General features: G+C 63.7%; 110 protein-coding genes, 1 tRNA gene, 1 pseudogene and 1 riboswitch (2 of these 113 only partly in view). Of the genes and pseudogenes, 54 read left to right on the forward strand and 58 right to left on the reverse strand.

From position 1 onward, the window contains the following. From carA to ACE3TJ_RS00850, 4 genes are all read left to right on the forward strand, one after another. Positions 1-131: the end of a glutamine-hydrolyzing carbamoyl-phosphate synthase small subunit gene (gene carA / locus ACE3TJ_RS00835; protein WP_374592920.1), read on the forward strand. Its footprint begins 1,030 nt before the window's first position; 131 of the gene's 1,161 nt are visible here — the last part of the coding sequence; the start codon falls outside the window, past its left edge; the stop codon is at positions 129-131. A 4-nt stretch (positions 132-135) separates the two neighbouring features. Then, positions 136-3,381 (forward strand): carbamoyl-phosphate synthase large subunit, encoded by a 3,246-nt coding sequence (gene carB / locus ACE3TJ_RS00840; RefSeq protein ID WP_374592922.1) that lies wholly within the window; start codon positions 136-138, stop codon positions 3,379-3,381. Positions 3,382-3,467: 86 nt separating this feature from the next. Further along, positions 3,468-3,947, forward strand: a complete 480-nt coding sequence (gene greA / locus ACE3TJ_RS00845; protein WP_374592924.1) for a transcription elongation factor GreA — start codon at positions 3,468-3,470, stop codon at positions 3,945-3,947. A gap of 29 nt (positions 3,948-3,976) precedes the next feature. After that, a complete protein-coding gene (locus ACE3TJ_RS00850; protein WP_374592926.1) occupies positions 3,977-4,588 on the forward strand; it encodes a rhomboid family intramembrane serine protease in 612 nt (203 codons plus the stop codon). On the opposite strand, the gene ACE3TJ_RS00855 is transcribed toward ACE3TJ_RS00850, so the two are convergent. Genes ACE3TJ_RS00855 through ACE3TJ_RS00870 form a run of 4 tightly spaced genes read right to left on the reverse strand, consistent with a single transcriptional unit; the run spans position 4,585 to position 6,437 of the window. Beyond that, positions 4,585-4,824, reverse strand: a complete 240-nt coding sequence (locus tag ACE3TJ_RS00855) for a DUF4170 domain-containing protein (RefSeq protein ID WP_374592928.1) — start codon at positions 4,822-4,824, stop codon at positions 4,585-4,587. The genes ACE3TJ_RS00850 and ACE3TJ_RS00855 overlap by 4 nt on opposite strands. Positions 4,825-4,833: 9 nt before the next feature. Next, entirely contained in the window at positions 4,834-5,403 is a 570-nt protein-coding gene (locus ACE3TJ_RS00860; protein WP_374592930.1) for a gamma carbonic anhydrase family protein, read from the reverse strand. Continuing rightward, positions 5,400-6,023 carry a phospholipid-binding protein MlaC gene (locus ACE3TJ_RS00865; RefSeq protein ID WP_374592932.1) on the reverse strand — a complete coding sequence of 208 codons (624 nt, stop codon included), beginning with the start codon at positions 6,021-6,023 and terminating at the stop codon, positions 5,400-5,402. The genes ACE3TJ_RS00860 and ACE3TJ_RS00865 overlap by 4 nt, the downstream gene beginning before the upstream one ends. A gap of 30 nt (positions 6,024-6,053) precedes the next feature. Next, positions 6,054-6,437, reverse strand: a complete 384-nt coding sequence (locus ACE3TJ_RS00870) for a cytochrome c family protein (protein WP_374592934.1) — start codon at positions 6,435-6,437, stop codon at positions 6,054-6,056. A gap of 91 nt (positions 6,438-6,528) precedes the next feature. Between ACE3TJ_RS00870 and ACE3TJ_RS00875 the strand changes: the two genes are divergently transcribed. Continuing rightward, on the forward strand, positions 6,529-7,479 hold the full coding sequence (locus ACE3TJ_RS00875; protein ID WP_374592936.1) for a DUF2336 domain-containing protein: 951 nt from the start codon (positions 6,529-6,531) through the stop codon (positions 7,477-7,479). Here ACE3TJ_RS00875 and ACE3TJ_RS00880 read toward each other — a convergent pair. From ACE3TJ_RS00880 to ACE3TJ_RS00890, 3 genes are read right to left on the reverse strand one after another with little or no spacing between them, the layout of a single operon-like run. After that, the gene (locus tag ACE3TJ_RS00880; RefSeq protein ID WP_374592938.1) at positions 7,476-8,345 is read right to left on the reverse strand and encodes a hypothetical protein; all 870 of its coding nucleotides are present in this window, start codon (positions 8,343-8,345) and stop codon (positions 7,476-7,478) included. The genes ACE3TJ_RS00875 and ACE3TJ_RS00880 overlap by 4 nt on opposite strands. Continuing rightward, entirely contained in the window at positions 8,342-8,698 is a 357-nt protein-coding gene (locus tag ACE3TJ_RS00885) for a phage holin family protein (protein WP_374592940.1), read from the reverse strand. Before ACE3TJ_RS00885 ends, ACE3TJ_RS00880 begins: the two co-directional genes overlap by 4 nt. A gap of 14 nt (positions 8,699-8,712) precedes the next feature. After that, on the reverse strand, positions 8,713-9,141 hold the full coding sequence (locus tag ACE3TJ_RS00890) for a hypothetical protein (protein WP_374592942.1): 429 nt from the start codon (positions 9,139-9,141) through the stop codon (positions 8,713-8,715). 177 nt (positions 9,142-9,318) lie between these two features. Here ACE3TJ_RS00890 and eno point away from each other — a divergent pair, with 177 nt between their 5' ends. The 6 genes from eno (at position 9,319) to lpdA (ending at position 16,228) form a co-directional block, all read left to right on the forward strand. Then, positions 9,319-10,599, forward strand: coding sequence for a phosphopyruvate hydratase (gene eno, locus ACE3TJ_RS00895; RefSeq protein WP_374592944.1), 1,281 nt, complete (start codon positions 9,319-9,321; stop codon positions 10,597-10,599). Between the two features lie 39 nt (positions 10,600-10,638). Then, a complete protein-coding gene (locus ACE3TJ_RS00900; protein WP_374592946.1) occupies positions 10,639-10,953 on the forward strand; it encodes a septum formation initiator family protein in 315 nt (104 codons plus the stop codon). Between the two features lie 204 nt (positions 10,954-11,157). After that, positions 11,158-12,153 (forward strand): pyruvate dehydrogenase (acetyl-transferring) E1 component subunit alpha, encoded by a 996-nt coding sequence (pdhA, locus tag ACE3TJ_RS00905; RefSeq protein ID WP_374599250.1) that lies wholly within the window; start codon positions 11,158-11,160, stop codon positions 12,151-12,153. After that, the gene (locus ACE3TJ_RS00910; protein WP_374592948.1) at positions 12,153-13,535 is read left to right on the forward strand and encodes a pyruvate dehydrogenase complex E1 component subunit beta; all 1,383 of its coding nucleotides are present in this window, start codon (positions 12,153-12,155) and stop codon (positions 13,533-13,535) included. Before pdhA ends, ACE3TJ_RS00910 begins: the two co-directional genes overlap by 1 nt. Positions 13,536-13,537: 2 nt before the next feature. Then, positions 13,538-14,821 (forward strand): pyruvate dehydrogenase complex dihydrolipoamide acetyltransferase, encoded by a 1,284-nt coding sequence (locus ACE3TJ_RS00915; RefSeq protein WP_374592950.1) that lies wholly within the window; start codon positions 13,538-13,540, stop codon positions 14,819-14,821. Positions 14,822-14,830: 9 nt separating this feature from the next. Continuing rightward, positions 14,831-16,228: a dihydrolipoyl dehydrogenase gene (gene lpdA / locus ACE3TJ_RS00920; RefSeq protein ID WP_374592952.1), complete on the forward strand. Its 1,398-nt coding sequence runs from the start codon at positions 14,831-14,833 to the stop codon at positions 16,226-16,228. An 18-nt stretch (positions 16,229-16,246) separates the two neighbouring features. Here the strand turns inward: lpdA and gdhA are convergent, their stop codons facing one another. Then, a complete protein-coding gene (gene gdhA, locus ACE3TJ_RS00925) occupies positions 16,247-17,596 on the reverse strand; it encodes an NADP-specific glutamate dehydrogenase (RefSeq protein WP_374592954.1) in 1,350 nt (449 codons plus the stop codon). A gap of 143 nt (positions 17,597-17,739) precedes the next feature. Further along, complete coding sequence (locus ACE3TJ_RS00930; RefSeq protein WP_374592956.1) at positions 17,740-18,381, reverse strand: carbonic anhydrase; 642 nt, start codon at positions 18,379-18,381, stop codon at positions 17,740-17,742. Positions 18,382-18,463: 82 nt separating this feature from the next. Between ACE3TJ_RS00930 and lipA the strand changes: the two genes are divergently transcribed. Both lipA and ACE3TJ_RS00940 read left to right on the forward strand, forming a co-directional pair. Next, positions 18,464-19,393, forward strand: a complete 930-nt coding sequence (gene lipA, locus ACE3TJ_RS00935) for a lipoyl synthase (RefSeq protein WP_374592958.1) — start codon at positions 18,464-18,466, stop codon at positions 19,391-19,393. Continuing rightward, entirely contained in the window at positions 19,386-19,865 is a 480-nt protein-coding gene (locus ACE3TJ_RS00940) for a type II toxin-antitoxin system RatA family toxin (RefSeq protein WP_374592960.1), read from the forward strand. Before lipA ends, ACE3TJ_RS00940 begins: the two co-directional genes overlap by 8 nt. Here the strand turns inward: ACE3TJ_RS00940 and ACE3TJ_RS00945 are convergent. The 3 genes from ACE3TJ_RS00945 to ACE3TJ_RS00955 are packed head-to-tail and all read right to left on the reverse strand — an operon-like array spanning position 19,805 to position 22,007. Continuing rightward, the gene (locus ACE3TJ_RS00945; protein ID WP_374592962.1) at positions 19,805-20,323 is read right to left on the reverse strand and encodes a CinA family protein; all 519 of its coding nucleotides are present in this window, start codon (positions 20,321-20,323) and stop codon (positions 19,805-19,807) included. The genes ACE3TJ_RS00940 and ACE3TJ_RS00945 overlap by 61 nt on opposite strands. Further along, positions 20,320-20,847: a hypothetical protein gene (locus ACE3TJ_RS00950; RefSeq protein WP_374592964.1), complete on the reverse strand. Its 528-nt coding sequence runs from the start codon at positions 20,845-20,847 to the stop codon at positions 20,320-20,322. The genes ACE3TJ_RS00945 and ACE3TJ_RS00950 overlap by 4 nt, the downstream gene beginning before the upstream one ends. Next, on the reverse strand, positions 20,844-22,007 hold the full coding sequence (locus ACE3TJ_RS00955) for a bifunctional 2-C-methyl-D-erythritol 4-phosphate cytidylyltransferase/2-C-methyl-D-erythritol 2,4-cyclodiphosphate synthase (RefSeq protein WP_374592966.1): 1,164 nt from the start codon (positions 22,005-22,007) through the stop codon (positions 20,844-20,846). The genes ACE3TJ_RS00950 and ACE3TJ_RS00955 overlap by 4 nt, the downstream gene beginning before the upstream one ends. A gap of 86 nt (positions 22,008-22,093) precedes the next feature. Between ACE3TJ_RS00955 and dusB the strand changes: the two genes are divergently transcribed. The 7 genes and pseudogenes from dusB (at position 22,094) to hflX (ending at position 31,093) form a co-directional block, all read left to right on the forward strand. Next, complete coding sequence (gene dusB, locus ACE3TJ_RS00960) at positions 22,094-23,089, forward strand: tRNA dihydrouridine synthase DusB (protein ID WP_374592968.1); 996 nt, start codon at positions 22,094-22,096, stop codon at positions 23,087-23,089. A 1-nt stretch (position 23,090) separates the two neighbouring features. Then, positions 23,091-24,182 carry a nitrogen regulation protein NR(II) gene (locus tag ACE3TJ_RS00965; protein WP_374592970.1) on the forward strand — a complete coding sequence of 364 codons (1,092 nt, stop codon included), beginning with the start codon at positions 23,091-23,093 and terminating at the stop codon, positions 24,180-24,182. Then, complete coding sequence (gene ntrC, locus ACE3TJ_RS00970) at positions 24,179-25,648, forward strand: nitrogen regulation protein NR(I) (protein WP_374592972.1); 1,470 nt, start codon at positions 24,179-24,181, stop codon at positions 25,646-25,648. Before ACE3TJ_RS00965 ends, ntrC begins: the two co-directional genes overlap by 4 nt. An 85-nt stretch (positions 25,649-25,733) precedes the next feature. Then, positions 25,734-27,998 carry an ATP-binding protein gene (locus tag ACE3TJ_RS00975; RefSeq protein WP_374592974.1) on the forward strand — a complete coding sequence of 755 codons (2,265 nt, stop codon included), beginning with the start codon at positions 25,734-25,736 and terminating at the stop codon, positions 27,996-27,998. A 4-nt stretch (positions 27,999-28,002) separates the two neighbouring features. After that, complete coding sequence (locus ACE3TJ_RS00980) at positions 28,003-29,406, forward strand: sigma-54-dependent transcriptional regulator (RefSeq protein WP_374592976.1); 1,404 nt, start codon at positions 28,003-28,005, stop codon at positions 29,404-29,406. Between the two features lie 77 nt (positions 29,407-29,483). Beyond that, positions 29,484-29,723: pseudogene (gene hfq / locus ACE3TJ_RS00985) on the forward strand (RNA chaperone Hfq); the annotation flags it as partial. A 125-nt stretch (positions 29,724-29,848) separates the two neighbouring features. Beyond that, a complete protein-coding gene (hflX, locus tag ACE3TJ_RS00990) occupies positions 29,849-31,093 on the forward strand; it encodes a GTPase HflX (RefSeq protein ID WP_374599253.1) in 1,245 nt (414 codons plus the stop codon). A gap of 16 nt (positions 31,094-31,109) precedes the next feature. Here hflX and mazG read toward each other — a convergent pair whose 3' ends face one another. Further along, a complete protein-coding gene (gene mazG / locus ACE3TJ_RS00995) occupies positions 31,110-31,877 on the reverse strand; it encodes a nucleoside triphosphate pyrophosphohydrolase (RefSeq protein ID WP_374592978.1) in 768 nt (255 codons plus the stop codon). An 86-nt stretch (positions 31,878-31,963) separates the two neighbouring features. After that, entirely contained in the window at positions 31,964-32,428 is a 465-nt protein-coding gene (locus tag ACE3TJ_RS01000; RefSeq protein WP_374592980.1) for a group II truncated hemoglobin, read from the reverse strand. A 99-nt stretch (positions 32,429-32,527) separates the two neighbouring features. Here ACE3TJ_RS01000 and ACE3TJ_RS01005 point away from each other — a divergent pair, with 99 nt between their 5' ends. Next, a complete protein-coding gene (locus ACE3TJ_RS01005) occupies positions 32,528-34,042 on the forward strand; it encodes a phospholipase D-like domain-containing protein (protein ID WP_374592982.1) in 1,515 nt (504 codons plus the stop codon). A gap of 9 nt (positions 34,043-34,051) precedes the next feature. Here ACE3TJ_RS01005 and ACE3TJ_RS01010 read toward each other — a convergent pair whose 3' ends face one another. From ACE3TJ_RS01010 to ACE3TJ_RS01060, 11 genes are all read right to left on the reverse strand, one after another. Further along, a complete protein-coding gene (locus ACE3TJ_RS01010) occupies positions 34,052-34,645 on the reverse strand; it encodes a TIGR02281 family clan AA aspartic protease (protein ID WP_374592984.1) in 594 nt (197 codons plus the stop codon). A 4-nt stretch (positions 34,646-34,649) separates the two neighbouring features. After that, entirely contained in the window at positions 34,650-35,414 is a 765-nt protein-coding gene (locus tag ACE3TJ_RS01015; protein ID WP_374592986.1) for an MBL fold metallo-hydrolase, read from the reverse strand. Further along, positions 35,411-36,184, reverse strand: a complete 774-nt coding sequence (locus ACE3TJ_RS01020; protein WP_374592988.1) for a TatD family hydrolase — start codon at positions 36,182-36,184, stop codon at positions 35,411-35,413. Before ACE3TJ_RS01020 ends, ACE3TJ_RS01015 begins: the two co-directional genes overlap by 4 nt. Beyond that, positions 36,174-37,733: a methionine--tRNA ligase gene (gene metG, locus ACE3TJ_RS01025; RefSeq protein WP_374592990.1), complete on the reverse strand. Its 1,560-nt coding sequence runs from the start codon at positions 37,731-37,733 to the stop codon at positions 36,174-36,176. Before metG ends, ACE3TJ_RS01020 begins: the two co-directional genes overlap by 11 nt. A gap of 18 nt (positions 37,734-37,751) precedes the next feature. Further along, entirely contained in the window at positions 37,752-38,678 is a 927-nt protein-coding gene (locus ACE3TJ_RS01030; protein WP_374592992.1) for a DNA polymerase III subunit delta', read from the reverse strand. Then, entirely contained in the window at positions 38,675-39,286 is a 612-nt protein-coding gene (tmk, locus tag ACE3TJ_RS01035; protein WP_374592994.1) for a dTMP kinase, read from the reverse strand. Before tmk ends, ACE3TJ_RS01030 begins: the two co-directional genes overlap by 4 nt. Positions 39,287-39,292: 6 nt before the next feature. Further along, positions 39,293-40,447, reverse strand: a complete 1,155-nt coding sequence (locus ACE3TJ_RS01040) for a D-alanyl-D-alanine carboxypeptidase family protein (protein ID WP_374592996.1) — start codon at positions 40,445-40,447, stop codon at positions 39,293-39,295. 105 nt (positions 40,448-40,552) lie between these two features. Continuing rightward, entirely contained in the window at positions 40,553-41,119 is a 567-nt protein-coding gene (locus ACE3TJ_RS01045; protein WP_374592998.1) for a VOC family protein, read from the reverse strand. Between the two features lie 107 nt (positions 41,120-41,226). Then, on the reverse strand, positions 41,227-42,045 hold the full coding sequence (locus ACE3TJ_RS01050) for a M55 family metallopeptidase (protein ID WP_374593000.1): 819 nt from the start codon (positions 42,043-42,045) through the stop codon (positions 41,227-41,229). A 31-nt stretch (positions 42,046-42,076) separates the two neighbouring features. Beyond that, entirely contained in the window at positions 42,077-42,844 is a 768-nt protein-coding gene (locus ACE3TJ_RS01055) for a septal ring lytic transglycosylase RlpA family protein (RefSeq protein ID WP_374593002.1), read from the reverse strand. 74 nt (positions 42,845-42,918) lie between these two features. Further along, entirely contained in the window at positions 42,919-43,995 is a 1,077-nt protein-coding gene (locus ACE3TJ_RS01060; protein WP_374599255.1) for a lytic transglycosylase domain-containing protein, read from the reverse strand. A 75-nt stretch (positions 43,996-44,070) separates the two neighbouring features. Between ACE3TJ_RS01060 and ACE3TJ_RS01065 the strand changes: the two genes are divergently transcribed. The 5 genes from ACE3TJ_RS01065 to ACE3TJ_RS01085 all read left to right on the forward strand — a co-directional run bounded on the left by ACE3TJ_RS01065 (position 44,071) and on the right by ACE3TJ_RS01085 (position 47,576). Continuing rightward, positions 44,071-44,160: transfer RNA gene (locus ACE3TJ_RS01065), tRNA-Ser, on the forward strand. Between the two features lie 220 nt (positions 44,161-44,380). Next, a complete protein-coding gene (locus ACE3TJ_RS01070; protein ID WP_374593004.1) occupies positions 44,381-45,832 on the forward strand; it encodes a hypothetical protein in 1,452 nt (483 codons plus the stop codon). An 8-nt stretch (positions 45,833-45,840) separates the two neighbouring features. Further along, positions 45,841-46,158 (forward strand): hypothetical protein, encoded by a 318-nt coding sequence (locus ACE3TJ_RS01075; protein ID WP_374593006.1) that lies wholly within the window; start codon positions 45,841-45,843, stop codon positions 46,156-46,158. A gap of 28 nt (positions 46,159-46,186) precedes the next feature. Next, complete coding sequence (locus ACE3TJ_RS01080) at positions 46,187-46,858, forward strand: hypothetical protein (RefSeq protein ID WP_374593008.1); 672 nt, start codon at positions 46,187-46,189, stop codon at positions 46,856-46,858. Positions 46,859-46,997: 139 nt separating this feature from the next. Further along, positions 46,998-47,576, forward strand: a complete 579-nt coding sequence (locus ACE3TJ_RS01085; RefSeq protein WP_374593010.1) for a recombinase family protein — start codon at positions 46,998-47,000, stop codon at positions 47,574-47,576. A gap of 11 nt (positions 47,577-47,587) precedes the next feature. On the opposite strand, the gene ACE3TJ_RS01090 is transcribed toward ACE3TJ_RS01085, so the two are convergent. After that, positions 47,588-48,460 carry a PDZ domain-containing protein gene (locus ACE3TJ_RS01090; protein WP_374593012.1) on the reverse strand — a complete coding sequence of 291 codons (873 nt, stop codon included), beginning with the start codon at positions 48,458-48,460 and terminating at the stop codon, positions 47,588-47,590. 33 nt (positions 48,461-48,493) lie between these two features. Further along, positions 48,494-48,973, reverse strand: coding sequence for a hypothetical protein (locus tag ACE3TJ_RS01095; protein WP_374593014.1), 480 nt, complete (start codon positions 48,971-48,973; stop codon positions 48,494-48,496). Positions 48,974-49,056: 83 nt separating this feature from the next. On the opposite strand from ACE3TJ_RS01095, the gene ACE3TJ_RS01100 reads away from it, so the two are divergent. Together ACE3TJ_RS01100 and ACE3TJ_RS01105 are read left to right on the forward strand one after the other, a co-directional pair. After that, on the forward strand, positions 49,057-49,305 hold the full coding sequence (locus ACE3TJ_RS01100; protein WP_374593016.1) for a helix-turn-helix domain-containing protein: 249 nt from the start codon (positions 49,057-49,059) through the stop codon (positions 49,303-49,305). Between the two features lie 151 nt (positions 49,306-49,456). Next, a complete protein-coding gene (locus tag ACE3TJ_RS01105; protein WP_374593019.1) occupies positions 49,457-50,206 on the forward strand; it encodes a PEP-CTERM sorting domain-containing protein in 750 nt (249 codons plus the stop codon). Positions 50,207-50,278: 72 nt separating this feature from the next. On the opposite strand, the gene ACE3TJ_RS01110 is transcribed toward ACE3TJ_RS01105, so the two are convergent. The 3 genes from ACE3TJ_RS01110 to ACE3TJ_RS01120 all read right to left on the reverse strand — a co-directional run bounded on the left by ACE3TJ_RS01110 (position 50,279) and on the right by ACE3TJ_RS01120 (position 53,810). After that, positions 50,279-51,592, reverse strand: a complete 1,314-nt coding sequence (locus tag ACE3TJ_RS01110) for a hypothetical protein (protein ID WP_374593021.1) — start codon at positions 51,590-51,592, stop codon at positions 50,279-50,281. Positions 51,593-52,309: 717 nt separating this feature from the next. Continuing rightward, positions 52,310-52,516, reverse strand: a complete 207-nt coding sequence (locus ACE3TJ_RS01115) for a helix-turn-helix transcriptional regulator (protein WP_374593023.1) — start codon at positions 52,514-52,516, stop codon at positions 52,310-52,312. Positions 52,517-52,607: 91 nt separating this feature from the next. After that, positions 52,608-53,810, reverse strand: coding sequence for a tyrosine-type recombinase/integrase (locus ACE3TJ_RS01120; RefSeq protein ID WP_374593025.1), 1,203 nt, complete (start codon positions 53,808-53,810; stop codon positions 52,608-52,610). Positions 53,811-54,185: 375 nt separating this feature from the next. Between ACE3TJ_RS01120 and ACE3TJ_RS01125 the strand changes: the two genes are divergently transcribed. Then, complete coding sequence (locus ACE3TJ_RS01125; RefSeq protein WP_374593027.1) at positions 54,186-54,785, forward strand: PEP-CTERM sorting domain-containing protein; 600 nt, start codon at positions 54,186-54,188, stop codon at positions 54,783-54,785. Positions 54,786-54,864: 79 nt separating this feature from the next. On the opposite strand, the gene ACE3TJ_RS01130 is transcribed toward ACE3TJ_RS01125, so the two are convergent. Genes ACE3TJ_RS01130 through ACE3TJ_RS01150 form a run of 5 tightly spaced genes read right to left on the reverse strand, consistent with a single transcriptional unit; the run spans position 54,865 to position 60,236 of the window. Then, positions 54,865-55,467, reverse strand: coding sequence for an NAD(P)-dependent oxidoreductase (locus tag ACE3TJ_RS01130; RefSeq protein WP_374593029.1), 603 nt, complete (start codon positions 55,465-55,467; stop codon positions 54,865-54,867). A 28-nt stretch (positions 55,468-55,495) separates the two neighbouring features. Then, entirely contained in the window at positions 55,496-56,656 is a 1,161-nt protein-coding gene (locus ACE3TJ_RS01135; protein ID WP_374593031.1) for an acyl-CoA dehydrogenase family protein, read from the reverse strand. Continuing rightward, complete coding sequence (locus ACE3TJ_RS01140; protein ID WP_374593033.1) at positions 56,653-57,453, reverse strand: enoyl-CoA hydratase-related protein; 801 nt, start codon at positions 57,451-57,453, stop codon at positions 56,653-56,655. The genes ACE3TJ_RS01135 and ACE3TJ_RS01140 overlap by 4 nt, the downstream gene beginning before the upstream one ends. Positions 57,454-57,471: 18 nt before the next feature. Next, positions 57,472-58,674 (reverse strand): alpha/beta hydrolase, encoded by a 1,203-nt coding sequence (locus ACE3TJ_RS01145; protein WP_374593035.1) that lies wholly within the window; start codon positions 58,672-58,674, stop codon positions 57,472-57,474. A gap of 17 nt (positions 58,675-58,691) precedes the next feature. Further along, on the reverse strand, positions 58,692-60,236 hold the full coding sequence (locus tag ACE3TJ_RS01150) for a class I adenylate-forming enzyme family protein (protein WP_374593037.1): 1,545 nt from the start codon (positions 60,234-60,236) through the stop codon (positions 58,692-58,694). Between the two features lie 175 nt (positions 60,237-60,411). Between ACE3TJ_RS01150 and ACE3TJ_RS01155 the strand changes: the two genes are divergently transcribed. Then, positions 60,412-61,053, forward strand: coding sequence for a TetR/AcrR family transcriptional regulator (locus ACE3TJ_RS01155; RefSeq protein ID WP_374593039.1), 642 nt, complete (start codon positions 60,412-60,414; stop codon positions 61,051-61,053). Here ACE3TJ_RS01155 and ACE3TJ_RS01160 read toward each other — a convergent pair. Further along, positions 61,041-61,805, reverse strand: a complete 765-nt coding sequence (locus tag ACE3TJ_RS01160; protein ID WP_374593041.1) for an enoyl-CoA hydratase-related protein — start codon at positions 61,803-61,805, stop codon at positions 61,041-61,043. The genes ACE3TJ_RS01155 and ACE3TJ_RS01160 overlap by 13 nt on opposite strands. A gap of 44 nt (positions 61,806-61,849) precedes the next feature. Then, on the reverse strand, positions 61,850-63,832 hold the full coding sequence (locus ACE3TJ_RS01165) for an FAD-dependent oxidoreductase (protein WP_374593043.1): 1,983 nt from the start codon (positions 63,830-63,832) through the stop codon (positions 61,850-61,852). 82 nt (positions 63,833-63,914) lie between these two features. Between ACE3TJ_RS01165 and ACE3TJ_RS01170 the strand changes: the two genes are divergently transcribed. Beyond that, on the forward strand, positions 63,915-65,141 hold the full coding sequence (locus tag ACE3TJ_RS01170) for a CaiB/BaiF CoA transferase family protein (protein WP_374593045.1): 1,227 nt from the start codon (positions 63,915-63,917) through the stop codon (positions 65,139-65,141). A gap of 46 nt (positions 65,142-65,187) precedes the next feature. On the opposite strand, the gene ACE3TJ_RS01175 is transcribed toward ACE3TJ_RS01170, so the two are convergent. From ACE3TJ_RS01175 to ACE3TJ_RS01185, 3 genes are all read right to left on the reverse strand, one after another. Next, positions 65,188-67,311, reverse strand: coding sequence for a TonB-dependent receptor (locus tag ACE3TJ_RS01175; protein WP_374593047.1), 2,124 nt, complete (start codon positions 67,309-67,311; stop codon positions 65,188-65,190). Positions 67,312-67,518: 207 nt separating this feature from the next. Beyond that, positions 67,519-68,856 (reverse strand): MFS transporter, encoded by a 1,338-nt coding sequence (locus ACE3TJ_RS01180; RefSeq protein ID WP_374593049.1) that lies wholly within the window; start codon positions 68,854-68,856, stop codon positions 67,519-67,521. Positions 68,857-68,858: 2 nt separating this feature from the next. After that, positions 68,859-69,218 carry a limonene-1,2-epoxide hydrolase family protein gene (locus ACE3TJ_RS01185; RefSeq protein WP_374593051.1) on the reverse strand — a complete coding sequence of 120 codons (360 nt, stop codon included), beginning with the start codon at positions 69,216-69,218 and terminating at the stop codon, positions 68,859-68,861. Between the two features lie 114 nt (positions 69,219-69,332). Between ACE3TJ_RS01185 and ACE3TJ_RS01190 the strand changes: the two genes are divergently transcribed. After that, positions 69,333-69,869, forward strand: a complete 537-nt coding sequence (locus ACE3TJ_RS01190) for a nuclear transport factor 2 family protein (RefSeq protein ID WP_374593053.1) — start codon at positions 69,333-69,335, stop codon at positions 69,867-69,869. Here the strand turns inward: ACE3TJ_RS01190 and ACE3TJ_RS01195 are convergent. Next, positions 69,866-70,468 carry a carboxymuconolactone decarboxylase family protein gene (locus ACE3TJ_RS01195; RefSeq protein ID WP_374593055.1) on the reverse strand — a complete coding sequence of 201 codons (603 nt, stop codon included), beginning with the start codon at positions 70,466-70,468 and terminating at the stop codon, positions 69,866-69,868. The genes ACE3TJ_RS01190 and ACE3TJ_RS01195 overlap by 4 nt on opposite strands. Positions 70,469-70,628: 160 nt before the next feature. Between ACE3TJ_RS01195 and ACE3TJ_RS01200 the strand changes: the two genes are divergently transcribed. Together ACE3TJ_RS01200 and ACE3TJ_RS01205 are read left to right on the forward strand one after the other, a co-directional pair. Then, a complete protein-coding gene (locus ACE3TJ_RS01200; RefSeq protein ID WP_374593057.1) occupies positions 70,629-71,870 on the forward strand; it encodes a cytochrome P450 in 1,242 nt (413 codons plus the stop codon). A 3-nt stretch (positions 71,871-71,873) separates the two neighbouring features. Then, positions 71,874-72,632 (forward strand): SDR family NAD(P)-dependent oxidoreductase, encoded by a 759-nt coding sequence (locus ACE3TJ_RS01205; RefSeq protein ID WP_374593059.1) that lies wholly within the window; start codon positions 71,874-71,876, stop codon positions 72,630-72,632. Here the strand turns inward: ACE3TJ_RS01205 and ACE3TJ_RS01210 are convergent. From ACE3TJ_RS01210 to ACE3TJ_RS01225, 4 genes are all read right to left on the reverse strand, one after another. After that, entirely contained in the window at positions 72,629-73,756 is a 1,128-nt protein-coding gene (locus ACE3TJ_RS01210) for an alpha/beta fold hydrolase (RefSeq protein WP_374593061.1), read from the reverse strand. The two genes, ACE3TJ_RS01205 and ACE3TJ_RS01210, sit on opposite strands and share 4 nt — an antisense overlap. 1 nt (position 73,757) lies before the next feature. Further along, positions 73,758-74,960, reverse strand: coding sequence for a cytochrome P450 (locus ACE3TJ_RS01215; protein WP_374593063.1), 1,203 nt, complete (start codon positions 74,958-74,960; stop codon positions 73,758-73,760). 24 nt (positions 74,961-74,984) lie between these two features. Beyond that, positions 74,985-75,305: a 2Fe-2S iron-sulfur cluster-binding protein gene (locus ACE3TJ_RS01220; RefSeq protein WP_374593065.1), complete on the reverse strand. Its 321-nt coding sequence runs from the start codon at positions 75,303-75,305 to the stop codon at positions 74,985-74,987. Positions 75,306-75,385: 80 nt separating this feature from the next. After that, positions 75,386-77,533: a TonB-dependent receptor gene (locus ACE3TJ_RS01225; RefSeq protein ID WP_374593067.1), complete on the reverse strand. Its 2,148-nt coding sequence runs from the start codon at positions 77,531-77,533 to the stop codon at positions 75,386-75,388. 328 nt (positions 77,534-77,861) lie between these two features. Between ACE3TJ_RS01225 and ACE3TJ_RS01230 the strand changes: the two genes are divergently transcribed. The 5 genes from ACE3TJ_RS01230 to ACE3TJ_RS01250 are packed head-to-tail and all read left to right on the forward strand — an operon-like array spanning position 77,862 to position 83,846. After that, positions 77,862-79,343 carry an aldehyde dehydrogenase gene (locus ACE3TJ_RS01230; protein WP_374593069.1) on the forward strand — a complete coding sequence of 494 codons (1,482 nt, stop codon included), beginning with the start codon at positions 77,862-77,864 and terminating at the stop codon, positions 79,341-79,343. A gap of 29 nt (positions 79,344-79,372) precedes the next feature. After that, positions 79,373-81,430 carry a PQQ-dependent dehydrogenase, methanol/ethanol family gene (locus ACE3TJ_RS01235; protein ID WP_374593070.1) on the forward strand — a complete coding sequence of 686 codons (2,058 nt, stop codon included), beginning with the start codon at positions 79,373-79,375 and terminating at the stop codon, positions 81,428-81,430. Positions 81,431-81,463: 33 nt separating this feature from the next. Next, on the forward strand, positions 81,464-82,258 hold the full coding sequence (locus ACE3TJ_RS01240; protein ID WP_374593072.1) for an SDR family oxidoreductase: 795 nt from the start codon (positions 81,464-81,466) through the stop codon (positions 82,256-82,258). After that, positions 82,255-83,004 carry an enoyl-CoA hydratase-related protein gene (locus tag ACE3TJ_RS01245; RefSeq protein ID WP_374593074.1) on the forward strand — a complete coding sequence of 250 codons (750 nt, stop codon included), beginning with the start codon at positions 82,255-82,257 and terminating at the stop codon, positions 83,002-83,004. The genes ACE3TJ_RS01240 and ACE3TJ_RS01245 overlap by 4 nt, the downstream gene beginning before the upstream one ends. Next, complete coding sequence (locus tag ACE3TJ_RS01250; RefSeq protein WP_374593077.1) at positions 83,001-83,846, forward strand: alpha/beta fold hydrolase; 846 nt, start codon at positions 83,001-83,003, stop codon at positions 83,844-83,846. The genes ACE3TJ_RS01245 and ACE3TJ_RS01250 overlap by 4 nt, the downstream gene beginning before the upstream one ends. Here the strand turns inward: ACE3TJ_RS01250 and ACE3TJ_RS01255 are convergent. Both ACE3TJ_RS01255 and ACE3TJ_RS01260 read right to left on the reverse strand, forming a co-directional pair. Beyond that, positions 83,843-85,381 carry a class I adenylate-forming enzyme family protein gene (locus tag ACE3TJ_RS01255; protein WP_374593079.1) on the reverse strand — a complete coding sequence of 513 codons (1,539 nt, stop codon included), beginning with the start codon at positions 85,379-85,381 and terminating at the stop codon, positions 83,843-83,845. The two genes, ACE3TJ_RS01250 and ACE3TJ_RS01255, sit on opposite strands and share 4 nt — an antisense overlap. Continuing rightward, positions 85,378-86,298: an acyl-CoA thioesterase gene (locus ACE3TJ_RS01260; RefSeq protein WP_374593081.1), complete on the reverse strand. Its 921-nt coding sequence runs from the start codon at positions 86,296-86,298 to the stop codon at positions 85,378-85,380. The genes ACE3TJ_RS01255 and ACE3TJ_RS01260 overlap by 4 nt, the downstream gene beginning before the upstream one ends. A gap of 95 nt (positions 86,299-86,393) precedes the next feature. Between ACE3TJ_RS01260 and ACE3TJ_RS01265 the strand changes: the two genes are divergently transcribed. Next, entirely contained in the window at positions 86,394-87,119 is a 726-nt protein-coding gene (locus ACE3TJ_RS01265; RefSeq protein ID WP_374593083.1) for a nitroreductase, read from the forward strand. On the opposite strand, the gene ACE3TJ_RS01270 is transcribed toward ACE3TJ_RS01265, so the two are convergent. From ACE3TJ_RS01270 to ACE3TJ_RS01290, 5 genes are all read right to left on the reverse strand, one after another. Further along, positions 87,116-88,507, reverse strand: coding sequence for an FAD-dependent oxidoreductase (locus tag ACE3TJ_RS01270; protein WP_374593085.1), 1,392 nt, complete (start codon positions 88,505-88,507; stop codon positions 87,116-87,118). The genes ACE3TJ_RS01265 and ACE3TJ_RS01270 overlap by 4 nt on opposite strands. Before the next feature lie 22 nt (positions 88,508-88,529). Next, complete coding sequence (locus tag ACE3TJ_RS01275; RefSeq protein WP_374593087.1) at positions 88,530-89,660, reverse strand: dihydrolipoamide acetyltransferase family protein; 1,131 nt, start codon at positions 89,658-89,660, stop codon at positions 88,530-88,532. Between the two features lie 13 nt (positions 89,661-89,673). Further along, on the reverse strand, positions 89,674-90,648 hold the full coding sequence (locus tag ACE3TJ_RS01280) for an alpha-ketoacid dehydrogenase subunit beta (protein WP_374593089.1): 975 nt from the start codon (positions 90,646-90,648) through the stop codon (positions 89,674-89,676). Then, the gene (locus ACE3TJ_RS01285) at positions 90,645-91,631 is read right to left on the reverse strand and encodes a thiamine pyrophosphate-dependent dehydrogenase E1 component subunit alpha (RefSeq protein WP_374593091.1); all 987 of its coding nucleotides are present in this window, start codon (positions 91,629-91,631) and stop codon (positions 90,645-90,647) included. The genes ACE3TJ_RS01280 and ACE3TJ_RS01285 overlap by 4 nt, the downstream gene beginning before the upstream one ends. 69 nt (positions 91,632-91,700) lie before the next feature. Then, positions 91,701-92,276: a VOC family protein gene (locus ACE3TJ_RS01290; protein ID WP_374593093.1), complete on the reverse strand. Its 576-nt coding sequence runs from the start codon at positions 92,274-92,276 to the stop codon at positions 91,701-91,703. 229 nt (positions 92,277-92,505) lie between these two features. Here ACE3TJ_RS01290 and ACE3TJ_RS01295 point away from each other — a divergent pair, with 229 nt between their 5' ends. From ACE3TJ_RS01295 to ACE3TJ_RS01310, 4 genes are read left to right on the forward strand one after another with little or no spacing between them, the layout of a single operon-like run. Continuing rightward, the gene (locus ACE3TJ_RS01295) at positions 92,506-93,579 is read left to right on the forward strand and encodes an LLM class flavin-dependent oxidoreductase (protein WP_374593095.1); all 1,074 of its coding nucleotides are present in this window, start codon (positions 92,506-92,508) and stop codon (positions 93,577-93,579) included. 2 nt (positions 93,580-93,581) lie between these two features. Beyond that, entirely contained in the window at positions 93,582-94,736 is a 1,155-nt protein-coding gene (locus tag ACE3TJ_RS01300) for a CaiB/BaiF CoA transferase family protein (protein WP_374593097.1), read from the forward strand. A gap of 43 nt (positions 94,737-94,779) precedes the next feature. Continuing rightward, complete coding sequence (locus ACE3TJ_RS01305) at positions 94,780-96,777, forward strand: FAD-dependent oxidoreductase (protein ID WP_374593099.1); 1,998 nt, start codon at positions 94,780-94,782, stop codon at positions 96,775-96,777. Then, complete coding sequence (locus ACE3TJ_RS01310; protein ID WP_374593101.1) at positions 96,770-97,558, forward strand: SDR family NAD(P)-dependent oxidoreductase; 789 nt, start codon at positions 96,770-96,772, stop codon at positions 97,556-97,558. The genes ACE3TJ_RS01305 and ACE3TJ_RS01310 overlap by 8 nt, the downstream gene beginning before the upstream one ends. A gap of 4 nt (positions 97,559-97,562) precedes the next feature. On the opposite strand, the gene ACE3TJ_RS01315 is transcribed toward ACE3TJ_RS01310, so the two are convergent. Together ACE3TJ_RS01315 and ACE3TJ_RS01320 are read right to left on the reverse strand one after the other, a co-directional pair. After that, positions 97,563-99,197, reverse strand: a complete 1,635-nt coding sequence (locus tag ACE3TJ_RS01315; RefSeq protein WP_374593103.1) for an FAD-binding protein — start codon at positions 99,195-99,197, stop codon at positions 97,563-97,565. A 138-nt stretch (positions 99,198-99,335) separates the two neighbouring features. Then, complete coding sequence (locus ACE3TJ_RS01320) at positions 99,336-99,881, reverse strand: TIGR00645 family protein (RefSeq protein WP_374593105.1); 546 nt, start codon at positions 99,879-99,881, stop codon at positions 99,336-99,338. Between the two features lie 156 nt (positions 99,882-100,037). Between ACE3TJ_RS01320 and ACE3TJ_RS01325 the strand changes: the two genes are divergently transcribed. Further along, positions 100,038-100,898, forward strand: a complete 861-nt coding sequence (locus ACE3TJ_RS01325) for a pirin family protein (protein WP_374593107.1) — start codon at positions 100,038-100,040, stop codon at positions 100,896-100,898. Between the two features lie 54 nt (positions 100,899-100,952). After that, positions 100,953-101,360, forward strand: a complete 408-nt coding sequence (locus ACE3TJ_RS01330) for an OsmC family protein (protein WP_374593109.1) — start codon at positions 100,953-100,955, stop codon at positions 101,358-101,360. Here ACE3TJ_RS01330 and ACE3TJ_RS01335 read toward each other — a convergent pair. Then, entirely contained in the window at positions 101,347-102,321 is a 975-nt protein-coding gene (locus tag ACE3TJ_RS01335; protein WP_374593112.1) for a zinc-binding dehydrogenase, read from the reverse strand. The two genes, ACE3TJ_RS01330 and ACE3TJ_RS01335, sit on opposite strands and share 14 nt — an antisense overlap. Positions 102,322-102,404: 83 nt before the next feature. Between ACE3TJ_RS01335 and ACE3TJ_RS01340 the strand changes: the two genes are divergently transcribed. Next, positions 102,405-103,982: an AMP-binding protein gene (locus tag ACE3TJ_RS01340; RefSeq protein ID WP_374593114.1), complete on the forward strand. Its 1,578-nt coding sequence runs from the start codon at positions 102,405-102,407 to the stop codon at positions 103,980-103,982. Here the strand turns inward: ACE3TJ_RS01340 and ACE3TJ_RS01345 are convergent. Both ACE3TJ_RS01345 and rpmE read right to left on the reverse strand, forming a co-directional pair. Continuing rightward, a complete protein-coding gene (locus ACE3TJ_RS01345) occupies positions 103,971-104,384 on the reverse strand; it encodes a VOC family protein (protein ID WP_374593116.1) in 414 nt (137 codons plus the stop codon). The genes ACE3TJ_RS01340 and ACE3TJ_RS01345 overlap by 12 nt on opposite strands. 38 nt (positions 104,385-104,422) lie before the next feature. Continuing rightward, positions 104,423-104,653 (reverse strand): 50S ribosomal protein L31, encoded by a 231-nt coding sequence (gene rpmE, locus ACE3TJ_RS01350; RefSeq protein ID WP_121048911.1) that lies wholly within the window; start codon positions 104,651-104,653, stop codon positions 104,423-104,425. Between the two features lie 112 nt (positions 104,654-104,765). Next, positions 104,766-104,965, forward strand: a riboswitch (cobalamin riboswitch). Positions 104,966-105,041: 76 nt separating this feature from the next. Between rpmE and ACE3TJ_RS01355 the strand changes: the two genes are divergently transcribed. Genes ACE3TJ_RS01355 through ACE3TJ_RS01370 form a run of 4 tightly spaced genes read left to right on the forward strand, consistent with a single transcriptional unit; the run spans position 105,042 to position 109,379 of the window. Beyond that, positions 105,042-106,916 (forward strand): TonB-dependent receptor plug domain-containing protein, encoded by a 1,875-nt coding sequence (locus ACE3TJ_RS01355; RefSeq protein ID WP_374593118.1) that lies wholly within the window; start codon positions 105,042-105,044, stop codon positions 106,914-106,916. Continuing rightward, positions 106,904-107,716, forward strand: coding sequence for an ABC transporter substrate-binding protein (locus ACE3TJ_RS01360; protein ID WP_374593120.1), 813 nt, complete (start codon positions 106,904-106,906; stop codon positions 107,714-107,716). Before ACE3TJ_RS01355 ends, ACE3TJ_RS01360 begins: the two co-directional genes overlap by 13 nt. Beyond that, positions 107,713-108,681, forward strand: a complete 969-nt coding sequence (locus tag ACE3TJ_RS01365; protein ID WP_374593122.1) for a FecCD family ABC transporter permease — start codon at positions 107,713-107,715, stop codon at positions 108,679-108,681. Before ACE3TJ_RS01360 ends, ACE3TJ_RS01365 begins: the two co-directional genes overlap by 4 nt. Continuing rightward, on the forward strand, positions 108,678-109,379 hold the full coding sequence (locus ACE3TJ_RS01370) for an ABC transporter ATP-binding protein (RefSeq protein ID WP_374593124.1): 702 nt from the start codon (positions 108,678-108,680) through the stop codon (positions 109,377-109,379). Before ACE3TJ_RS01365 ends, ACE3TJ_RS01370 begins: the two co-directional genes overlap by 4 nt. On the opposite strand, the gene ACE3TJ_RS01375 is transcribed toward ACE3TJ_RS01370, so the two are convergent. Further along, entirely contained in the window at positions 109,331-110,227 is an 897-nt protein-coding gene (locus tag ACE3TJ_RS01375) for a LysR family transcriptional regulator (RefSeq protein WP_374593126.1), read from the reverse strand. The two genes, ACE3TJ_RS01370 and ACE3TJ_RS01375, sit on opposite strands and share 49 nt — an antisense overlap. A 99-nt stretch (positions 110,228-110,326) precedes the next feature. Here ACE3TJ_RS01375 and ACE3TJ_RS01380 point away from each other — a divergent pair, with 99 nt between their 5' ends. The 3 genes in view from ACE3TJ_RS01380 to ACE3TJ_RS01390 are tightly spaced (at most 7 nt apart) and all read left to right on the forward strand, a layout consistent with a single transcriptional unit that may run on beyond the window. Next, positions 110,327-111,916 carry a carboxyl transferase domain-containing protein gene (locus ACE3TJ_RS01380; protein ID WP_374593128.1) on the forward strand — a complete coding sequence of 530 codons (1,590 nt, stop codon included), beginning with the start codon at positions 110,327-110,329 and terminating at the stop codon, positions 111,914-111,916. 7 nt (positions 111,917-111,923) lie between these two features. Further along, positions 111,924-112,736 carry an enoyl-CoA hydratase-related protein gene (locus ACE3TJ_RS01385; protein ID WP_374593130.1) on the forward strand — a complete coding sequence of 271 codons (813 nt, stop codon included), beginning with the start codon at positions 111,924-111,926 and terminating at the stop codon, positions 112,734-112,736. After that, positions 112,729-113,068: the beginning of a biotin carboxylase N-terminal domain-containing protein gene (locus ACE3TJ_RS01390; RefSeq protein WP_374593132.1), read on the forward strand. 1,649 nt of this gene lie beyond the right edge of the window; the window shows 340 of its 1,989 coding nt (coding positions 1-340); it begins with the start codon at positions 112,729-112,731; the stop codon falls past the right edge of the window. Before ACE3TJ_RS01385 ends, ACE3TJ_RS01390 begins: the two co-directional genes overlap by 8 nt.

A 113,068-nucleotide genomic window follows, 5' to 3' on the forward strand; every position in this document is an offset into this window, starting at 1 on the left:
TCGACGGCTCCAACTGCGGCCTCGAACTCACCGACAAGACGGCGTTTTCGGTGCAGTACCACCCCGAGGCCAGCCCCGGCCCGCAGGACAGTTTTTACCTCTTCGAGAAGTTCGTGAAGGGACTGAAGTAATACCATGCCCAAACGCACGGACATCTCCTCCATCCTCATCATCGGCGCGGGCCCTATCGTTATCGGGCAGGCGTGTGAGTTCGATTATTCGGGCACGCAGGCGTGCAAGGCGCTGCGCGAGGAGGGTTACCGGATCATTCTGGTGAACTCCAACCCCGCGACGATCATGACCGACCCGGACATGGCGGACGCCACCTATGTCGAGCCGATCACGCCGGAGATGGTCGCGAAGATCATTGAGAGGGAACGGCCTGACGCCGTGCTGCCGACGATGGGCGGGCAGACGGCGCTGAATACGGCGCTGGCGCTGGCGCGCGACGGGACGCTCGAAAAATACGGCGTCGAACTGATCGGCGCCGATGCAGAAGCCATCGACAAGGCCGAGGACCGGCTGAAGTTCCGTGAGGCGATGGACAAGATCGGTCTGGAAAGCGCGCGTTCGGGCATCGCGCATACGCTCGACGAGGCGTTCGAGGTGCTGGAGCGCACGGGTCTTCCCTCCATCATCCGCCCCAGCTTCACGATGGGCGGCACCGGCGGCGGCGTCGCCTATAACCGGCAGGAATTCGAAGAGATCGTGCGCGGCGGGCTCGATGCCAGCCCGACCACCGAGGTGCTGATCGAGGAATCGCTGCTCGGGTGGAAAGAGTATGAGATGGAAGTCGTCCGCGACCGGAACGACAACGCTATCATCATCTGCTCGATCGAGAACGTCGATCCCATGGGCGTCCATACGGGCGACAGCATCACCGTCGCCCCGGCACTCACGCTGACCGACAAGGAATATCAGATCATGCGGAACGCGAGCATCGCGGTTCTGCGTGAAATCGGCGTTGAAACAGGCGGTTCGAACGTCCAGTTCGCGGTCAACCCGAAGGACGGTCGCCTCGTCGTCATCGAAATGAACCCGCGCGTGTCGCGCTCCTCGGCACTCGCTTCGAAGGCGACCGGCTTCCCGATCGCCAAGGTCGCGGCGAAGCTTGCGGTGGGCTACACGCTCGACGAGATCGAGAACGACATCACCGGCGCGACGCCCGCGAGCTTCGAGCCGACGATCGACTATGTCGTCACCAAGATTCCCCGTTTCGCGTTCGAGAAGTTCAAGGGCGCGGCGAATACGCTGACGACGGCGATGAAATCCGTGGGCGAGGTAATGGCGATCGGCCGTTCGATCCACGAGAGTATGCAGAAGGCGCTACGCGGCCTCGAAACCGGGCTGACCGGTTTTGACGAGGTCGAGGCGCTGGCGGGCGCGGGGAACGACGAGGTGGAAGCGGCGCTGGCGCTTGCGACGCCGGACCGGCTGCTCGTCGTTGCAGAGGCGCTGCGGCGCGGCATTTCGGATGCTGATATCCACCGGCTTTCAGCTTACGACCCATGGTTCATCGCGCGCATCCGCGAAATCGTGGAGGCCGAGGAAAAGGTTCGCGAAAACGGCCTGCCGAAAGGCGCCGACGATTTCCGCGCGCTGAAGGCGATGGGCTTTTCGGACGCGCGGCTCGCAACGCTTGTCGGCTGGCACGAGGCGGCGGTCGCCGAGCAGCGCCGGGGCCTTGGCGTGCGCCCGGTATTCAAGCGCATCGACACCTGCGCCGCGGAGTTCGAGGCGAAGACGCCCTACATGTATTCGACCTATGAGGCGCCGAGCTTCGGTGTGCCCGAGGACGAAAGCCAGCCGACGGACGCGAAGAAGGTCGTCATCCTCGGTGGCGGGCCGAACCGCATCGGGCAGGGCATCGAGTTCGACTATTGCTGCTGCCACGCCTGTTTCGCGCTCGACGAGGCGGGCTACGAGACCATCATGGTCAATTGCAACCCGGAGACGGTCTCGACCGACTACGACACGTCGGACCGCCTGTATTTCGAACCGCTGACCACCGAAGACGTGCTCGAAATCCTGAACGTCGAGATGTCTAACGGCACGCTTGCAGGTGTGATCGTGCAATTCGGCGGACAGACGCCGCTGAAACTCGCGCAGGGGCTAGAGGATGCGGGCATCCCGATCCTCGGCACCTCGCCCGACGCCATCGACCTTGCCGAGGACCGTGAGCGCTTCGCGAAGCTCGTCGGCGACCTTGGTCTGAAGCAGCCCTCGAACGGTCTTGCACGCAGCCTTGAAGAAGCGATCCGCGAGGCCGACCGCATCGGCTACCCGGTGCTGTTGCGCCCGTCCTACGTGCTCGGCGGCCGCGCGATGGAGGTTGTGGAGAACCAGACGCAGCTCGAAACCTACATCGCGACGGCGGTTAAGGTGTCCGGCTCATCGCCGGTGCTCGTCGACCAGTACCTTCGCGATGCTGTCGAGGTCGATGTCGATGCCCTTTCGGACGGCACGGATGTGGTCGTGGCGGGCGTGCTTCAGCACATCGAGGAAGCCGGCGTTCATTCCGGCGACAGCGCCTGCTCGCTGCCGCCCTACAGCCTCTCCGAAGAGGTCGTGGCCGAGATCGAGCGGCAGACCGTGGCGCTCGCGAAGGCACTGAAGGTCAAGGGTCTGATGAACGTGCAGTACGCCGTGAAGGACGGCGCCGTGTACCTCATCGAGGTGAACCCCCGCGCAAGCCGCACGGTGCCGTTCGTGGCCAAGGCGATCGGGCGTCCGATCGCGAAGATCGCCGCGCGCGTGATGGCGGGCGAGCCGCTTGCCTCGTTCGGCCCGATCAACCGCGATATTCCCTATATCGCCGTGAAAGAGGCCGTGTTTCCGTTTGCGCGCTTCCCCGGCGTCGATCCGATCCTCGGGCCGGAGATGAAGTCGACCGGCGAGGTGATGGGCATCGACGCCGATTTCGCTACCGCCTTCGCCAAGAGCCAGCTCGGCGCGGGGACGACGCTGCCCGACAGCGGCACGGTCTTCGTTTCGGTGAAGGATACGGACAAGCCTGTGATCCTGACGGCTGCGAAGAGCCTGATCGATCTCGGCTTCCGCATCGTCGCGACCTCGGGCACGGCGAGCTACCTTGCAGAGCAGGGGATCGCGGTGGAGCCGGTCAACAAGGTGCTCGAAGGGCGGCCGCATATCGTCGACCGGATCAAGGACGGCGACATCGACCTCATCTTCAACACCACCGAAGGCGCACAGAGCCTGAAGGACTCGCAATCGATCCGCGCCTCGGCACTTTACGGCAAGATTCCGTACTATACGACGGCGGCGGAATCGCTGGCGACCGTGATGGCCATCCGGGCGATGCGTCAACAACCCCTTGCAGTCCGCTCGCTGCAATCTTACTATTCTGATCTCGATACCTGATCCCCGACAGTTCTGGCGAAGAGACGGCGGATTTTCCGGCGAGGGGCCGGTTTGCCGGGGGAGTGGGCTGAGGAGTGGTTACGAATATGGCGACGCTTGAAAAGCTTCCGATCCTGCCGTCCGGTCATGCAAGAATGCAGACCGAGCTGCAAAAGCTGAAGACGGTGGACCGTCCCGAGGTGGTGCAGGCCATCGAGGAGGCGCGCGCGCACGGCGACCTTTCGGAAAACGCCGAATATCACGCAGCGAAGGAACGCCAGGGTCAGATCGAAGCGCAGATCATCGAACTGGAAGACCAGATCGCGCGCGCGCAGGTGATCGATCCCACGACGCTTTCGGGCGACAAGGTGGTGTTCGGCGCGACTGTCGACCTCCTCGACGAGGACGACAAGCCCGTCACTTATCAGATCGTCGGCCCCTACGAGGCCGATGCCAAGCAGGGCCGCATCTCGTACACGTCCCCGCTCGGCCGCGCACTTATCGGGCGCCGCGTAGGTGAGGAGGTCGAAGTTTCGACCCCGTCCGGCGACAGGTATTACGAGATCGCCAAGCTCAACTTCATCTGAAAGGCAGAGGGCCGGTGGAAGCTGAACGCGTGGATCTCGCGACCCGCGCGATCATTATCGCCTGCGTCCTTATCCAGCTTGCGGTGACGCTGGGCGGCCCGGCTTTCGAGATGGCGATCAGCATGAGCGGCGGGCTGATCCCTGCGCGGATCGGCGGCAGCCTCATCCTCGATCACGCCATCCCGGCCCCGGCGACGCTCGTCTCTTCGATCTTCCTGCACGGAAGCTGGGCACACCTTGGCTTCAACATGCTGTTCCTTGCCTGGATCGGCCGCTTCGTGGAGGCGGTGCTCGGCCGCTGGCGCTACCTGCTGCTGTTCTTCGTCTCGGGCATTGCGGGCGGGCTTGTTCAGGTCGCGCTCGATCCCGGCTCGCAAATCCCGGTTGTGGGCGCCAGCGGGGCGATTTCGGGCGTATTCGCCGCGCACGCGATGATCTTCGGGCGTTCAGGCGGGAAGGGCGAGTTCACGCGCGCGCTGCAACTCGCTGCGCTGTGGATCGGCTTGCAGGTCGCAACCGGGCTCGTGCTCAACACGGATGGCGGTGGCATCGCGATCGGCGCGCACATCGGCGGCTTCGTGGCGGGCCTGATCACGGCGCTGCCGCTCGCCCGCGCCGCCATAGCAAAGCGGTTGCGCTAGACTGAAGGGTCCGCGTCAGGCTCCAGCAGCCGGTGCAGGTGCACGACGACGTACTTCATCGCCGCATCGTCCACCGTGCGCTGCGCATTGGCACGCCAGGCGTTTTCCGCGCTCTTGAAGTCCGGGAAGATGCCGACGATGTCGAGCGCGGAGAGGTCTTCGAACTCGAGCCCGCGCGGGTCCGCGACGCGTCCGCCAAACACGAGGTGGAGTTTCTGTTTTTCAGTCTGGTCCATGCAAGTGCGCTATAGCGCCTCGAACTCACGCTGCAAGCGTTCCAGCGTCGCACCGACCCAGCGTTCGAAATCCGCCCCTTCCCACGCCCTGTGATCGCCCTTCGCGTAGGCGAGCGCGTTGCGGTGGTAGATGAGCGCGTTCATCCGGTTTGCGATCCAGCTATTCTGGGTGCGGATCACCTTCGCGGGCGAGCCGACGACGATACTGTTCGGCGGCACCTCGGTGCCATCGCGCACGAAGGCGTGCTGGCCGACGATGCTGTTGTCGCCGATCACCGCATCATTGAAGATCGTGGCATTCACGCCGACGAGCACGTTATTGCCGAGCTTGCAGGCGTGGATCGTCGCATGGTGGGTGATCGAACAGTAATCACCGATTTCCACCGCGCGGCCCGGCTCGGCGTGGATCATCACGAAATCCTGGATGTTTGTGAAGCGCCCGATGCGGATATGCTCCGCCTCCGAGCGCATGACCACGTTGCACCAGACCGAGGCGCCTTCCTCGATATGGATGCGACCGTAAAGCTGCGCCGACGGGTGTACGAACGCCGCAGCCTGGCGGTCTATCACCGATGTCATGCGGACTTGCGATCCCTCATAAACTGGACGAGGGAGTCGAAGCCGTTCTTCTGGATATAGGCCGTGAAGTCGGCTTCCTGCGTCAGCGAGAGGTTCACGCCGGCTACGGTCAGGTTGTCGACGACATACTTGCCGCTTTCGTTCTTCTTTACCGTCCAGATCGAATCGATCGGCTGCGCACCGTTCTTGCGGATCACGCGGGCGTATACGTCGATGGTCCCGCGCGTACCGCGGGGCACGGTGCGGAGAACCTTGAGTTCGCTGTCGGCGAACTCGAACAGGTTGTCCGTATAAGTGTCGACCACGTAGTTCGGGAACGCTGCCTGATAGGCCTGATACTGCTGCTTGCTGATCGTCCGCACGTGACGACGGATGAGGCGGTTGCCGATGTCGGTGACCGCGAAGTTCTCCTTGAGGAGGGCGCGAAACTTGGTCCGCACGTCGTTCTTGTCGTTCGACTTGTCGCGAAGCACGGCGTAGGCGCGCTGGGAAAGGTCGGAAATGAAGACGCCGGCAGCCTTGCCGTTGTCGGAGGGCGCCGTCGTTTGCGCAGCAAGGCTGGCAGCGGGCGTGGCAACGGCCGCCGAGGCGAGAAGAATCGCGATTGCGCGAATAAGCATTGATCAGAACTCCGTCCGTTCGGCGTGCGCTCAGCGCGTCGCCTTCAAGAGATAATCGACGACCGCCTTGCGCTCGTCAGGCTTCTTCAACCCGACAAAGGCCATTGAGGTTCCCGGAACCACTTTACGAGGATTGTCTAGATAGGTGTCGAGCTTGTCCGCAGTCCACTTGAAACCCGCTTTCTTCATCGCGGGAGAATAGCGGGTGAAGCTCTTTTCGGTGCCCGCAGTGCGCCCGATCAGCTTTTTGAGCGATGGGCCTTGGCGCGGCTTTTCGCCCGCCTGCGCGGGGTCCCAGTGACAGATGCCGCAGCGGGTCTTGAACAGTTGCGCACCGTCTGCCGCCGCCGCCGGACCGGCGATCAACGCGGCAAAAGCGGAAAGGACAACCAGACGGACAGCGCGCGTTTTCATGTGCTCAGCTTTCTTTTCCATGCGTATGGAATGCGCGATCCCCTGTGAATCGGCGATTAATCGGTAATGTTTTTCGGGCTATTGTAAAGGGATGGACCCGCTTCTGCCCTCTCTTGCCGACGTCGAACGGCTGCAGGAGAACGCGAATCCGGATGCCCGCCGCGCACTCGCGCTGAAGCTCGGACACAGCTACACGCAGCGCCTGTTCGGCGACCGCGAGCGCGGAATTGCGGACGATATCGTGCGTGCGATCGCGCACGACGTCGAGGTGGAGGTGCGCAAGGCGCTGGCGCAGACCATCGCTTCAAGCACGGATATTCCGCAGGACGTGGCGCTGCGCATGGCGCACGACGTGATCGAAGTCGCAGAGCCGATCCTGAAGGCGAGCGACCTCCTCGACGACGACATGCTGGTCGAGATCGTGAAGTCGCGGAGCGAAGACCACCGTGTCGCCATTGCAAGGCGGCCCGTAGTGCGAGAGCCGGTTTCGGCGGCGATCGTCGAACATGCCGAGGTGCGAGCGGTGTCCACGCTTGCCGCCAACGCCGGCGCTGCCATCGCGGAAGTCGCGATGGCGCGCGCTGTTGAACGCTTTGGCGACGAAGAGGCGGTGGCGATGCCGCTCGCCGATCGTCCATCGCTGCCGCTTGCCATAGCGGAACGGCTCGTCGCGCTGGTTTCAAGCCGCCTCAGAGCGCGGATGGCGGGCGAGGGGGACCGGTTTCAGCAGTTCGCGAAAGGGCTTTCGCAGGTTTCCGAGGGCGCGGCGTTCATTCTGGGCGGCGGCGAAACCGATGTGCTCGATCTCATCGCCATGGTCGACCAACTGCACGCGGCCGGGAAGTTGCAACCCTCGCTCGTTATCCGCGCGGGGAGGCTTGGCGACCGCGAGCTGATGCAGGCGGTCGTCTCAAGGCTCACCGGTATCCGCTACGGTCTCGTTGTCGAAGCCTTCGAGCAACCCGATTCCGCACGGCGGATGCTGCGCGAAGTGGGCCTCGTGCCGTCGGAAATCGACGAGGTTGTTCCCGCCGCCGCTTAAGCGAGCTCGGCGGGCCCCTCGTCTTCGGGATTGGTGCCGTTCACCGTCTTGCCCTTGCTGCGGACGGCGGTCGTTGCGGACTTGGCGACCTCGGCCGCGCCCTCCTTGATCTCGTTGAAACGCAGCTTGGCAGCTTCCTTGATCCCAAGCTCGGCAAGCTTTGCTTCGCCGGCTGTGCGCGCGACCCTGGCCGCCGTACGCGCCGTTGACGCGAGCTTGTCGCGGACGGGGCCGATCGTGCGATTCTCGCTGCTGCTGCGCGGCAGCAATGCACCGATGATCGCGCCAAGCGCTGCACCCGCAAGCACGGCCGTGATCGGGTTCTCCTCGACGCTTTCGACTGTCCGCTCGCGCGCCTTCGCCGCCTGGATCTTCGCGCGTTCCGAATAGTCCGCGGCGCGCTCACGCGCTGTTTCCCAGGCATCATTCGCGTGCTGGCGCGCGGAAGCGAGCTTTTCGCCCGCGACGTCGCGTGCGGCCTGCGCCTTGTGTGTCACCGTCTCGCGCACTTGCTGCGCTGTCTGCTTCACGCTTTCCAGCCGGTCCTTGCCCGGCGCTTCGTTGCCGAAGTCATCTTCGTACTCGCTCATGGCGGGTGCCTTTCTGCTCTTCCGATTGTGCCGAGCGCCCGCCAACATGCCGGCAAGCGCGCCGACGATGGAGATAGCGCCAAGATTTTCGCGCGCAGCCTGACGGCCGCGTGCAACCAGTTCCGCCCCCCGTTCAGCGGCTGCATCAATCGCCTCGTTGGCAATCGTGCGGGGATCGAGCCGATGCCGGATCTCGCCGACGGTCAGCGCGATCCGCCGCCGCGCCTCGGCGGCTTCCGCTTCATAGAGGGCCGTGTTGACGGGATCGTCGTTCACATTTCGCTCCGGTGGCGCAGCAGGGATGGGGGCTCGAGCACGATCTCAAGACGCTTGCGCCCTTCAACGAACAAAAGGCACGACGCGCCCGCAGCGATCACAGTGACAATCACCACCGCCAGGAAAAATCCGACGAGCGGTCCGAGCAGCACGACGAGCGCAGTCGCAATGCCCATCAGAGCGACAAACGCCAACGCAACCGAAGCGCTGAGCAAGCCAAGCGGTCGCCGCGCCAATTGAAGACGCCGGGCGATCTTCGCTTCGGCAATGCGGACTTCCGCCTGCAGCAGGTCTCCGCCTTCGTCGACAAGGCGCTCGAAGAGATCGGAGATTTTTACGTCCTGATCGGCCACCCCTGTTGGTCCTCTCAGGCTTCGGCGTCGTCGTTGCGGCTCGCCTTGAGGAAGCGCGAGATAATGAAGCCGGCGGCAGCCGCAGCGGCAATCACCAACACCGGCGAACGGCGTACCATCTCGCGGGTGTCATCGATAATGTCGTCGACGGTCTTCTCGCGCATCCGCTGCGCGAAGGACTCCACCGAATCGGCGGCTGAATTGATGATGTTCGCGAGCGGCTCCGCCTGCGTACCTTTCAGCTTGTCGGCGGCTTCGCGCGTGACATGCGACACACTGCCAAGGGTTTCGGCGGCGCGGGTCTTGCCTTCCTCGGCGGCGCTGCGCGCCTTTGTCGAGGCTTCGGTCTTCAGCTTGCTGGCTTCAGCCTTGATGGTGGCCAGCCGGTCCGGTTTCGCGGCAACCGGATCGGCAGCAGCAGGCGCGGGAAGAGTGTCGGACATGCCAATTCCTTTCGGGCTTACAGGAGCTGTAATAGAACAATAGAACAGGATGTTGGTTCCGTCCTCGACAAAAACAAGGCGGCATTGCGACATTGGCTCTACAAGCGGCGTTGCCCCACGCGCCGAGGCTGATTAAGAGCGCGCACGCAAGACATTTTCACCAGCCGGAGCGACGCCATGACCGCGATCATCGACATCCACGCCAGACAGATTCTCGACAGCCGCGGCAATCCGACCGTGGAGGTCGAGGTGACGCTGGAGGATGGCGCCTTCGGCCGCGCCGCCGTGCCCTCGGGGGCCTCGACCGGCGCTTACGAAGCGGTTGAGCTTCGCGACGGCGACAAGAGCCGCTGGCTCGGCAAGGGCGTCGAGAAGGCGTGCGCCGCCGTTGATGGTGAAATTCAGGACGCCCTGCTCGGCATGGACGCCGAAGACCAGCTCGAGCTGGATAGCACGCTGATCGCACTCGACGGCACGCCCAACAAGGCGCGGCTCGGCGCCAACGCCATTCTCGGCGTCAGCCTCGCGGCAGCAAAGGCCGCAGCGGATTCGCGTGGGCTTCCGCTCTATCGCTATGTCGGCGGCGTCTCGGCGAGCGTACTCCCGGTGCCGATGATGAACATCCTGAACGGCGGCGCACACGCCGACAACCCGATCGACTTCCAGGAATTCATGATCATGCCGGTCGGCGCGGAGAGCTTTGGCGAGGGCCTGCGCTGGGGCGCGGAGATCTTCCACACGCTGAAGAAGTCGCTGCACGACAAGGGTCTCGCGACCGCCGTCGGCGACGAGGGCGGCTTCGCACCGAACCTGGCGAGCGCCGAGGCGGCGCTCGACTTCATCATGGGCGCGGTGGAAAAGGCCGGGTTCAAGGTGGGTGACGAGGTGATGCTGGCGCTCGACTGCGCCTCTACCGAATTCCACAAAGACGGCAAGTACGAGATGACGGGCGAAGGCAAGTCGCTGTCGTCGGCCGAGATGGTAGACTTCCTTGCAAGCCTTTGCGACCGCTACCCGATCATCTCGATCGAAGACGGGATGGGTGAAGACGATTGGGACGGCTGGAAGCTGCTCACCGACCGCGTCGGAAATCGTGTCCAGCTCGTCGGCGACGACCTCTTCGTGACAAACCCGGCGCGCCTTCGCGACGGTATCGCAAAGGGCACCGCGAACTCCATTCTGGTGAAAGTTAACCAAATTGGTACGCTCTCGGAAACGCTTGAAGCCGTGAACATGGCGCACCGCGCGCGCTACACGGCAGTGATGTCGCACCGCTCGGGCGAGACCGAGGACGCGACCATCGCCGACCTCGCCGTTGCGACGAACTGCGGCCAGATCAAGACCGGCAGCATGGCGCGCTCTGACCGGCTCGCGAAGTACAACCAGCTCATCCGCATCGCGGAAGAACTGGGCGATGCGGCCACATATGCGGGTCGATCGATTCTCCGCGCAAAATAACGCTTGAATCATTGGGATTCGCGTGATTCAAAGGCGGACGTGAGCGAACCCGTCCGCCTTGTCTCCTATATCCGCTCAGCGTGGCTTCCCGCGCTGTGTATCGGCCTCGTTGCGTTCTTCGGATGGCACGCGGTTGCGGGCGACACGGGTATTCTCGCGCTCGGCGGCTACAAGGCCGAGGAGGTGCGTCTTGCGAAGGAAGCGGCCGTGGTCGCAAAGCGCAAAGCAGATCTTGAACGCAAGGTTGCGCTCCTCAGCCCCTCCAAAGTCGATCCCGACCTTGCCGACGAACTCGTGCGCGAGAATCTGGGCCTCGTCCGCGAAGACGAGTTCGTCATCCGTCTCGACAAATAAGCAATCAAGGTTCGCGCTCGCGCTTGAACTTTACACGCGGTCGCACGTATAGCGGCGGTGAAGTAAAAAACTTTACCCTGCGAACCAGAGGAGGGGATCATCGCCGTGCGAACCAAAGAGGCGAAAACTGCGCCCAAGCCCAAACCTGCCGCTCGTAAAACAAAGACGGAAGCTCAGCACCGCAAATCCGAAGCGCGCGAAGGGCTGGATCGGCTGCCCGACTATTCGCCCTACAAGGCCAGCGTCGACGAACTCCTCGATTTCTACCGCCAGATGCTGCTCATCCGCCGTTTTGAAGAAAAGGCGGGCCAGCTTTACGGCATGGGTCTGATCGGCGGCTTCTGCCACCTCTACATCGGACAGGAAGCCGTCGTCGTCGGTCTCCAGTCCGCGCTGAAGGCTGGTGACAGCGTCATCACCGGTTACCGCGACCACGGCCACATGCTCGCCTGCGGCATCGAATCGCGTGCCGTGATGGCGGAACTGACCGGTCGCGCTGCGGGCATTTCCAAGGGCAAGGGCGGCTCGATGCACATGTTCAGCGTCGAGCACGGCTTCTATGGCGGACACGGCATCGTCGCAGCGCAGGTGCCGCTGGGCACTGGTCTCGCCTTCGCGCACAAATACAAGGGCGACGGCAACGTCTGCCTCACCTATTTCGGCGACGGCGCCGCCAACCAGGGCCAGGTGTACGAAAGCTTCAACATGGCGGAGCTGTGGAAGCTCCCCGTGGTCTACGTGATCGAAAACAACCAGTATGCGATGGGCACCAGCGTCAACCGTGCGAGCGCGGAAGACCAGCTTTATCGCCGCGGCGAGAGCTTCCGCATCGAAGGCATCCAGGTGAACGGCATGGATGTGCTCGAAGTGCGCGGTGCCGCCCAGATGGCGATCGAATGGGTCCGCTCGGGCAAGGGGCCGCTGCTCCTGGAACTGAAAACCTACCGCTATCGCGGCCATTCCATGTCCGACCCCGCGAAATATCGCTCGCGCGAGGAAGTGCAGGCGATGCGCGAGAAGTCCGATCCGATCGAGGCGGCGAAGAAACACCTGCTCGCGGCGGGCGTCGACGAAGCGAAGCTCAAGGACATCGAGAAGGAGGTGCGCGCCATCGTCAACGATTCCGCGGACTTCGCCGAGCAGACACCCGAGCCTGAGCTTTCCGAGCTGTATACCGATGTTCTGGTGGGGAGCTACTGATGGCGATCGAAATCAAGCTGCCCGCCATGTCTCCTACGATGGAAGAAGGCACGCTCGCCAAGTGGCTGGTGAAGGAAGGCGACGACGTGAAGCCCGGCGATGTGATCGCCGAGATCGAAACCGACAAGGCAACGATGGAACTCGAAACCGATGAGGGCGGCGTTCTCTCGAAAATCCTCGTGCCGGCGGGTTCGGACGGCGTTGCGGTCGGCACGCTGATCGCGGTGATCGACAACGGCGAAGGTGAAGTCGCCGCCAAGGCCGAAAAACTTGCCGTCAAGGAAGAGGCTCCGGCGAAACTGCCAGAGCAGAAGATCGAGGCTCCATTGGGCGCAAAGGCGATCCCGACGCCGCAGCCGGAGATCGCAAACGATCCGGAAATCCCGGCAGGAACCAACCTCCGCCGCATGACCGTGCGCGAAGCCCTGCGCGATGCGATGGCGGAGGAGATGCGCACCGACAGCCGCGTCTTCGTGATGGGTGAAGAGGTCGCCGAGTATCAGGGCGCCTACAAGGTGACGCAGGGCTTGCTCGAAGAGTTCGGGCCGGGCCGCGTGATCGACACGCCGATCACCGAATACGGCTTCGCGGGTGTCGGCACGGGCGCGGCGATGGGTGGGCTGCGGCCGATCGTCGAGTTCATGACGTTCAACTTCGCCATGCAGGCGATTGACCACATCGTGAACTCGGCCGCCAAGACCAACTACATGTCGGGCGGCCAGATGCGTTGCCCGATGGTGTTCCGCGGCCCGAACGGCGCGGCGTCGCGCGTTGGTGCGCAACACAGCCAGAACTACGGCCCGTGGTACGCCAGCGTGCCCGGCCTTATCGTGATCGCGCCGTACAGCGCGGCGGACGCGAAGGGGCTGCTGAAGGCGGCGATCCGTTCGCCCGATCCGGTCGTGTTCCTGGAAAACGAGCTGCTTTACGGCCAGAGCTTCGACGTGCCCGAGGTGGAGGATTATGTCCTCCCCATCGGCAAGGCACGGATCGCGCGCGAGGGGCGCGATGTCACCATCGTGTCCTATTCGATCGGCGTCGGCGTCGCGCTCGACGCGGCGAAGACGCTGGCGGAGGAGGGGATCGAGGCCGAAGTCGTCGACCTTCGCACCTTGCGTCCGCTCGACCGCACGACCGTGCTCGCCAGCCTCAAGAAAACGAACCGCATGGTCGTTGTCGAGGAAGGCTGGCCGCAGTGCTCGATCGCCTCGGAAATCATGGCGATCGTGATGGAGGACGGCTTCGACGATCTCGACGCCCCCGTCCTCCGCATTACCAATGTCGATGTTCCGCTGCCCTATGCGGCAAACCTCGAAAAAGCTGCCCTCGTGAAAGCCGCTGACGTCGTTGCCGCTGCCAAGCGCGTTACCTACAAGGACTGAACATGCCGATTGACATTACAATGCCCGCGCTGTCGCCGACGATGGAGGCGGGGACGCTCGCGAAATGGCTGGTGAAGGAAGGCGACAAGGTCTCGCCGGGTGACGTCATCGCCGAGATTGAGACCGACAAGGCCACGATGGAGGTTGAATCCATCGACGAAGGCATCGTGTCGAAAATCGTCGTCGCCGCGGGAACTGAGGATGTTCCGGTAGGCCAACTCATCGCCGTGCTTGCTGAAGAGGGCGAGGCTGTTTCTGCGCCCAAGGCCGAGCCAAAGGAGGCGCCGAAGGCAGCTGCACCGGCTCCGAAAGCTGAAGAAAAGCCTGCGCCTGCGCCCGAACCGGTGAAGGCTGAAGCGCCGAAACCTGCGACACCCGCTCCGACGACAACGGATTCGGGCGACCGCCTGAAGGCAAGCCCGCTCGCGCGGCGTATAGCCGAAGCCAAGGGCATCGACCTTGGTGACGTGCAGGGCAGTGGCCCCGGCGGACGCGTCGTGAAGGCGGACCTCGATGTCGGCAAACCGGCGGCCGCTACACCCGTCAAGGCGGCTGCACCGATGCCGGTGGCGGCGCCCGCGGCGTTCGAAACCGAGATTCCGCACGAAGCGGTGAAGCTTTCGAACATGCGCAAGACGATTGCGCGGCGCCTCACCGAGGCGAAGCAGACGATCCCGCACATCTATCTCACGGTGGACATCCAGCTCGATGCGCTCCTGAAGCTGCGCGGCGAGCTGAACGCGGCGCTTGAGGCGCGCGGCGTGAAGCTGAGCGTCAACGATCTGCTGATCAAGGCGCTCGCCGCCGCGCTGATCGAGGTGCCGGAGTGCAATGTCTCGATCTCGGGCGACCAGCTTTTCAAATACAGCCGCGCCGACGTCTCGGTGGCCGTGTCGATCCCGAACGGTCTCATCACGCCGATCATCGTGGGTGCGAACAGCAAGAGCCTGTCCGCCATCGCCGCCGAGATGAAGGAACTCGCGGGCCGCGCCAAGGAGGGCAAACTCCAGCCGCACGAATATCAGGGCGGCACCGCCTCCATCTCCAACATGGGAATGTACGGCATCAAGCAGTTCGAAGCCGTCATCAACCCGCCGCAGGGCATGATCATGGCGATCGGCGCGGGCGAGAAGCGGCCGTTCATCGTGAACGATGCGCTCGCCATTGCCACGGTGATGTCAGCGACGGGCAGCTTTGACCACCGCGCCATCGACGGCGCGGACGGGGCGCGCCTGATGCAGGCGTTCAAGCGCCTCGTCGAAAACCCGCTCACCCTGCTCGCGTAAGGATCGGCCATGTCCAGCTATGATCTCATCGTCCTCGGCTCCGGGCCGGGGGGCTATGTCGCTGCCATCCGTGCGGCGCAGCTTGGAATGAAGACGGCCATTGTGGAGCGCGAGCGGCTTGGCGGCATCTGCCTCAACTGGGGGTGTATCCCGACGAAGGCGCTACTGCGCTCGTCGGAGATTTTTCATTATCTGACGCACGCTTCGGCTTATGGTCTCAGCGTCGAGAAGCCGTCGTTCGACATCAAGGCCGTGGTGGCACGCAGCCGCAAGGTCGCCGATCAGTTGAACGGCGGCGTCAAGGGGCTGATGAAGAAGCACAAGATCGACGTTCACGAGGGCGTCGGGTCGCTGACGGAGAAGGGCAAGCTCTCCGTTACGAAGGACGGCAAGACGACCGAGCTTTCAGCAAAGAACATCATCGTTGCGACCGGCGCCCGCGCACGCGAGCTTCCGTTCGCCAAGGCCGACGGCAAGCGCATCTGGACGTATCGCCATGCGCTGGTGCCGGAAGCCGTGCCGGAAAAGTTGCTGGTGATCGGATCGGGCGCCATCGGCATCGAGTTCGCGAGCTTCTATTCGGACCTTGGCGCGAAGGTGACGGTCGTCGAGATGCTGGAGCGCATCCTCCCGGTGGAGGACGCCGAGGTCAGCGCATTCATGGAAAAGGCGCTCACCAAGCAGGGCATGGCGATCCACACGAAGACCGGCGTTCAGAAGCTCGAAGCGGCCGCCAAGGGTGTGAAGGCCGAGATCAAGTTTGCGGACGGCAAGGTCGAAACGCAGGAATTCAGCCACGTTATCGTCGCGGTCGGCATCGTGCCGAACATCGAGGACATCGGCCTTGAAAAGCTCGGGGTGAAGCAGCTTCCGAACAAACACATCGAGACGGACGGGTACGGCCGCACCAGCGTTGAGGGCATCTGGGCGATCGGAGACGTCACCGCCGGGCCGTGGCTTGCACACAAGGCGATGCACGAGGCAGTGGTCTGCGTCGAGAAGATGGCGGGCGTGAAGGATGTTCACGCGATGAGCACCGCCAACATCCCCGGCTGCACCTACTCACGCCCGCAGGTTGCCTCCGTGGGCCTCACCGAGGCGAAGGCGAAGGAAGCGGGCTACAAGGTGAAGGTCGGCAAGTTCCCGGCCATCGGCAATGGCAAGGCGATCGCGCTCGGCGAGACCGAAGGCTTCGTGAAAACCGTGTTCGACGAGGCTACCGGCGAGCTTCTGGGCGCGCACATGGTGGGCGCGGAAGTCACCGAGCTGATCCAGGGTTATGTCGTTGCGCGCGAGCTGGAGACGACCGAGGCCGAGCTGATGGGCACGACGTTCCCACACCCGACGCTTTCGGAAATGATGCACGAAAGCGTGCTCGCCGCTTACGGCCGCCCGCTTCACATCTGATGCGGCGCGGGCGCCGCGTCAGATGACGCCGAGCGCCCGCATCGCTTCTGCTACGCGGATGAAGCCCGCGATGTTCGCGCCCGCGACATAGTTGCCGGGGTCGCCGTACGCGTCCGCCGTTTCGGCGCAGCGTTCGTGGATACCGCGCATGATGTTCGCGAGCCGGGCTTCGGTGTCTTCGAACGACCAACTGTCGCGCGAGGCGTTCTGCTGCATTTCGAGCGCGCTGGTGGCAACGCCGCCCGCGTTTGTCGCCTTGCCGGGGCCGAACAGCACGCCCGCGTCTTGAAACGCACGGACGGCTTCGGGCGTGCAGGGCATGTTCGCGCCTTCGCCCACCACGATGACGCGGTTTTTCACCAGCGTGCGGGCATCCGATCCGGTGAGTTCGTTCTGCGTGGCGCAGGGCATGGCGACGTCGCAGGGCACGTCCCAGATCGTGCCGTTCGGCACGAACTGCGCGCCGTCGCGCCGGATTTCGGCGTAGTCGGCAATGCGGGCGCGGCGGGTTTCCTTGATCTCCTTCAGAAGGTCGAGGTCGATGCCGCGCTTGTCGACGACATAGCCCGCGGAATCCGAACAGGCGACGACCTTGCCGCCGAGGCTGAGGATCTTCTCGATCGTGTAGACGGCGACGTTCCCCGAGCCCGAGACGACGACGGTGCGGCCATCGAAATCGAGACCGCGCGACTTCAACATCTCCGATACGAAGTAGACGGCTCCGTAACCCGTCGCTTCGGTGCGGACCTTGGAGCCGCCCCACGTGAGGCCCTTGCCGGTGAGAACGCCGGATTCGTAGCGGTTGGTGATGCGCTTGTACTGGCCGAACATGTAGCCAAGCTCACGCTGGCCGACGCCGATGTCGCCCGCTGGCACGTCCGTATGCTCGCCGATGTGGCGGTAAAGCTCGGTCATGAACGACTGGCAGAAGCGCATGATCTCGCCTTCGGAGCGGCCCTTGGGGTCGAAATCCGACCCGCCCTTGCCGCCGCCGATCGGAAGGCCGGTCAAAGCGTTCTTGAACACCTGCTCGAAGCCGAGGAACTTCACCGTGCCGAGCAGCACGCTCGGGTGGAAGCGAAGTCCACCCTTGTAGGGGCCGAGCGCCGAGTTGAACTCGACGCGGAAGCCGCGGTTGATCTGGACCTGCCCCTTGTCGTCCACCCACGGCACACGGAAGATAATCTGGCGCTCAGGCTCGCAAATGCGCTCGATCAGAGCGCCGTCGGCATAGTCAGGATGTTTGGCGACCACCGTGCCGAGACTGTCCAGAACCTCGCGGACGGCCTGATGGAATTCTACCTCGGCGGGGTTGCGTCGCAGAACCTCGGCGTAGATCGGCTCCAGCTTTTCATCGATGGTCGACACGAATGATCCTTCCCCTGTGCTTTCGGCGCGGGGAAACGGAAAATTCAATAATCTTGCAAGAAAACTTTGAAACGTCGTGAAATTTTCGGATTTAATCCCGTAAATTCGGATACAGGCCCGAAAACGTCGGGATATTCAGGAAACTATCCCGCAGGAGAAAAACTACCAGTAGCCTCGTCGAGGACGTGGAGCACACCGTCGCGGATCGCGAAATAGGCGCCGATCAGCCTCAGCTTGCCGGACGCCTCACGCTCCGGGATGCACGGGAAGGTACGCAGATTCTGGAGAGAGACCTTCACGGCCTCAAGCTCCAGCGCATATTCAACGTCGCGATCCACACGGCCACCATGGTCGTGGAGGATGCGGTCGCGCGCCTCGTCCAGAAGGTCGATCCAGTGCGCGATAAAGCCGCCCGCACCGGCGGGAGCACCTTCGAACTTGCGGGTGAGGGCAGCCTGCACGCCGCCGCAGCCGCCATGGCCCATCACGACGACGTTCTCGACTTCGAGTTGTGTCACGGCAAACTCCAGCGCGGCTGAAACGCCGTGGCGGCCGCCGCCAATCTCGAACGGCGGCACGAGGTTCGCGATGTTGCGTACCGTGAAAATCTCGCCCGGACCCACGTCGAAGATCATCGCCGGGTCGACGCGGCTGTCGGAGCAGGAAATGATCATGGTCTTGGGGCTTTGGCTAGACCTCAGCGAGTCGTAGCGCGCCTTCTGGGCGAGATAGGCGCCGCCGCGAAACCGGCGGTAGCCGTCGATCAGTTCATCAAAGCCAGACATGGGAAAGCGGCTAACCCGTTCATGCCTGCCATGCAAGAACTCACGGTTGGATTATGCGGCCGCCGCCGCTATCTAAGCGCGCATGGCAGATGTTGATCCCGCACCCGTTTCCCCGATCCGCACCCGCAAGCCGGACTGGCTGCGCGTGAAAGCGCCGACAAGCGTTGGCTTTGCGCAGACGCGCAAGCTGATGCGAAATCTTGGCCTCAATACGGTGTGCGAGGAAGCCGCGTGCCCGAACATCGGCGAATGCTGGACCCAGAAGCACGCCACGGTGATGATTCTGGGCGACACGTGCACGCGCGCCTGCGCCTTCTGCAACGTGAAGACGGGGATGCCGAACCCGGTCGATCCGTTGGAGCCGGAACACGTCGCTACCGCCGCGGCAGAGCTTGGCCTTGAGCACATCGTGATCACGAGCGTCGATCGCGACGACCTTGCGGATGGCGGCGCGATGCAGTTCGTGCGCGTGATCGAGGCGATGCGCCGCCGCGCGCCGAACACCACGATCGAGATTCTGACGCCGGACTTCCGCAACAAGGCGGACGAGGCGGTGAAGCGCATCGTCGATGCGCGGCCGGACGTCTACAACCATAACCTTGAAACCGTGCCGAGGCTCTATCCGACGATCCGCCCCGGCGCGCGCTACTATCACTCGCTGCGCCTGCTTGAACGCGTGAAGACGCTCGACCCGACGATCTTCACCAAGTCCGGCCTGATGGTCGGCCTTGGTGAGGAGCGGCTGGAGATCCATCAGGTGATGGACGACATGCGCTCCGCCGACATCGATTTCCTCACCATCGGCCAGTATCTGCAGCCGACACCGCGTCATGCGAAGGTGATCGATTTCGTGACGCCGGACACGTTCAAGTCTTACGCATCGCTCGGCCGTGCAAAGGGTTTCGCGCTGGTCGCGGCTTCGCCGCTCACGCGCTCGTCATACCACGCGGGCGACGACTTCGCGAAGCTCAAGGCCGCGCGCCTGGCGAAGCATCAACGCGCCGATGCCTGAACACCACGAGGTTCGGGTTCTTCCGTACACGCCGGAGCAGCTCTTTGATCTCGTCGCCGATGTTGGCCGCTACGGCGAGTTTCTGCCGTGGGTCATCGCGACGCGCGTGAAATCGCGCAGCGATACAGAGATGCTCGCCGACATGGTCGTGGGCTTCAAGGTGTTCCGCGAGACCTTCACCAGTCGCGTGGTGCTGGACAGGCCGCACCACATCCACATTGATTATGTCTCGGGGCCGCTCAAGTTTCTCTACAACGATTGGCGCTTCAAGGCGGTGGGCGGCGGTACGGAAGTCGACTTCCACGTCGATTTCGCCTTCCGGCAATCGATCCTGAACACGCTCGCGGGCGCGTATTTCCACGAGGCTTTCCGCAAGATGGTGACGGCGTTCGAAACGCGCGCCGCCAAAGTCTATGCGGCAGCGGGCGCCTCTTCCGGGAGCAACAGTTCGAGCGCGCAGCGCACGGCCTGAAGGCGAATGCCGGTGCGGCCGATGTCGCCGAACTGCCTCATGTCCGCCACCACGTCTTCCGGGTCCGCATCCCGGATTGCGCGGGCGAAGACAACGGTGCCGACAGGCTTCGATTCCGATCCACCATCCGGCCCGGCGATGCCGGTGATCGCAACGGCAACGTCCGCATCGCTGTGCGCGAGAGCGCCCTGCGCCATCGCCCAAGCCGTCGCGATCGAAACCGCGCCGAAGGTTTCCAGCACATCGCCATGTACGTCGAGCTGCGCCGTCTTGGCCTCATTTGAATAGGTAACGAAACCGCGCTCCAGCACAGCGGAGGAACCGGGAATCTCGGTAATCGCGCCGCAGACAAGGCCTCCGGTGCAGGATTCCGCAAGCACGACCTTGCGGCCTGCCGCCACGTTCAATTCCACCACGCGGCGCGCCAGCGCGATTATCTCGTCGTCGAACAATGTCACTCTTTTGCTCCCAGCGGGCAAAGTTGAGGGCCGGACGAGGACTTGCCGGCACCGATACGCATGAAGGCTGTGACGAGGCGCGCGATCTGCGCATCCTGCAGGGGCAGCAAGGCGTCCACGAGATCGTTGGCCATCGCACAATCGCTTGCCGACATGTCCTTGATAATCGCGCTCGCCGTCACACTCGCCACGAGCGGGCGCATGGCGTCGCTCTGCTTGCGCATTTCGTCCGCCACAGCCTTATCTTCCTGCTGGCCCAGGAAATGATCGAGCACTACTGGCCAAGCGGCGTCACCGCGCGCCTTGAAGCGCGTGCGGAGCTGCGGCTGAGCGGCGGCGATTGCCGGCGAAACGGCCGCGTGCCCGGTGCCGCACTGCTCCGCGACGATGGGCGCCACCGTGGCGAGCAAGAAATCGGAGAAGGCGAGGGCCTGCGCTTGGTTCATGCAGTCCTTACCGGTTTCGGCATGGGCGCTGGAAAACGACAGGCTCGCTAGAGCCAGGATCAGGACTGGGCGTTTCACTTCATCTCCACCGTGCTGAGCCGAACCGAAGCTGTCGCCTGGGCCGCGATGCCTTCCCCGCGTCCCGTGAAGCCAAGCTTTTCCGTTGTGGTCGCCTTGATGCTAACCCCCTCTAAGGGCAGCCGCAACAGTCCGGCCACCCGCTGCCGCATGGCATCGCGGTGCGGGCCGACCTTCGGCGTTTCGCAGATCAGCGTGACATCTACGTGATCGATGATGCCGCCCCGCGCGAGGATGAGGTCGCAGGCGTGGGTGAGGAAAAGGTCCGATGGCGCGCCGCGCCATTTTGGGTCGCTCGGCGGAAAATGGTCTCCGATGTCGCCCATTGCTGCGGCACCGAGGAGGGCATCGGTCAGCGCATGAAGGCCGACGTCAGCGTCGCTGTGGCCGATGAGGCCATGGTCGTGGGGCACTTTCACGCCGCAGAGCCAGACATGGTCGCCGGGGCCGAAGCGATGCACGTCGAAGCCTTGGCCCACGCGGGTGACGAGGCCGGCGGTGAGGAGGGTTTCGGCGCGGACGAAATCGGCGGGGTAGGTGAGCTTGGCGAGGCGTTCGTCGCCTTCGACGAAGGCGACGCTGAGGCCGGCGGTGAGGGCTACGGCGACGTCGTCTGTGGCATCCGACCGAGACTGTGCGTGGGCGGTGCTTATGGCGGCGTAGCGAAACGCCTGCGGGGTCTGGACGCGCTTCAGGCGGCTGCGGTCCACCTCGCCGTCGGCGTGGGTTTCGCCGGTGCGCAGGCTGTCGACGACGGGGAGGGCGGGGACGGCACCGTCGTTTTCGGCGAGCGCCTCCAGCAGCCGGTCGATGACGTCATGCGGGAGCAGGGGGCGGGCGGCGTCGTGGATCAGGACGAGGTCGGGTGGAAAGCCTGCGAGCGCCTCGAGGCCGCGGCGCACCGATTCTTGACGCGTCGCACCGCCGTGAACCGGCAGGACGTCGAGTCCTTGCGCGGCGTCGGCGAACACGGCGGCGTCTTCCGGATGGATGACAGCTACGACCTGGCCGATGCGCGGATGGCTCGCGAGCGCGGCAAGCGAGCGGCGGATCACCGGCTGGCCCGCCAGAGCCCTGTATTGTTTCGGCGCGCCTTCGCCCGCGCGGGAGCCTCTCCCGGCGGCAACGACGATGGCGGCGACCTTTGGCGCTTCGTTCATGGCGCGCGGCTTTAGCGCAGGCTGTGCTTGCCGAACAGCCCTGCTTGGGTTATGCGCCGTGCCTTATTTTTGGGCAGCCGAAGACAGTGCCGAAACTGAAGCCAATCTCGATCGGACCGGTGAAGATCGACCAGCCGGTGATCCTGGCGCCGATGACCGGCGTCACCGATCTGCCGTTCCGCAAGGTCGTGAAGCGCTTCGGCGCGGGACTCACCGTCACCGAGATGATCGCGAGCCAGGCGATGGTGCGCGAAACGCGCCAGTCGCTGCAGAAAGCGGCGTGGGACCCGTCCGAAGAGCCGATCTCGATGCAGCTTGCAGGCTGCGAGCCCGGCATCATGGCGGAAGCGGCGAAACTGAACGCCGATCGCGGCGCGGCGATCATCGACATCAACATGGGCTGCCCGGTGAAGAAGATCGTGAACGGGCACGCCGGCTCCTCGCTGATGCGCGACCTGAAACTTGCCGCCTCGCTCATCGAGGCGACGGTGAAAGCGGTTGACCTGCCGGTGACGCTGAAAATGCGCATGGGCTGGGACCACGGCAGCCTGAACGCACCCGAACTCGCCCGCATCGCCGAGGACCTTGGCATCAAGATGATCACGGTGCACGGCCGCACGCGCAACCAGATGTATTCGGGCAGCGCCGACTGGGCGTTCGTTCGGAACGTGAAAAACGCGGTTTCGCTGCCGGTCGTGGTGAACGGCGATATCTGTTCGATGGAAGACGCGCGCACGGCGCTCGAACAGTCCGGCGCGGACGCGGTGATGGTGGGGCGGGGGGCTTACGGCCGCCCGTGGCTGCTCGGCGAGGTGATGGCCGATCTCTGCGACCACCGCTTCAAGGCGCCAACGATCGAAGAGCAGTATCACCTGATCCTCGAACAGTATGAGATGATGCTGGAGCTTTACGGCACCGACACCGGCGTCAACCTCGCGCGCAAGCATATCGGCTGGTACACCAAGGGAATGCACGGCTCGGCCGAGTTCCGGAACAGCGTCAACCAGGTCGGCGATCCCGCACAGGTGAAGGCGATGCTCCGCGAATTCTACGCGCCCTGGCTCGCCCGGGCGGCCGCCTGATATGGCCACTGTGCCTGCGGTTCCATTGGTGCCGCCGCCAAGCGCCGACGACCTGATCGCAAGCCTTCCGATCCCGATTGTTCTTATCGACGCGAACGGTGCGCCTTCGCGCATGAACACTGCCGCCGAGGACATGTTCAATCTCAGCGAGCCCGCGCTCGTCGATCGCGGTTGGGGCGCGATCTTTCCCGAGGACAGCGCAGTGCGTGCTGTACTGTTCGAAGCTGTCGTCACCGGCGGCGAATTCGCGGCCTACGACCTTGAGATCGCGTTCATCGGCGGGCGGCGTATCACCGCCGACCTGCTGGTCTCGCCCGTGCCGGATTCTCCCGGCTGGTCGACGCTGGTGTTCCAGCGTCGTGCCGCCGCGACAATGGTCAACCGTCAGCGCGAACAGGTCGGCGCGGCGAAGACTGCCGTGGGCGTGGCGGCAATGCTGGCGCACGAGATCAAGAACCCGCTTTCGGGAATTCGCGGCGCCGCGCAGCTTCTGGCGCAGGACGGCGACCCCGAACTCACCGATCTCATTTGTACCGAGGTCGATCGCATCAGCACGCTGATCGACTCGATGGAGGAATTCACCGATACGCGGCCGCTGAAACGGCAGCCGGAAAACATCCACCTGATCCTTGGCCATGTCCGCCGCCTCGCCGAGCACGGCTTCGCGCGCGATGTGGAATTCGAGGAGGAGTATGACCCCTCACTGCCGGACGTGGACGGCGACCGCGACGCGCTCATTCAGATTTTCGTCAATCTCGTGAAGAACGCGAGCGAAGCAACCGGAAACAAAGGCAAGATACGCCTGCGCAGCGCCTATCGGCACGGCCTGAAGGTCGCGGTGAAGGGTTCGAAACGGCGCATGTCCGTGCCCATTGAGGTCTGCGTGATCGACGACGGCCCCGGCGCCCCCGCCGACGTCGCCGAGCACCTGTTCGACCCCTTCGTCTCGACCAAGCCGGGCGGCACGGGACTGGGCCTCGCGCTCGTCGCCAAGCTCGTCGGCGACCATGGCGGCCTCATCGAGTACGACCGGCAGAACCATCCGCCGCGCACGATCTTCCGCGTGCTGCTGCCGACGGCGGGCAGCCTGTGAGCCGCACCGGCACCATCATCGTCGCCGACGACGACGCCGCGATCCGCACCGTCGTGCGGCAGGTTCTCGTGCGCGCGGGCCACGAGGTCCGCACCACAGACACGGTCGCGGGGCTATGGCAACTGATCGAGGCAGGGGTAGGGGACGCGGTGATCACCGACGTCGTGCTGCCCGACGCCGACGGGCTCGATGCCGTGCCGCGTATCCTAGCGCGGCGGCCCGGCCTGCCCGTGATCGTGATGAGCGCGCAAAACACGCTGGCGACAGCGGTGCGCGCAACCGAAAACGGCGCGTTCGAATACCTGCCGAAGCCGTTCGATATCAACAAGCTGTCAGCCGTTGTTTCCGCTGCGCTCGAACAATCGCAGGCGCCCGCACGCAAGACGGCGGCGAAGGAGGAGGGGGACGGCCTGCCGCTGATCGGCCGTTCGCCTGCGATGCAGGAGGTGTACCGCACGATCGCGCGTGTGGTGCCCACGGATCTTACCGTGCTCATCCTTGGCGAGTCCGGCACCGGCAAGGAGCTGGTGGCGAAGGCGCTGCACGACCTCGGTTCCCGGCGGACGGGGCCGTTCGTGGCGGTCAACATGGCGGCGATCCCGCGCGAACTCATCGAATCCGAACTGTTCGGACACGAACGCGGCGCCTTTACCGGCGCGCAGGCGCGCGCAATCGGCCGCTTCGAACAGGCCCAGGGCGGCACGCTGTTCCTCGACGAGATCGGCGACATGCCGATGGAAGCGCAGACGCGCCTGCTGCGTGTGCTCCAGTCCGGCGAGTTCACCACGGTTGGCGGGATGCGGCCGATCAAGGCCGACATTCGCATCGTTTCCGCGACGAACAAGGATCTGCGGCGCCTTGTCGACGCCGGGCTGTTCCGCGAAGATTTGTTCTACCGGCTGAACGTGGTGCCGCTGCACCTGCCGCCGCTCCGGAGTCGCGTCGACGATATCGCTGAACTCGCGACGCACTTCCTGCGCCGTGCCGAGGCGGAAGGGCTGCCGGCCAAGACTCTGGAGCCCGAAGCTATCCTTCGCCTGCAGGCACACGACTGGCCGGGCAACGTCCGCGAGCTTGAAAACCTGATGCGGCGCTTCGCGGCGCTCGAACGTTCTGACGTCATTTCCGCGACCAGTGTGGAAGAGGCGCTCCGCAGCGAGCGCGTGCCTGCCGGGCGTGCGGAGAGCGACAATCGCGGCCTCGCGGGTTCGGTCGAGGCGCATCTCGCGCGCTATTTCGACACGTTCGGCGACGACCTGCCGCCGGACGGACTCTACGAGCGCGTGCTCGCAGAACTCGAAAAACCATTGCTGTTGCTGAGCCTTGCGGCAACGCGCGGCAACCAGATCCGCGCCGCGAAACTGCTCGGCATGAACCGCAACACGTTGCGCAAGAAATTGAACGATCGCGGCATCGATGCCGTGGCGCTTCGCCCCGCGGGGCCACCCGTCGGCCGTTCAGGCTGATTTCAGGTTCGGGCCGTTACCGGGCTGCAGCAACTGTGTATTTGCGGCAACAGGCAAAGTGGTTAAGCTGCACTCGAACATGTCCGTGACTGCACCCCTCAAGCCCGTATCGCCGCAGCGCAGGCTGCGCCGTCGCATCAGCCGCTGGGTCTCGCGCGTCGAACTCTATCCGCGGCTAGAGATCGCGCTGGGGCTCATCGCGGTCGCCGTGGGCTGTGCGAGCTATTTCGCGCTTACCGATACCTTCTTCACCGCCGCGAACACGCCTTCGGGGCGGACGATCCTGCTGGTCGCGAACCTCGTGCCGCTGATGGCGCTGCTCGTGCTGATCGGCCGTCGCTTCGTGATCCTGCGCGTCAATCGGCGGCGCGGACTGGCCGGCGCGCGTATGCACGTGCGCATGGTGGCGCTGTTCTCGGCGATCGCGGCGGTTCCGACGCTGCTCGTCGTGGTGTTCGCCTCGCTGCTTTTCCAGTTCGGCACGCAGTTCTGGTTTTCGGACAACGCCCGCACCGTCCTTGAGAACGCCGAGCAGGTCGCGCACTCCTATGTCGCCGAAAACCGCCAACGCATCGTGGCGGACATCGAGGCGATGGGCACCGACGTCTACGAATATGCGAACAGCTACGGCGTCGATTCCGCCGGTTTTGCCGATGGCCTCGCGTTTCAGGTCGCGGCCCGCAACCTGACCGAGGCGAGCGTCTTCACGCTGAACGGCGAGGATTATCACATCTACGCATCGGTCGGCATGAGCGGCGCGCCGCTTGAGCAGCGCATCCTGCCGACGGACATCGCGCGGGCGCGATCGGGCCGGGCAAGCGTGCTCGCGACCGCTTCGGACCGCGTGGAGGCGATCGTCCGCATCGATCCGCTGCTCGAACGCTACGTGTATGTCAGCCGCAAGGTCGATCCCGCCGTGCTCCAGTCTGCGCAGCGGGCGGAAGGCGCGATGAACGAGTATGACGCGCTGCTCGCGCGCTCGAAGAGCCTGCAGTGGCAGTTCAACCTCGCGCTGTTCGTGATCGCGTTGCTGATCCTTGCCGCCGCGATCCTTTCGGCGTTGTGGCTCGCGAACCGGCTGGTGGCCCCGATAGGCAGGCTCGTGCGGGCCGCCGAGAAGGTGGGGGCAGGCGACCTTGCCGCGCGTGTGCCCGTGCGCAACAGCCCGGACGAGGTCGGCACGCTCGCGCGCACCTTCAACCGAATGACGCGCCAGCTCCAGGCGCAGACGAGCGCTCTTGTCACCGCGAACGAACAGCTCGATGCGCGACGGCAGTTTACCGAGGCGGTGCTCTCCAGCGTCTCGGCAGGCGTGATCTCTATCAATGAAGAGGGGCATATCCGCCTCGTCAGCCATTCTGCCGCGGACCTCCTCGAAATCACCGAAGAGGCGCTTGGTGGCATGACCATCGAAGAGGCAGTGCCCGAGTTTTCGGCGCTTCTGGAAGAGACGCGCGCCTCCGGGCAGGCATCCGGGCAGGTGCGTATCGCGCGCGGCAACGACGTGCAGACACTGCTCGTGCGCATGGGTGGGGTTTCAAGCGGCAGCCAGGGCTATGTGATCACCTTCGACGACATCACGCAGCAACTCGCCGACCAGCGCCGCGCGGCGTGGGCGGACGTGGCGCGGCGCATCGCGCACGAGATCAAGAACCCGCTGACGCCGATCCAGCTCTCCGCCGAGCGCCTGCAACGCCGCTACGGCAACAAGATCGAAGAGGGGGCGGATACGTTCCGCAGCCTCACCGAGACGATCGTGCGGCAGGTGGGCGACCTTCGCCAGATGGTGGACGAATTCTCGTCCTTCGCGCGGATGCCGAAGCCCGTGTTCAGGCCGGAATCGTTCCTCGACATCGCGCGGCAGGCGATCTTTCTGCAGGAGGTCGCGCACAGCGATTTCGATTACGAGATGGATGTCGCTTCGGAGCTGCCGGCGTTCATCTGCGACCGGCGCCAGATCGCGCAGGCGCTCACGAACCTCCTGAAGAACGCGGCCGAATCCGTCACCGCGCGCTGCAAGGACGGCGATGTGCAGGGGCGCATCGCGCTCACTGCCCGCTTTGCCGAACCGGATACGCTGGTGGTGACGGTGACCGACAACGGCATCGGCCTGCCCGCAAACCAGCGCGACCGGCTGACCGAACCCTATGTGACGACGCGCGTGAAGGGCACGGGCCTTGGCCTCGCGATCGTCAAGAAGATCGTGGAAGAGCACGATGGCGTGCTCGATCTGCGCGATGTGGAAGGCGGCGGCGCCTCCGCCGTGATGAGTTTCGATCTGGCTGCCTTGCAGGCCCATATCACGCAAGAGCCGGGCGTTCCGGAAAAAGTCGCAGTTCAGCAAAGGTAGATGTGTGGCGCTTGATATTCTGATCATCGACGATGAAGCCGATATCCGGGAACTGATCGCAGGTGTCCTCGACGACGAGGGCTATGAAACGCGCACGGCGGGCGACAGCGACAGCGCGCTTGCGGCGCTGAGCGAGCGCCTGCCGAGCCTGCTCGTGCTCGATATCTGGCTGCAGGGATCGAAGCTTGACGGCATCGAGCTTCTGGAGGTCGTGAAGCAGCGCAATCCGGGGCTTCCGGTCATCATGATTTCGGGCCACGGCAACGTCGAGACGGCGGTCGCGGCGATCAAGCGCGGGGCTTACGATTTCATCGAGAAGCCGTTTCAGGCGGACCAGCTGATCCACACAGTCGAGCGCGCGACCGAGGCCGAGCGGCTGCGCCGGGAAAATGAGGAGCTTCGTTCTCGCGCGGGCATCGAGGGCGAGATCACCGGCTCGTCCGCGATGATCAACGGCGTGCGGGCGACATTGAAGCGCGTCGCGGCCACCGGCAGCCGCGTGCTGATCGATGGTCCTCCCGGCTCCGGCAAGGAAGTCGCCGCGCGCCTGCTCCACCAGTGGTCGCCGCGCGCGAATGGACCGTTCGTGGTCGTAGCGGCCGCGCGCCTCCACCCGGACCGCTTCGAGGAGGAACTCTTCGGCGTCGAGGAGGACGGCCAGCCCGTGCGCATCGGCCTCTTCGAGCAGGCGCACGGCGGCACCTTGTTCCTCGACGAGGTCGCCGACATGCCGCTCGCCACACAGGCGCGCATCCTGCGCGTACTCACAGAGCAGATGTTCCAGCGCGTCGGCGGTGCGCGCAGCGTGAAGGTCGACGTGCGCGTCGTCAGCAGCACCTCGCGCGATCTCGCCGGGGAAATCGCCGCGGGGCGCTTCCGCGAAGACCTGTTCTACCGCCTCAGCGTCGTGCCCGTGCATCTGCCGCCGCTTTCCGAGCGCCGCGAGGATATCGGCGAGCTCGCCGAGTATTTCCTTGCAAAGCTCTCTGCGGAGCGCCGGATTCCGACGCCCCGGCTCAGCGACGACGCGATGGCCGCGCTGCAGACCTACGACTGGCCGGGCAATGTCCGCCAGCTCCGGAACATCATCGAGCGCACGCTGATCCTGATGCCACCCGAGCGGGCGCAGCGCATCGAGGTGGACATGCTGCCATCGGAGATCATCGCCGAACCGGCGAAATTGATGCCGAACGAAGCCGTGCGTTCGATCATGGGCACACCGCTGCGCGAGGCGCGCGAATCGTTCGAACGCGAGTATCTGCGCGTCCAGATTCGTCGTTTTTCGGGAAACATCTCAAGAACGGCGGTATTTATCGGCATGGAACGCTCGGCGCTGCACCGGAAGCTGAAGGCGCTTGGCCTCTCCGATCCCGGAAAAGCAGACGACGAAGTAAATTCCGACACTTGACGGGAAGCCTCCGACCCCCAAATAGTGTGCCCGCGCCTACGGCAATCGGGCGCTGTGTAATTGAGGATTAGGGGGACATGGCAGACAAGGCCAATAACTTGCAGGACGTGTTCCTGAACGCGGTCCGTAAGAGCAAGACGCCGGTGACGATGTTTCTCGTAAACGGCGTAAAACTGCAGGGTGTCATCACCTGGTTCGATAATTTTTCGGTTCTGCTTCGTCGTGACGGTCATTCGCAGCTTGTTTACAAGCACGCGATTTCCACGATCATGCCGGCAAGCCCCGTTCAATTGTTTGAGCCCGAGAAAGACGGCGACGACGATTGACCGACCCTGACGCCGGTACGCCGCCGCAATCCGGGGGCAGACGGCGTAAGCAGTTCCACAGCTTCGGAGCCCACGACGACGTGCGCGGCGTCAGCGTGGGCACGAAGGCGCTCGTCATCGTGCCCGATATCGTGCGCCGCGACACCGCCGTACGACGCGATGCCGAAGCGCGGCTTCAGGAAGCGAAGAGTCTTGCCGGCGCGATCACGCTCGATGTGGTCGCGACGCGCATCCTGCGTGTCCGCGACCCACGCCCGGCAACGCTGATCGGCGCGGGGCAGGTGGAAGCTATTGCCGAACTTGCCAAGGAAACCGGCGCGGAACTGACCGTGGTGGACGGCGCGCTGTCGCCGCTCCAGCAGCGCAACCTCGAAACCGGCACCGGCACAAAAGTCATCGACCGTACCGGCCTTATCCTCGAGATCTTCGGGGAACGGGCAGCGACCCGCGAGGGCCGCCTTCAGGTGGAGCTTGCCCACCTCGGCTACCAGGCAAGCCGCCTCGTACGCTCGTGGACGCACCTCGAACGCCAGCGCGGCGGCTTCGGCTTCCTCGGCGGTCCCGGCGAGACGCAGATCGAGACCGACCGCCGCCTGATCCGCGAGCGCATGGCGCGGCTGCGCAAGGATCTCGGCGAGGTGAGCCGCACGCGCGGGCTGCAGCGCCGCCAGCGCAAGAAGGCACCCTATCCGGTGATCGCGCTCGTCGGCTACACGAACGCCGGAAAGTCGACGCTTTTCAATCGCTTGACCGGCGCTTCGGTGATGGCGAAAGACCTGCTGTTCGCAACGCTCGACCCCACGATGCGCGCGATCGCGCTGCCCGGCATCGACAAGGCGATCCTCTCCGATACCGTCGGCTTCGTCTCCGAACTGCCGACGATGCTCGTCGCGGCGTTCCGCGCCACGCTGGAAGAGGTGCTCGACGCCGACATCATCGTTCACGTTCGCGACATCGCGCACCCGGAAACCGAAGCGCAGAAGCGTGACGTCATCGACGTGCTCGCCGAACTCGGTGTCGATCCAGAGGGTGGCCGGCCGATCATCGAAGCGCTCAACAAGGCCGATCTTCTGGATGCGGAAAGCCGCAAGGCCGCGCTCGAACAGGCAACCGCGCCGAACAGCGTGCTTCTCTCGGCGGTGAGCGGGGAAGGGGTGGACGACCTCCGCAAGCTCATTTCCGACACGCTGCTGCGCGACGCACGCGTTCATAGCTTCGTCGTTGGCGCGGGTGACGGCAAGCGGCTCGCGTGGCTGGAAAACAATGGCCTGGTGCTGAAACGGCGCGGGAAGGGCGAGACCGTGGAACTGCAGGTGCGGATCAGCGACGAGGATAGGGCGCGTTTTTTGGCGCTGCCCTAACGCTCCGCCCCAGCCCCTAGCGTTCCGAAGCCTTCACCTGCTGCCATAGGGCTTCGAGGGCATCGATATTCATATTGGACAAGGACTTGTCGGCAATCGCTTCTACAGCGTTGAAGCGACGTTCGAACTTGGCGTTCGCCGCACGCAGCGCTTCTTCCGCGTCGATGCCGAGGTGACGGGCGTAGTTGACGACAGCGAACAGTAGATCACCGACTTCGCCGGCGCGCGACGCATCGTCCGCCGTCTCGACCTCGGCAAGCTCCTCGTCGATCTTCGCGCGCGGACCTGACGCGTCAGGCCAATCGAAGCCGACACGCGCAGCGCGGCGCTGCAGCTTCTGCGCGCGCATCAGCGCGGGAAGGCCGAGCGCGACACCTGCGAGCGTGCCCTGATCGCCGCGCTCGCTGGCCTTCTGGTCTTCCCATGCTGCCGTCTGGGCATTTGCGTCCGCAACGCTGGCGTTCCCGAAGACGTGCGGATGGCGGCGGACCATCTTGTCGGCGATCGCCGACGTGACGTCGGCCAGCGTGAAATGCCCAGCCTCGGCCGCCATCTGCGAATGGTAAATGACCTGAAGCAGGAGATCGCCAAGTTCGCCCTTGAGGTCGGCCATGTCGCCGCGCGCGATGGCGTCGGCGACCTCGTAGGCTTCCTCGATCGTGTAAGGCGCGATCGACGCGAAATCCTGCTCGATGTCCCACGGACAACCGTCTGCCGGATCGCGCAGTGCGCGCATAACGTCAGCGAGACGGGCGTATGCTTGGGCGGAGGTTTCCTTGCTCATGGAAGTCCGCGTAGCGGCAGGAGGGGATTCGGAAAAGACCGCAGATACGCTCCGTCCGTTACAACGATAATATATATTATGTTAAATTAATGATCGCGATTTGCCGCCATTCGGGCCATTCCCCCGGCCATTTTCCCGAAGGCGTCGTTCATGCGGTCCGCAAGGTCTGCCTCGACGCCGCTCTCGGAAAGCGCGCGCGCCATCGCGTCCGTCCATTGCCGCGACGTCTCCGCGCTGATCGGCAGCGCGCCGTGCGCCGACATTACACAGGTGCCGACGTTCTCTTCGAACCAATGGCGCGGTCCGCCGAGCCAGCCCGTGAGGAACCCTGCGAGTGAACGCCGCATCGGTGCCAGATCCGGCGCGTGCATCGCACGCAGCGCGGCATACTCGGCCTCGCTCTCCATGAGATCGTAGAAACGATCGACGAAGCGCCTGACAGCGGTTTCTCCGCCAAGGCTGTCGTATGGTGTTGCGCTGACATCGGAATCGCTCATTTGATCGATGAACCGGGTCTCTGGCGAGCTTTCCTTGATCCAGATCAAGGTCACGTGTTTCTTGCACCGAACGCGGGAGCCGAATGCCCGGTTTTGCGTTAACGCTGGGGTTCCACGACGATATGGGGCAACCGGAACACAGCCGGAGAACAAATGGTAAACGAAGAGCAGGGTGGTGACCCTTCCCTCGCCCCTGTCGTCGCGGCAGGGCGCAATTGCTGGCGCATCGAACGCGCTGCGCGTGCCGCGGCGGTCGTGGACGCAGCCGACTACTACCATTTCGTGCGCGAAGCGATGATCGCCGCGCGGCGGCGCATCCTGATCATCGGCTGGGATTTCGATACGCGCATCACGCTGGAGCCCGACGAGAACGGCCAGGGCGAGAGCCTGGGGCATTTCTTCCTACGGCTGGCACGCGAAAATCCGGCGCGGCAGATCGACATCCTGAAATGGAGCTTCGGCGCGCTGAAGCAGTTCCTTCGGCCGCGCGCGGCGTGGATGCTGCTGCGCTGGCAGCTCACCCGCGCCATCGACTTTCGCTTCGACAGCTTCCATCCCATCGGGTGCAGCCACCACCAGAAGATCGTGGTGATCGACGAGCGCTTCGCCGTGTGCGGCGGCATCGACATCTCGTGCGCGCGCTGGGACACCAATGCCCATACGGACGACGATGCGCGGCGGAAACTGCCGGACGGCAAGCCTTACGGCCCGTGGCATGACGTCACCATGATGCTGGACGGCGCTGCGGCGCGCGCGCTCGCCGACCTCGGCCGGGATCGCTGGCAGCACGCGACACGTCATGAACTGCCGCCGGTGGAGGATGACCACGACCACTGGCCGAAGGATGCGCCTGTCGATTTCCGCGATGTGGACATCGCGATCGCACGCACGCGCTCCGCCTGGCGCGACTGCGACGAAATCCGCGAGATCGAGGCGCTGTGGCTCGATATGATCGCGGCGGCGAAGCGCTTCATCTATATCGAGAACCAGTATCTCACCTCCGGCAGGATCGCCGCCGCCATCGCGGCCCGCATGAAAGAGGCCGATGCGCCCGAAATCGTGGTGGTGATGCCGCGCAGCGCCGATGGCTGGCTGGAACAGAAAGCCATGGACGGCGCGCGCGTGCAGCTCGCACGCGCCATCGGCAAGGTGGACCGGCGGGACCGTTTCCGCATCTACGTGCCCATCACACGCGGCGGCGCGGACATCTATGTGCACGCCAAGGTCGCGATCGTCGACGACCGGCTGCTCAAGATCGGCTCTGCGAACCTCAACAACCGCTCGATGGGGCTCGACAGCGAGTGTGACGTCATCATCGATACCGCCCTCCCCGCCAACGCTGCCACGCCGCCCGCGATCGCAGCGCTGCGCACACGGCTGCTCGCCGAGCATCTGGACGTGACGCCGGAGGTGTTCGCGACGCGGTTCGCGGAAACGGGATCGCTCGTGGGCACGATCGAAGCGCTGCGCGGGCCGGGCAAGACGCTCGATCTGCTCGACCTCGAAAAGCCGGGGCCGCTCGATCAGTTCATTGCCGATAACGAACTGCTCGATCCCGAGAAGGCGGAGGGCTTTTTCGAGCCGCTGCACAAACGCGGCCTGCGGATGCGGTGGCGGGAGGGTATGGCGCGGCTGAGGGGCCGCAGGCGGCGCAGGCGCAGAACGTAAAGGTGTGCCTCAGGGCCGCAGGATCAGCGTGTCGCCCTCGACACGCCAGCTCTTGAGCGTGCGCAGGAAGCGCATCCCGAGGAGGTTCGTGCCGAGCGCGCCTTCATTGACGCTGGCGGGCATGTCGGTGAGCGTGACGTCACCGATCGTGAGTTCTCCCAGCCGGACACTGGCGGTGCGGACGCTGCCGTTCGCCGTATCGGCCATGCCGTCGAAGCGGAGCGTATCGGGGCTGAAACCGACGCGCGCGGCGGTTTCCATGGTGATCACGATGTCGGTGGCGCCGGTATCGACCATGAAGAGCACGCTCTCGCCGTTGATCGTGCCGCGCACGTAGAAGTGCCCGTCTTCGCGCGCGGTAAGCAGCATCTCCTCACCCTGCGTGCGCGGCGACGCTGGGTCGAGCGCGCCGCGGATCGCGGGCCACTGCGTGAGGAGGAAAATGAGGCCCCCGAAGATCAGCACCCAAGACAGCGCCATTTTCACCGTTTTCGCCGCGCCGATTTCGCGGAGACGCGGGATCAGACTCATCAGGATCAGGATGGCAAAGCCCACCGAGCTGATGAGCGCGCCCTTTTCGCCCGTGCTCAGCCCTTCGAACATGCGGCTAAAGCTCCACCGTCAGCATATCGTATCCGGGTTCAACACCGGGCGGCAAAGCCTTGGCAAGGCTCGCATAATCCATCGTGTTGTCCATATGCGTGAGGATCGCGCGGCGTGGGCGCAGGCGGGAGATCCACGACAATGTGCGGTCGAGATGGCTGTGCGTGGGGTGCGGCTTGCGGCGGAGCGCATCGACGATCCAGAGATCGACGCCCTTGATGGCATTGTCGGCGGAGAGCGTGAGGTCGCTGATGTCGGTCGAATAGGCCATCGAGTGGCCGGCGTGATCGACGCGGAAGCCCGTGGAACGGATCGGACCGTGCACCTGCTCGAACGGCGTCACCGTCATTGGGCCGATGGTGAACTTCGCGGCAAGTTCGTGCGCCACGCAGCTCGGCGGGTAGCCGAGGCCGCCGGCGAATATGTAGTCGAAGCGCGACTTGAGGACGCGCAACGTATCCGCCGTCGCATAGCAATCGACGGGCTTGCGCATCATGTGAAAAACCTGCCGCAAGTCATCGATTCCATGGGCATGATCGGCGTGATCGTGCGTGTAGAGTACGGCATCAATGCGCGCGACGTTGGCGCTCAGAAGCTGCTCACGAAGGTCGGGGCTCGTGTCCATGATGATCACGTGGCCCTCGGCCTCGACCATCACGGAGACGCGGCGGCGGCGGTTCTTCGGCTCGCGAGGGTCACAGGTGCCCCAGTCGTTGCCGATACGCGGCACGCCGCTCGACGTGCCGCAGCCAAGGACGGTGACTTTCACGCTGCAGCTTTCGAAAACAGGCGGTAGAAGTTCGCGCTCGTCGTGCGGTCCAGGTCTTCGTAGCGGACGCCGCGCTTCTCGGCGAGGAAAGCGGCGGTGTGCGTGACAAACGCCGGCTCGCAGGTCTTGCCGCGCTTCGGTACGGGTGCGAGGAACGGGGCATCGGTTTCCACGAGCAGCCGGTCTTCGGGAATTTCTGCTGCAAATTCAGCAAGATCGGCGGCATTCTTGAACGTCACGATGCCGGAGATCGAAATGTAGAAGCCGAGGTCGAGCATCTTGCGGCCGAAGGCTGCGCTGGCGGTGAAGCAGTGGATGACAGCGCTGTAAGCCCCCTTCCCCAGCTCACTCTCCATAATTTCCAGCGTGTCCGCTTCCGCGTCGCGCGTGTGGACGATCACCGGCAGGCCTGTTTCGCGCGCGGCGGCGATGTGGCGGCGGAAGCTCTCGCGCTGACGGTCGCGGTCGCTCTTGTCGTAATAATAGTCGAGGCCGGTCTCGCCGATGCCGACGACGCGCGGGTGGTGCGTTGCCGCGACGAGGCGAGTCTTCTCGATATCCTCGTTGTCCGCCTCGTGCGGGTGAACGCCGACGCTTGCCCAGATATCGCTCGTGCCTTCGGCGATACGGATGACGTCATTCCACTCGCTGCTGCGCGTGGAGATAGCGAGCATCGCCGAGACACCGGCTTCCCGGGCACGCGCAATGACCCCGGCCTGATCCTCGACGAGGCCGGGGTAGTTCAGGTGGCAGTGGCTATCAACCGGCATCGGGTTCCGCATCGACATAACGCGGGAAAACACCCTGGGGCGCCTCAAGGCGGAAACCGGACGCGGCGAGACGCGCATACCAGTCGCCACCGAAGCTCGCGAAATCCCTATCGGCTTCGGGGATGCCCATCTGGTCGAGCAATTTCGCTGCAGACGCCGGAATCACCGGCGAGATCGCGACGGCGAGATCGTGGATCGCGCCGAACAGCGTGCCGAGCACGACCTTCATGCGCTCAAGATCCGTCTTCTTGAGCTTCCACGGTTCCTGCGCGTCGATATAGGCGTTGCAGGCGAACACGGCGTGCAGCCAGGTTTCGACACCGCGCGACAGGTCGAACGCCTCGAACGCGGTGGCAAGCCCCTTGCAGCCCGTATCGACGGCAGCGAGCAATGCGCTATCCGCCTCGTTCTGATCGAGCGACGCGGGAAGAACTCCATCCAGATTCTTGAAAATCTGAGACAAAGTGCGCTGCGCGAGATTGCCGAAGCTGTTCGCGAGGTCGGCATTCGTGCGCGTGACGATCGCCTCGTGGCTGTAGCTGCCGTCCTGCCCGAACGGCACGTCGCGGATCAGGAAGTAGCGAAGCTGATCGACGCCGTACTCTTCCGCCATCGCCAGCGGCTCGACGACGTTGCCGAGCGACTTCGACATCTTCTCGCCCTTGTTGAGCACGAAGCCATGGCCGAACACCATGCGCGGCAGTTCGATGCCGGCGGACATGAGGAAAGCGGGCCAGTAGACGGAGTGGAAACGCACGACGTCCTTGCCGATCACGTGGACGTCGGCAGGCCACCATTTCGTATAGGATGCATCGGGATAGCCAGCACCGGTGAGGTAATTGCTGAGCGCATCGAGCCACACGTACATGACGTGGCCGGGCGCATCCGGCACCGGGATGCCCCAATCGAAACTGGTGCGTGAGACCGAAAGATCGCTGAGGCCGCCGCGCACGAACTGCAGCATCTCGTTGCGGCGCGTGGCGGGCTGGATGAAATCCGGGTTCTGTTCGTAGAGGTCGAGCAGGGGCTGTTGGTACTTCGAGAGACGGAAGAAATAGCTTTCCTCAACCGTCCACTCGACGGGCGTGCCCGTGGGTGACAGTTTTTCGCCGCCCTCGCCCGGCACCAGTTCGCTCTCGTCGTAATAGGCCTCGTCGCGAACCGAGTACCAGCCTTCGTAGCGACCGAGATAAATATCGCCGTTCGCTTCCATGCGGCGCCAGAGCTCCTGCACGCACGCATAATGCGCGGGCTCCGTGGTGCGGATGAAGCGATCATGGCTGATATTGAGATGCGCGCACATCTCCTTGAAATGCTGGACCATTCCATCAACGAACGTCCGCGGATCGGTATCATTGTTGCGCGCGGCCTGCGCGATCTTCAGCCCATGCTCGTCGGTGCCGGTCATGAAGAACACGTCGTCACCGGCGAGCCGGTGATAACGCGCGATAACGTCCGTCGCGATGTCCTCGTAGGCGTGGCCCATGTGCGGGCGGCCGTTCGGGTACGAGATGGCGGTCGTGATGTAGAATTTCCGCTTGGCACTCATGCGGGGGCGCTTGCTTTGCTACCGGGGGTTATCGAGTTCGCCCACGTATCCCGCCAGTTCGAACGCGACAACTTGCGGATCGTAGGCAAGCGGCACGGCCTCGGCGGCGAGGGCGTGGGCCTTCTCCCACAGCTGGAGCGCGCGTGCAAGCGATGCGCCCGTGCGCCCGCGCGCCGCGCCGGCGATGAAGGCGGGAACCAGCTCCACGAACGCCTCGAAGCGCGCCTGCGCGGTCTTTCCGGCGAGCGATTTCGCCAGCGCCATCGCATCGCCCTCCCCTTTGGCGAGCCCGACAAGCGCCTCGGTCAGCTTGCCGACATCGAGCCCGGCGAAGCGCAGCGCGCGGCCCGGCGAGCCTTCAGCAAGCGGCACCAGCGCTTCGACCTCCGCCGCGCTGCTGTCTGCAAGTTCGCGCGTCAGCACCGCGCGCACATCGGTGTCGGCGAGCGGCTGGAAGCGGAGCGTGCGGCAGCGCGAGCGGATCGTCGGCAACAACCGCACCGGGCTGTGGCTGACAAGAAGGAACAATGTCTTTTCCGGCGGCTCCTCAAGATTCTTGAGGAAGGCATTGGCAGCACTGCGATTCATCTCGTCAGCAGCGTCGACAACAACGACCCGCCAGCCGCCAAGGCCGGGCTTGGACTGGAACAGCGACTGCAGATCGCGGATCTGCTCTACGACGATCTCGGCACGAAGTGCGCCGCGATCGTTGAGGCCACGCTGGAGAATGCGAAGATCGGGATGACTACCCGCTTCGATCAGCGCGAGCGCGGGGTGCGGCGGCCCCTTGCCATCGGTGAGGACGAAGCGGGCGAGCGCCTGCGCCACGCTCGCCTTGCCGATGCCGGGCGGGCCGGTGAGCAGCCACGCGTGATGAACCTTGCCCTGATCCCACGCGGCGCGGAACATCTCCTGCTGCGCCTGATGCCCGACGATGCCGCTCACAGGCCGAAGCGCTCCGCGACAACCGTCCAGACGCGATCGGTGACGTCATCGACGGGCGCATCGCTCGGGATTACGGCCACATCGGGAAAGTTCAGAAACCGCTCGCGCACGGCCTTGTGGAAAGCGGGTGGTTCTCCTTCGAAACGCGCCTCGCCCCCTGCCCGCCCGGCGGCGCGGGCAAGGCCGAGTGCGGGGTCGACATCGAGCACGACGGTGAGATCGGGCCAGAGGTCGCCGGTGGCGAACGCATGGAGGCGCCCCAGTTCGGCTTCATCGAGACCGCGCGCCGCGCCCTGGTAAGCGAGCGTTGAATGGACATAGCGGTCGCAGAGCACCCACTTGCCCTCCGCAATCGAGGGACGGATGAGCCGCGCGACATGATCGGCGCGGGCGGCATTCACCAGCAGCGCCTCGACGCGCCCGTCCCAGCGCCCCGGCTCGCCCTCGACGAGCAGGCTGCGAATATCCTCCGCGCCGGGCGTGCCGCCGGGCTCGCGTGTGGTGATGACAGTGACATCCTGCGCGGAGAGACGCGCAGCGAGGCGGCGGAGCTGGGTGCTCTTGCCGCTCCCCTCCCCGCCTTCGAAGCTGATGAAGCGTCCGCCCACGCGGCCTCAGCCGCCGAACACGTGCCTGAACGCCGCCATCATGCGCCCGAACGGCCCCGCCTTCTCCACGGCTTCAGCGGCAACGAGAGGCACGCGCTGTTCGGCAAGGCCGGGGACATTGAGCACGAGTTCGGCGATTTTCTGGCCCTTGGCGATCGGCGCGGAAATCGGCCCGTCGTAGACGATCTTCGCGCCTACACCGGAAACAATGGCCTTGGGCACTGAAACCTTCGTGCCCGGCGCGGCGGTGATCCCGACATCGGGTGCGTCGCCGAGGAACACGGGCGCGCGCAGCGCCACTTTGCCATTCGCAAGGATCGGCTTCGCGTCCCACGCGCCGAAGCCCCATTCCATCAGGCGGATCGATTCCTTGACGCGCTCGTCCCAGGAGGTGAGCCCCGAGACGACCATGACGAGGCGGCGCCCGTCCTGCTCGGCCGAGCCGGTGAAGCCGTAGCCCGCCGCTTCGGTGTGGCCGGTCTTGAGGCCGTCCGCACCGCGCACCTTGCCGAGGATGGGGTTGCGGTTCGGCTGCGTGATCGGCGCGCCGCCCATCGTCTGGCCCCAGGTGAAGCTGTCGACCGCGTAGAACTGCTTGTAGAGTTCCGGGTAGTCCTTGATCGTCCGCTCGGCGATGATCGCGAGGTCGTGCGGCGTCACCACCTGTCGATCATCTGGCCAGCCGTTCGAATTGGTGAAGTGCGAGCCCTTGAGGCCGAGCTTCTTCGCTTCGGCATTCATCAGATCGGCGAAGGCTTCCTCGGTGCCCGAAATCCCCTCGGCGAGCACGACGCAGGCGTCATTGCCCGAAAGCGTGACGATCCCGTGCAGCAGGTCCTCGACAGAGACCTCCTGATCGACCGAAAGGAACATCGTGGAGCCCGCCTTGGGTCCGTGCCACTTTTCCCACGTTTCCGCGCGCACACGGAATTTCTGATCAAGCTTCAGCTTGCCCTGCTTCACGAGATCGAAGGCGACGTGCGTCGTCATCATCTTCGCCATCGAGGCCGGCGGCATCTGCTGATCGGCGGCCTGTGAAAAGAGTACGGCGCCGGTGCTCATGTCCTTCAGGTACGCGAAGGGCGCGAGGCTCTGGTAGTTGGCGGCGGCGGGGACGGCGAAAGCCAGCATAAGGGCCGAGATCGGCGCGGCAAGACGCATCGCTTGAATTCACTCCTTCTGATCAGCTTTTGCGGAAACCGTCGGGCCCGCACGAGTCTTGACGCAGCTATAGCCCGCGTCCGAAGGCTTCGCCAGCGCCACGCATCAGGCAGTCAGGCCATGAGCTTCCGGAATGGGGCTTGGTGCACCAGGGGGAAGGCCGAGCAGCGTCGCTTCGTCCGCGCCCGCCCGGTATGCGGCGAGCAGTGCATCCGGATCTATGGGCACTCCGACCGGATTAGCCGCGAAAACCGGCCCGCCGAGGAAGTCCCGCGCCGCATCGGGGCTGAGCGCATCGACCTGCAGCTCTACGCGGTTTTCGTCCGGATCCTGATAATAGAGCGAAAGCGTGATGCCGTGATGGATCGGCCAATAAGGGCGGATGCCCGCCGCTTTCAGCCGGGCGTATGTTTCAAGCAGGTCGCCGACACCGGCATAGGTGAACGCGACGTGATTGACGCCGATATCGCCGCGCCCACCGTCGCCGCCGGGCTTCAGCACGTTGAGATCGGCGATGGCAAAGCGGTGATTTTCCTCATCGAAGGTGAGGAAGGCGAGCGCCGGATTCCGGTGGAGGACTTCCGCCTCGAAGACATGCACGTACCAGTCGATCATCTCCTGATAGCGGCGGGTCTGGTAGACGATGTGCGAAAGCCGTGCGGGACTGGTCATTGCGGGTTCCCCGGGATCGAAATGGACGCGTACGCAGCACCAGGGCGGCATCGTGCACGGCTCTGCAATCGCCTGCAACGGGGTTGTGGGTGCGCGGGTCTCGGGGCCTACGACAGCTTGAAGAACAGCAGGAACGCGAGCGCCCGGTTCAGCGCCGCCATGTCGTCTGCGCGAAAGCTGATGGTGTTGGCGCCGAGGCGGCGGAACATCGGCAGAAAGGCGAGCACCTCGACAGCGAGGCGGTCGACGAGTGTGAGCTCCACATCGATCGGGCCGTGCTGCGTCACAAGCCTTGCCGTCTGCCGCGCGGCGACCGCACGCGCGGCGGCGGCTTCAAGCGCGGTACACACCGTTTCAGGGGATGGCGACATGGCCGAGAACGTGCCGCAGGCGCGCTTGGTCGTGACCTGCTCGACAGGGCCGAGTGCCGGGCCGTTCTTTTCGATGAAAACGTCGTCGCCCGAGATCATCAGCAGCGGCACGCCGAACTGGCCTGCAGTCGCGGCGCTGATGAAAGCCTCGTCGGCCTCGCGGCCATTCAGCTTCACGCTGCGGATGCCGCGGCTCGACATGGTGTGCGCCATCGCGCCCGCGCTGTCCGCCGCGCCGGCGTGGTAGCCGATCAGCATCGCGCCTGCATAATCGCCGACCTCGATCCCCTGCATCATCAACAGCGGACGCGGCCACGAGCGAACGAGCCATGTGCCGGGCGGCATCCTGTCCGCAAGGATCGACAGGCCGTTGCCGTGGGAATCGCAGACGACGCATTCGGTGACGCCCGCCGCCTGCGCGCCGCGCACGACGGCGAGCACCTCGTTCGTCATCAGCTCGCGCGCGGCGGCATATTCGAAGCCTTCCGGCCCCGCCTGCTCGCGCGACACGACCCCCGCAACGCCTTCGATGTCGGCGGAAATGAAGAGCCGCATATGTTGATCCTGCCCCTGATTGCCCTGAAATTCAGGCCGTCGGCTTCAATCCGACGACACGCGCTTCCGCATAGCCTGCCGCCTGAAGCTGTGCCAGCACCGCCGCAGCGCTCGCCTCGTCAGCGAATGGCCCGACGCGGACGCGGTAGAAGCCCGTGCCGGTGGAGCTGATGTTGCTGACGCCGAAGCGGGTGAGTTCCGCCGCCAGGCTGGAAGCGCGGCCCCGATCCGAAAGCGCCGCGACCTGCACGAAGATGTCACCTACGGGCACAGTTGCGACCGCGACCGGAGCTGGCGGGGGTGGCGGAGCCACCGCAACAACCGCGGGCGGCTGCCCCTTCGGATAGATGCGCTTCACGAGCACGCGCGCCGTGCCCGCCTGCTCGACGCCGAGAAGCTGCGCGGAGCGGCGCGACAGATCGATGATGCGGTCCTTCGCGAACGGGCCGCGATCGTTGACGCGCACCACGAGCTTGCGGCCGTTTTCGAGATTGGTGACCTCCACATAGCTCGGCATCGGCAGCGTGCGGTGCGCGGCGGTGACGTCGTTCTCGTTGAACTGCTCGCCGTTCGCCGTCGATTTGCCGTGGAACGTGGGGCCGTACCAAGAGGCGGTACCGGTTTCCTGATAGTGCGGATCGTCGGACGGGTAATACCACTTGCCCGCGATCTGATAGGGATTGCCGACCTTGTAGGTGCCCGCGCTCTTCGGCGCCTGCACGCTACCGGCGCACGCGGCGAGCAGCGGCAGCAGCAGGAACGGCACAACGCCGGACCGGAAAGACCGAAGACCGCTCATGAAACTCTTCCCCCCGCCGAACATGTGGTGCGGGAACTGGAATCACTGAACAGCGGCACAGTCAAGCCGTGCCGTCAGCTTCCGCTGCGCAGCTGGTCCGCGAGCAGGCCCACGGAGAGCGCATAGAAGTTCGAGCAGTTGTAGGCGAGCAGCGAACGGAAATTTCCGTAGGCGAGGTACGCGCCCCTGCCGGGACCGTCGGGCTCGACGAGCGTTGCGAGCGTATCGTCCGCTGGCCAGGTGCGGCCATCGAGCGGCTGCAAGCCGAGCTCGCGCCACTCCTTCACCGGAATCCAGCGGCTGTGCTTCGCAAGCACGCGCGTGCAGCTTTTGGGCTCGATCGTGTTGACGACACGGACGCGATCCAGCGCCCCGGGCACGGACACGCGCATCGCCCAGTCGCCGCCCGTCACCCAGCCGTTGTTCTTGAGGTAGTTGGCGATAGAGGCGGCGGTGTCCGCGCGGCTCTGCCAGATGTCCGCCCTGCCGTCGCCGTCGAAGTCGACCGCGTTCGTGAGATAGGAGGATGGCAGGAACTGCGGGTTGCCGGTGGCGCCCGCCCACGAACCGACGAGCTGGCTGCGCGGCACGCCGCTGTCGATCATGCGCAGCGCCGCGATCAGCTCGCGCGTGAACAGCGCCTCGCGACGGCCATCGAATGCAAGGCTGGCGAGCGAGCGGACGAGATCGAAATTGCCCGTGTAGCCACCGTAGCTCGTTTCCATGCCCCAGATGCCGAGCATGATCTCAGGCGGCACGCCGTAGCGGGCTTCCACCGCGCGGAGCGTCGGGCTCAGCTCGGTTGCGAGGCGCTTGCCGGGGTTAATGCGCGCGGGCACGAGCCGTGCGGCGAGATAATCGCTGAACAGCGGCACGCTCTGCGGGCGGCTGTCGTCGGGCTGGGCGCGGTCCAGCGCCACGACGCGCGGGCTGTAGGTAAGGCGGTCAAGCGCGCTCGAAAGCGTCGCGGTGCTGATCCCCTCTCCTGCCGCGCGGGCCCGGAAATCGGCGAGCCACGCCTGGAAACGCATCTGCGTAGAAGGCTCGGGCGGCGCTTCAGCGGTTGAAGTTTCGGCCACTGGCGTCTGCGCGGAAGACGCGGCCGGAGCAAGCAGGGCCACGGCGATTGCCGCAAAGCGCAGGATCAAGATTTCTCTCCTTCAGCCGGGCAGCCCAGCCTACATGCTTGAAACCGCAATCCCAATAGGCGATGAGACGCCCGCAGCGGACAGGTGGCCGAGTGGTTTAAGGCAGCGGTCTTGAAAACCGCCGTGCGGGTAACCGTACCGTGGGTTCGAATCCCACCCTGTCCGCCAAATAACTTTTTTAAACAATTGATTCATATATGTTTTTCTTTTGAAAATATAAAAAAACAACATTTTAACCAACATTCCTCGTGAGGATGTAGGCGCCTTTAAACACCATCGTAGGAACATCCCTCAAAATGGCATGAGAAGGCCAATAACAATGGCGCTAGATTTCTCATGAACCCGTAATTATATAGCTTAAATGGGGGTTTCGCGTTGGAACAGGCATTTGCGGGCGTTTCTCGGCGAAGACAGCTTGCGCATTGACGAGATAAACGACCTGTCGCTCTCCACGTTTCTTAGCGTTCAACTGAAAAATATTAGGCGCTCTCCATCCTTTCGCTCAGGCCCTAACGGCCCCGCCAAAGCAAGGCGCGCATCTCGAAACGCTAGAACGAAATTCCTGAATAAACTTTTTTTAAGCAAGAAAAGAAAGAGAAGAGTTCTAAATAATATACCAGCTCTTCTATATAAATTGAAAGACCATAAGGTTCGAGATTGTTTGTATCCTAATTTTCAAACGGATTGGATACCTATACAAAGGCGATTTAAGAAGAAAATATCAAAAGAAATTTTCCTAACAGATTTTTCTTTTGCTAGAAACCCTCACGGGACACTTACGAAACTTTCGGAGTTAGCAGAGGCTTGCTGCTCCAGTCTAGATTTAAGACTACATTTTCTTGACAAAAAATGTGATGACGTAGCTCCATATATGGCGCTGGCCCATTTAACGCGCGGGCTCCCCCCAATAATAGCTGGCGGCAAAATTACCCATGAAATTGGAGCCGTTGTAACAGCTGTCAACATGTGCCAAGAATTAGGCATATATTCAATAGAAAAATATCAAGACAGCGAAGAGTATTCAATTTCGGCATTTAAAATGGCTCACAGAGCTCCTCCAGGAACTTTTGGAGATAAAGATCATCTTTTAAGGCCGCAGTACAAAGAAATTGTAGCTGATAGATTTTGCGATACGCTTAACGGGTGGATTAAATCGCACGGACTAGAATTAACGGTGAGAGCCGAAAGTTCTTTTTGTCGAGCTATAGGGGAAGCGCTTGATAATGCAGAACGTCATGGAGACATTACTAAGCAGGGGTCAGAGGGTGATTGGTCAATTTCTGCATTTTGCAGACTTCTTAAAAATAATGAAGGAAGTCCGCTTTTAAGATGTTCTGTAGGAATTGTAAGCGTTGGAGCTACAATTTCGCAAAGTTTGTCGACGGCTGCCCCAGAGGTGCGCAAACAAATCGATGAGTACGTCCAAAAACACACACCTATATTTGGGGGGCGCTATTCCTCTGAAAGCCTTCGCACCGTTATGGCACTGCAGGATGGTATCACCCGCATTGAATCTGCGACCCAAGGTCGCAGGGGGGGCGTGGGCTTTATGGAACTTATCGAGGTTTTCTCAGCTTTAGGAGACAACGGGCGCCCTGAGGACACATCTGTGTTCACAATCGTTTCAGGCAACACATGTATAAGGATTTGCGATCCATATAAGCGTGGGATGCCCAAAGATGGAGGCCTACGGGAGCTCTGGTTCAATGCGAACAACGATCGTGGGCAGGCACCTAGTCAGGAACATGTTATAAGCCTAAAGGACGCGTTCCCTGGGGTGATTCTATCAGCGTGCTTTACAATTGATCCAGAATATCTTCGGAAAAAACTTGAAAAATGAGTATGTTAATGTCGAATCGCATTGACATGTCTGAGCTAACAGGAGGTTTGGTCCTCAATTTAGCTGGTCACGATCGCGGATTAGCAGCTCGTGAGCTTTTTAAAGTTGCTGAGCTTGATCGAGCCGGTCACCCCGTCGAAGTCACGTTCCCTGAAAATTTCCGTCAGGTTAGCTCCTCCTTTTTCCAAGGTATGTTTTCAGAAAGCGTTCGCTTCTTGGGATCGGTCGAAAACTTTTTTGCGCATTATCTTTTTAATGCCCCAGCGCATGTGCGCGCCAAACTCGTGGATTACGCAGAGCAAACCTTAAAAAGGCAAGATTACTGATATAACCAGCTATCAGGGGGCAGTTGAAATGGTAGTTACCCCGTCGGGGGACAGCGGTGATCCTAATCAATCTCAGGCTTCCTTGTCCAAAGCCAGAGATGTTGCCACAGAGCGACTTGAAGCCAGTTACCGCCCTGATGATGCCAACATCAAAAGCAGCATTGACCCCGCCCCCCCAAACTGGGCTGTTATTGTTGCGCTCGCTATATCCATAATCTCTCTTATTAAATCCTTTCTGACAGATAGGAAATCGACCAACTCAAAGCGAGGAGTTGCATTTGAGGCGAATTACGGTACGCCAATACGACATGCGCTTCGGAATCTTGAAAAATCCATTAGCGGACTTCGCCAATTCTCGTTTCCAAACCCCAAAGACATTCCTTCCCTCAAACGAGAACTTGAAGTTATGCGGACAGAATGGGAATCTGCCGCTCAAGAAGTTTCTTTTCTCTTGGAAGAAGTGGACAGCAACAAATGCCTAGTAAATGGGCCGTGGCTTAAAGTGTTTGAAGTCGAATCAAGAAACGCAGAGATAGTAATTCAGAGCGTTTCCGATATCGCAGTGGATACACCTACGGCACTTCAACAGAAGACCAGGCTTGCATTTGATAGTTATAGGAATGGCATAAAAAAAATTAGAAGCCTACTTGATGAGCAATGCGCATCTTATGACCAACTAAGAAAGAATAGGAGGAAATGATTTCCTCACACAATTTGTGCCTGTCTCTAATTCGTCCGTTTTCGTTACAGGCCCGTAGAGTATATCGAAAAATATATTGACTCGATTTCGATACATAACCATATTTCGATCCACGTTTTAGATACAAAGGATTCGAAGTATGACACGCACCTTCGCTTATTGCCGGGTTTCAACCATTGATCAGACAACCTCCAATCAGGTGCGTGAGATTGAAGCTGCGGGTTTCAAAGTCGATTCCAAACGCATTATTGAAGAGACGATATCCGGCTCTGTTGCTGCAATGGAACGCAAGGGCTTCGCCAAGCTGGTAGATCGCCTTGAAGCTGGTGACGTGCTGATTGTCACTAAGCTGGATCGCCTTGGGCGTAATGCAATGGACGTTAGGGCAACGGTCGAGAAGCTCGCTGAGGAAGGCGTTAGGGTTCACTGTCTTGCTCTTGGGGGCGTAGACCTAACCAGTGCAGCGGGCAAAATGACGATGGCGGTTATCAGCGCTGTTGCTGAGTTTGAGCGTGACCTTCTGATAGAGCGTACACAATCAGGACTTGCACGTGCAAAGGCATCGGGGAAAGCTCTGGGAAGGCCTTCAGCGCTTTCCCCAGACCAACAGGCAATCGTTCGTCAGAGGCGTGCTGAAGGCGCTTCCTTGGGCGTACTGGCAAAGGAGTACGGGGTTTCCAGAGCGGCGATTCAGAGGGTTGAAAAGCGCATAAGTTAGGCCGCTATTTCCTATTCGTGTGTATTGCCCTGCGTGGACGCCTGTTCGGTCGAGGCAGGTTGTTCCACGCCGTTTGTTGTCAGACGTGTTGAAAGCATGGGAAGTTTGCCACCTATGTCCGTTATTGGAGGCCTTCGCGTAGCTGTAAACGTCAGATCGACGGGCTGCCCCTGCCTTAGCACTGTGACTCGCACTGGCTCGCCGATATTAATGCCTTGTAGGCGTTTCTGGAATTCGCCGTAAGTTTTAAAGGTCTTCTTGTTTATAGAGAAAATGGTATCTCCAATCTGGGCTCCAGCCTTATGGAGAGGACCATCATAAACAAGATCAAGCAGAACAATTGCGCCGATTTTTTTGCCATTATGGTTTATGATCTCCCCACGGCCGCCGCCGCTTCCAATAAAGGCATGATTAGGGAAAGTTGTTCCGGGAACATAATCGCCACCTGAAGCTTCCATGAAATTCATAAGATCATTGTAAAGGTTATCACTTGTTAAAGGCTCTCTCCTTAATTGACCGAATGCCATTTGGGTTTCCACCCAAGAGGCAGCCTGAACTCTCGTGTCGCTGTTAATCTGAGCTATGGAAAACCTTATGTACTGTATCGGCGTCGTGCTATAGCTGTTGCCAATTAGCGCCTGAGTTAAGGCGCTTTTGAGGATGTTCATCGGAACCTGACATAGAACTTCATTTGTGGAAGTCGATGCAACAGTCAGACCTCTGTTCATGCACATGTTTGCTAGCTTTCCGCTGGCTTCGGTTGCGGCGGTGTTTTTGAATATCATATCCGGTAGCCCACTTGGAGTAACAGCACGCATCTCCGGACCTGCGTAAGCAGGGATCGAAAAAATCAATGAAAGAAGAAGTGGAATCAACCGATTCATGGTCATGCCCCCAAAACAGACAGATATTATGATTTATTTCTGATCTGGTTTCCATCCGGATATATCGCATTCCTCAATAGGGCCGCGATCGACATAATTTCCTCTGTCTCTGTCCATAAACTCCTCCGCTCTTCTCACTTCCCTAGCGACAGCACATTTCGTCGAAGCAAGAGCGTAACGTGTTGAAGAAGGGATATGATCGGGAAGTTGACAACCATTTGTTTTCATTATCTCAAAAATCATACGAGACTGGTTTATAGCATTGCTATTTTCTGTTTCCCTCATCGTGGTGCGTATTGCACTGTCGTCGAATCTGCCCTTTGCATCGTTTAAAGCCAACTTCTTGCTGGTTTCCTCATAATCGCTTCTCAATTTAGCACAGGCTTCCGGTTCCTGTGGGGTTGCGTCAGTTTTAGATTGCGCATTAGCGGTGCTCGCCAAAGTTGATGTTCCAAGGCTGAGGCAGAGGACAAATGAAACTGATGTAAGACGGCACCGTTTAAACGACTGCATGATTCCCCCCTTAAAAGTACGCATAACGCAACTAGCGCTACACGTTTTTTGTGTAAACACCCGGATCACTGACATGGCCTGTTATGCAGGCACGGGTTCCTCAACACGGCAAAGGTTTTCATGACGCTCGTTATCGGGCGCTTATCGAGAAGCTGATCGAGGCGAGAAAGATTCAGGCCTTAAGCCAGGATTCCTTGGCTTCCATTCTTAATCGCCATCAGCAGTTCGTTTCCCGGTATGAGATTGGGGAGCGCAGGCTGGATATCGTTGAGTTTGTGGACGTTGCCAAAGCCCTTGGGCTTGATGCATCGGACCTGATTAAAGGCACCTAAGGCGTCTCCTTGCCAACGTCGGCAATTTTTACAATTTTCAATTGGAAAACTGGCGTGCGCAAGAAGAAAGCTCGCTCCACGGCGTGGTTTGTTGCGTGGCATGAAGATTGCTTGTTACGCGTCACAAACATAGCTTCTCTAGGAGTACGAAGTGTCTGTAAAACAAATCGTTTTTGGATTGTCCTTAGCTTGCATCGCTGCGCAACCAGCCTTTTCTGCAATCGTTACATACGAATGGACGGGTGGCGGAACGGTTGACTCCTCGTATGTCTATAAAAAGTTCAACTACAAAACAAATAATTATGACGAATACTTAGAAACAATTAATGTAATAGGTTCAGGTGTATTCTCTATAGACACAGCATTTGTCCCCGATAATAATCTGTCTCCGCCAGATTATTACTATACTGGTAAAAATTGGCAGGCTGCTGATTTTGGCGTAGAAGAAATTACTTACCAAGGTGAGCACCAAACGAATGGCTCATCTGGCTCGTCAATTATATTTGGACCGGTAGGGGCAACTGTATTTTTCTCAACCGATGTATATAATTTTGAAGATGTTGATGTTGATTTCCGCCAAAACGCATTCGATTTTCTTGTAACAAAAGGGGTGTTTGTTGTAGATGGCGTGGTACTTCCATATAGCTTTGATTTAACCGATGCTATATTCTCATATTACTATCTAAAGCCGACGTCCGTTTTTGACGATATTGAAGGATTATACTCACTATCTTCTACAGAAGAATGGGTGGCAAATCTACGTTTGACCAGTCTCAAAGTATTTGTGGATGGCATAGAATACACTGGCCCCACCATCGACACTCCTGAACCTGCCGCCCTTACCCTTTTGGGCCTCGGCATTGTTGGTCTGGGAGTGATGCGCCGCCGCAGAGGAGCTTGAGGCGGTTTAAAGATCCCGGTTAAGGCGTTTGGCCCGGTTCAGCATCCCCCCGCTGGATCGGGCCTTCTGGTTTCAAACACCTTTAACGCTCAGTTCCGGCCGGACTCCGACACTTTTCAGGAAAGCCTCTGACAGGACGTCCTTTGCCAGTTCCATCTTGGAGACCGGCACGATCAATGAGTCATGGACGGGAAGTGCGGGAATGCCATGCTCAAAGGCCAGCTTATAAAGGGCATTGATGATCGCTTCGCTTTCGAGAAACTGAAAATCAGCCCAGTTCCAAGGGCTCTTCTCGATATCCGTTAAAATGGGAAGTTGTTTCAGGATTGCCTGTTTGGCCTCTCTAAAGGGGAAGTCCTTCTGCAAATCCTTGCCTAAACCTCTTTCTGCATAAGCCTCCTTATGCTCTTTGGACCATCTGGTAGGGATTTTCCCTTTGCCAAGCGTGGCTGTGACAAACTGTTTTACGATGATCCTTGGAAATCCTGGGATGGAATAAGGGTCAACAGAGAGATCAAACGGCTTTTTATGGAGGGCATGTAAGATCGTAAGGTGACTGGCCTTGATATCAATCTCGACCACCTTCTCCCCATTGATCATCATTTTCGCCCGTTCCGAGCCTTTCTCCTGCTGATAGCCGCCATGCAGGGCGTAAAGCCTGCCGCCTTTGTTCCATTTGAAGTTGAGATCGTCGCCTTGGCTGAAAATCCGTTGAAAACCGGAAAGCCAATGTGAACGCTGGATATCCTGCTTGGCAAAAAATGAATTTATTTCATTAACTTGCTTGATTTTAGAGACTGCTAATCGTTGGTGAGGATCGAAAACCACCAATCCTCCCTTCACTTTCATCTTTTTCCAGCTTTTCGGTTTTCGTTCCCATACCGCACTGGCCTTCAGAACAACGGGATCAGAAACCTTCTCAGGTCTTGGCCTTCCTTCAAAATGGTCATTCCAGTTATAAGGATGGATTCCAAACTCCATCGCAAATTCAATGAATTCTTTTTTAGCCCGGAAGCTGAAAGCCTTCGCTTTTGAAGGATCACTGCCGGGAGATGGACAATAACCATCCTCCCAATCAATGAGGCACAAAGCCTTCAACCCATTGATTGCATGAGTGAATGACCTGTAACTTACTGCCAATCCAGTGAAATCCCCGCTTCCACACCTACGGTAAAGGCGGTACTCAGGGTGCTTGTCATAAGCTTCCAGCAAAGCACCTGCTATCGATCCAAGCGCTTCCTTAAGCTTATTTTTATTGGGTTTTTCCTTTGTAGAGGGAAATGACTCTATCAATTTCTCAATGAAATCAAAAGCTTCTGAACTTGATGCCTTAAGGGAAAAGCAAAGGCAAGTTGAATTATTTTTGGTTTTAAAAATAGAACTCATAAAATACAAAAAATCCTTATAAATAAAAAATAGTGTTATATATACTATTAGTGTAACGTTTCCTCCCCGATGCGAGGAATGTTGCCATTATCAGCGGACAATAAAGGTCGCGCAAGCAACCTTTATTTGATTTCCAATTTGAATTTGTTTGATTAGGTTATATTTTAGGATTCAATTTTGGGTTGTCTTGAATATGACGCCCTAATCCTAGTCGATGCCGAAAGCTCAATCTAACGCCTTGGCGCGACGTTCTCAAAAGGAATAAAACTGTGAAAACAGAATTGCGAGTTTCAAATTCCGTATAATCAAAATTACAAACCAGAAAATAGCGATATCAAACCCTGAAAAATCGCATTAATTTTAAACTGTAATTAAAAATATCATATAAATTCAGTAACTTATATAAACTTATCTTAAGAAAATGATTCTTTTTATTAATGTTAATGTGTGAATTGATTGAATTAAATTTCACAAAATTTCACTCAATGCCATCAAGTATTTGCGTTTTCTTCTAAGACTTCGGCCTTGTTCTTTTAGCAATTTTATAGATATGCCCCTAGAATGCGTTTTAAGGCCCGTACAGAACGTAAGCGATATTTTGGCACCCTGATAGCCAAATGGGATGCAATCACGCCCTACGGGCTTTAAAATGGATTTTAGAGCATATTTATGGGATGGGACTTAATCAGATGTATGTGAGCCCTAGAATGGGCCTTCTCAATAGTAGTCATTGTGAGCCTGAGGACGTGTCTCAAGCCAGTTCATAATGTCAGCCTGTCGCCAACCGACAGCTCTTTTCCCGATACGGATGGGCTTAGGAAAGGTGTTTTCAGTCATCGCCTTGTAAATGGTGCTACGGCTCAAGCCAATCACCCGTTCGACCTCGGTACGCCGTAGTATCTTTGCTGTCATTTCTGCCTCCATCGGTTGATGGACACAGAGATATCTACCGACTGTTACCCGTCAAGGCTTTCCTTGAAATTTTCTTTTAATTTCATGAAAACAAATGTTCCAATCATGCGTTATCTAGGATTTGTTTATTTGAAATTAAATAATCCGCCCATTCCGTCATTAATTTCTGTCTCTTTTCAAAGAGATCGCTCCGGGCATAAGCGGCTTCAGTCTTGTTTTTGATCACATGGGCTAGCGCTTCCTCGGAAACGCGTGAGGGAAAATTTGTTTGCTCCTCTGCCCACACTTTGAACGATGTTCGGAAGCCATGAGGCACCGAATCGATTCGCAATTCCTTTAGAAGCTTCGAAAGCGTCATGTCTGAAAGGGGTTTCCCTTTCACGGTCCCCGGAAAAACCAAATCTGAGTCTTCACTTCTGAGGCTCTCTGCTTCTTTCAAAATCTCAATGCATCGTTCGGACAAGGGAACGCGATGAATACGCTTGGCCTTCATCCGTTCGGCAGGAATGACCCATTCTCGTTTATCAGTGGAAATCTCGCTCCAGCGAGCACCTCGTGTTTCCCCTGATCGGGTTGCCGTGAGGATCAGAAATTCCATTGCGAGCTTTGTAGACTGGGAGGCCTCGCTGCTCAGCACGGTCTCGATTGCCTTTGAGACCTCCGTATAAGATACGGATTTCATATGCTTTACAGTGCGGACCTGCTTCGCGAGCCCCCTGCTTGCCGCTGTTACAGGATTGTCCTGTCTCCAACCGTTGCTGATCGCCCATTCAAAGACAACATTGACCCTTTGACGCACTCTCCGAGCTGTTTCAGGGCGTATCTGCCAAATAGGGTCGAGCGCTTCCCTAACATCGGCACTGGTGACCAAATCCATTCTCTTCTTCCCGAAGAATGGAAAAATGTACTTTTCGAGCGTGCTTAGCCATTGTTTGGCGTGCTTTGGGTTACGCCAATTCAGTGCATCTCGTTCATGGATGCGACGACTGGCCTGTTCAAACGCAAGGATACCTTGTGAGCTGCGCTTTTCTGCAAGGGGATCACGTCCTTGACGGGCGTGCTTTCTGTTTTCCCAAGCAGCTTCACGAGCTTCTGCAAGGCTTACACGAGGGAATGGGCCCAAGCCAATGTCTCTTCTCTTTCCTTGGATGACAATACGCTGAACCCAGCGCTGCTTACCGTTGGTGTCAACCTTGAGATAGAGCCCTTCCCCGTCCCCATAGAAACCCGGTTCTTTGAGATTCTTGATCGTCGCTGCTGTTAGGGCTCTCCCTCTATGAGCACCTTTTGGCTTTTTCCCCGCCATACTCACCCCACATTCGAACCAACATTCTGTTGGAGAACGTATAGGAATAACCCAGCGGTCACCAGATTCAAAAATGTCGGAATTCTGCTGTTCCAATCTGCCCCAATTGAAGTTTCGGGAACATCAAGGAACATAGAGCGGCAGACACCCTGTCCGCCAATTCTTCCTTCGCGTTTGCGGCACTGCTCAGGGGGTACGGGAATCGACATGATTGCCGTAACGCGCGTCCCAACTGTCCTGAATTGGAACAGGTGATTGCGCAACGAGCTGTCGGAGAACGTGCTCTTTAAGCGATTATTTGCTTGGCACGGCCTTTGCTTCGTCACCTGCGCATACCGGGGCGACATATATCAAGCCCCGGATCAGGAGACGGAAATGAAGACGTACCTTTTGACCGCAGCAGCCCTCGGCACTGTCGCAGCGTTCAGCGCTCCAGCCCAAGCCGCGCTAATCGCTTGCCCCGCGAGCTTTGTGGCCGATGGAACTGCCAAGGTGTTCAATGGCAGCAACAGCGCCGTTTCCGGTTGCCAGTACGATACTTCCACATCGCAGAGCACTGTGGCGAACCTTGCCAACATCAATGCATCGGCATTTTTCGGCTATAGCGATTGGGCCAGCAACGGTCAGGGCCAGATCGATCCGGGCGCCGGGGGCGCAGGGTCGTTCAACCTCGCCGGTGTTGATTTCGTAGCTTACGACTACATCATCGTGTTCAAGAGCGGAGCTGGCACGCATCTGACCGCGTTCCAGTTCAACGAAGAGTTTGCCTCGGGCAACTGGACGACGCCGTTCACCGATCCGCCGTTTGACCTGCCGGGCAGGAGCACCTCGCACGGCGTGTCCCACTACTCGATCGTAAAGCGCTATAATCCGAAAGCTGAAGAGCCGCCGGTCGACGTGCCGGAGCCTGCTACGCTCGCCCTCCTTGGCCTTGGCGTGATAGGCGTCGGGGTCATGCGTCGCCGTCGTGGCTGAAGCGTAAGCGCTGCTACACAAAAAAGGGGCGTCCGGGAACGGGCGCCCTTTTTCATTTGGTGGGCCGCCAGCTCTTCCCTCAATACGCGATCGAGAAGCGGCGGCGGGTGTGCTGCGGGGTTTCGAGTTCGTCGACGAGCGCCTTGGCGAGGTCTTCGTAGGAGATGCGGCTTTCGCCGTTTGCGTCACGCATCAGATCGTCGCCGCCGAGGCGATAGGTGCCGGTTCGTTCGCCGGGGCCGAAGTTCGCGGCGGGTGAGAGGAAGGTCCAATCCGCGTCGCTGGCGCGGAGCGCTTCGAGGAAGGCGGCTCCGGCGTTCACTTCCGGTCGGAAGGCTTCGGGCAGTGCGGGGGAATCGAGCAGGCGCACGCCCGGCGCCACGAACAGCGTGCCTGCACCGCCGACGGCGAGCACACGGGATACGCCTGCAGTACGCATCGCGCTGAGAATGACGTTCGCGTCGGTGGACACGAAACGGGCCGAGACCATGAGCGCATCGTGGCCGCGGATGGCACCCGCAAGCGCATCGGCATCGTTCGCATCGGCGATGCGGAGTGGGATGCCGGGGTTTTCAGGCGGGGCCGTGCGGACGATCCCGGTAACATTATGCCCTCGCGACCGGAGTTCAGCGACGAGACGCCTGCCGACGTTTCCGGTGGCACCGAGAAGTGCGATCTTCATGCCCATTCCTCCACTGTCCGGCGGGGGGCTATCGTACCGCCATCGCCTGTTTGAAGATATTGCCACGCTGCACGGCGGACGAGCCGCCGATGATCGGCATCAGCAGCGCGTCACGCACATAACGCTCGGCGTCGAAATCCTTCACGTAGCCGTAAGCGCCAAGGATCGTCTGGCATTCGAGCGCGACAGCCTTCGACACCTCGGTCGCGAACAGTTTCGCCATCGAGGTTTCCGACGAGCAGGGCCGGCGGGCATTCGCGAGCCATGCCGCGTGATAGAGCGTGAGCCGCGCGGCGTGGATCTGCGTCTGCATGTCGGCGAGCTTGTGCTGGATCGACTGGAACTCGCCGATCCTGCGGCCGAATTGCTTGCGTTCCAGCGCATAGGCCCACGCGTCGTCGAGCGCGGCGCGGGCGATACCGATGCCGATGGCGGCGACCTCCAGCTTCTCGACGTCGAGGCCGGGGCCGACGAGCATCGGCCAGCCCTTGTTCCACGCTGCCTCGCCGCCAACGAGATTCTCGATCGGCACCTCGACATCGTCGAAGCTGACATCGGTGGTGGCGGCGCCCTTCATGCCCATCGATTCGATCTTGGTGATCGTCACGCCCTTTGCGGTGGGCGGGATCAGCACGAACGAGAGGTTGCGGTGGCGCTCGCTCTCCGGTCCGGTGCGGACGAGCGTATAGATATAGTCGGCGATGGCGGCGCCCGAGCAGAAACGCTTGGCGCCATTCACCCGGATCACGTCCCCATGCCGCTCGGCGCGCGTCTTGACGCTGGCAAGATCTGCGCCCGCGTCGGGCTCGGTGAGACCGTAGGCGAACAGCATGTCGCCGGTGACGATCTTCGGCAGAATCTCGCGCTTCTGCGCCTCGGTGCCGCACTCCTCGATGTTCATGCCTGCGTAGCAGGCGGCCATGATGTAGGGCACCGAAACGGCGAGGCTGCGCCGCGACAGTTCCTCGATCACCACCATCGTCGCGAAGATATCGCGGCCGACGCCGCCGTACTCTTCGGGGATGGTGAGGCCCATCACGCCGAGGTCGGCGAGCTTCTTGAAGACGTCGCGCGGGAAGTGGTTGCGCGCGTCCCAGTCCGCCGCGGCGCTGCGCGGCATTTCCTTCTCGATGAACCGGCCGAGCGCCTCGCGCAGCGACGCGACGATCTCGCCTTCGTCGAAATTCACTTCCGCTGCCCGAAAACCGGCGCACGCTTCTCGGCGAAGGCGCGCACCGCCTCGGCATGGTCCGGCGTGATGTTGGACAGCGCTTCGTAGGCGAGGCTCGCGTCCATGATCTTGGTGGCGAGATCGCGGAGGCCAATGTTGACCGACATCTTGGTCCAGCGGATCGCCTTGGTGGCGCCGTTCGCGAGGCGATCGGCGAAGGCTGCGACCTTCGCGTCGAGTTCGTCCGCCGGGACCGCGTGGTTGATGAGCCCCATGCTTGCTGCCTGCGCCGACGTCATCAGATCACCGGTGAGCAGATATTCCTTGGCGCGCGCATAGCCGATGAGCTGCGGCCAGATCACCGCGCCGCCGTCCCCCGCGACAAAGCCAATCGAGACGTGCGGATCGCCGATCTTGGCGTGTTCGGCGGCGAAGATGACGTCGCAGAACAAGGCGATCGTGGCACCGAGGCCGGTGGCGTGGCCGTTCAGCTTGGCGATGATCGGTTTTTCGCAATCGATGAGGCCGAAGACGATCTGCTTCGCCTCGCGTACGGTCTGCTCGAAGCGCACGGGCTCGTCGATCGCCTCCTGCATCCACGCAACGTCGCCGCCCGCAGAGAACGCCCTCCCCGCCCCCGTCAGCACGACGATGTCGCTGTCGGGGTCGTTCGAGATGTCGGTGAACACGCGCGCCAGCTCGGTGTGCAGTATCGCGTCGGTCGCGTTCAGCTTTTCGGGACGGTTGAGCGTGACTTCGAGCACGCGGCCGCGCCGGTTGAACAGGATCGCCTGATAATCGGAAAACAGTGTCATCGGAAATCTCCTGCAGGGTCAGGCGGCGCGGAGGCCGGAGAGCACGGTGTCGTTCGAAAGGTCGCGCTCGGCGAGCCAGTTCGAGATGATGCTCACGGCCTCACTGAGGTGTGATTTGCCGTCGGTGCCGGTGAAATAATGGTTGGCATGGTCGATGGTGATCTTGACCTTGTCCTTCGATCCCATCGCATCGAACATCTTGTCGGTGTGCTCGGGCGGGCAGGCGTCGTCGGCGCCGGCGGTCATCACCATGCCGGGCACGGTGATGCGCGGGCCGGAATCGACAGAGTCGAACTGGGCATAGTCATAGCTCCACTGCGAAAGCCAGCCGCGCAGCGAGTTGAAGCGGGCGAGCGCTGCTGCGCTCTGGTTCACCACCCGCGGGTCGCCGAGATACGTCCAGTTCGGGCGGCGCTGGTTGGGGTCGACCGTGGGGTCGATCCAGCGCGGATCGGCCATCGTGCGGTGGACGACGAAGCAGAATTCGCCGTGCGTATCGCCCTTCGCCTTCAGCGACGCGAGCTTGTCCTTCGCCCATTCGCTGATCTTGCGGTTCCGGGCGATCTGCGCGGCGCGGTAGCGCGCGATGAAATCCGCCGCATAGGGCGGCTGCGCGGGGTTCGCCGGATCGTAGAGGTCGAGCGTCGGGTCACGCCTGTCGGGGTCCAGCTCGTCGAGCACCGAAGGGTCGATCTGGCCGGTGAGGAGCTTGTGACGGCTGCGGTGCGAGGCGACGAGCATCAGCGCGTCGCCGGGGATGAGTTTCGCGCCCGCGAGCGGCGTCTCTTCGCCGGAGGCCGTCAGCTGGACGACCGGCTTCTCGGCCTCCGCCTGATAGCCCGCCATCAGCGAGCCGCCGCCGCTCCAGCCGAGCAGCACGATCTTCTTGTAGCCGAGCCGCTCCTTCGCATCGCGCACGCAGGCGCCGAGATCGAGGACGACGTTTTCCATTTCGAGCGCAGCGTCGCCATTCGAATAGCGCGAGGCGCAGGCGATGATGTGATGCCCGGCGCGCGCGAGCTGCGCGAACACGGGCAGATACGCGGGCGCGCCGATCGGGTGCATGACGATGAGCGCGGTGTCGGACGGGTTCTCGCCGCGCATCAGCTGCGCCTGAAGCACCACGGCGTCGTCGATGGCGCCATAGACGTCCTTGCGGACGCGGTCCTCGCGGTGGACGATGAGGAAGGGCGTGCGTGTGTATTTGACGGGCTGCGCCATGACGATGCTCCTGATGGCTAGACGGTCCTGCTGCCGCCGTATTCGGCACGCAGCGCGGGCTTCGAGATCTTGCCGGTAACGTTGCGCGGCAGTTCCTCGACAATGACGAGATGCTTGGGCTGCTTGTAGCGCGCGAGGCGGCCGTCGCAGGACGCGCGCAACGCCTCGAGCGTGAGAGTCGCGCCCGTTTCCAGCACGGCGACGGCGAGGCCCACCTCGCCCCACTTGTCGTCGGCGACGCCGATCACGGCGACCTCGCGCACGGCCGCGTGCAGGATCAGCACCTGCTCGACTTCGGCGGGAAAGACGTTTTCGCCGCCGGACTTGTACATGTCCTTCACACGGTCGACGATGTAGAAGAAGCCCTCGTCGTCGCGCCATGCGACGTCGCCGGTCTTGAGCCAGCCGCCGGGACGCTCGATCGCGGCATCCTTGCCGTAGTAGCCGGGCGTGATCGAAGGCCCGCGTACCCAGATCTCACCGGGCGTGCCATTCGGCACAGCATTGCCTTCGTCGTCGACGAGACGCACTTCGATGTGGATCGATTTCTGCCCGCATGAGCCCGCGACGATCTTGTCCACGCGGTCCGGGTTCATCGAGGTGACGGTCGGGCCGGTTTCGGTGCCGCCGTACTGCGGCGTGAAGCGCCCACCCTTCTCGGCATAGATGTCGATGAGCTTCTGCGAGCAGCGCCCGCCGCCCGCGACGAGCCCGCGTGTGTGGCGGAGATCCGCACGCTGGAACGGCTCGCTGTCCGCGATCATCTGGAACATCAGCGGCACCAGCGTGATGTGCGTGACCCCGTTCGCGGGGTTCCCCACATACTCCGCCGCGATCGCCGGATCGAAGCGTGCTGAGACCGTCACCTGTCCGCCGAAATAGAGGATGGGGTTGCTGAGGCTGTTGATGCCGCCCGCGTGGAAGAGCGGCAGCGGCGCGAAGACGTGACTGTTCGGCTCGGCCACCGCGCAATACTGCACCTGGTTGAGCGCCTGCCACACGAGCCCGCCCGCCGTGATGATCGCCGCCTTGGGCTTGCCGGTGGTGCCCGAGGTGAACAGCACCATCAGCGGCGCGTCGGGATCGATCTCGCCGTGCGGCTCGATGCGGTTTTCGGGCGACAGCAACTGGTCCAGCTCCGCGCCCGGATTCCAGCGCAGCACGTGCGGAATGGCGAGGCGTTCCGCGACATCGCGCGCGACGCTTTCCCACTGCGGATCGGTGAGCATCAGCTTCGGCGAAAGCTCGCGCACGAGTTCGGCAAGCTCCGGCGCGGTCAGCCGGAAGTTGAGCGGCACCCATACGAGACCGGCGCGCGCGCAGGCGAACTGCATCTCGAAGTGGCGAATGTCGCCGTCGGAAAGGTTGCAGATGCGGTCGCCGGGGTTGAGGTCAAGCCTGTGTCGGAGCGCCCACGCGATCTGGCCGACGCGCGCTTCCAGCTCCGCCCATGTCCGCGTCTCGCCGGTATCGTGGTTCATGAGCGCGATCGCGCCCGGCTGCGTTCGGGCATGATGCTCCACCCAGTCCGCCGCAGCGAATTTCCGTGTCAGACTATCCACCCCATCCTCACCCTTATCGCTCCGCTTTTATGGACGAGTACCTAACACTGCAAGTTTATGCCTGCAATCGTTGAGCCGCCTTTTGTGCAGCGAACCTGACAAAAAAGTTCGCTCCCGGCGGAAAGAGCCGCTAAATCGGCGGCGGGGCAAACAAACGCCGGGAGACAGTTACCGCATGGGCCGGCCAAAGCAGGCATTGATTTCGCGCCGAAAGACGCTGGAAGTGGCGCTTCGGATCATCGACGAGGAAGGCCTCGACGCGCTCAGCATCCGCCGCCTCGGCGACGAGCTGAACGTACGCGGCATCTCGCTCTATCACCATTTCAAGAGCAAGGAGCACATCCTTGTCGGCGTCTGCGAACTGGCGCTTTCGGATGTGCGGACGCCGAGCACGGCGAATGTCGACTGGCACGACTGGCTGACGCGGAACGCGACCGCCTATTACACGGCGCTGCGCGCGCACCCGAACCTGATCCCGATCCTGATGCGCCGCCATCCGCTGCGCATCGGGCTTGCCGAGCACAATGCGACCGCGGGTCTGCTCGCGGTGCAGGGTGTTCCGCCCGGTGCGATCATGGCGCTGCTCGACGGCACGGAGTCGCTCGCGCTCGGCTGCGCCGCCTATGAATCCGCCGTGGAGAGCGACAAGGGCGAGGACGACTGGTCCGCCGCCTATCCGTTCCTCTACCACGTCAGCCGCAATCGCGAACTCCCGCAGGCGCGCACGTTCGAGGTGATGGTGCGCGCGGTGGTCGATTCGATCATCGCGGAATACGAGCGCGCGAATGGTGGCAAAGCGGCGGCTCAGTCCGCGTAGCTGCCGCGCTTCCCCTCGATAAAGGCTGTACGCCCGGCTGAAGCTTCGCCGAGGATGTTGAGCTCGTAGGTGTAGCTCATCTCCGCGCGGTACTGCGCCATCATCTCATGCGCCTTCGTGGTATTGCCGAGCGAGGTCTTGAGCCGCCGCATCGCCTGCGGACTCTTGCTCGCGACGCGCGCAGCAACGGCGCGTGCTTCCGCCGCGACCGCCTCCGGCGTCTCGACGAGGCGGTAGATGGTGCCAAGCGCGTGCAGCTCTTCGGCGAGCACCGGGTCTGCCGTCATCATCGCGGCGCGCACGCGTTTTTCCGGCATCAGTTTCAGCGCCTGCACCGCGCCCGCGGTCGCGCCGTTGTCGATCTCCGCCATCACGAAGCGCGTGCCGCGCGAAGCGACGATGATGTCTGCCGAGCCCGCGACGAGTGCACCGACCCCGACGCAATAATTGTGGATGCCCGCGATCACCGGCACGGCGCATTGCAGCACGGCGAGGCTCAGCGTCATCGAGCCTGACGACTGGCCGAGGATGCCTTCGAAACCGGGTAGCGCCTCGACCTCCTTCACGTCACCGCCGCCGCAAAAACCGCGCCCGTCGGCGCGCACGACCACCGCACGGACCTCCGTCTCCCCCGCCACGCGGCCCAGCCGTGCGGCGAGATCGTGGAGCAGCCCGATGCTGAACGCATTGACCGGTGGGCGATCGATGACGATCTCGAGGACGCCGTCCTCGTGCAACTCTTCCCTGAACATCGTCTCACTCCATCAGCTTCCGGGCGACGCCGGAGATTGCAGTTTCACGCAGGCACCGGCACCGGCGCAAGCGCCCGAGCCGCAAGATGCCCCTCGCGGATCGCGGTTTGCAGGTTGCGCCCGGCGAGCGCGTCGCCGATGCGCACGAAATCGATGCCGAGCACTTCCAGCTCTGCCGCCAGCGCGTGCTGGCCGCCGCGGATCGGCACCCAGACGATCGTATCGGCGGCGAATGTCTCCACGCGCCCGCCGAACTGCGGCTGAACGTCGGCGCTGCCCGGACGCGCCGCGACAACCCGGCTGCCGACGCGCAGCGTAAAATCGCCGCGTGCGTAAAGTCGCTCGAGCGCGGATTGCGTGCGCAGCGTCACGTCGATGAGCGGTGCGAACAGTTTGTGGCGGGTTACGAAGGTAACTGCGAGGCCCTGTTCGAGCAGATGCTCTGCGGCGGCGATTGCTTCGTAATGGCCGTGCTCGTCGACGACGACCGCGCTCTTTCCCCAGTCCCGCCCGCGTTCGCCGAAGAGATCGAGCGTCGAGACAAGGCGCGTGCCCGGCGCGGGTTCGAGTGCGTCGGCGGGAGACTGCACTTGGCGCATAGGCATGTCGAGATCGGCACCAACGGCGAGGATCACCGTGTCGGCGCCCTCCGCAGCGATGTCGGCGGCATCGAGATATGTCGACAGCCGCACGTCGACGCCGAGCCGGTACACCTCCTGCTCCAGCCAACCCGCAATGTCGCCGATCGTGCCCATGCGCGGTGCCTGACGGTAGACGTTGGTGAGGCCGCCAAGCATCGGCATCGCCTCGGCGAGTGTGACCTTGTGCCCCGCCGTGGCAGCGATGCGCGCGGCTTCGAGCCCACCGGGACCGCCGCCGACGATGAGCACGCGCTGCGGCCGTTCGGCGGGCAAGATCGTGCGTTCGGCGAGCCTGCCCTCCTCCCCCGCCGCCGTGTTGACGACGCAACCGAGCCTGCCGAACGTCGCGGCGCGGCCGATACAGCCCTGATTGCAGGCGATGCACGGGCGCACGCGCTCGGGGTACCCGGCGGCGGATTTCGCGACGATCTCGGGGTCGGCGATGTGCGCGCGCACCATCGAGATCAGATCGGCCTCGCCCTCGCGCAGCACCTGCTCGACCTCTTCGAGCGTGCGGAAACGCCCGTTGAGCAGGCGCGGCAGGCCGAAATCGGCGACCGGCGGCGCCGTGTACGGGATCTGGAAACCCGTGGGCGCATCCATGCCGCCCACCTGCCGCTGGAGCGCGTAATAATCACCCCACGACATGTTGACGTAATCGATCAACCCCTCGTCACGCAGCTGCGCGGCGACCGCCGCAACCTCCTCCATCGCGAGGATACGCGGATCGGCACTGTCGCTGAGCCGCACGCCGACGGCGAAGCCGGGCGACACGGCATCGCGGACGGCGCCCAGCACCTCGCGCAGCAGGCGCATCCGGCCTTCGAAATCGCCGCCGTATTCATCCTCGCGCCGGTTATGGACGGGCGAGAGGAACTGCGCGAGCAGGTAGCCGTGCCCACCGTGCACCTCGACGCCGTCGAGCCCGCCTGCCTCGCAGCGGCGCGCGGCGGCGGCATAGGCCGCTATGATTTCAGCGATCTGCCGGCGCGTCAGCGGGTGCGGCGCGATACCGGCGATGTGGCTCGGCACGTCGCCTGGCGCGAGCGGCGGTGAACCGTCCGGCTGCGGATAGATATGGCCGCCGTGCCAGAGCTGCTGGAACACGCGCATCCCCGTGGGCGCCATCGCGGCGGCGAGTGCGCGGTAGCCGTCGATGATCGAATCGTCGAGGTTCGCCAGCGACAGGATGGACGACGGGTGCACCCCCGCCGCCTCCAGGATGGTGAGGCCGACCCCGCCCTCGGCGCGCGCAAGGTGATAGGCGATGAGTTCGGGCGTGATACCGCCGCCGCGCGCCATCATCGTGGCGTGCGCAGTGCGGGCGATGCGATTCTTGACCTCGACGCCGCCGATGGCGATCGGGCTCAGCGCGCGCTGGTACATGCCATCCCTCCCCGTCGTTTACATTTATATCTAACATCGTTAGCTATTCAACGGTCGCGAAGACAAATCAAGAGGAATGGGGATGGCAGTGGCGACACGCGGTGTGTTGAACGGGCTCAGGATTCTGGAAATCGGACACTTCGTGGCGGCACCGTTCGCAACGCGCCTGCTCGCCGACCTCGGCGCCGATGTCATCAAGGTGGAACCGCTCGCGGGAGACCCTGCCCGGCAATGGGGCGAGCAGGTGGACGGGCATTCGCTCTGGTGGTCCATCCACGGCCGCAACAAGCGCGTGATCTCGCTCGATCTCAAGCACCCGCGCGCCCGCGACATCGTGCTCGGGCTCGTCCGCCACACCGATGCGCTGATCGAAAATTTCCGGCCCGGCCAGCTCGCGAAGCTCGGTCTCGGCGCCGAAGTGCTTCGGACTGCCCGCCCCGATCTCGTGATCGCGCATATTTCCGGCTACGGCCAGACCGGTCCCTACCGCGACCGTGCCGCGTTCGGCGTGATCGGCGAGGCGATCGGCGGTCTCCGCCACCTCACCGATCATGCGCCCGGCACCAGCGACCTGCCGCCCGTGCGCGTGGGCGTCAGCATCGGGGACTCGGTTTCGGGCCTCTATGCGGTGATCGGCGTGCTCGGCGCGCTCTGGCAGCGCGACCGTGCGAACGGTGACGGCAAAGGGCGCACCATCGACGTGGCGCTCACCGAAAGCATCCTCAGCATGATGGAAGGGATGCTCCCCGAATACGGCGCGCTCGGCAAGGTGAAGCAGCCCGCAGGCGGCGGCATCGCCACCGCCGCGCCCACCAACGCCTACCCCACCGCAGACAATGCCTGGATCCTGATCGCCGCCAACTCGGAGCCACTATTCGCCCGGCTGATGCAGCTCATCGGGCGCCCCGAGCTGATCGGTGTGCCGGAATATGCGGGCAATCAGCAGCGCGTCGCCAATGTCGCTGCGCTCGATGCGCTGATCGGCACGTGGACGCGCAGACATCCGGTGGATGCGCTCGTGCAGATGCTGGAGGATGCCGACATCCCCAGCTCCAAGGTCTACACGGCAGCCGATATCGCCGCCGATCCGCAGTATCGGGCGCGCGGCATGGTGCGGGATATCGTGGACCCGAATTTCGCTGCGCCGGTGCTGCACACGGGCGTCGTACCGCATGTTGTGGAAGCCCCCGGCGACGTGCGCTGGGCGGGGCCGGCTGTCGGCGCACATACCGACGCAGTGCTTGGTGAACTGCTTGGGCTCGATCCCGCCGCGCTCGCGGAATTGCACGCCGAACGTGTGATCGGCTGATCAGGAAGGCAAAACGGGCGGCCCCGAAGGTCCGCCCGTCGCGATCTTAGAACTGGTAACCGAGGCGCACACCGTAGACGCGGGGCTCGTCGGCCGCGCGGCGATCGGCCTGCACCGCGGCAGACACGTTGCGGAAGCGCACCTCGTCCGTCAGGTTACGCGCCCACGCTGTCACCGAAATCCGGTCCCCCGGGAAATTGTAGGTAAGGTTCGCGTTGATGACGAGGTGCTCTTTTTCCTCGAGACGGTTGCCGACGTCCCAGAAGAAGGACGTCGAGTAATAAGCGTTCGCGGACGGCACGATGCTGGCGCCGTTCCCCAGTTCGTGGCGGTAACTGACCGCCGCGTTGAACGTGAATTCGGGCGAGCGCACGTTCTTGTTGCCGGTCACGTCGCGGATCACCGACTGGTTGCGCCCGTCGCCGCCCAAAACCGGGATAAAGATCTGCGCGTTCGGGAACTTCGAGAATTCCGCATCGAGATACGAGGCCGACAGACGCACATCGAGGCCCTGCGACGGACGCAGTGCGAATTCGACATCGAAGCCCTTCGTTTCCACCTCGGCCGCGTTCGCCACCAGGATCAGGTTGGTCGCTGGATTGAGCGCCTGGACCTGAAGATCCTTGATGTCGTAGCGGAATGCCGAAACGTTCAGTGTTGCGAGTGCCCCGAGGCGCGTTTTCACGCCGATCTCGTAGGCATCCACGGTTTCGGGATCGACCGCGACTGTGGAGAGACCGTTCGCGTTGAACGTGCCGCTCTTGAAGCCCTGCGAGAAGCTGGCATAGGCCATGAAATCCCGGCTCGGGTGATAGGCGAGCACGACGCGCGGCGTCACCGAATCCCACGATTTGTGAGCGTTGTTGACGACAGGATTGCCATTGATCTGGCCGTCGTAGTTCTTCTTTTCGTAACTGTAGCGCAGGCCGCCGGTGAGTTCGAAATCGCCGAGCGTGTATGTCGCGTCCGCGAAAGCCGCGAGAGCTTCCGTCACCTGCTGCGCGGTGATGAGCGTGGTCGCCGTTGCCGACTGAACCATCAGCGGATCGTACTTCGCTTCCTGACGCAGATAGAAACCGCCGAGCACCCACGTTAACGGCCCATCGCCGTTGGAATTCAGCTGCAGTTCCTGCGTGAAGTTGGTCCCGCGCTCAGTATTGCCGATCTGGCTGAGCAGCGCGGGCGTCGTATCCGAATCGTAGTTGATGGATTCGGTGTAGAACCAGCGATGCGCCGTGGTCGACGTGAGGCTGACCGCACCGAGATCCCACTTGATCCGCGCCGAGAGGCCTTCCTGCTCGGCGAGATAGCCGACATCGCCATTGCCGATGAAATCATACGGGCCGGATGGCAGCAGGCCGCCGGGCAAATAGCCTTGATAGCCGCTGATCGGCTGGACGAGGATCGGGCTCGCATCGTCCGTGCGCATCAGGTCGCCCGAGATAGTGATCGACAGGTTTTCGGAGGCGTTGAACAGCGCGGCGCCGCGCAGCGTCCAGCGCTCGCTTTCGCCGATCTTGCCGCCACGGAAACTGTTGGTGAACCAAGGGTCATGGCTGTCGTAGTTGCCCGCGAGCGACACCGCGAACTGATCGCTGATCGGCCCGGTGATAAAGCCCTGCGCGGAGACGGCATTGTAGTTGCCGTAGCCGAGCTGGAAGCGCCCTTCCGGATTGAACTGGGGCTGGCGCGTCGTGATGATGATGGCGCCGGTGTTGGCATTGCGGCCGAACAGCGTGCCTTGGGGGCCCTTCAGCACCTCGACCGATTGCACGTTCGCAAGCTCGTAGAGCTGGCCGTTCACGGTCGGCATGTAGACGCCGTCGATGTAGGTCGCCGCGCTGCCCTGTTCGCCGAGGTTGGTGACCGTGGAGCCGACACCGCGAATAAACGGCTGCACATAGCCGCCGCTTTCGGTGATCGTCATGCCGGTCACCGCCTGCGCGAGATCGTGCGTGGAGGTGATGCCCTGCTCTTCCATCTGCTTCGAGGTGATGGCGGTGACGGCGATCGGCACGTCCTGCAGGCGCTGCTCGCGGCGCTGCGCGGTGACGATGATCTCCTCGACCTGCGCGGTCTCCGCCGCCTCCTGCGCGGAAGCCGCGGACACGCCGAGGCCGGCGACAAGCGCAAACGCAGCCGTCGATACATAGAAACAGGATTTCTTCATGGATTCTTCTCCCCACACCAATCGTTATTTGCAACGGATCGCGAAGCGATTCCTTGGCTTTTTCAGCACCTCATGGGGGCGCTTTGGAATTTAAACTAATGGTGCTTTGTTTTTGTGTCAATCGAACTTGTGTAATTTCAAATTATGCGCAGATTCGCGTATTATATCGCTGTACGATAGTGTGACGAGAGCCGGTTTACGCCGCGCTCAGGCACCGTCGACTTCGGTCATGCGCGCGTGGAATGCGCGGCGGGAACGCAGCGCCACAGGGATGATGATCGCAGCCATCACGGCCTCGACAATCACCACCGCGACACCAAGCCCGCGCGCGCCCGAAAGCGAGTCGCTGAGGAGCCCGACGGTTGTGGGCCCAAGTCCCAGTCCGCAAAGCGTGTAGGTCATCATGTTGAACGACGCTGCCACACCGCGAAACCGGTCGGGCGTCAGCATTTGCATTCCCACGTAAAGCGATGGCAGCACCAGCGTGGAATTGAAGATGAACAGCACGAGCGCCAGCGTGGCAAGCGGCACGCCGGGTGCCGCGACGAGGCCTGCCGCCGTCGTCAGCGAAATCACTGCGCCAAGGGCCATCACGAGCAGCGGCGCACCCGGAACGCCGCCCGCGCGCAGCCGATCCAGCAGCACGCCGCCCGCAATCGTACCCATCGGCCCCGCGACGATCCCGATAATCCCGATGAGCTGCCCTGCCTCCGCCGTCGTGAACCCCTGGAGACGCACGAGCAGGCTCGCCGACCAGCTGGTGAGCGCGTAGCCCGTCGTCGCCGTGCAGCTGCCGACGACGAGGAACGGCGCATACGCCCGCATATTCCCGAGCAGGTAGCCGACACCTTCGCGAAGGCTGGCGAGTTGCCCGCGCCAGGCGGACTCAACGGCGTGCGCGCGCGGCGGCTCGCGCATCCACAGGAATAAGAGGAGCACGGGGATGGCGGCGACACCCGCAACGAAAAACAAGGCCTGCCACGGAACGAGCGGATCGAGCCCCGGTAGCGCAAGCCCGCCTGCCGCCTGGACCCCGGCAAGCACCGCGCCGCCGCCAAGGAATGCGAATCCGTAGCCGAAGTTCGCGCCGAGCCCGAAGATCGCCGTGCCGCGCGCGAGCTGCGCCGGCGGGAAATAGGCGGCGAGAAGCGACATGCCGGCGGGCACCAGGCACGCCTCCCCCAGCCCCACGAGAATGCGCGCGGCGAACAAGGTTTCGAAGGACGTAGCGAAAGCCGCGCCCACCGTCGCCATGCTCCAGAGCGCGAGTCCGAGCATGATGAGATTGCGGCGATTGACGACATCGGCGATGCAGCCGAGCGGCACGGCGAACCCGCAATAGAGAATGGCGAAACCCGTGCCTTGCAGCAGCCCGAGCTGCGTGTCCGAAAGCTGCATCGCCGCCCGCACCGGCTCGGTGACGAGCACCATGATGAAGCGGTCGATGACGGCGATGGTGTGCGCTGCGCAGAGCACTGCCGCGACATACCATTTGTGGGCGCCGCTGCGGTGTGCGAAGTCGCCGGCGGCGGCCACGCTCGCCATGCTCAGCGCGGCTCCGGCTTCATCGCGCCCATGTCGAAATAGTCCCGCCAGTGCGTGATCAGGCCGTTTTCCACCTCGAACGTACCCATCACGGGAATAGTGATGCGGTCCTCGCCGCGCACGAAGCGGTCGATGCGCTCAGTGAGCACGACATTGCCCTTCGCGGCGATGTTGAGGATGATCCATTCTGCGGAATCGACCGGCCATGACGCGAGATGGCGGCGCACAGCCTCCCGGCCCGTCACAGGCTTCAGCGGCATGTTGTGATAGACGATCGCGTCCGCCATCAGGCCATAGATCGCGCCCTCGTCGAGCCGGTTCCACGCATCGACAAAGGCCAGCACCGTCTCTTCGGCGGTCATCACCTTCTCCCGCAGATCGTTATACGTGCGTCTGTCCGCGCACTTGTTTTCCTAACATTGATAGATATTGTTAGGGAGGAAGCTGCGCGAGGGCAAGCGCGAAAGGGAGAAAGCATGGCCGACACGTCTGAGGCGATCCGCATACTCACCGACAAGGCGGCCATCACCGACGTGCTGCATCGCTATTGCCGCGCCGTCGATCGCCGCGACGCCGACCTGCTGCGCCGCGTTTATTGGCCGGACGCGATCGACGACCACGCCGTGTTCAAGGGAAATGTCGAGGAGTTCATCGCCTACAGCTTCCCGTTCCTCGAAGGCGTGATGACGCAGCACACGATCACCAACATCATGATCGACCTGACAGGGCCGGATGAGGCATTCTCCGAATGCTACTTCTCCGGTTTTCACGACTTACCGGCAGAGGACGGCCGACGGCTGGAGCGCACCGTCGGCGGACGCTACCTCGACCTTCACGAGCGGCGCGGCGATGAATGGCGCATCAAGAGCCGCACGCTCGCGATCGACTGGTACAACGAGCGCCCTGGCAATTCGGTATGGGACAGCGGCCGCTACGCGAACCTCCCCAACCGCGGCAGCGCGAAACCCGACGACCCGCTTTACCGCCTGCATCCTTGGGGTGCGAAGCTTTAGGCGGCGTGCGTCGCCGTGGGTGAGGCCGTGCGCTCCGGGCTGTCGATCGCGCATTCGCGGGTGATGAGGTCGTAAGCAAAGACGAGCTTCGTCCAGCCGCTGACGATCGTTGCGAAAAAGCCTAGTTCCAGGATTTCCGCATCGGAGAAATGCACCGCGAGCCGCGCGTAAAGTGCCGGCGTGAGTAGCGGATCGGCGTTGCGGATCACGAACAGTTCGGAGAGCGCGAGCACCGCCTGCTCCTGCGCGCCGAACAGCGGGCTCGATGCATCGCCCATGGCGTCGATCTGCGCCTGTGACCAGCCCGTGGCGAGCGCGGCGGGGACGTTGTGCGCATTGCAGACGAAGCAGCCATTGGTGAGCGAGAGCTTCAGACGCACCAGCTCCTTCCACTTGCGATCGACGACCATGTCGCCGCCAGCATTGTCGAAGAGCGCACCGTAGAAATTCGCCTGATACCAGCGATAGAGCGCCGGGTGATGGCCGAACACTTCGAGACGCACGCCGTCCCCGGCGACATCGATGCTCGCCTCGCGGAGCGCGCGCAGATCGTCCGGTAAGGCTTCGGGCGCGACGCGGCCCAGCAATGGATTTGGCACAACCTACCTCCCACATCTGCTTTTTTTTGCAATTTATACAATCATCGTTAGATAATGAACCTCAAAAATCGACACCAGTCTTGAACAGCGTTGCAAAGACGTCGAGAATATCGTTATCTATCGATGTAAGCCTGAAAACGGGCGCCATGGGGAGATGGGAATGTCAGCCAGCGCAGCGACGATCGACGCCGACTTCGATGTCAATTTCGCCGATCCCGCCTTCCTCGCCAATCCGTGGACGCCGCTCACGCGCCTTCAGGAAGAGGCACCAGTGTTCTTCAGCCGGAACCAGGGCGGCTGGGTGATCTCCCGCCACGAGGATGTACGCGCCTGCTATGCCGACCGCCGGCTTTCGGCGGCGCGCGGCGACCAGTTCTTCCGGGGTATGCCGCCCGAGATCCTGGCGCAGACCGAGGCTGTGCGCGCCTTCAACCGCTACAACGTCAACCGCATGGACGGCCGCGACCACACGCGCGTCCGCGCGCTCCTGCTGCGGGCGTTCGACGCTGGCGCAATCCGCAAGGTCGAACAGTTCATCGGCGAGGTCGTCGAGGACGTGCTCGACGAATGCGGGCGGCTCGGCGAATTCGAATTCCTTGAAACCGTGAGCGCGGTGCTGCCGACGCGTGTGATGCAGCGCCTGTTCGGGTTGCCCGACGAATATCGTCCGCTGCTGTTCAACCTCGCGACCCAGTTCACGTCTGCAAGCACCGCCGCCGCCGTCACGCCCGAGCTGCTGATCCAGCTCGACAAGGCGATCCGCGCCATCAACGCCGTGTTCGATACGTTCATTCCGCTCCGCGAAAAGGAACCGGGCGACGATCTCATCTCGATGATGGTCCATGCCCGCGACGGACTGAACAAGCTGAGCCACGAAGAGATGCTCTACAATCTCGTCGGTCTCGTCGTCGCCGGGGCGGAAACCACCGCCCATTCGCTCGCTACGCAGACCGCGCGCATCGCCCGCGACCCCGCGCTCACGCAGCGGCTGCGCGACGATCCCGACTGCGCCTTCGCGCTCACCACCGAACTGCTCCGCTATCCGGGCACGGTGAAATGCATGACGCGCTACGCGGCCGAAGATATCGAGCTGCGCGGTCAGAAGATCGCCAAGGGCGACCTCATCTGGATCATGAACGCGGGCGCCAATGTCGACACGCGCGTTTTCAGCGATCCGTTCACCACGATCATCGACCGCCCCAACGCACGCGATTCAATGGCGTTTGGGCCGGGCCTGCATTTTTGTATCGGGCACCTGCTCGCACGCACCGAGCTTGCTGAATTCCTGAAGCGCGCCTTCCGCCGCTTCGACATCGCGATCCTGCAGGACGATGTCGAAATGCTTTCCAGCTACATTTTCTACGGTTTCCGCAGCCTGGACGTCCGCTTCACGGCGCGCTGATCCATGACACGACTTTCGGGAAAGGTCGCGCTCGTCACCGGCGGCGCACGGGGCATCGGGCGCGCGATCGTCGAGCGTTTCGCGGCGGAAGGTGCGCGCGTGATGATCGCCGACATCGTGGAGGATGAAGGCCGCGCGCTTGCCGCCGGGCTGCCGGATGCGATGTTCCACACGCTCGATGTCTCGAAAAGCGTGGACTGGGATGCTGCGATCGCGGCGCTACAGGCGCGGTTCGGGCCGCTCGGCGTGCTCGTCAACAATGCCGGCACCAGCATGAGCGGCTCGATCGCCGACGCCCCGGAAGCGGACTGGCACCGGATCATGGATATCAACGCGCTCGGCACCTTCCTCGGCTGCCAGCGCGCTGTGCGCACGATGGGCGCGCACGGCGGCTCCATCATCAACGTCGCATCGAGCCGGGGCCAGCGCCCGTCGTCCGGGCAAGCGATCTATTCGGCTTCCAAGGCGGCCGTGCTCAGCCTGACGCGCAGCGTCGCGCTCCACTGCGGCGAAAACGGCCTGCCGATCCGCTGCAACGCGCTCTGCCCGGGTGTCATTGAAACGCCGCTTCTCCGCCAGCACATGGCTAGCCTCGGCGATGAAGCCGCCGCGCGCATCCAGCTCGGCGCGATGCAGGTGATGAACCGCATCGGACAGCCCGAGGAGATCGCCGCCGCCGCGCTGTTCCTCGCCTCCGACGAGGCGAGCTTCGTGACCGGCGCCGAACTCAACGCCGACGGTGGCTTCCGCATCCGCGACTAGCGCGCAAGCAGCGTCTTCAAACCCTCGATACTGGCGGCATAGAACGCCTCGATACGCTGACCGAGGACGTCCGGAGACGTGCGGAAGTCGCGCGCTTCAGAAGACCAGGCGATCTGCGTGCCACCGCCCGGCAGCGCCGTGAGCCGGATGTATCCGCGCACGTCCGCCGCAGGCAGGCCGTGTGGTTCCAGAATATCGTATGCAATCTCGTAGCGACTGGCATCGAGATCGACGAGCCGTTCGCGCACCGTGCGCTCGCCGAGTGTGAGGGTGCGCACCGCGCCGATCCCCTGCCCTTCGATCCTGCACGCATCGACACCGGCGATCCAGCGTTCGACACCATCGAAGCGCGCGATCTCGGGCCAGATCCTGTCGACGGGCGCGTCCAGTTCCGCGCGAACCTCGGCGTAGCGCCGGCGCGCGCCCGCGAGCATTTCCAGCACGTCGGCGAGGTCATCCGGCATCGACAGGAACGGCGAATGGCCCGAGTCGATCTCGACCACGTCGATATTCGGGTGCGCGGCGATCATCGCGCGCTGCGCGCCGACACCGATCGCGGCGTCCTTCAGGCAGACGATATAGGTCTTGGCAACACCCGCGAACGCAGCGCCGAGCGCGACAGGTGTCGTCAGATAATCCGTATCGGTCGGGCAGAGCGCGGCCACCGCGCGCCGCGCAACGTCCGGCGCGCAATCGGCATAGAACAGGTCGTGCGCGCGCTCGGGACGCACACCCGCCCATTCGCCGCCGTCGTAAAGAAAACTCCCTTCGCTCCCGCGAAAATCCTCGAAGCGGCTGAAATCCGCGCCGGACTCGCCATCGACCGGCAGCAGCGCCGTCAGATAGACGAGCCGCCGGATCGCACCCGGCGCCTGTTCGGCAGCGCCCGAGATGGAAAGCCCGCCGAGCGAGTGCCCCACAAGGATGACCGGCTCACCCGCAGCCTCAACCGCTTCGACGGTCGCGGCGATGCCTTCGGCAAGCCCCGCGCGTGGAACGCCATGTCCGTGCCCCGGAAGCGCGACGGCATCGACGCTGTGTCCGCGTGCGCGTAGCCGTGCGGCGACCCCGTTCCAACAGTCGGGGCCATGGCAGCCGCCGTGGACGAGAACGAAGGCCGCCAAGTCAGGCGGCCTTCAAGCGGCGTCCCGGCGTGAAGGTGATCGGCAGCGTCTTCAGCGCACGCGCCTCGCTCGGCGTGTATTCGGGGCGGAAGTCGTCCGGCACGCTGAAATCGGGAACGCGCGCGAGCATAGTCTTGAGGCAGGTTTCCAGCATCACGCGCGCATAGTGGCGCCCGATGCAGACATGCCCGCCCGAACCGAACGTCATGTGATCGCGCGCATCGCGGTCGATGATGCATTTGTCCGGTTCCGGAAACTTCACCGGGTCGCGGTTCGCCGCACCATTCAGCGCCAGCACGAAATCGCCGGGTTCGAGCGGACCGCCATCAAGCTCGGTCGACTGCGTCACCGTGCGGCGCAGCGCCGTGATCGGCGTCGTGAAGCGCAGGAACTCCTCGATAGCGACCGGCCACGGCACCTCTCCCGAGGTCAGCCGCGCTTTGTCCGCCGGGTTCCGCGCGAGGTGGAACAGCGAGCCGCTCATGGCCGAACTCGTCGAATCGAGCGCGCCGAACAGCGTGAGCAGCAGCACCTGATAGCCTTCGACATCGGTGAGTTTGCGCCCATCGAACTCCTCCTCGATCAGGCACTGCACGAGGTCGTCCTTGCGCGGCGCGGTGCGGCGCGCGGTGCATATGGCGGTGAGATATTCGGCGATCTCGCCGTAGCGCTGCACCCAACCGTCGTGATCGACCATGCGGTTGTGGACCATCCACAAAAGCTTGTCGCCGATCATCCGGCGGTCTTCCATCGGCACGCCGAGCACGGGGAGCATCGTCATCGCAAGGAAAGGCCGCGTGAGTTCGTTCACCGCATCGGCTGATCCGCGTTCGATGAAGTCGTCGATCAGCGTATCGGCGACGTTCTGTACGCGCACCCGATCCGCATCCGCCGCTTCCTGCGTGAAGAAGCGATTGAGCACGCGGCGCCAGCGCGTGTGCTGCGGCGGATCGAGATCGACCGGAAGCAGGCGCACGAGCTGGTCGGGAAGCCCCGAGCCCTCGGCCGAGCTGAACGTCCGGAAATCCGAGAACACCCGCTTCACGCCGTCATAGCTCGTCGGGAAATAGAAGCCGCCAAGCTGGTCCGAATGGCCAAGCGGGCATTTGCCGGAGCGCAGCTTCGTGTAGAGCGAATACGGATCCTGCATGATCTGCGGGTCGTGGTGATTGAAATGCGTTTCGGTGACGTTGGAACGCGTCATGGTCGAACCTCCCGCTTTTATGCCCTACCTCTGACTGCGCGGTGTCAGCACGGTGATGCCGTCCATCTCCGCCGTGATCCTGATCTGGCAGCTGAGCCGGCTGCGATCGTCGACGTCGACGCCGAATTCCAGCATGTCGCGCTCGTCGTCGGTGATCGTACCGGTGATCGCCTGCCATTCGGCGGGAATGAAGACGTGGCATGTCGCGCAGGCGCACGCGCCGCCGCACTCGCCCTCGATCGCGGCGACACCGTTCTTCACGGCAGCTTCCATGAGTGAAACGCCGGGCTCTGCGTTCACTTCGTGCTCGGCCCCGCCATGCTCAACGTAAATGATCCTGACCATCGATCGCCTCTTGCCTCATGCGCGAGAACGGCGGCACCCCGCGATGCCGCCGCACTCATATCAACCCACCTGCGCGCGCGTCACCGCGTCTTGACGCTGAACGTGACGCCGAACGTGCGCGGCGGCGCGAGGAACTGGATATCGCCAAGCGCCTGCTCCGTCCGGTTCAGATAATAATCCTTGTCGAACAGGTTGCGCGCCCAGAGCTTCACGCCGAACTTTTCGCTCGTCGATGTCCAGCCGAGCGACGCATTGACGACGGTGTAGCCGGGGATCGCGAGCCGGTTCGCCGCCGACACATACACCTTGTCGCGGAACGACAGCGTGCCGTTCAGGTTGAACGTGCCGACATCCGTCGGCATCGCATAGTCGAGCGCCACGTTGCCGCTCACCTTGGGCGCGTAAATGAGATCATTGCCCGTGGCATCGATCGTGGTTTGCGGCCCATCGAGCGGCGAGGGCGGCGTGTAGGTCGCATCGGGGAAGTCGGTGTACTCGCTGTCGAGAACGCCGAGCCCGCCGGAAAGCGTCAGTTCATTGGTCACGCGCCAGGCCGCATCGATATCGATGCCCTTCACTTCCGCCTTGGCCGCATTCGTCGTCAGCACAGCGCCGCCGCCGGTGATGTTGAAGACCTGAATGTCCTTATACTTGTAGAAGAACGCCGCGATGTTGAAGCGCACGCGCCGATCGAAAAGCTGGGTCTTCAGGCCCGCTTCGAACGCATCGAGGATTTCCGGATTGTAGCCGGGCGTGTCCGCATTGATCATGTTGAAGCCGCCGCTCTTGATGCCGCGGTTGTATGAAAGATAGCCGAGGATATCGTCCGAGAAATCGTGATCGAGCGCGACGCGCCAGGTCAGTTTCTTGAAGTTCTGTTTCTGATGCGTGAGGTCTTCAGGCAAAACGACGACACCGTCGCCGACGATGCTGCCCTTGGTCTTCTGATCTTCGGTCGTATAGCGCAGGCCGAACGTCAGGCCGGTACTCTCCGTCAGGGGAATCGTCGCCTGACCGTATGCTGACAGCGATTCGGTGTTCTGCGATCCGTAGAGATCGAGCGTGGTGAACGGCGCCGCGCCGAACCCCTCGATCCTGAGCGGCGTATAGGCATAGTCGGCGTTGAAGTAGTAAGCGCCGAGCAGCCAGTCGATCGCGGAGCCGCTGGGCGCCAGCAGCTGGAATTCCTGCGACCAGCTCTCGGCGAACTGGTTGATGTCCGCCCGCACGATCGGCGTGGGCGTCGCATCCTGATCGAGGTGGAAGTCCCCGTCGACGTGACGGTAGCCGGTGAGGCTGACGAAGCGCGCGAAATCGAAATCATGATCGATGCGCAGCGAGCCGCCGTAGACTTCGTTGTCGCCCGTGTTCTTCCAGTCCGTGTTGGTCTTGCGCTTGCCGGGCCACGAGGTCACGCCGTCAACACCGATCACGCCCTCGGCGAGCTGGTAGTCGGTCCCTGTCGACTTCAGGCGGCTGTAGTCCGCGCTGAGGCGGATTTCCGTCCGCTCGCCCGCCGTCCAGAGAATCTTCGAGCGCAGGCCGAGTTCGTTGCGCTTGAAGATGTCCGCATCGCGGTTGATGTCGTGTCCGTAGCCGTCGCCGTTTCGCGCGTAGACGACCGAAAGATCGGCCGCGAGGTTGGCGCCGAGCCCGGTGGTCGCATAGGCCGAAGCCTCGATCGTGTCGTACTTGCCGTAGCCGATGTCACCCTGGAACAGCGGTTCCGTTTCGGGATCGCGCGTCACGATCTGGATGACGCCCCCGGTCGCGTTGCGGCCGAACAGCGTGCCCTGTGGTCCCTTGAGCACCTCGATCCGCTCGATGTTGTTGTAGCGGAAGATGTTGCCGGTCACGGACGGGATGTAGATGCCGTCGATGTAGGTCGCGACCGAGGCCTCGTCGTTCGGGTTCGACTGGTTCGAACCGACGCCGCGCAGGAATGGCGTGATCGACACGCCGTTCTGCGTAAGCGTCAGGTTCGGAACCGCAACTTCCAGCGACATCGAGTCTGCGATGCCGCGCGCGGCCAGCGCCTCTGCCGTCACCGCGTTCACGGCGATCGGCACCTGCTGAAGCGACTCGGACTGGCGCTGCGCCGTGACGACGATCTCCGTCAGCGCTAGGGAATCGGATGCGGACTGTTCGGTTGCCGTTTGCGCATGGCTCCCACCCGCGAGGCAGAGCGCCATCGCCGTGCAGCCGACAAAAATATGCTTGTGCTTCATCGATCTCTCCCCCGCCAAAACCTCAGTTGCCCATCTGTATGTCGTGCAGATGAATCGTACATTGTTAGGCTAATTAGCAATAGTTCGAAGGCTACGCAACGTGCAGATTGAAACAGCGCAAGGTTTCTTCGCATGACGCATCGCAAGTGCCACACTTCTGCCGATTATGCCGCGCTGCAGCAAAGCCGCGCACGCACGCCCCTCGAAAGTGCGAGTTTCGGAAACCTTCAAAAACGGGCGGACTTCTTGTCGGAACAATAAAACGTTGTTAGGCTGATCGCTCAAGGCTCCATTCCAGGCGAGCCGATCGAGACATAAAGGGGAGGTCATGAGTTCGCACGAAACCGTGCTGGACCGCGTGCGGCGCGGTCGTTTCCTGATCGGCGACACGTGGCGGGAGCCCGTCGGCCGCCGCATGTTCGACATCGTGACACCCTCCGACGAGACGGTATTCGCCAGCGTGCCCTGCGCCGCGGCCAAGGATATCGACGACGCCGTCGCTGCAGCGCGGAACGCGTTCGATGAAGGGCCGTGGCCGCGCATGAGCCCGGTCGAACGCGCCGCATATCTCACCCGCATCGCCGACGCGCTCGAGGCGAACAGCGACATCTTCGGCAATATCTGGACGCACGAGGTCGGCGGTCTCATCGGCCACGCCGGGCACATGGTCGCCGTCTCGGCGGGCATCTTTCGCGATTACGCGCGGCTCGCCTCCGAATTTCCCTTCATCGAGCGGCACACGCCGACTGCGGGCGGCAACGTTGGCCTGCTGATCCACGAACCCGTCGGCGTCGTCGGGGCGATCATTCCCTGGAACGGCCCGATATTGATGCTCGCCTCGAAGCTCGCCCCGGCGCTGCTCGCAGGCTGCACGGTGGTGGTGAAGATGTCCCCCGAAGCGCCGCTCGAAGCGGTCCTGCTCGGCGAGATCTGTCAGGAAATCGGCCTGCCGCCCGGTGTCGTCAACGTGCTGATGGCGGACCGCGAAGAATCGGAGCTACTCGTGCGCCACGAAGGCGTCGACAAGATCAGCTTCACGGGATCGAGCGCGGTCGGCCAGCACGTCGCCTCGATCTGCGGTGCCCGCATGGCGCGGGCAACGCTGGAGCTTGGCGGCAAGTCCGCCGCGGTCGTGCTCGATGATGCGCCGATCGAAAGCGTCGTGCAGGCGGTCGCACCGCAGGTGAGCATGATGGGAATGCAGTTCTGCTCGGCGCTGAGCCGCGTCGTTGTCCCCCGCCACCGCCACGATCGGGTTGTCGAAGGGCTTGCCGCCGCACTCGGCACCGTGCGCGTGGGCGATCCGTTCGATCCGGCAACCGAAATGGGCCCGATGTCGATGCGCCGCCAGCTTGCGCGCGTCGAGGATTTCATCGCCAGCGGCAAGGCCGAGGGACTGACTCTCGCGACCGGCGGCGCGCGCCCGGCGGGCCTCAACAGCGGTTTCTACATCGAGCCGACCGTGTTCGGCGACGCTCCGCCGAACGCACGCGTGGCGCGCGAGGAAATCTTCGGCCCGGTGATCACCGTGATCCCCGCGCGTGACGAAGAGGATGCCATCGCCATCGCGAACGCCACCGAATTCGGCCTCAACAATTCGGTGTTCACGGCGGACCCGGAACGCTTCATGCAGGTCGCACGCCGCCTGCGCTCGGGCACCGTGGGCCACAATGCGTTCCGCAGCGATTTCGGCATCGCATTCGGCGGCTTCAAGCGTTCCGGCATCGGGCGCGAGGGCGGACGCGCCGGTCTGATGCCGTATCTCGAAAGCAAAACCGTGATCATGGACGAGGAACCGGCGGCTCGATAACCGCCGCCTTGGGGAGTCTTGGGGGATCTATGAAATCGCTGTTCGGCGCGCTCGGCGCGGCACTGGCAATCCTGACTTCGGGCTGCGGCGGAACGGGCGGCACGCCCCCTGCCCCCGCCGAATGGCCCTATCACGGCGGCGACCAGCAGGAGCAGCGCTACAGCCCATTGGATGCGATCAACCGCGATACGGTCGGCCGCCTCGGCCTCGCCTGGTATCACGAATTCGAAAGCGATCGCGGGCAGGAAGCGACGCCGATCGTTTCTGACGGCGTCATTTACGTCAGCACCGGCTGGGCCGAAATCTATGCTTTCGACGCCGAAACCGGGAAGCTGCTCTGGCGCTACGATCCCGAGGTGCCGCGCTCGGCGCTGGTCAGCGCCTGCTGCGACGCGGTCAATCGCGGCGTCGCAGTCTCGGGCGGCAAGGTCTTCGTCGGCACGCTCGACGGCCGTCTCGTCGCCGTCGACGCGAAGACGGGCAAGCTGGCGTGGTCGGTGAACACGCTCGAAGGCCAGCCGAAAGCGATGCGCTACACGATCACCGGCGCGCCGCGCGCGGTGAAGGACAAGATCGTCATCGGCAACGGCGGCGCCGAAATGGGCGTGCGCGGCTTCGTCTCGGCCTTCGAGGCCGCGACCGGCAAGCTCGCGTGGCGCTTCTACCTGACGCCGAACCCGGAAGGAAAAGCCGACGGCGCGGCCTCGGACGACGTGCTGCGCGCGAAGGCCGCCGCCACGTGGGGCGACGGCGACTGGAAGGAAAGCGGCGGCGGCGGCACCGCATGGGATTCGATGATGTACGATCCCGAGTCGAACCTCCTTTACATCGGCTCGGGCAACGGCAGCCCGTTCGACTGGAATCGCCGCTCGGGCGGCAAGGGCGACAATCTGTTCCTGTCCTCGATCGTCGCGGTCGATCCCGATACGGGTCGCTATGCGTGGCACTACCAGACGACGCCCGAGGATGCGTGGGACTACACCGCCACGCAGCAGATCATGACGGCGAAGCTCACCATCGGCGGCAAGCCGCGCGATGTCGTGATGCAGGCGCCGAAGAATGGCTTCTTCTACGTGCTCGACAAGCGCACAGGCGAACTCATTTCCGCCGAGCCCTTCGCCCCCGTCACATGGGCAAAGGGCGTCGACATGAAGACGGGGCGCCCGATCCTCGCCGACAATGTCCACTACAAGGATACGCCCGTCGTCATCCAGCCGGGGCCGTTCGGCGCGCACTCGTGGCACGCGATGTCGTTCAGTCCGCGCACGGGCCTCGTTTACATCCCCGTGCAGCTGATGATCGGCGAATACGAGCGCGACCCCGCCTTCAAGCGCCGACCGATGGGCCAGAACGTCGCGCTCGCCATGAAGGAATTCCCGGAAGACCAGCTCGATGCCATCCGCAAGGTGACGAAGGGCCAGCTCCTCGCGTGGGACCCGGTCGCGCAGAAGGCGCGCTGGTCGGTGGAGCATCCGTGGTTCCTGAACGGCGGCACGCTCGCCACGGCAGGCGATCTTGTCTTCCAGGGCAATGCCGAGGGCAAGTTCGTCGCCTACGACGCAGCAACCGGCAAGGTGCTGTGGAGCTTCAACACCGAACACGGCATCATCGCCGCGCCCGTCTCCTACAGCCTCAAGGGCGAGCAATATGTCGCGGTGATGGTCGGCATCGGCGGCGCCGGTTCGCTGGTCGGCAAGCTGGTGCCGAACCGACCGAGGATGCCGGGCCGGCTGATGGTGTTCAAGCTCGGCGGCACGGCGAAGGCCGCGCCCTATGAAGCGCTTTACCGCGAACGGCTCGACCTCGAAGGCGTGACCTCAGCGGGCGATGCGGATGCGGGCATGGCCGAATACAACAAGACCTGCGGCGTCTGCCACGGCGCGAACGCGTCCGTCGCCTACACCGCCGATCTTCGCCGCTCGGGCGCCCTCGTCGACGCGAAGCTCTGGAAGGACATCGTGATCGACGGCGTTCTCGCCGATAACGGCATGGTCGGCTTCAAGAGTATCCTGACACCGCAGGAGGCCGAGAATATCCGCGCCTATGTGCTTCGGCAGGCGCGCAAGGACGTGCCAAACGGGCAATAAGAGGCGCGCCGTTCAAAAAGCAGGAGTTGCATCATGGGTACATTTTCGCCGGACGTCCTGAAGGGCAAGGTCGCCTTCGTCGCGGGAGGGTCGAGCGGCATCAACCTTGGCATCGCGCACGGGCTTGCCGAGGCAGGCGCGCGCGTCGCCATTATCAGCCGAAAGATCGAGAAGGTTGACGCCGCCGTCGCGGAGCTTCGCGCCGCCGGGCATGAGGCGATGGGCTCCGCCGCCGACGTGCGCGACTACGCTGCCGTCGAAGCCGCGCTCGCAGCCGTTCACGAGGCATGGGGCGAGATCGACATCGTGATTTCGGGCGCCGCCGGAAACTTCCTCGCACCCGCAGCCGCCATGTCGGCCAACGCGTTCCGCACGGTGGTGGACATCGATCTCATCGGCACCTTCCACGTGCTGCGCGCCGCCTATGCGTTTCTGCGCAAGCCCGGCGCGTCGGTCATCTCGATTACCGCCGGGCAGGCGGTGAACCCCACCGCCTTTCAGTCGCACGTGTGCGCCGCGAAGGCGGGGATCAACATGCTGACGAAATGCCTCGCGCTCGAATGGGGTCCGGCGGGCGTGCGCGTCAACGCCATCGCGCCGGGGCCGATCCGTGATACCGAGGGCATGGCGCGGCTGACGCCGACCCCCGAAGCCGAAGCCGCGCTGAAGCGCATGATTCCGCTCGGCGATTATGGCGAGAAGCGTGACATCGCCGATCTTTCGGTATTCCTGTCGAGCGACAGCGCTAAATACATTACCGGCGCGATCCTCGACTGCGACGGCGGCTCCTCGATGACAATCCGCGGCCTGATCGACATGACGCAATGACCGAGGGGCTGCGCGTCGAAACCGATGCGGGTGTGACGACGATCACCCTCGCCCGCCCGGAAAAGAAGAACGCGATCACCGATGCGATGTACGGCGGCATCGCCGACGCGCTGGGTGCCGCGGCAGCCGATGATGCCGTGCGCGCGGTGGTGATCGCCGGAGACGGCGCGGACTTCTGCGCGGGCAACGACATTTCGATGTTCGCGGACGGACGGGATGCGGTGTCGTCCTCGAACGTCGGACCGTTTCTCAACGCGCTCACCGGCTTTCCGAAACCGATCGTTGCCGCCGTCACCGGCCGCGCAATTGGCGTCGGTGTCACCATGCTTCTGCACTGCGACCTCGTTTACGTTGCCCATGACGCGACGCTGGTCACGCCCTTCATCGACCTCGGGCTCGTGCCAGAAGCAGGCTCGGGTCGGCTGCTCCCTGAACGCATCGGCCACGTCCGCGCATTCGCGCTGTTCGCGCTCGGCGAGCGCCTGAGCGGCGACGAAGCCGCCACGCTTGGCATCGCGAACCGCGCGCTCGCGGCGGACGCGGTGTTGCCGGCAGCGATGGCAGCGGCACGCGCACTCGCCGAAAAGCCCGCGTCCGCAATCGCCGCGACCAAGCGGCTGATGCGCGACGCGGACACCCTGCGTGCCGCGCTTTCGGCGGACCGCGAGGCCTTCCTGCGGCAGCTTGAAACCCCGGAGGCCGCCGCAGCCTTCGCAGCCTTCGCCGCACGCAAGGGGCCGCGATGACCGCTGCCGCTGAGGTTGTGTTCACGTCGGCGGAAGGTGGACGGCTCGTCGGTACGCGCATGGGGCCCGAAACAGGCCCGCTCGTCCTGCTGCTGCATGGCGGCGGGCAGACCCGCCACGCGTGGGCGCGCGCCTCGATCCGGCTGGCGGAAGAAGGCTACCACGTCGTCCGCTACGACGCGCGCGGCCACGGCGACAGCGATTGGTCGGCCACGAAAGACTATTCGATGCTCGCGCACGGCGCCGATCTGCTCGCGGTATTGCGTGCGCTCGGGCGTCCGGCAGCGCTCGTCGGCGCATCGATGGGCGGCATCGCCTCGCTGCTTGCTGCCGCCGAGGCGCCGGAACGCGCGTGGGCGCTTGTGCTTGTCGACATCGTACCGGGGTTTGCCACGAAGGGTGTCGAGCGCGTGCGTACGTTCATGACGGCGAACCCGGAAGGTTTCGCATCGCTCGACGAAGCCGCCGCCACCGTTCGTGCGTACAACCCGGCGCGCGCTGCAAAGAATCCCGAGGGGCTGATGCGCAATCTTCGCAAGGGCGGCGACGGACGCCTCCGCTGGCACTGGGATCCCGCCGTGATCGACAAGAAGCCAGATCCCAGCCTCACCGAGATGCTCTCCGCCAAGCTTGCCGCGCTTCCGACATCGCTACCTTTGTTGCTGGTGGCGGGCGCCGACAGCGATGTGGTGGATGCGGAGGCGCTGGAACGCTTTCAGGCTCAGGCACCGCACGCCGAAACCATCGCCATCGCGCGCGCCGGGCACATGGTCGCGGGTGATCGCAACGACGCCTTCGGCGACACGATCGCCGCGTACCTGAAGCGCACCGTAAAGGGTTAGACCGCGGGCGCGGCGTTGTAGGCCTTCTTGAGCGCGCCGCGGTCGATCTTCAGCGTCGCGCTGCGCGGTATTTCGTCGATGATCGCCATGTGCTTCGGCTGCTTGAAGCGCGCGAGCTTGCCATCGGCGTGCGCAAGCAGAGTGTCGAGCGTCACCGTCGCGCCCGGCTGCGGCTCGATGATCGCCATGCCGACCTCGCCCCAGCGGTCGTCGGGCACCGCGATCACCGCGACCTCCTTCACTCCCGGCGCGTCCGCAAGCACGAGTTCGACCTCGGCCGGATAGATGTTCTCGCCGCCCGACCGATACACCTCGCGCAGCCGGTCGACGATGTAGAGCCGCCCCGCCTCGTCCTTCCGCGCGCAGTCGCCGGTGCGGAACCAGTCGCCGCTGAAATAGTCCTCGCGCGGGCGGTTCCAGTAGCCGGGCGTGATCGCCGGGCCGCGCGTCCAGATCTCGCCGACCTCGCCATCCGGCACATCGTTGCCGTCCGCGTCGACAAGGCGGAGTTCGGTGCCCGACATCACCGTGCCCGAACAGTTCTTCAGCGCCAGCTCGCGCCCCTCCTCAAGCACCGTGACCAGCGGCCCCTGCTCGGTCGACCCGTAGGAAAGCTGGAGGAAGAAACCGCGGTCCTGCCACGTCTGATGCACCCACACCGTTTTCGGCCCCCAGCCCCCGAACAGTGCCGTACGGAGCGCCGGAAACGTCGCCTCCGCAAAATCCGGCAGCGCCGTAACGAGTTCGTACATCTGCAGCACACCGCACATGTGCGTAATTCCTACACCCGGGTCCGTCAGTAGACGCAGCGTCTCGGTCGGATCGAACCGCCGCGTCGTCGTCACCTGCCCGCCCCAGTAGAGCGCCGGATTCGAATAAGTGTTGAGCGCACCCGCGTGGAACAGCGGCACGATGTTGAGGTGGTTGATGCCGCGCTCCGACAGGCGCGAGGTCTGCGCCGCATTCAGCGCGTGATGCTTCAGCGTGCCCTGGCTGCACAGCGCGCCCTTGGGCAGGCCCGTGGTGCCGGAGGTGTAGAGAATGTGCGTGATCGTATCCTCATCATGGCTGCCCCCGGGCATAGCGCCCGACGCCCCTGCAATCAGCGCATCATAGGGACTCTCAGCAATCGTATCGGACCAGAGCAGGCGCGGACCGATGCCGACCGTGTCGGCAACAGCATCGCCGGTTTCGCGCCATGCCGTGTCGCAGATCATCACCTTGGGTGCCGCGTCCTTGGCGAGCGTCACCATCTCGCCCACCGCGAGGCGCCAGCTCATCGGCACGAGGATCAACCCGGCGCGCATACAGGCGAACTGCAACTCGAAGATGCGGATGTCGTTTTCCGCGATCATCGCCACGCGGTCCCGCGGCTGAAGACCGAAATGTTCACGCAGCAGGAAGGCGAGACGGCCGACGCGATCTTCGAGTTCGCCCCACGTTTCCGTCACGCCACGCGCGATATCTGTCAGCGCGGGCGCGTTCGGCCGACGCGCGGCGTGATAGGCGACCCAGTCGTGGACCCAAGGCTTCATTTTCCGCTCTCCTCACCCGCTTTTCTTATGAAGATTTCCTGCGCGACCGAGGCGACGAGCGTCCCTGCCCGGTCGAAAAACCGCCCCGTCGTGAAGCCGCGCCCGTCTGCGGCGCGCGAGGATTCCTGCACGTGCAGCAGCCATTCGTCGGCGCGTACCGGCGCGTGCAGCCATATGGCGTGGTCGAGCGACGCGCCGAAATAGCCGCGCCCGGCAATCAGGTCTTCCCAGCGGATCGGGTGCTGCACGGTAACGGCGTCCGCCATGGTGATGTCGCTTGCATAGACGAACAGCGCCGTGTGCAGCAGCGGATCATCAGGCAGCCGTTCGTCGACGCGCATCCAGATGCGATGATGGCCGTCTCCGATTGTCGGGTCCCACGGGCGCTGATCGATGTGCCGCACGTCGACGGGCCACGGCACGCCGGCGTTCACCGGGAGTTCCGCCCCGTGCATCTCCATCAATTCGATGTCGCGCGAAGGTACGCTTTCCGGGTCCGGCGCATCAGGCATCCGCCACTGGTGCGTCATGCCTTCGCTCGGCCCCGCGAACGAGAAGGTAACGTGCGTCACCGTCTTTCCCGCCTGCTCGGCGCGCACCTGCCGGACGGAAAAGCCCCGTGTATCGCGCAGCCTTTCGACGCTGTAGGAGACCGCGAGCGAAGGGTCGCCGAGGCGAAGGAAGTAGCAGTGCATCGAGTGCATCACGCGGCCTTCAGCAACGGTTGCAGCAGCCGCCATCAGCGCTTCGGCCAGCAGGTGCCCGCCGTAGATGCGATCGAAAACACTGTCGCCCACGGGAACTTCGAAACGGTCGTTCCCCACGGGCACGATCTGGCCGATGCGCGCGATGAGCCTGCGCAGCGATGCGGCGCGATCCTGCCGGGCATTTTCGGTACGTGCGAGGTCTTCAGCCATGCCTTATCCGCCGCAAAACCTGCTCCTCACTTGCTATCATTGCGCAATCCTATAATCAAACATTGTATTGTTTTCAGGCAGGAGGTTTGTCCCAAATGAGTGAAACGTGCACCGACACCGCGCTGCCTGCGGACACGGCGGCTCTGAAGCGGCTGGTGACGGCGCGGCACAGTTGCCGCGCGTTCAAATCCGCGCCCGTTCCGCGCGCCGATATCGAGACGATGCTTGGCATCGCGCAGCAGGCCGCCTCGTGGTGCAATTCGCAGCCCTGGCAGACGATCGTTACCGAAGGCGAGGCAACGGACCGGTTTCGCGATGCGCTCTACTCCTATGCCGCGTCGAACGCGTGGTCGGATCAGGCGAACCGGCCCGAAGCCCCGGACTTCGCGTTCCCCAAGCAGTATGTCGGCATCTACAAACAGCGCCAGCGCGAGACCGGCTGGGCGCTCTACGAAAGCGTCGGCATCACCTATGGCGACCGCGCCGCTTCGGGCAAGCAGATGCTTGAAAACTTCCGCCTGTTCGGCGCGCCGCATGTGATGATCGTGACCACTGAGGACGATCTCGGCGTCTACGGCGCCATCGATTGCGGGGCTTACGTGGCGCACGTGATGCTCGCCGCGCAGAGCCTCGGCATCGCCACGATTGCGCAGGCGGCGCTCGCCGGATGCGCGAACTTCATCCGGGACTGGTTCGATATCCCGCCGCACCGCAGGATCGTCTGCGGCATCTCGTTCGGCTATGCGGACCCCGATCATCCTGCGAACAGCTTCCGCACGACACGCGCGGCGATTGGCGAGGTCGCGCATTTCGTAAGCTAGGCTCGCGCCAGCGCAGCCGCACCCCGCCCGGCAATGCGGCCGAAGATGATGGCGTTGCTGATATAATTGCCGCCGCCGATGTAGCGCTCGCCGAGCACACCGCCCGCCGTCTCCCCTGCCGCATAGAGGCCGGGGATCACGGCTTGGTCGGCGCGGAGCACGCGCGCGTCGGGATCGATGCGAAGCCCCGCCGATGTCGCGCCATAGCTCGCCGCGTGAACCTCCGCCGCGTAGAACGGCGGCGTCTCGATGGTGCTGAGCGGTCCCTTCTTGAAGAACCGGCTGTCCCCGCCCCCGCGCACATCCGCGTTGTACGCGGCGACCGCACCCTCAAGGCCGGCGGCATCGATTCCGGCCTTTGCCGCCAGTTCGGCAAGGCTGTCCGCGACGACCACGCGGCCCTTCTCCGCCTCCTCGGCAAGACGGTCGCACGAATAGGCGTAGTCGCCGACGCCGAGCTTGTCCGCAAACGGGTGCCGCGAAGGCGAAGCCGCGCGTGTCGGCTCGTCGAACACCGCAAAGCACACGCGCCCCGGCTGGTCCTCGATCAAGTGCCCCGCGATGCAATAGGGCCACGTCTCGTCCATGAACCGCTGCCCGTCCCTGTTCACGAACACCAGCCACGGCGGGTGGAAATCGGCAACGTCGCGCGAGAAGCCCGGCGAGGCATTGACCATCAGCCGCCCCTTGCCCGCGATATCTGCGTCCGCCGCGCGGCCCATCAGCAGCCCGTCGCCCCGGCTCGTCTCGGAGCCGAAGTAGAATGACCAGCGCTCGTCCTGCGCGGCGACCTCCGGGTTCAGCTCGGCAAGCAAGGCGCGGTTCGCCCCGTAGCCGCCGGTTGCGAGCACAACCGCGCCCGCACGCATTTCGCCGCCCTGCGCCGAAACACCCACGACCCGCCCGTCTTCAACGAGCAGCGATTCAACGCGCACGCCCGAGTGGATGCCGACGCCGCGCGCGGAGGCCGCACCCAGCAGGTGTTCGAACAGCACCGCGCCCGACCCGTGGGTATGGTGCCCGCGCGGCGTGTCGTCGACGCCGGAAACATAAAGTCCATCGACCGGGAATTCGACACCAAGGCCGATCAGCCATTCGAGCGTCGGCGCCGATTCCTCGCAGAAGCGGCGGATGAGCCACGGCTCCAGCTTCCACTGGTTGAAGGTCATGATGTAGCGGAACATGCGTTCGGCATCGTCCTCGATACCCGCCGCGCGCTGGATGCTCGTCCCCGCCGCGTAGAACACGCCGCCCGAGAGCGCCGTCGATCCACCGGGCCGTTTCCCGGCTTCGAGCACCGTCACCGATGCGCCGTTGTCGGCGGCTTCGATCGCCGCGGCCATGCCGGCCCCGCCCGCGCCAACGACAATCACATCGCAGTCCCGCATCCGTTCCCTCCCCATGCGTTTTTTAGTCGTGCGCGATCAGCAGCCGCGCCGGGTGTTCGAGGAGGTCGACGATCGCCGCGAGGAACCGCGCCGCCGCCGCGCCGTCGATGGCGCGATGGTCGCACGAGAGCGTCAGCGTCACCTCCTGCACCGGTTTCGGCTGGCCGTCGGCACCAAGGCGGAACGTCACGTGCGGCGCACCGACGCCGAGCATGAAGCTCTGATCGGGGTCGATGATCGGCGCGAGTGCGCGCACCCCGAACATGCCGACATTCGAGATGCCGAGCGCGGCCTCTCTCATATCCGCAGCGCCGAGCCGCCCGGTCCGTGCGCGTTCGATCGCAGCATCGAGATCGCGTGCCAGCGCATGAATACCGCCGCGCACCGCAATCACCGGCGCCATCACGCCGCCGGGCGCATCGACAGCGATGCCGATGCCGACCGCGGCAAGCGGCACCGCTTGCCCATCCCGCCACACCACGTTCGCCTCAGGCACCAGCTTCAGCGCGCGCGCCGCAGCGGCAGCGAGGAACGCCGTCACGCTGAGCTTACCCGGCGCCGCCGGATCGGCGTTGAGATCAGCCCGGAGCGCAATCAGCGCATCGAACACCGCGTCCGCAGTGAGATAGAAATGCGGAACCTCGGCCTTACTGCGGCTGACGCGCGCGGCGATTAGTCCGCGTAGGTCGCGCGCCTTGGCCAAGAGTTTCGCCGTCGCCGGTTTTTCGGCAAGCGCCGCACGCACGTCGCCCGCCTGAATCCGTCCGCGCGGGCCGCTCCCAGCGATGTTGGCAAGCGCGATACCGCCGCGTTCGGCAAGGCGGCGCGCGAAGGGCGTCGCACGGATGCGGTTGCCGCTTTGCGCAACCGGAAGCGGTGCAAGTTTGGCCGCCGCGGCTGGCGGCGCATCGGCAACGTGAACCGCCCCCTGCCCCGGCCCGGTCCACAGCGCGACCGCCACGCCGACATCCACGGTCTCACCCGCCGCGACGAGAACCTGCGTGATCCGCCCTGCAGCCGGCGCCTCGATCTCGTTGCTGATCTTGTCGGTCTCGACAACGAACAGCACCTGCCCCTCGGCGACCTCGTCGCCCGGCGCCACGAGCCATTCGGCGATCAGCCCCTCGGACATCGTGAGTCCGAGCTTCGGCATGACGATCGACGCCTCAGCCATAGGTCGCCCGCACGGCTTCGACGATACGGTCCGCGTTCGGCAGATATTCCACCTCAAGCGTGCGGCCGAACGGCACCGGCATGAACGCGCCGCCGACGCGCACGATCGGTCCGTCCAGTTCGTCGAACCCGACCTGCGCCATGCGCGCCGCGATTTCTGCCCCAACGCCGAACGCCTCCACCGCCTCGTGCGCGACGACGAGCCGGTGCGTGCGCGACAGCGATTCGAGCACCGCCGCCTCGTCCCACGGCTGCAATGTGCGCAGGTCGATCACCTCGGCCTCGATGCCCTCCGCCGTCAGCGTTTCAGCAGCCGCGAGTGCCTTGTGGACGAGGGCGCCGTACGTAACGATCGTCACGTCGCGCCCGGCCCGTGCAATGCGCGCCTTGCCGAGCGGCACGGCCTCCGGCTCGGCCGAAAGCGTGCCCTTCATCGGGTAGAGCGACTTGTTCTCGACGAAGATCACCGGGTTCGGATCGTCGATCGCGCTCCTCAGCAGCGCATAGGCGTCGTCGAGCGTCGCCGGGCACACGACCTTGAGGCCGGGGATATGCGCGAACCACGCTTCGAGACACTGCGAATGCTGCGGCCCGGCATTGAGCCCGCCGCCGTGCTGCGTGCGGATGACGAGCGGCACGGCGCCCTGCCCGCCGAACATGAAGTGCAGCTTCGCCGCCTGGTTGACGATCGCGTCCATTGCGAAGGCCACGAAATCCATGAACATGATCTCGACGACAGGCTTGAACCCGCCGATCGCGAGGCCCACGGCCATGCCCGTGATCGCGTTCTCGGCGATCGGCATGTCGATCACACGATCCGCGCCGTAATGGTCCTGAAGCCCGCGCGTCACCGCGAAGGTGCCGCCCGCCTTGCCGATGTCCTCGCCGAGCAGCACCACCGACGGGTCGCTCGCCAGCGCATCGTCGAGCGCACGGTTCACGGCATGGGCGAAACGCTGCTCGCTCATCGTGCAATCTCCGCCGCATAGACCTCTTCGGCAGCCGATTGCAGCGTCGGCTCTTCCGAAAGCCGCGCCGCCTCGACAGCGGCAAGCACCTCGGCCCGAATGGTTTCCGCAAGATCGTCGAGTTCGCTGCCGGACGCCCCGCGCTCTTCCAGCAGCGCGCGCGTCACCGCGAGCGGATCGATCGCATCCGCCGCGTCCGTTCGATAACGCTGCGCATCACCCTCGTAGTGGCCGCGCACGCGCGTGGTGAAGAATTCAAGCACGATCGGCCGACTTTCGCGGCGCACCGTCGCGATCGCCTCGGCGGCGAGCGCAGCGACCCCCTCCACCTTCGTGCCGTCGATGCCGTGGTATTCGATGCCGTAAGCCACAGCGAGCTTTTCGAGCGTGAAGATGATCTGCGTCGAGGTCGGGCTGAATTCCGACCAGCCGTTGTTCTCGCACGCAAAGATCATCGGGATGCCCTTCAGCGCCGCTATGTTCAGGCATTCGTGAATCACGCCCTCGGCGAGCGCGCCATCCCCGAAGAAGGACACCGCGACACCGTCCCCGCCGCGCAGCTTCTGCGCAAGCCCGCTGCCGACAGCGATGGCGATGCCGCCGCCGACGATACCGTTCGCGCCAAGCATCCCCACCGAAAGATCGGCGACATGCATACTGCCGCCGCGTCCCTTGCACGCGCCGTCCGCCTTGCCCATCAGCTCGCGAAAGAAGCCGTCGAGGCTGAGACCCTTGGCGAGCGCATGGCCATGGCCGCGGTGTGTGGAGGCGATCGTGTCGTCCGTGCGCAGCGACGCCATCACGCCGACGCTCACCGCCTCTTGTCCGTCGCTCAAATGAATGAAGCCCGGAATCGCACCTTCCGCGAAAAGCGCCCCGCAGCTTTTCTCCGCCTCGCGGATCAGCAGCATTCGCCGATAAAGCTCAATCAGCTCCGGCGTCTGCTCATTGCGGCCGCGCACGGCCTCGACAGCCCTGTTCAATCCGGTTCCCCTCCCCGCAGCGACGTTGCCGACGCAGGCGCCGACAACACACTCAAGCCTCGCCTGTGATTATTCCGCGGCTTGCGGCAGCGGCTTCGGGTCGGGCTTGTATTTGGGCTTCGTCGAGCGGATGAACGGCCCCTCGTAGTCGGGCTCCGTCGGCGGCGTGTCGTCGGCGAGAATCTCGAAGGCATACTTCGTGTCCTCGGCATTGATCGGCCGCGTGTCGTAAGTCCATTCGACGAGGTTGCCGTCCGGGTCGAACGTGTAGATCGAACGGATGAACTCGTGGTCGGTCTGCGAGACGTGATAGCCGTTGTCGAGCCAGCGCTGCTTGCGCTCCTCCAACTCTTCATTGCCGCGACTGCAGTTGAACGCGAAGTGGTTGATCCAGCGCGGCAGGCCGAGGCCCGTGGAAATCGCGCTCTTCCACTCGTCGGGGTAGATCTGTACGCCTTCGATGCCGCGCAGATCCCACAGCGCCATCGTCTGCCCATCGCCGATGTCGTAGAACATGTGCTTGGTCCAGCCGCCGCCCGGCGCCTGGCGCTTCACGCCCGCGACGAGCGGGAAACCCATCACCTCGGTGTAGAAATAGTGGGCCGCCTCGAAGTTCTTCGTCGCGATCGCAAAATGGTGAATCATCTCTGAAAATCCTCCCGCCTGACCGGCTTTTCATATCCAGCGCATCTCTTGTAAGCGCTTAACCTAACATCGACAGAATTTATGAGCAACGGCTTTGTATCATCCTGACGCAGAGACAAGCACACTTAACGGACTTTCTGCGTTCAGGCGCACAATCACGTACAAAATGCGTCTTGCATCCTGAAACATACACTGTAAGAGAAACCTAACGACAAAGCAGGAGCGTGGTATGCAAATAGGGCTCATGTCCTTGGGGGACATCATCGACGATCCGGTGACGGGGACACCGTTTTCCGCGGCCGAGCGCTACAAGATGACGATCGAGGCCGCCGTGGTCGGCGACCGTGTCGGCATCCAGGGCTACTACATCGGTGAGCACCACGGCATCGATTACACCTTCTCCTCGCCCGCCGTCGTGCTGGCGGCGATCGCGGAGCGCACCACGCGGCTCCGGCTGGGAACGGCGGTCGCCCTTGCCGCCAACCTCGATACGCTGCGCATGGCGGAGGATTATGCGACCGTCGACGTGATCTCGGGCGGACGCCTTGAGCTCGTCACCGGGCGCGGCAATTTCTTCGAACGCACCTACGATCTTTTCGGGCAGGACGCGGCCGACTCGGCGCCGCGCTTCGCAGAGGCCATGGAACTGCTCTGCAAGCTCTGGCCGGGTGAACCCGTGCACTGGAGCGGCCAGTACCGACCGCCGATCTCCGGCCAGTATCTGCAGCCGACACCGCCGAAGCGCGACCCGTTGCCGTTCTGGGTGGGCGGCGGCAGTTCGCCCGCCACCGCGCAGCTCGCCGGCCGTCTTGGCCTCGCGCTGATGCTGCCGAGCGCCTTCGGCCGCCCGGACAAGTTCATCGAGGTCGCCAACATCTACCGCGAGGCCTTCGCCGCCGCCGGGCACAAGCACGACGCGCGCGTCGGCGCCTGCTGGCACGGCTGGGTCGGCAAGACCGATGCCTATGCCCGCGAGCGTTATGAACCGCGCTACCGCGCCTATCACGCGTTCAACCAGGCGATGATCAAGTGCGTGCACTCGAACCCGCCTGCCTATCTCACCACGGCGTTCGACTATGATTTCCTGTCGACTCGCGGCCCCGCCATCGTCGGCGGCCCGCAGGCGTTCGCCGAGCGCTTCACCACGCTCAGCACGCTCGTCGGTGCCGATGTCAATCTCATCAAGATGGACATGGGCGGCGTTCCCCGCGAAGAATATGTCGAGATGGTCGAGATATTGGGGAGCGAAGTGATCCCGCTGCTGAACACCGAAGCGCGCGCGCCCATCGCGGCAACCGCCTGATCGTGGCCGCGCCAGCTTCCGGGCGCGGACCGCTCGCGGGCGTCCGCGTCCTCGACCTCAGCGGTCTCGGCCCGGCGCCGTTCGCAACGATGATGCTCGCCGATTTCGGTGCGCAGATCATCAGCGTGCGAAGGCCCGATCCGCAGATCTTCGATCCCGCCGTCGCCATGTCGCGCGGCAAGGACGTCATCGGCCTCGATCTGCGTTCGCCCGATGGGCAGGAGGTCGCGCGGCGGCTGGCGGCGAGCGCGGACGTGCTCGTCGAAGGCTTCCGCCCCGGCGTCATGGAGCGGCTCGGCCTCGGCCCTGATACCATTGCCGAGATCAACCCGCGTCTCGTTTACGCGCGCCTCACCGGCTGGGGCCAGACCGGCCCCTATGCGAAGCGCGCCGGGCACGACATCAACTATCTCGCCATCTCGGGCGCGCTCGCTCAGGTTGGAGAGGATCGGCCGACGGCACCGCCGGGGCTGCTCGGCGATCTCGCCAACGGCTCCTACACGCTCATCATCGGCATCCTGCTCGCGCTGTTCGAACGGCAGCGCACGGGCCGCGGTCAGGTGGTGGACGCCGCCATCGTCGACGGCGCCTCCTACATGCTAAACGCCATGTTCGGGGAGCTGGAGCTGGGGCTGTGGGACGGCAAGCTCGAACATTCGATGCTGGTCGGCACCGCACCCTTCTACGGCGTCTATCGCTGCGCTGACGAACGCTGGTTCTCGGTGGGCGCCATCGAGCAGAAGTTCTACGCGGCAATGCTGCAGATCCTCGGGCTCGATGATGTCGACGCGTCGGCCGAAGCACAGCTCGACCGTGCGAACTGGCCCGCGCTCCGCGAGCGCATCGCCGGCATCTTCAAGACACGGACGCAGGCCGAATGGACCGAACGCTTCGCGCCTATCGACGCGTGCGGCGCGCCGGTGCTGGCACTGGAACAGCTCCCCGCTGACCCGCATGTTGCCGCACGCGGCACGGTGACGGAAAAAGACGGCGTGTTCACCGCCGCCCCCTCGCCGCGCCTGTCCGCGCATCCGGACCTCGTGTCCGATTTGCCGCCGCGCCGCGTGCGCCCGGCAGAGGACGTGCTCCGCGAGGCGGGACTTGGCGAGGAAGAGATTTCGGCGCTGATCGCCGGAAAGGCCGTCTGGTCGCCGTAGCGCGAAAAGAGCAGGGGAGGCTCTAGAATGACGGAAAATCAGAATGGCGCTTGAACACATCCTCCGTCCGATCACCATCAACGGGCTGGAGGTGAAGAACCGCATCGTCCGCGCCAGCCATGGCACCAGCTATGGCCGGGGGGTGATCAGCGACGATCTCATCGCCTATCACGAAGCGCGCGCCAAATCGGGCGTCGGCCTCAACATTCTCGAGGCGACCAACGTCCACCCGTCGACATCCAACCACACCGTCGACGCTTTCGACGATTCGATCATCGACGGTTTCGCCGCGCTCGGCCGCGCCTGCGCGCGGCACGGTATGCGCACATTCGTGCAGCTCTGGCATGGCGGCCACCGCTGGGCGCCCGCGACCGGGCAGGCGCCGCTCTCCGCCTCCAACGTCCCCTGCCCGCTCGGCGCCGTGAACACGCCGTTCGCGATGACGCAGGATCAGATCGACATGGTGATCGAGGCTTTCGTCGCCGGCGCGCGCCGCGTGAAGGCGAGCGGGCTCGACGGCATCGAACTGCACTTCGGCCACGGCTATCTCGTGCACCAGTTCCTCTGCCCGCTCACCAACCGGCGTGAAGACGATTACGGCGGCGGCCTCGAAAACCGGATGCGGTTCGGGCGCGACATGCTGCTCGCGGTGCGGGACGAGGTCGGCCGCGACTATCCCGTCGGCATCCGCCTCTCCGACTACAACGCCCCCGGCGGCCTGACGCCCGAGGAAGCCGGCGAGGTCGTCCACCGGCTTTGCGAGGAAAAGCTCGTCGACCACGTCAGCGCCTCGATGGGCAGCCCCTACAGCATCTCGACGATGCTCGGCTGCATGGATCAGCCCGCTGGCTACATGCTCTCCTCGGCGCTCCCCATCGCGCGCCGCGCCAACGTGCCGACGATGATCGCCGGGCGCTACCGCACACTCGAAGAAGGTAATCAGGCGATCAAGGAAGGTGACGCCGACATGGTGAGCTTCGTGCGCGCCATGATCGCCGAACCCGACCTCGTCGCCAAGACCGTCGCGGGCCATCCGGAGCGCGTACGCCCCTGCATCGCCTGCAACCAGGGCTGCGTAGGCGGCATCCGCACGCCGCTGCAGCGGATGCTCTGCACGGTGAACCCCGTCGTGGGCCGCGAGCGCACGCAATCCGAAGATCTGATCGTACCGGCCACGAACCCGCGCAAGGTCGTCATCATCGGCGGCGGTCCCGCCGGAATGGAGGCGGCGCGTGCGGCTGCGCTGTGCGGCCACAAGGTCGTGCTGTTCGAAGCGCAGGCGGCACTCGGCGGCGCCATCAACATCGCGAAACAGGCCCCGAAGCTCGCCACCATCGGCGACATCACCTACTGGCTGGAGCAGGAGATCTACCGCCTCGGCGTCGACGTGCGCCTCTCCACCTACGCCGAAGCGGACGAAGTGCTGGCGGAAGCGCCCGACGACATCATCATCGCCACCGGATCGCTGCCGCGCATGGACGGCTATCAAGTCGCCCGCCCCGAAGCGCCGATCCCCGGCTTCCATCAGCCGCACGTGCTCTCGTCGTGGGACGTGTTCCACACCCCTACCGAGCGCCTCGGCAAGACCGCCGTCGTGCTCGACGATCTCGGCCATTATGAAGCTATCGCCGTCGCCGAACACCTCATCGTGCAGGGCCTCAAGGTCACGTTCGTCACCCGCCATTCCTCCTTCGCGCCGCTGATCGAGGTGCTGGTGCGCACGAGTCCGGCGCTACGCCGCCTGCGGCAGGGCGACTTCACGCTTCAGGTCGGCTGTCGGCTCGTTTCCATCGGCAGGGGCAGCGTGGAGGTCGGCTATCTCGACGGCGAGCAGGTGTGGGAAGCTCCGGCGGACACGGTCGTCCACGTCACCTACAACGACGCGCAGACCGATCTCTACCGCGCGCTCGGCGGCGGCACGCGCGCGGCGAAACCCTATACGCTCAATCTCATCGGCGACGCGAACGCGCCGCGCGACCTGCTGATCGCCATCCGCGAAGGCCACATGGCGGGCCGCATCCAGGAGACAGTCGATGCTTGAAGGCAAGATCGCCATCGTGACCGGAGGCGCTACCGGTATCGGCGCCGCGACCTCGCGCCTGCTCGCGAAGAACGGCGCGCATGTCGTCGTCACCTCCGAGCAGCCCGTGGAAAGCCTGCAACCGATCTGCGACGAGATCGCTACCGCCGGCGGTTCTGCAAGCGCCTTCCACTGCGACGTCACCAGCGCCGACGCCATCAAAGCGCTTGTGGCTGAAGTGGAAGCAAAGCATGGCCGCCTCGACATCCTCGTCAACTGCGCCGGTCTCTGCGTGTTCGGTCCGCTCGAAAGCGTCACGCCGAAGCAGATCGAGGCGATGTTCGCCGTGAACACGATCGGCCCCATCCTGCTCACCAAGGCGGCGCTGCCATTGATGCGGAAAACGGGCGCAGGCTCCATCGTCAACATCGCCTCGGGCGCGGCGATGATCGGCGTCGAGGGCCTCGCGGCTTACTCCGCCAGCAAAGCCGCAATCGCGCACTTCACGCGCACCTTCGCGCCGGAGCTGCGCCGTTCGGGCATCCGCGTGAACTCGGTCGGGCCGGGATCGGTGCGCACGCCCATGCTCGGCTTCACCGATGACGATCTCACCGAAGCCCAGCACGCCTCGATCGAAAAGCGCGCGGCAGGCACCCGCAGCCCCTATGGCAACGCGATGATCGAGCCGCATGACATCGCCGAGGTCGTGCTGTTCCTCGCTTCCGACGCGGCACGCGCGCTGCATGGCAGCTATGTGCTCGCCGATCAGGGCTTCTCCGGCTGCATGTCGCCCCCGGGTTGACCCCTCAGGCGGCGACCGCTTTCGCCGCCGCCCGCGCCGCCCGGCGCCCCGAGAACACCCCGTCCGCGAGCGACAGACCGCTGATGTAGCCGTTCGAATGGAGACCCACGGCGGTCATCCCCGCCGCATAGAGCCCGCCGATCGCCGCACCGTCTTCGCGCAGCACCGCGCCCGTGTCCTCATCCACCTTGAGCCCGCCGAGCGTCATGAACTTGGTGAGCGCGTGGCGATTATCCATCGACATGTTGACCGCATAATAAGGCCCCTGCCCCAGCGGCGTGCGCAGGACTTCGGTCTTGCCCACCGCATCGGGCCGCCCGGCGGCGATATCGGCATCATGTGCGGCGATCGTTGCCGTAAGACCGGCGAGGTCCATCCCCGTCTTGCGGGCTAGCGCGGCCGCATCCCCACCCCGTCGCGTGCCGCCGAGCACGTAGTTGATCAGCATCGGCACGCCGAAATACTTGAACCGCTGCCAGCCGCAGGTGAGCGATTCCACGATCGATTTGCGGAATTCGCGTGCCGAAACGACGAGCCACGCCTTCCCGTCCGGCTGGCGCGCCAGCTTGCCGCCGATCAGGCTGACATAGGCGTCCTCGGGCACAAAACGTTCACCCGCCTTGTTGACGAGTATGCCCTCCAGCAGCGCCTCGGGCGGCGAGATGTTGCGCGCGATGTAGATCGAATCCATCCACCCCGTCGCGCCACCCACCGAAACGCCCATCGCGATGCCCGAACCGTCGCTGCCCATCGCGGAAAGCCGGTGGCTCACATCGTAGAAGCGCGCGAAATTCGGGTCGTGTTTGGCCATCATGTCCTGGCTGAAGGCAAAGCCGCCCGTACTCAGGATGACGCCGCCGCGCGCCCGAACGCGGACCTTGCGCCCAAACTGCGCCTCCAGCGCCGCCATCGCCTTGTATGCGCGCGCGGCCTTGCCGTGATTGTGCGGCACATAGGGACTTGCCGAAGCGCACAGTGCCTGATGTTCGGCGTATTTTTCCGGCGGAAGGCTGATCGCCTCCACCCCGACGACACGCCCGCCCGAAACGACAAGCGCCTGCACGCGCGTGTGCGCCATCACACCGACGCCTTCCCGCCCCAGCGCCTCGCGCAGCGCCGCGATGTAGTGCGCCCCGCCGAAGCCGGGGCCCACGGCGCGGTGTCCGCGGGGGATCGGCTCGGCCTTTTCGGCAAACTCGGGCGACTTCTCGTTGCCCGAATAATAGAGATATTTGCCCTCCGGCGGGTACGTGATCTTGTCGAGATAGGCGTCTCCCGAATAGCGGACACCGTGCCCGATCAGCCAGTCGACATCGGCCGCACTGCCTTCGCAAAAGCGCCGCAGCGTCTCCGGGCGCACCGCGTCGCCCACCTCGATCTCGAGGTAGGCGAGCATCTTCTCCGCACTGTCCTCGAAGCCCGCCTCACGCTGAAAGCGCGTGCCGCCCGCATAGATCACGCCGCCGCTGTACGCCGTCGTGCCGCCGCCGCCGAAGCGATCGATCAGCAGCACATCGGCGCCGCTCTCGCGCGCCTGCAGCGCTGCCGAGGCCCCGGCCCCGCCGAACCCGACGACGACCACGTCCGCCTCGGCGTCCCAGTCCACATCCTCAGCCTTGTCGACCGTGATCGGTGTCATGCACCCTCCCCGCATTGCTCTTATGCGGAGGAGACTAAATCACTCGATGTTAGATAACAACCATCGATATCGAGACACGTACAACGGAAGTTCGCCTACAACAGCGACGGGCCCCTCCATTCGCCGTTAGTTGAAGGTCTAGTGTTTTTGCTGCGTCATTCGGTCGACATACGCAATGCCGATCGCCGAGAGAATGAAGACGGTATGGATGATCGTCTGCCACAGCACGCCCTCTGCCGTGATGCGTGCGGTGGGCAGTCCGATGTTACTCGCCTCGATGAACGTCCTGAGCAAGTGGATTGACGAGATGCCGATGATCGCCATCGCCAGCTTCACCTTCAGCACGCCCGCGTTCACGTGGCTCAGCCATTCCGGCTGATCCGGGTGCCCCTTGAGCCCGAGGCGTGACACGAACGTCTCGTAGCCGCCGACGATGACCATCACGAGCAGGTTCGAGATCATCACCACATCGATGAGGCCGAGAACCAGCAGCATGATCTGCTGCTCCGTGAACTCCCAGCTGTGCATGACGAGGTGATAAAGCTCCTTCAGGAACAGGAGCACATAGACGCCCTGCGCGGCGATGAGGCCGAGGTAGAGCGGCAACTGCAGCCAGCGCGAGCTGAAAATAAGGAGCGGAAGCGGGCGAAGTGTCGACGGTGCGTCGGAAGCGGAATCAGACATAGCTGCGGCGTATCAAATGCTGGGGCGATTCTCCAAGACTGTTCCGCTGCGGGAAACCCAGCGTTGCAGGCGCAGCCCCTCCCCGCCTGCTTTTGCGTTCTTACATGGGCATACGAAGGCGGAAGGTTTGCCCCTCCGCGTACAGGAGCATGAACGATGAAGACGATCACAACGCGCCACACCAACGAACAGCGCCACTGGGTGGGCGACGGCTTTCCGGTACGCTCGCTGATCTCTTACCACGCGCAGGGCGGCGCGATCAGCCCGTTCCTGCTGCTCGACTACGCGGGCCCGCACGTGTTCGAGCCCGCCGAAACCCCGCGCGGGGTGGGTACGCACCCGCATCGCGGCTTCGAAACCGTCACCATCGTCTATGATGGCGAGGTGGAACACCGGGATTCCGCCGGGAACGGCGGCATCATCGGCCCCGGCGACGTCCAGTGGATGACGGCGGCCGGGGGTGTGCTCCACGAGGAGTTCCATTCGAAGGGCTTTACGCGCGCAGGCGGGCCGTTCCGCATGGTCCAGCTGTGGGTAAACCTGCCCGCGAAGGACAAGATGGCGGCGCCCGGCTACCAGTCGATCGTGGACGCGGACATTCCGGTCGTCGACCTCGACGGCGGCAGGGCGCGGATCATCGCGGGTACGATCGGCGGCAAGACCGGCCCGGCGCGGACGTTCACCTCGGTGAACGTCTGGGACGTACGGCTGGATAACGGCGCCGACGTCACGCTCGATCTGCCCGAAGGCCACACGACTCTGGTCGTCGTGCTGTCGGGCCGGGTGCTGGTCAATGGCGAGGATGCCGGCAGCGCGGAGGTGCTTGAGCTGAGCCGGACGGGAACCTCGGCGCGGTTCACGGCGGAGGCCGAAACCACGCTGCTCGTGCTCACGGGCGCGCCGATCGATGAACCGATCGTCGGTTACGGCCCGTTCGTGATGAACAGCGAAACGGAGATCCGCACCGCCATCGATGACTTCAACAGCGGTCGCTTCGGCCGGATGGCTGCGGCATAGTGGAAGGGAGGCAGGCGTACACCGTCTGCCTCCCTTTTCCGTTGAGGAGACGACATGGACGAAATCACGATTGCGCGCGTCACCGCCAACATCGGCACCGACGACTACAAGGTCGATGTGCGTGCCGGGCACCACATGTTCGTCTCCGACGAGCCCGAGAAGATCGGCGGCAAGGACGCGGGACCGGCGCCGTTCCAGCTTCTGCTCGCCGCGCTCGGATCGTGCACGGCGATCACGCTCCGCATGTACGCCAGGCGCAAGGACTGGCCGCTCGAAAGCGCCGAGGTCGCAATGCGTCACCTGAAGGACGGGGACACCGCGCGCATCGAGCGCGTGCTGACGCTGACCGGTGACCTTACCGAAGAGCAGCGCGCGCGGTTCGCGGACATCGCCGAGCGCACGCCGGTGACGCTCGCGATCAAGAACGGCGTGCCGATCGAAACGACGCTCAGCGGATCCTGACAACGGCCTTGCCGATGAGCGTTCCGGCCGCCATTGCAGCGAACGCTTCATTGGCGCGCTCAAGCGGCACGTCCATGCCGATGAACGGCCGGTAACGCCCCGATTCAACGAGTGCGTCGATCTCCGCGCGGACCCGGTCGCCGGCCAGCGGATTGCGGCGCCCGAACTCCCCGGCGCGCACGCCGACGATCTCGATCCCCTTGATAAGCGCGGAGTTGAGCGCAAACGGCTGCGGTATTCCGCCCGCGAAGCCGATCAGCAGGTAACGCCCATTCCAGCGCAGCGCCCACATCGCGGGCCCGAGCAGTGCGCCGCCGACGGGATCGAAGACGACGTCGATGCTGTCCTTGAACACCGAAAAGTCGGGCGCGGCGCGATCAATGACGAGCGTTTCATCAGCGCCCGCAGCGCGTGCGGCTGCGCATTTCGGCTCATCGGACGCAGCGGCGATCACATGTGCGCCGAGCGCCCTCCCCATCGCGACCGCAGCGAGACCCATGCCGCCTGCGGCACCCGTGACCAGCAGCGTTTCCCTTTGCGTCAGCCTGCCCCGCTCCACGAGTCCGACCCATGCGGTGAGCGCGCCGACCGCGTAAGATGCGGCTTCCGCATCCGAGCACCCATTGGGTGCGAGGCGCACGCTTTCGACACCGAGCGTGACCGCTTCGGCAAGACATCCGGAGCGTGCGCCGACGACGACACGGCGCCTCACCAGCGCCGGATCCACCCCCGCACCCGTATCGGTCACGATGCCCACGCCTTCGACGCCCGGCACGAACGGAAGCTCCGGCTTGAACTGATATCCGCCCGACAGCATCAGGAAATCCGGGAAGTTGAGCGCCGCCGCCGTCAGCGCGACGCGGACCTCGCCCGCCGCGGGCAGCGACGCGTCCGGCCACGCAGTCTCGAAGCGCAGCCCCGAGCGATCCTCGCTCAGATGGTGGCAGACCCACGCCTTCATCCCACCCCTTCCCTTCGACTTTTAACGGCTTGCCTCGGATGGCGGCGCGGGGGAAGTTCGAAAAAGGGAGAGGAGAGCCAACAATGGACGAGGATTGGAGCTTCGGCCGCATCGCCGCCGCGATCGGCGGTGCCGTCGATCCCGATCTTCCGGCGCTGATCCACGGCGATCACATAACGCGCTGGGGCGATTTCGACCGGCGGACCGATGCGCTTTCCGCCGCCTATGCCGCTGCCGGCGCCGTGCCCGGCGACAAGGTCGCGCACCTGATGCGGAACGGCCCCGCCTATCTCGAAACCACCTTTGCCGCCTTCAAGGCGCGGCTCGTCCATGTGAACGTCAACTACCGCTATACGGGCGAGGAACTTCTCTACATCCTCGACAATTCCGATGCCGCGGTGCTGGTGTTCGATGCCGATTTCGCAGACCTTGTCGACGAGATCAGGCCATCGCTGGGGCTGGTGAAGCTGTTCGTGCAGGTGGGCGGTTCGCCGCCCGCATGGGCGAAGGCGCATGACGAACTGGCCAAAGCCGGCGCTGGCCCGCTCGCCCTTACGCACCGCGGCGACGACTTGCTGTTCATCTACACGGGCGGCACCACGGGCTATCCCAAGGGCGTGATGTGGGACCAGAGCGTGATCTGGGCGATGCTCGGCGGCGGCGCGGCAATGATGGGCGGCCCACCGGTCGAAACGCTGGAGGCCCTGCTCGGCAATGTCCGCGCCGGGATCGGGCGGCGGCGGTTACTCGTGATGCCGCCGCTGATGCACGGCTCCGGGTTCCTGATGGGCCTCTATGCGATCGCGACGGGCGGTACGGCGATCACCTTGCCGGGTGCGAGCTTTCATCCGATCGAAGCAGTCGCGGCGTGTGCGCGGCACAAACCGAACAGCGCAGTAATCGTGGGCGATGCTTTTGCCCGGCCGTTCCTGAGAGCGCTCGACAACGGCGGCGGCGACATCGCTTCGCTCGACCTCATCATTTCCTCGGGCACGATGTGGAGCCCGGAGGTGAAGGCCGGGCTGTTGCGGCACAATCCGAAGATGATGCTGATCGACGCGCTCGGCTCTTCGGAAAGGCTTGGCATCGGATCGGCCGTACAGGGGACGCACAACGCCGGCGAGGCGACGCGCTTCGTGCATGACCCCGACACGATCCTGGTGGACGAGAACCTGCGCTCCGTGGCGCCCGGACACGTGGGCCGCATCGCGCGCGGCGGGCTGCTGCCGCGCGGCTACTACAAGGACGCGGCCAAAACCGCCGCAACCTTCGTGACCATCGACGGCAAGCGGTACGCGATGGCGGGCGACCATGCCATGCTGGAAGCCGACGGCACCTTCACGCTGATGGGGCGCGGCAACCAGTGCATCAACACGGGGGGCGAGAAGGTGTTTCCCGAAGAAGTCGAGGAAATGCTGAAAACGCACCCTGCGGTGGACGATGCGCTGGTGTTCGGGATGCCCGACGAGACATGGGGCCAGTGCGTGACGGCCGTGGTGGAGGCCGAACCTTCCGAGGTGGCCGACATCCTTGCGCATGTTCGCAGGCACCTTGCCGGCTACAAGGTGCCCAAGCGGCTGCTCGCAGTGCCGAGCGTGCCGCGTGGCCCGAACGGAAAGGCCGACTACGCGACGGCGAAGGCGATGGTTTCAGCGCTGTGAGAAGCTCGGTGCGTTCAGCACCTCGAGCTTGATACCGTCCGGGTCTTCGAAGAACACCGCGTAGTAATCCGCCGAATATTCGGGGTAGAGCGCGGGCGCATCGAGAATGCTCACCCCAGCATCGCGCAGCAGGGCGTGGATACGATCCACCTCCGCCCGGCTATCCACCGACCATGCAAGGTGATGAATACCGGGGGCGTAACGCTCGTGCGCGTAACCCGGAAGCCGCGCCTGCTTGAGCCCGATCGAGGCGAAGCCCCGCGGCGCGCGGATATCCCATTCGCACTCGCCATCGTCGCGCACGCACGTGTAGCCCAGCGCATCCAGCAGCAAGCCATAGACGCGCTTCGAGGCCGCGAGGTCGCTCGCGTTCAGATCGATGTGATGAATGAGCCCGTTCACGGCGGCGTGTCCCTAACGGAGCCGCCGCCGCACGGCGCTTACTTCTTGCCGAGCGAGAGCCCGCCGAAGCGCTTGTTGAAGCGCGCAACGCGGCCGCCGGTGTCGAGCATCTTCGAGTTGCCGCCGGTCCATGCCGGGTGCGTCGTCGGATCGATTTCGAGGAGCAGCGTGTCGCCCTCCTTGCCCCACGTCGAACGCGTCTGATAGGTCGTCCCGTCGGTCATCTGCACCGTGATGGTGTGATAGTCGGGGTGGATATTCTGCTTCACGTCTTTGCTCCGTCGTCAGCGACTGGTTTCCGACCAGCCGCCAGGAAAGCGGGGCCAATAGCCGAGCCGCGCGCCACTTGCAAGCCGGGTTGCAAGCTAGAGCGTGAGCGACTATCCACGCCGCCGACATGGTGCCCCGGCAACGGGGATAATAGGGAAGCCGGTCTGAAACCGGCGCTGTGCCCGCAACTGTAGGCGGATAGCCTGCGTGCCACGATGCCACTGGAACGGCCCCATAGGCCAGACCGGGAAGGCGGCACGCAAGGCGACAACCCGCAAGTCAGGAAACCTGCCATGTCTGTCGTCCACGCCCGGCCGGGTCCAGCCGATCGCGTGCGAGCAGTCATGCCCGCTGTGACGATGTGTGAACATAGTCATGGAGGTTGTTATGATTGCTGTATTTCTTCTTTCTGCCGCCGCAATTGTCGATGATGGGACACTGGTCGTCTCCGCCGCGCGCGAACCGGTAGCCTACGGCGACACCGGCGGCGCGCTGACGGTGATCGACGGCGCCGCGATCGAGGCCGTCGCCGTACCCCAGCTCGTTGACATTCTGCGCCTGTCGCCGGGCGTATCCGTGGCGCGTTCCGGACCGACCGGCGCACAGACACAGGTCCGCATTCGCGGCGCCGAGGCGAACCACACGCTCGTTTTCGTCGACGGCATCGCCGCCAACGACCCTGCAACCTCGGGCGAGTTCCGCTGGGAAACCCTGCCCTCGGACGGCATCGCACGCGCAGAAATCCTGCGCGGTCCGCAGTCTGCATTGTGGGGATCAGAAGCAATCGGCGGCGTCGTGTCCGTGACCACCGCTGAACCGGCCGACGGCACACGCATTTTCGGCAGCGCCGAAGCGGGCTCCTTCGGCACGCTTCACGCGGCAGGCGGCGCCAGCATCGGCAGCGACAAGGGCGGCGTGGTCGTGCAGTCCAGCTGGTACGACACCAAGGGCATCGACAGCTTCGGCGGCGGCATCAAGGAACGCGACGGCTATGAATCGCTGATGCTATCCGCGAAAGCCACTGTGCGGCCGATTGAGAACGGCGAACTCGGCATTGTCGTGCGTCACACCAACTCGCTCAGCGAATTCGACGGATACAGTGACGTCACTTTCCTGAGGGACGACACGCTCGACGCGACGCGCATTCGCGCGACCGCGCTGCGCGGGTTCGGACGTGTCGAGACGCTGGAAGGCCGCTGGCGGCACGAGATCTTCGGCAGCTTCGTCACGACCGACAACATCAACCGCGACGGCGACACCTACCTCAACCGCACTGACGCCGAGGTGTTCGAAACCGGCTACCAGACCGGTATCGACTTCGGCAGCGAGGCCTTCCGCCACCGCGTGACCGGCGCAATCGAATATCGCACGCAGCGCTTCGTTGCCGATGACGATACGTATTTCGGCGGCACCAACCAGCGCGTGTCGCGCGACCGTACCAGCTTCGTGCTCGATTACGGCCTGAGCGCGGGAGGGCTCGTGCTTGGCGCGAGCGTACGCCGCGACGAGAACGACGCGTTCAAGGACGCGACGACGTGGCGCACGAGCGGCCGCTACACGCTCGAAAACGGCTTCACCGTCCACGCGAGCGCCGGCAAGGGCGTCACCGACCCGACGTTCACGGAAATGTTCGGCTTCTTCCCCGGCAGCTTCGTCGGCAATCCGAACCTGACGCCGGAGCGTTCAGTCGGCTGGGATGCGGGTGTCGGCTACCGAAAGGGCACGTTCTCGGCAGACGTGACATGGTTCCAGGCCGATCTGGAGAATGAGATTGTCTCGACGTTCGACTCCGCGACCTTCCTCTCGGGCGTCGCCAACGCGACCGGCAAGAGCAAGCGCCGCGGTATCGAAGCCTCGTTCGACGCAAAGCCCCTCACCTGGCTGACGCTCGGCGGCAGCTATACGTGGCTCGACGCAAAGGAAGCTCAGGTTGCGGGTGCGGCGCGGCTGCGCGAAGCCCGGCGTCCGCGGCACAGCGGCAGCCTGCTGGCGACCGCCGATTTCGACGTCGCCTCCGTCACCTTCACGGCGAACTATGTGGGCAACCGCAAGGACACGGATTTCGACAGCTTCCCGGCGCGCGTCGTGACGCTGAAGGACTATGTGCTCGCAACGCTCTCCGGCCGCGTGAAGCTGGGCGGCGACTTCGAGTTGACGGGCCGCATCGAAAACCTGTTCGATGCGACCTATGAAGACGCTTACGGATATCGGACGCAGGGTATCTCCGCCTTCGGCGGCATCCGCGTGAAATGGGGCGGCTGATCGCCTTTCTTGGTCTGCTCGCCTTCGCCGCTACAGCGGCGGAGGCGGCAAACCATGAAGTTTCGGCGGAGGCGGGAACGCCGGCACGCGTCGCCTCCCTCGGGCTTTGCACGGACGAACTGGTGCTGCTGTTGGCCGAACCGGATCAGCTCGTGTCCGTTTCGTTCCTGGGGCACGACCTTCGCGAGACGCCGCTCGCCCCCAAGGCGCGTGGTCTGCACAGCAATGACGGCCGCTTCAGCTCGGTCGCGCACCTGAAACCCGATCTCGTCATCACCGGTGGCGCAGTGAACCGCTTCGCGCGCGAACTTGCCGAGCGAACCGGAACACGCGTGGTCGACGTGCCGCCGCCGCAGACGCTTGCCGCGCTTCGAGACAATATACGAACGGTTGCCGCCGTGCTCGGGCATCCGGCGCGCGGCGCGGCGCTGATCGGCTGGATGGATGCTAAGCTGAAGGCCGCTCCAGCCCGCGCGAATGATGCGCTGATGGTCGTTGCAGGCGGACTGACGCCCGACGTGCATTCGATCGCCGCCGAACTTCTTGCGCACGCGGGCATCCGGCAGATGGTGATGTCGTCCAGCCGTGTTTCGCTGGAAGGGCTTGTGGCCACGCCGCCGCCGCTCCTCATCCTCAGCCGTTACCGCGCCGACCAATTTTCGCTTCCGCAGGAATGGCTTGGAACAGCGACACGTCTTTCGGGTCGAAAGCCCGCATATGTCGACGGGCGGTTCTGGTCCTGCCCCGGCCCGCTGGCGGCGGCCGATGTCGCACGGCTTCGCGCGGAGATCACACAATGAGCGCGGGACGCCTTTGCCTGATCCTGGGCGGAGTGCTCGTCCTTGTGGCGGCAGCGTCGCTGATCGTAGGCGACGTGCCGATCCTCGGTCTTCTGAAGCGTGACCCAGCGCTTGCCCATATGCTGATCGTCGAGCTTCGATTGCCGCGGCTGGTGCTTGCGGCGTCGGCGGGCGCGGCACTGGGGCTCTGCGGCGCGGCGCTCCAAGGTCTCCTCCGCAATCCACTCTCATCACCCGACATTCTCGGCACCTCGGCGGGCGCGGCGCTTGGCGCGGTCGTTTCAGCCTATTTCCTGGGGCTTTCCGGCACGCTCGCGATGGCGGGGGGCGGCATCGCGGGGGCGCTGATCGCGCTACTTCTGCTGCTGGCGCTCGCCGGGCGCGGGGCGTCCTCGGCGACCCTGATTCTTGCGGGTGTCGCAATCTCGGCGCTTGGCGGGGCGATGATGAACCTCGCGCTCGCGCTCGCGCCCTCGCCCTTCGCCTTCTATGACATCATGTTCTGGCTGCTCGGCTCGTTCGCCGATCGCAATCTCGGCCACGTGAGCGTCGGCCTTCCCGCCATGCTCGCCGGAAGTCTCCTCGTGCTTTCCGCCGCTCGCGGTCTCGATGCGCTGGCGCTCGGCGAGGATGTCGCCGCGACGCTGGGCCACGACGTGCGGCTGATGCGCTGGCGGATCGTCGGGGGCAGCGCGGTCGCGGTGGGCGGCGCGGTGGCCGTGGCGGGTATCATCGGCTTTGTGGGCCTGATCGTGCCGCATCTGGTGCGGCCACTGGTACGGAACCGCCCCGGCCCCGCGCTGTTGCCGAGCGCAATCGCGGGCGCGGCGCTGCTGGTGGCGGCGGATATTGTCACGCGCTTTCCGCTGAACGGCAAGACGCTGCCCATCGGCGTGGTGACAGCGATGCTGGGGGCGCCGTTCTTTCTGTGGCTGATCCTCTCCCGACGCGGGATGCCGTCGTGAGCGGTCTCGTCGCGACCGCCATCGCACGGGCGCACCTGAAAGGCGCGATCGATATTGCCATCGCACGCGGCGAGATCGTGGGGCTGATCGGACCGAACGGATCCGGCAAGACGACGCTGCTCCGCGCGCTGGCGGGGCTGACCACCGGACGCGGGACGATCACCGCAGACGGAAGAGTGCTGAGCGAGATGACGGCCGCGGAGCGAGCCCGGTGTATCGCTTACATGCCCGCCGGGCGCCGCGTCGACTGGCCTATGCGCGCCGACGACATCGTCGCGCTTTCGGGTGCGGGCGAGCCTGCCGTGTCGGAAGCATTGGCGCGCGTCGGCATGGCGGCATTCGCCGCGCGGCAGGTGGACACGCTCTCTACGGGCGAGCGCGCGCGCGTCCTGCTGGCGCGGGCGCTTGCGGGCCGGGCGGACTGGCTTTTGCTCGACGAACCGACCGCGAACCTCGATCCGGGACATGAACTCGATGTGCTTGCGCTGCTTCGCGCCGAGGCGGCGCACGGGGCCGGGGTGCTGGCGTCCTTTCACAATCTCGCGCTCGCGGAGGCGCATTGCGACCGGTGCATGCTGATGGCGGAGGGGTGCATTGTCGCTGAAGGCGCGCCCTCTGCGGTGCTGACCGAAGCGAATCTGGCGGCTGTTTACGGAATTGCGCGCGACGGCGCGGGCTGGCGGCGGAACGCATCCTGAACGAGTGACGTCATGCGTGCGACGTCGCTCTGCAGCGCCATAGCAACGGGGCTTTGCAGCACGGCGAGCGTGCGCGTGCGATCGAAGCCGGACAGGCGCCGCTGGACGATGCCCGGGGCGCTGTAGGACGCGGGCATGACCGTGACGCCGAGACCGGCGGCCACCATCGCCAATGCGCGTTCCTCCTGCACCGTACGGTAGGCGAGCGGCGGGCGGACGCCGTGGCCGGTGAAATGCCGGCTGACCTCGCTCAGCACCTCGCAGCGGCGGCGGACGACCATCGGCGTGCTGTGCAGGGCGTCCGACAGCACCGGGTCCGATGCTGCAAGTGGATGGCCTTCGGGCATCATCAACAGATAGGGCTCCTCCCCCACGGCAACCGGCGAATATTTCTCCGTGCCCGTGCGCATCAGGGTGAGCGCCATGTCGACGCGGCCTTGATCGAGGCGGGTGACGAGTTCCGCATCGCTGCCTTCGACGATCTCGAGGCCATTGGCGCCGTCGATGGATTGCCAGTCACGCACCAGCTGCTCGCCGATGCTGGCAGGGACGGTGTGGAGCAGGCCGAGGCGCAGCGCGCGGCGGCGGGCGGGCTCGCCGATCTCGCCGAGCGCGGCGTTGTATTCCTGCATGATGTTGCGCGCGCGCTGGAGGAAGCGGGCGCCGGCTTCGGTAAGTTCCACGCGGCGCGCGGAGCGGACGAACAGCGAGACGCCGAGTTCCCTCTCCAGCTTCGCGACGCCTGCGGAAAGCGTCGGCTGGGTGACGTTCACACGCGCTGCCGCCGCCGTAAAACTGCCGGTCTCGACGATCGCGAGGAAGTAGCGCAGGAGGTAGCCGTCAATCATAGATGTCATCTATGCGAAACCGAAGGCGCATTCAATTAAGACCGAATCCCTTCCGCGTGCTATTCCCACTCGGAACGAAGCTGAGGGGATGATCGACCGATGGCCGTAGTCGGCACGCAGGCGAATGCTATCGACCCGGAATTCAAGGCAAACGCGGAGGCGATGCGGGCGCTCGTCGCCGATCTGCGCGAGCGCTCGGCGCAGATCGCGCTCGGCGGCAACGCGGACTCGCGCGAACGCCACACCGCACGCGGCAAGCTGCTGCCCCGCGAGCGTGTGGAGCGGCTGCTTGATCCCGGCACCGCCTTTCTCGAACTCTCGCTGTTCGCCGGTTACGACGTCTATGACGATGAGGTGCCCGCCGCAGGCGTAATCGCAGGCGTCGGCCAGATCGCCGGGCGGAGCTGCGTGATCGTGTGCAACGACGCCACGGTGAAGGGCGGCACTTACTATCCGCTGACCGTGAAGAAGCACCTGCGCGCGCAGGAAGTGGCACGGCAGAACCGCCTGCCATGCGTCTACCTCGTCGATTCCGGCGGCGCGAATCTCCCCAATCAGGACGAGGTGTTCCCCGACCGCGACCATTTCGGGCGCATCTTCTACAATCAGGCGACCATGTCCGCCGAAGGCATCGCGCAGATCGCGGTGGTGATGGGCAGCTGCACGGCGGGCGGCGCCTACGTGCCCGCCATGTCCGACGAGAGCATCATCGTGCGCAATCAAGGCACGATCTTCCTTGGTGGGCCCCCGCTGGTGAAAGCCGCGACCGGCGAGGAAGTGACGGCGGAAGACCTTGGCGGCGGCGACGTGCACGCGCGCATCTCCGGCGTGGTCGACCATCTTGCGAACGACGACGCGCACGCGCTTTCGATCGCCCGGGGCATCGTCGCCACCCTCCCCGCGCCCCGCGCGCCGGAGGTTGCCGTACAGGCGCCCAGGCCGCCACGCCACGATCCATCCGAGATTTACGGCCTGATCCCCGCCGACACGCGGCATCCGGTCGATGTGCGCGAGATCATCGCCCGCGTCGTCGACGACAGCGCGCTCGACGAGTTCAAGGCGCTGTACGGCGAAACGCTCGTCACAGGCTTCGCGCATATCGAAGGCTATCCCGTTGGCATCGTCGCCAACAACGGCATCCTGTTTTCGGAAAGCGCGCAGAAAGGCGCGCACTTCATCGAGCTGTGCTGCCAGCGCAAAGTGCCGCTCCTGTTCCTGCAGAACATCTCCGGCTTCATGGTCGGCAGGCGCTACGAGAACGAGGGCATCGCCCGCCACGGCGCGAAGATGGTGACGGCGGTCGCCTGCGCCGCCGTGCCGAAGTTCACCGTGGTGATCGGCGGCAGCTTCGGCGCGGGCAATTACGGCATGTGCGGCCGCGCCTATTCGCCCCGCTTCCTGTGGATGTGGCCGAACGCGCGCATTTCCGTGATGGGCGGCGAGCAGGCGGCGTCGGTGCTCGCCACCGTGAAGCGCGGCGGCTTCAAGACCAAGGCCGAGGAAGACGCGTTCAAGGCGCCGATCCGTGAGCAGTATGAGAAGCAGGGCCATCCTTATTACGCCAGTGCCCGCCTGTGGGACGATGGCATCATCGATCCCGCCGACACGCGCACGGTCGTGGCGCTCGGCCTCGCCGCCTCGCTGAACGCGGCCGTCCCCGAAACGCGCTTCGGCACGTTCCGGATGTGAGGCGGCGATGAACGATAACACCGCTTCCAACACACTCAGCTTCACGCTCGATGAAAACAACGTCGCGCGCGTGACGCTCAATCGCCCTGAACGGCATAACGCCTTCAACGCCGAGCTTATCGCAGCGCTGAAAGGCACGTTCGATGCCATCGCGCAGATGGATGGTGTTCGCGCGGTCGTGCTTTCTGGCGAAGGCAAGAGCTTCTCGGCGGGCGCGGACCTTGAGTACATGCGCGCCGCCGGAAGCTGGAGCGAGGCGGAGAACGTCGCTGACGGCCAGCGGCTTTCGGACATGCTCGCCAGCATCGCCGCCTGCCCGGTACCCGTGATCGCCATCGCCAAGGGCAATATCTTCGGCGGCGGTGTCGGGCTCGTCGCGTGCGCGGACATGGTGGTGGGCATCGACGGCGTGAAGTTCCGGCTTTCGGAAGTCCGCCTCGGCCTCACCCCCGCGACGATCTCGCCGTTCGTGATCGCCGCCATCGGCGCGCGGCAGGCCAAGCGCTGGTTCACCACCGCCGAGCTCTTCGGTCTTCCCGAAGCGCGCGAGATGGGGCTGGTGCATGTCGGCGTCGCCGATCTCCGCGATGCCGACGCGCAGGTGGATGCGTGGGTGGACGCCATCCTGGAAGCCGCGCCGGGCGCGGTGATCGACGCCAAGGCGCTCGTTACCGATTTCGCGGGGCGCGAGACCACGCCAGAGCTTCGCACCGATAGCGCCCGCCGTATCGCCGCGCGGCGCGCGACGGACGAAGCCGCCGAGGGCCTTACCGCCTTTCTTGAGAAACGCCGGCCATATTGGATGAAGACCGATGCGTAAGCTGCTGATTGCCAACCGGGGCGAGATCGCCCGCCGCATCATCCGCACCGCGCACCGGATGGGCATCGAAACCGTCGCCGTCTATTCCGAAGCGGATGCAGATGCGCCGCACGTGCATGAGGCCGGGCAAGCCGTGCTGATCGGCCCCGCCCCGGCTTCGGAATCGTACCTGCTTGTCGACCGCCTCCTCGATGCCGCCGCGCGCACGAACGCCGACGCCGTGCATCCCGGTTACGGCTTCCTCTCCGAGAACGCCAAGTTCGCGCTCGCCGTGCGCGATGCGGGGCTGACGTTCGTCGGCCCGCCGGTGAAGGCCATCGACGCGATGGGCC

This window comes from Sphingosinicella sp. (assembly GCF_041916975.1).
In the GTDB taxonomy this organism is placed as follows: domain Bacteria; phylum Pseudomonadota; class Alphaproteobacteria; order Sphingomonadales; family Sphingomonadaceae; genus Sphingosinicella.

Coding starts and splice junctions, on each gene's coding strand:
- carB (WP_374592922.1), top strand. CDS start 136: ATGCCCAAACGCACGGACATCTCCTCCATCCTCATCATCGGCGCGGGC.
- greA (WP_374592924.1), top strand. CDS start 3,468: ATGGCGACGCTTGAAAAGCTTCCGATCCTGCCGTCCGGTCATGCAAGA.
- ACE3TJ_RS00855 (WP_374592928.1), bottom strand. CDS start 4,824: ATGGACCAGACTGAAAAACAGAAACTCCACCTCGTGTTTGGCGGACGC.
- ACE3TJ_RS00860 (WP_374592930.1), bottom strand. CDS start 5,403: ATGACATCGGTGATAGACCGCCAGGCTGCGGCGTTCGTACACCCGTCG.
- ACE3TJ_RS00865 (WP_374592932.1), bottom strand. CDS start 6,023: ATGCTTATTCGCGCAATCGCGATTCTTCTCGCCTCGGCGGCCGTTGCC.
- ACE3TJ_RS00870 (WP_374592934.1), bottom strand. CDS start 6,437: ATGAAAACGCGCGCTGTCCGTCTGGTTGTCCTTTCCGCTTTTGCCGCG.
- ACE3TJ_RS00875 (WP_374592936.1), top strand. CDS start 6,529: ATGGACCCGCTTCTGCCCTCTCTTGCCGACGTCGAACGGCTGCAGGAG.
- ACE3TJ_RS00890 (WP_374592942.1), bottom strand. CDS start 9,141: ATGTCCGACACTCTTCCCGCGCCTGCTGCTGCCGATCCGGTTGCCGCG.
- eno (WP_374592944.1), top strand. CDS start 9,319: ATGACCGCGATCATCGACATCCACGCCAGACAGATTCTCGACAGCCGC.
- ACE3TJ_RS00910 (WP_374592948.1), top strand. CDS start 12,153: ATGGCGATCGAAATCAAGCTGCCCGCCATGTCTCCTACGATGGAAGAA.
- ACE3TJ_RS00915 (WP_374592950.1), top strand. CDS start 13,538: ATGCCGATTGACATTACAATGCCCGCGCTGTCGCCGACGATGGAGGCG.
- lpdA (WP_374592952.1), top strand. CDS start 14,831: ATGTCCAGCTATGATCTCATCGTCCTCGGCTCCGGGCCGGGGGGCTAT.
- ACE3TJ_RS00930 (WP_374592956.1), bottom strand. CDS start 18,381: ATGTCTGGCTTTGATGAACTGATCGACGGCTACCGCCGGTTTCGCGGC.
- lipA (WP_374592958.1), top strand. CDS start 18,464: ATGGCAGATGTTGATCCCGCACCCGTTTCCCCGATCCGCACCCGCAAG.
- ACE3TJ_RS00940 (WP_374592960.1), top strand. CDS start 19,386: ATGCCTGAACACCACGAGGTTCGGGTTCTTCCGTACACGCCGGAGCAG.
- ACE3TJ_RS00955 (WP_374592966.1), bottom strand. CDS start 22,007: ATGAACGAAGCGCCAAAGGTCGCCGCCATCGTCGTTGCCGCCGGGAGA.
- ACE3TJ_RS00965 (WP_374592970.1), top strand. CDS start 23,091: ATGGCCACTGTGCCTGCGGTTCCATTGGTGCCGCCGCCAAGCGCCGAC.
- mazG (WP_374592978.1), bottom strand. CDS start 31,877: ATGAGCAAGGAAACCTCCGCCCAAGCATACGCCCGTCTCGCTGACGTT.
- ACE3TJ_RS01005 (WP_374592982.1), top strand. CDS start 32,528: ATGGTAAACGAAGAGCAGGGTGGTGACCCTTCCCTCGCCCCTGTCGTC.
- ACE3TJ_RS01010 (WP_374592984.1), bottom strand. CDS start 34,645: ATGTTCGAAGGGCTGAGCACGGGCGAAAAGGGCGCGCTCATCAGCTCG.
- ACE3TJ_RS01020 (WP_374592988.1), bottom strand. CDS start 36,184: ATGCCGGTTGATAGCCACTGCCACCTGAACTACCCCGGCCTCGTCGAG.
- metG (WP_374592990.1), bottom strand. CDS start 37,733: ATGAGTGCCAAGCGGAAATTCTACATCACGACCGCCATCTCGTACCCG.
- ACE3TJ_RS01040 (WP_374592996.1), bottom strand. CDS start 40,447: ATGCGTCTTGCCGCGCCGATCTCGGCCCTTATGCTGGCTTTCGCCGTC.
- ACE3TJ_RS01045 (WP_374592998.1), bottom strand. CDS start 41,119: ATGACCAGTCCCGCACGGCTTTCGCACATCGTCTACCAGACCCGCCGC.
- ACE3TJ_RS01050 (WP_374593000.1), bottom strand. CDS start 42,045: ATGCGGCTCTTCATTTCCGCCGACATCGAAGGCGTTGCGGGGGTCGTG.
- ACE3TJ_RS01055 (WP_374593002.1), bottom strand. CDS start 42,844: ATGAGCGGTCTTCGGTCTTTCCGGTCCGGCGTTGTGCCGTTCCTGCTG.
- ACE3TJ_RS01075 (WP_374593006.1), top strand. CDS start 45,841: ATGTCGAATCGCATTGACATGTCTGAGCTAACAGGAGGTTTGGTCCTC.
- ACE3TJ_RS01080 (WP_374593008.1), top strand. CDS start 46,187: ATGGTAGTTACCCCGTCGGGGGACAGCGGTGATCCTAATCAATCTCAG.
- ACE3TJ_RS01085 (WP_374593010.1), top strand. CDS start 46,998: ATGACACGCACCTTCGCTTATTGCCGGGTTTCAACCATTGATCAGACA.
- ACE3TJ_RS01090 (WP_374593012.1), bottom strand. CDS start 48,460: ATGAATCGGTTGATTCCACTTCTTCTTTCATTGATTTTTTCGATCCCT.
- ACE3TJ_RS01095 (WP_374593014.1), bottom strand. CDS start 48,973: ATGCAGTCGTTTAAACGGTGCCGTCTTACATCAGTTTCATTTGTCCTC.
- ACE3TJ_RS01100 (WP_374593016.1), top strand. CDS start 49,057: ATGCAGGCACGGGTTCCTCAACACGGCAAAGGTTTTCATGACGCTCGT.
- ACE3TJ_RS01110 (WP_374593021.1), bottom strand. CDS start 51,592: ATGAGTTCTATTTTTAAAACCAAAAATAATTCAACTTGCCTTTGCTTT.
- ACE3TJ_RS01115 (WP_374593023.1), bottom strand. CDS start 52,516: ATGGAGGCAGAAATGACAGCAAAGATACTACGGCGTACCGAGGTCGAA.
- ACE3TJ_RS01120 (WP_374593025.1), bottom strand. CDS start 53,810: ATGGCGGGGAAAAAGCCAAAAGGTGCTCATAGAGGGAGAGCCCTAACA.
- ACE3TJ_RS01125 (WP_374593027.1), top strand. CDS start 54,186: ATGAAGACGTACCTTTTGACCGCAGCAGCCCTCGGCACTGTCGCAGCG.
- ACE3TJ_RS01130 (WP_374593029.1), bottom strand. CDS start 55,467: ATGAAGATCGCACTTCTCGGTGCCACCGGAAACGTCGGCAGGCGTCTC.
- ACE3TJ_RS01140 (WP_374593033.1), bottom strand. CDS start 57,453: ATGACACTGTTTTCCGATTATCAGGCGATCCTGTTCAACCGGCGCGGC.
- ACE3TJ_RS01145 (WP_374593035.1), bottom strand. CDS start 58,674: ATGGCGCAGCCCGTCAAATACACACGCACGCCCTTCCTCATCGTCCAC.
- ACE3TJ_RS01155 (WP_374593039.1), top strand. CDS start 60,412: ATGGGCCGGCCAAAGCAGGCATTGATTTCGCGCCGAAAGACGCTGGAA.
- ACE3TJ_RS01160 (WP_374593041.1), bottom strand. CDS start 61,805: ATGTTCAGGGAAGAGTTGCACGAGGACGGCGTCCTCGAGATCGTCATC.
- ACE3TJ_RS01165 (WP_374593043.1), bottom strand. CDS start 63,832: ATGTACCAGCGCGCGCTGAGCCCGATCGCCATCGGCGGCGTCGAGGTC.
- ACE3TJ_RS01170 (WP_374593045.1), top strand. CDS start 63,915: ATGGCAGTGGCGACACGCGGTGTGTTGAACGGGCTCAGGATTCTGGAA.
- ACE3TJ_RS01175 (WP_374593047.1), bottom strand. CDS start 67,311: ATGAAGAAATCCTGTTTCTATGTATCGACGGCTGCGTTTGCGCTTGTC.
- ACE3TJ_RS01180 (WP_374593049.1), bottom strand. CDS start 68,856: ATGGCGAGCGTGGCCGCCGCCGGCGACTTCGCACACCGCAGCGGCGCC.
- ACE3TJ_RS01185 (WP_374593051.1), bottom strand. CDS start 69,218: ATGACCGCCGAAGAGACGGTGCTGGCCTTTGTCGATGCGTGGAACCGG.
- ACE3TJ_RS01190 (WP_374593053.1), top strand. CDS start 69,333: ATGGCCGACACGTCTGAGGCGATCCGCATACTCACCGACAAGGCGGCC.
- ACE3TJ_RS01200 (WP_374593057.1), top strand. CDS start 70,629: ATGTCAGCCAGCGCAGCGACGATCGACGCCGACTTCGATGTCAATTTC.
- ACE3TJ_RS01205 (WP_374593059.1), top strand. CDS start 71,874: ATGACACGACTTTCGGGAAAGGTCGCGCTCGTCACCGGCGGCGCACGG.
- ACE3TJ_RS01215 (WP_374593063.1), bottom strand. CDS start 74,960: ATGACGCGTTCCAACGTCACCGAAACGCATTTCAATCACCACGACCCG.
- ACE3TJ_RS01220 (WP_374593065.1), bottom strand. CDS start 75,305: ATGGTCAGGATCATTTACGTTGAGCATGGCGGGGCCGAGCACGAAGTG.
- ACE3TJ_RS01225 (WP_374593067.1), bottom strand. CDS start 77,533: ATGAAGCACAAGCATATTTTTGTCGGCTGCACGGCGATGGCGCTCTGC.
- ACE3TJ_RS01230 (WP_374593069.1), top strand. CDS start 77,862: ATGAGTTCGCACGAAACCGTGCTGGACCGCGTGCGGCGCGGTCGTTTC.
- ACE3TJ_RS01235 (WP_374593070.1), top strand. CDS start 79,373: ATGAAATCGCTGTTCGGCGCGCTCGGCGCGGCACTGGCAATCCTGACT.
- ACE3TJ_RS01240 (WP_374593072.1), top strand. CDS start 81,464: ATGGGTACATTTTCGCCGGACGTCCTGAAGGGCAAGGTCGCCTTCGTC.
- ACE3TJ_RS01245 (WP_374593074.1), top strand. CDS start 82,255: ATGACCGAGGGGCTGCGCGTCGAAACCGATGCGGGTGTGACGACGATC.
- ACE3TJ_RS01250 (WP_374593077.1), top strand. CDS start 83,001: ATGACCGCTGCCGCTGAGGTTGTGTTCACGTCGGCGGAAGGTGGACGG.
- ACE3TJ_RS01255 (WP_374593079.1), bottom strand. CDS start 85,381: ATGAAGCCTTGGGTCCACGACTGGGTCGCCTATCACGCCGCGCGTCGG.
- ACE3TJ_RS01260 (WP_374593081.1), bottom strand. CDS start 86,298: ATGGCTGAAGACCTCGCACGTACCGAAAATGCCCGGCAGGATCGCGCC.
- ACE3TJ_RS01265 (WP_374593083.1), top strand. CDS start 86,394: ATGAGTGAAACGTGCACCGACACCGCGCTGCCTGCGGACACGGCGGCT.
- ACE3TJ_RS01270 (WP_374593085.1), bottom strand. CDS start 88,507: ATGCGGGACTGCGATGTGATTGTCGTTGGCGCGGGCGGGGCCGGCATG.
- ACE3TJ_RS01275 (WP_374593087.1), bottom strand. CDS start 89,660: ATGCCGAAGCTCGGACTCACGATGTCCGAGGGGCTGATCGCCGAATGG.
- ACE3TJ_RS01280 (WP_374593089.1), bottom strand. CDS start 90,648: ATGAGCGAGCAGCGTTTCGCCCATGCCGTGAACCGTGCGCTCGACGAT.
- ACE3TJ_RS01290 (WP_374593093.1), bottom strand. CDS start 92,276: ATGATTCACCATTTTGCGATCGCGACGAAGAACTTCGAGGCGGCCCAC.
- ACE3TJ_RS01295 (WP_374593095.1), top strand. CDS start 92,506: ATGCAAATAGGGCTCATGTCCTTGGGGGACATCATCGACGATCCGGTG.
- ACE3TJ_RS01305 (WP_374593099.1), top strand. CDS start 94,780: ATGGCGCTTGAACACATCCTCCGTCCGATCACCATCAACGGGCTGGAG.
- ACE3TJ_RS01310 (WP_374593101.1), top strand. CDS start 96,770: ATGCTTGAAGGCAAGATCGCCATCGTGACCGGAGGCGCTACCGGTATC.
- ACE3TJ_RS01315 (WP_374593103.1), bottom strand. CDS start 99,197: ATGACACCGATCACGGTCGACAAGGCTGAGGATGTGGACTGGGACGCC.
- ACE3TJ_RS01320 (WP_374593105.1), bottom strand. CDS start 99,881: ATGTCTGATTCCGCTTCCGACGCACCGTCGACACTTCGCCCGCTTCCG.
- ACE3TJ_RS01325 (WP_374593107.1), top strand. CDS start 100,038: ATGAAGACGATCACAACGCGCCACACCAACGAACAGCGCCACTGGGTG.
- ACE3TJ_RS01330 (WP_374593109.1), top strand. CDS start 100,953: ATGGACGAAATCACGATTGCGCGCGTCACCGCCAACATCGGCACCGAC.
- ACE3TJ_RS01335 (WP_374593112.1), bottom strand. CDS start 102,321: ATGAAGGCGTGGGTCTGCCACCATCTGAGCGAGGATCGCTCGGGGCTG.
- ACE3TJ_RS01340 (WP_374593114.1), top strand. CDS start 102,405: ATGGACGAGGATTGGAGCTTCGGCCGCATCGCCGCCGCGATCGGCGGT.
- ACE3TJ_RS01355 (WP_374593118.1), top strand. CDS start 105,042: ATGATTGCTGTATTTCTTCTTTCTGCCGCCGCAATTGTCGATGATGGG.
- ACE3TJ_RS01360 (WP_374593120.1), top strand. CDS start 106,904: ATGGGGCGGCTGATCGCCTTTCTTGGTCTGCTCGCCTTCGCCGCTACA.
- ACE3TJ_RS01365 (WP_374593122.1), top strand. CDS start 107,713: ATGAGCGCGGGACGCCTTTGCCTGATCCTGGGCGGAGTGCTCGTCCTT.
- ACE3TJ_RS01375 (WP_374593126.1), bottom strand. CDS start 110,227: ATGATTGACGGCTACCTCCTGCGCTACTTCCTCGCGATCGTCGAGACC.
- ACE3TJ_RS01380 (WP_374593128.1), top strand. CDS start 110,327: ATGGCCGTAGTCGGCACGCAGGCGAATGCTATCGACCCGGAATTCAAG.
- ACE3TJ_RS01385 (WP_374593130.1), top strand. CDS start 111,924: ATGAACGATAACACCGCTTCCAACACACTCAGCTTCACGCTCGATGAA.